This is a genomic window from Streptomyces sp. NPDC020996 (assembly GCF_040641355.1).
GTDB lineage: Bacteria > Actinomycetota > Actinomycetes > Streptomycetales > Streptomycetaceae > Streptomyces.
In genome coordinates this window covers 1-81,779 of sequence record NZ_JBFADM010000039.1, presented here as the reverse complement: position 1 = coordinate 81,779, position 81,779 = coordinate 1, and the positions used below count along the sequence as shown (strand labels likewise).

At 73.9% G+C, this 81,779-nt stretch carries 67 protein-coding genes and 6 pseudogenes; 35 read left to right on the top strand and 38 right to left on the bottom strand.

Annotated elements, in window-relative coordinates; all coding sequences use genetic code 11:
• Window positions 1-129, top strand: a pseudogene (locus tag AB0G63_RS24980) (electron transfer flavoprotein subunit alpha/FixB family protein); the annotation flags it as partial.
• Window positions 130-151: 22 nt separating this feature from the next.
• Here the strand turns inward: AB0G63_RS24980 and AB0G63_RS24975 are convergent.
• The 4 genes and pseudogenes from AB0G63_RS24975 to AB0G63_RS24960 form a co-directional block, all read right to left on the bottom strand.
• Window positions 152-406, bottom strand: a pseudogene (locus AB0G63_RS24975) (SDR family NAD(P)-dependent oxidoreductase); the annotation flags it as partial.
• A 191-nt stretch (window positions 407-597) separates the two neighbouring features.
• Window positions 598-951 (bottom strand): annotated as a pseudogene (locus tag AB0G63_RS24970) (recombinase family protein); the annotation flags it as partial.
• A 540-nt stretch (window positions 952-1,491) separates the two neighbouring features.
• The gene (locus AB0G63_RS24965; protein ID WP_360754115.1) at window positions 1,492-2,286 is read right to left on the bottom strand and encodes a hypothetical protein; all 795 of its coding nucleotides are present in this window, start codon (window positions 2,284-2,286) and stop codon (window positions 1,492-1,494) included.
• A gap of 159 nt (window positions 2,287-2,445) precedes the next feature.
• Window positions 2,446-2,691, bottom strand: a complete 246-nt coding sequence (locus tag AB0G63_RS24960) for a hypothetical protein (RefSeq protein ID WP_360754113.1) — start codon at window positions 2,689-2,691, stop codon at window positions 2,446-2,448.
• 336 nt (window positions 2,692-3,027) lie between these two features.
• Here AB0G63_RS24960 and AB0G63_RS24955 point away from each other — a divergent pair.
• Window positions 3,028-3,498, top strand: a pseudogene (locus AB0G63_RS24955) (transcriptional regulator); the annotation flags it as partial.
• A gap of 60 nt (window positions 3,499-3,558) precedes the next feature.
• On the opposite strand, the gene AB0G63_RS24950 reads toward AB0G63_RS24955, so the two are convergent.
• Window positions 3,559-4,134, bottom strand: coding sequence for a PadR family transcriptional regulator (locus AB0G63_RS24950; RefSeq protein WP_360754111.1), 576 nt, complete (start codon window positions 4,132-4,134; stop codon window positions 3,559-3,561).
• Between the two features lie 98 nt (window positions 4,135-4,232).
• Window positions 4,233-5,684, bottom strand: coding sequence for a hydrolase (locus tag AB0G63_RS24945; protein WP_360754109.1), 1,452 nt, complete (start codon window positions 5,682-5,684; stop codon window positions 4,233-4,235).
• Window positions 5,685-5,964: 280 nt separating this feature from the next.
• Between AB0G63_RS24945 and AB0G63_RS24940 the strand changes: the two genes are divergently transcribed.
• Window positions 5,965-6,228 (top strand): GlsB/YeaQ/YmgE family stress response membrane protein, encoded by a 264-nt coding sequence (locus AB0G63_RS24940; RefSeq protein WP_360754106.1) that lies wholly within the window; start codon window positions 5,965-5,967, stop codon window positions 6,226-6,228.
• 278 nt (window positions 6,229-6,506) lie between these two features.
• Here the strand turns inward: AB0G63_RS24940 and AB0G63_RS24935 are convergent.
• Window positions 6,507-6,707, bottom strand: a pseudogene (locus tag AB0G63_RS24935) (GNAT family N-acetyltransferase); the annotation flags it as partial.
• Between the two features lie 429 nt (window positions 6,708-7,136).
• On the opposite strand from AB0G63_RS24935, the gene AB0G63_RS24930 reads away from it, so the two are divergent.
• Window positions 7,137-8,711, top strand: a complete 1,575-nt coding sequence (locus AB0G63_RS24930) for an alpha/beta hydrolase (RefSeq protein ID WP_360754104.1) — start codon at window positions 7,137-7,139, stop codon at window positions 8,709-8,711.
• Window positions 8,712-8,743: 32 nt separating this feature from the next.
• On the opposite strand, the gene AB0G63_RS24925 is transcribed toward AB0G63_RS24930, so the two are convergent.
• Window positions 8,744-9,169 (bottom strand): MarR family transcriptional regulator, encoded by a 426-nt coding sequence (locus AB0G63_RS24925; protein ID WP_360754101.1) that lies wholly within the window; start codon window positions 9,167-9,169, stop codon window positions 8,744-8,746.
• 67 nt (window positions 9,170-9,236) lie between these two features.
• Between AB0G63_RS24925 and AB0G63_RS24920 the strand changes: the two genes are divergently transcribed.
• A complete protein-coding gene (locus AB0G63_RS24920; RefSeq protein ID WP_360754098.1) occupies window positions 9,237-9,683 on the top strand; it encodes a PaaI family thioesterase in 447 nt (148 codons plus the stop codon).
• Window positions 9,684-9,942: 259 nt separating this feature from the next.
• Complete coding sequence (locus AB0G63_RS24915) at window positions 9,943-11,043, top strand: chemotaxis protein (protein WP_360754096.1); 1,101 nt, start codon at window positions 9,943-9,945, stop codon at window positions 11,041-11,043.
• A 29-nt stretch (window positions 11,044-11,072) separates the two neighbouring features.
• Here the strand turns inward: AB0G63_RS24915 and AB0G63_RS24910 are convergent, their stop codons facing one another.
• A complete protein-coding gene (locus AB0G63_RS24910; protein WP_360754094.1) occupies window positions 11,073-11,486 on the bottom strand; it encodes an SsgA family sporulation/cell division regulator in 414 nt (137 codons plus the stop codon).
• 274 nt (window positions 11,487-11,760) lie between these two features.
• Between AB0G63_RS24910 and AB0G63_RS24905 the strand changes: the two genes are divergently transcribed.
• Window positions 11,761-13,218 carry a SpoIIE family protein phosphatase gene (locus AB0G63_RS24905; RefSeq protein WP_360754091.1) on the top strand — a complete coding sequence of 486 codons (1,458 nt, stop codon included), beginning with the start codon at window positions 11,761-11,763 and terminating at the stop codon, window positions 13,216-13,218.
• A 21-nt stretch (window positions 13,219-13,239) separates the two neighbouring features.
• Here AB0G63_RS24905 and AB0G63_RS24900 read toward each other — a convergent pair whose 3' ends face one another.
• Window positions 13,240-14,730, bottom strand: coding sequence for a hypothetical protein (locus AB0G63_RS24900; protein WP_360754088.1), 1,491 nt, complete (start codon window positions 14,728-14,730; stop codon window positions 13,240-13,242).
• Between the two features lie 242 nt (window positions 14,731-14,972).
• On the opposite strand from AB0G63_RS24900, the gene AB0G63_RS24895 reads away from it, so the two are divergent.
• Window positions 14,973-16,106: an aminoglycoside phosphotransferase family protein gene (locus tag AB0G63_RS24895; protein WP_360754086.1), complete on the top strand. Its 1,134-nt coding sequence runs from the start codon at window positions 14,973-14,975 to the stop codon at window positions 16,104-16,106.
• A 275-nt stretch (window positions 16,107-16,381) separates the two neighbouring features.
• Window positions 16,382-18,352: an N-acetylmuramoyl-L-alanine amidase gene (locus tag AB0G63_RS24890; RefSeq protein WP_360754083.1), complete on the top strand. Its 1,971-nt coding sequence runs from the start codon at window positions 16,382-16,384 to the stop codon at window positions 18,350-18,352.
• A 6-nt stretch (window positions 18,353-18,358) separates the two neighbouring features.
• On the opposite strand, the gene AB0G63_RS24885 is transcribed toward AB0G63_RS24890, so the two are convergent.
• From AB0G63_RS24885 to AB0G63_RS24850, 8 genes are all read right to left on the bottom strand, one after another.
• Window positions 18,359-18,856: a hypothetical protein gene (locus AB0G63_RS24885; RefSeq protein ID WP_360754081.1), complete on the bottom strand. Its 498-nt coding sequence runs from the start codon at window positions 18,854-18,856 to the stop codon at window positions 18,359-18,361.
• Between the two features lie 595 nt (window positions 18,857-19,451).
• Window positions 19,452-22,343 (bottom strand): AAA family ATPase, encoded by a 2,892-nt coding sequence (locus AB0G63_RS24880; protein WP_360754078.1) that lies wholly within the window; start codon window positions 22,341-22,343, stop codon window positions 19,452-19,454.
• Window positions 22,344-22,508: 165 nt separating this feature from the next.
• The gene (locus tag AB0G63_RS24875) at window positions 22,509-23,411 is read right to left on the bottom strand and encodes a universal stress protein (RefSeq protein WP_360754075.1); all 903 of its coding nucleotides are present in this window, start codon (window positions 23,409-23,411) and stop codon (window positions 22,509-22,511) included.
• A 118-nt stretch (window positions 23,412-23,529) separates the two neighbouring features.
• On the bottom strand, window positions 23,530-23,775 hold the full coding sequence (locus AB0G63_RS24870; protein ID WP_360754073.1) for a DUF397 domain-containing protein: 246 nt from the start codon (window positions 23,773-23,775) through the stop codon (window positions 23,530-23,532).
• A gap of 95 nt (window positions 23,776-23,870) precedes the next feature.
• The gene (locus AB0G63_RS24865; RefSeq protein ID WP_360754070.1) at window positions 23,871-25,037 is read right to left on the bottom strand and encodes a thiolase domain-containing protein; all 1,167 of its coding nucleotides are present in this window, start codon (window positions 25,035-25,037) and stop codon (window positions 23,871-23,873) included.
• A complete protein-coding gene (locus tag AB0G63_RS24860; RefSeq protein ID WP_360754067.1) occupies window positions 25,034-26,083 on the bottom strand; it encodes a thiolase domain-containing protein in 1,050 nt (349 codons plus the stop codon). The genes AB0G63_RS24865 and AB0G63_RS24860 overlap by 4 nt, the downstream gene beginning before the upstream one ends.
• A complete protein-coding gene (locus tag AB0G63_RS24855; RefSeq protein ID WP_360754064.1) occupies window positions 26,080-27,021 on the bottom strand; it encodes an OB-fold domain-containing protein in 942 nt (313 codons plus the stop codon). The genes AB0G63_RS24860 and AB0G63_RS24855 overlap by 4 nt, the downstream gene beginning before the upstream one ends.
• Window positions 27,022-27,114: 93 nt before the next feature.
• Window positions 27,115-27,915 (bottom strand): crotonase/enoyl-CoA hydratase family protein, encoded by an 801-nt coding sequence (locus tag AB0G63_RS24850; RefSeq protein WP_360754061.1) that lies wholly within the window; start codon window positions 27,913-27,915, stop codon window positions 27,115-27,117.
• A 187-nt stretch (window positions 27,916-28,102) separates the two neighbouring features.
• Here AB0G63_RS24850 and AB0G63_RS24845 point away from each other — a divergent pair, with 187 nt between their 5' ends.
• From AB0G63_RS24845 to paaK, 5 genes are all read left to right on the top strand, one after another.
• Window positions 28,103-29,716: an acyl-CoA synthetase gene (locus tag AB0G63_RS24845; protein ID WP_360754058.1), complete on the top strand. Its 1,614-nt coding sequence runs from the start codon at window positions 28,103-28,105 to the stop codon at window positions 29,714-29,716.
• Window positions 29,717-30,367: 651 nt separating this feature from the next.
• Window positions 30,368-31,972, top strand: coding sequence for a sulfatase (locus tag AB0G63_RS24840; RefSeq protein WP_360754124.1), 1,605 nt, complete (start codon window positions 30,368-30,370; stop codon window positions 31,970-31,972).
• Between the two features lie 202 nt (window positions 31,973-32,174).
• The gene (locus tag AB0G63_RS24835; protein WP_360754055.1) at window positions 32,175-32,435 is read left to right on the top strand and encodes a hypothetical protein; all 261 of its coding nucleotides are present in this window, start codon (window positions 32,175-32,177) and stop codon (window positions 32,433-32,435) included.
• On the top strand, window positions 32,435-32,743 hold the full coding sequence (locus tag AB0G63_RS24830; protein WP_360754053.1) for a hypothetical protein: 309 nt from the start codon (window positions 32,435-32,437) through the stop codon (window positions 32,741-32,743). Before AB0G63_RS24835 ends, AB0G63_RS24830 begins: the two co-directional genes overlap by 1 nt.
• Window positions 32,744-33,005: 262 nt before the next feature.
• A complete protein-coding gene (gene paaK / locus AB0G63_RS24825; RefSeq protein WP_360754050.1) occupies window positions 33,006-34,301 on the top strand; it encodes a phenylacetate--CoA ligase PaaK in 1,296 nt (431 codons plus the stop codon).
• Between the two features lie 115 nt (window positions 34,302-34,416).
• On the opposite strand, the gene AB0G63_RS24820 is transcribed toward paaK, so the two are convergent.
• The 8 genes from AB0G63_RS24820 to AB0G63_RS24785 form a co-directional block, all read right to left on the bottom strand.
• On the bottom strand, window positions 34,417-35,913 hold the full coding sequence (locus AB0G63_RS24820) for an acyl-CoA synthetase (RefSeq protein ID WP_360754047.1): 1,497 nt from the start codon (window positions 35,911-35,913) through the stop codon (window positions 34,417-34,419).
• A 74-nt stretch (window positions 35,914-35,987) separates the two neighbouring features.
• The gene (locus AB0G63_RS24815) at window positions 35,988-37,577 is read right to left on the bottom strand and encodes an acyl-CoA synthetase (RefSeq protein ID WP_360754045.1); all 1,590 of its coding nucleotides are present in this window, start codon (window positions 37,575-37,577) and stop codon (window positions 35,988-35,990) included.
• Window positions 37,574-38,683 (bottom strand): nitronate monooxygenase family protein, encoded by a 1,110-nt coding sequence (locus tag AB0G63_RS24810; protein ID WP_360754043.1) that lies wholly within the window; start codon window positions 38,681-38,683, stop codon window positions 37,574-37,576. Before AB0G63_RS24810 ends, AB0G63_RS24815 begins: the two co-directional genes overlap by 4 nt.
• Before the next feature lie 390 nt (window positions 38,684-39,073).
• Entirely contained in the window at window positions 39,074-40,648 is a 1,575-nt protein-coding gene (locus AB0G63_RS24805) for an NAD(P)/FAD-dependent oxidoreductase (protein ID WP_360754040.1), read from the bottom strand.
• 50 nt (window positions 40,649-40,698) lie between these two features.
• Window positions 40,699-42,993 carry a tetratricopeptide repeat protein gene (locus tag AB0G63_RS24800; RefSeq protein WP_360754038.1) on the bottom strand — a complete coding sequence of 765 codons (2,295 nt, stop codon included), beginning with the start codon at window positions 42,991-42,993 and terminating at the stop codon, window positions 40,699-40,701.
• A 62-nt stretch (window positions 42,994-43,055) separates the two neighbouring features.
• Entirely contained in the window at window positions 43,056-43,901 is an 846-nt protein-coding gene (locus AB0G63_RS24795) for an oxygenase MpaB family protein (protein ID WP_360754035.1), read from the bottom strand.
• A 9-nt stretch (window positions 43,902-43,910) separates the two neighbouring features.
• Entirely contained in the window at window positions 43,911-45,089 is a 1,179-nt protein-coding gene (locus AB0G63_RS24790; RefSeq protein ID WP_360754033.1) for an acyl-CoA dehydrogenase family protein, read from the bottom strand.
• Between the two features lie 91 nt (window positions 45,090-45,180).
• Window positions 45,181-45,555 (bottom strand): four-helix bundle copper-binding protein, encoded by a 375-nt coding sequence (locus AB0G63_RS24785; RefSeq protein WP_360754030.1) that lies wholly within the window; start codon window positions 45,553-45,555, stop codon window positions 45,181-45,183.
• Between the two features lie 145 nt (window positions 45,556-45,700).
• On the opposite strand from AB0G63_RS24785, the pseudogene AB0G63_RS24780 reads away from it, so the two are divergent.
• Together AB0G63_RS24780 and AB0G63_RS24775 are read left to right on the top strand one after the other, a co-directional pair.
• Window positions 45,701-45,854, top strand: a pseudogene (locus AB0G63_RS24780) (ChaB family protein); the annotation flags it as partial.
• Between the two features lie 53 nt (window positions 45,855-45,907).
• Entirely contained in the window at window positions 45,908-46,273 is a 366-nt protein-coding gene (locus AB0G63_RS24775; RefSeq protein WP_360754028.1) for a DUF6479 family protein, read from the top strand.
• A 153-nt stretch (window positions 46,274-46,426) separates the two neighbouring features.
• On the opposite strand, the gene ppdK is transcribed toward AB0G63_RS24775, so the two are convergent.
• Complete coding sequence (gene ppdK / locus AB0G63_RS24770; RefSeq protein ID WP_360754026.1) at window positions 46,427-49,114, bottom strand: pyruvate, phosphate dikinase; 2,688 nt, start codon at window positions 49,112-49,114, stop codon at window positions 46,427-46,429.
• 9 nt (window positions 49,115-49,123) lie between these two features.
• Window positions 49,124-50,026, bottom strand: coding sequence for a universal stress protein (locus AB0G63_RS24765; RefSeq protein WP_360754024.1), 903 nt, complete (start codon window positions 50,024-50,026; stop codon window positions 49,124-49,126).
• 171 nt (window positions 50,027-50,197) lie between these two features.
• Between AB0G63_RS24765 and AB0G63_RS24760 the strand changes: the two genes are divergently transcribed.
• From AB0G63_RS24760 to hypE, 12 genes are all read left to right on the top strand, one after another.
• Complete coding sequence (locus tag AB0G63_RS24760) at window positions 50,198-50,866, top strand: universal stress protein (protein ID WP_360754021.1); 669 nt, start codon at window positions 50,198-50,200, stop codon at window positions 50,864-50,866.
• Window positions 50,867-51,069: 203 nt separating this feature from the next.
• Complete coding sequence (locus AB0G63_RS24755; protein ID WP_360754018.1) at window positions 51,070-51,576, top strand: hydrogenase maturation protease; 507 nt, start codon at window positions 51,070-51,072, stop codon at window positions 51,574-51,576.
• A complete protein-coding gene (gene hypF / locus AB0G63_RS24750) occupies window positions 51,573-53,867 on the top strand; it encodes a carbamoyltransferase HypF (RefSeq protein ID WP_360754015.1) in 2,295 nt (764 codons plus the stop codon). The genes AB0G63_RS24755 and hypF overlap by 4 nt, the downstream gene beginning before the upstream one ends.
• Before the next feature lie 6 nt (window positions 53,868-53,873).
• The gene (locus AB0G63_RS24745; protein WP_360754013.1) at window positions 53,874-54,131 is read left to right on the top strand and encodes a HypC/HybG/HupF family hydrogenase formation chaperone; all 258 of its coding nucleotides are present in this window, start codon (window positions 53,874-53,876) and stop codon (window positions 54,129-54,131) included.
• A 726-nt stretch (window positions 54,132-54,857) separates the two neighbouring features.
• Window positions 54,858-56,036, top strand: a complete 1,179-nt coding sequence (locus tag AB0G63_RS24740) for a 4Fe-4S dicluster domain-containing protein (protein ID WP_360754010.1) — start codon at window positions 54,858-54,860, stop codon at window positions 56,034-56,036.
• Window positions 56,036-56,500, top strand: coding sequence for a cyclic nucleotide-binding domain-containing protein (locus AB0G63_RS24735; protein WP_351890083.1), 465 nt, complete (start codon window positions 56,036-56,038; stop codon window positions 56,498-56,500). Before AB0G63_RS24740 ends, AB0G63_RS24735 begins: the two co-directional genes overlap by 1 nt.
• Entirely contained in the window at window positions 56,497-57,303 is an 807-nt protein-coding gene (locus AB0G63_RS24730) for an FAD/NAD(P)-binding protein (protein WP_360754007.1), read from the top strand. Before AB0G63_RS24735 ends, AB0G63_RS24730 begins: the two co-directional genes overlap by 4 nt.
• A gap of 1 nt (window position 57,304) precedes the next feature.
• Window positions 57,305-58,057 (top strand): oxidoreductase, encoded by a 753-nt coding sequence (locus AB0G63_RS24725; protein ID WP_360754004.1) that lies wholly within the window; start codon window positions 57,305-57,307, stop codon window positions 58,055-58,057.
• A complete protein-coding gene (locus AB0G63_RS24720) occupies window positions 58,054-59,427 on the top strand; it encodes a nickel-dependent hydrogenase large subunit (protein WP_360754001.1) in 1,374 nt (457 codons plus the stop codon). Before AB0G63_RS24725 ends, AB0G63_RS24720 begins: the two co-directional genes overlap by 4 nt.
• Complete coding sequence (locus AB0G63_RS24715; RefSeq protein ID WP_360754000.1) at window positions 59,420-60,046, top strand: CBS domain-containing protein; 627 nt, start codon at window positions 59,420-59,422, stop codon at window positions 60,044-60,046. The genes AB0G63_RS24720 and AB0G63_RS24715 overlap by 8 nt, the downstream gene beginning before the upstream one ends.
• Window positions 60,043-61,146 (top strand): hydrogenase formation protein HypD, encoded by a 1,104-nt coding sequence (gene hypD / locus AB0G63_RS24710; RefSeq protein ID WP_360753997.1) that lies wholly within the window; start codon window positions 60,043-60,045, stop codon window positions 61,144-61,146. Before AB0G63_RS24715 ends, hypD begins: the two co-directional genes overlap by 4 nt.
• Window positions 61,143-62,177, top strand: a complete 1,035-nt coding sequence (hypE, locus tag AB0G63_RS24705) for a hydrogenase expression/formation protein HypE (protein WP_360753995.1) — start codon at window positions 61,143-61,145, stop codon at window positions 62,175-62,177. Before hypD ends, hypE begins: the two co-directional genes overlap by 4 nt.
• A 210-nt stretch (window positions 62,178-62,387) precedes the next feature.
• On the opposite strand, the gene AB0G63_RS24700 is transcribed toward hypE, so the two are convergent.
• Together AB0G63_RS24700 and AB0G63_RS24695 are read right to left on the bottom strand one after the other, a co-directional pair.
• On the bottom strand, window positions 62,388-62,981 hold the full coding sequence (locus AB0G63_RS24700; protein ID WP_360753992.1) for a hypothetical protein: 594 nt from the start codon (window positions 62,979-62,981) through the stop codon (window positions 62,388-62,390).
• 2 nt (window positions 62,982-62,983) lie between these two features.
• A complete protein-coding gene (locus tag AB0G63_RS24695; RefSeq protein WP_360753990.1) occupies window positions 62,984-63,973 on the bottom strand; it encodes a hypothetical protein in 990 nt (329 codons plus the stop codon).
• A gap of 304 nt (window positions 63,974-64,277) precedes the next feature.
• On the opposite strand from AB0G63_RS24695, the gene AB0G63_RS24690 reads away from it, so the two are divergent.
• On the top strand, window positions 64,278-65,276 hold the full coding sequence (locus AB0G63_RS24690) for a GerMN domain-containing protein (protein WP_360753988.1): 999 nt from the start codon (window positions 64,278-64,280) through the stop codon (window positions 65,274-65,276).
• A 100-nt stretch (window positions 65,277-65,376) separates the two neighbouring features.
• On the opposite strand, the gene AB0G63_RS24685 is transcribed toward AB0G63_RS24690, so the two are convergent.
• From AB0G63_RS24685 to AB0G63_RS24670, 4 genes are all read right to left on the bottom strand, one after another.
• Entirely contained in the window at window positions 65,377-65,898 is a 522-nt protein-coding gene (locus AB0G63_RS24685; protein ID WP_360753985.1) for a flavodoxin domain-containing protein, read from the bottom strand.
• Window positions 65,899-65,934: 36 nt separating this feature from the next.
• Window positions 65,935-66,666 carry a CBS domain-containing protein gene (locus AB0G63_RS24680; protein ID WP_360753982.1) on the bottom strand — a complete coding sequence of 244 codons (732 nt, stop codon included), beginning with the start codon at window positions 66,664-66,666 and terminating at the stop codon, window positions 65,935-65,937.
• Between the two features lie 12 nt (window positions 66,667-66,678).
• Window positions 66,679-69,375, bottom strand: coding sequence for a GNAT family N-acetyltransferase (locus tag AB0G63_RS24675; RefSeq protein WP_360753980.1), 2,697 nt, complete (start codon window positions 69,373-69,375; stop codon window positions 66,679-66,681).
• A 114-nt stretch (window positions 69,376-69,489) separates the two neighbouring features.
• Entirely contained in the window at window positions 69,490-71,871 is a 2,382-nt protein-coding gene (locus AB0G63_RS24670) for a phosphoketolase family protein (protein ID WP_360753977.1), read from the bottom strand.
• 53 nt (window positions 71,872-71,924) lie between these two features.
• Here AB0G63_RS24670 and ppk2 point away from each other — a divergent pair, with 53 nt between their 5' ends.
• On the top strand, window positions 71,925-72,728 hold the full coding sequence (gene ppk2, locus AB0G63_RS24665) for a polyphosphate kinase 2 (RefSeq protein WP_360753976.1): 804 nt from the start codon (window positions 71,925-71,927) through the stop codon (window positions 72,726-72,728).
• A gap of 25 nt (window positions 72,729-72,753) precedes the next feature.
• Here the strand turns inward: ppk2 and AB0G63_RS24660 are convergent, their stop codons facing one another.
• Window positions 72,754-73,626 carry a universal stress protein gene (locus AB0G63_RS24660; protein ID WP_360753975.1) on the bottom strand — a complete coding sequence of 291 codons (873 nt, stop codon included), beginning with the start codon at window positions 73,624-73,626 and terminating at the stop codon, window positions 72,754-72,756.
• A 111-nt stretch (window positions 73,627-73,737) separates the two neighbouring features.
• Entirely contained in the window at window positions 73,738-74,643 is a 906-nt protein-coding gene (locus tag AB0G63_RS24655; RefSeq protein WP_360753972.1) for a universal stress protein, read from the bottom strand.
• A gap of 302 nt (window positions 74,644-74,945) precedes the next feature.
• On the opposite strand from AB0G63_RS24655, the gene sulP reads away from it, so the two are divergent.
• From sulP to AB0G63_RS24640, 3 genes are all read left to right on the top strand, one after another.
• Entirely contained in the window at window positions 74,946-76,634 is a 1,689-nt protein-coding gene (gene sulP, locus AB0G63_RS24650) for a sulfate permease (protein ID WP_360754121.1), read from the top strand.
• A gap of 158 nt (window positions 76,635-76,792) precedes the next feature.
• A complete protein-coding gene (locus AB0G63_RS24645) occupies window positions 76,793-77,257 on the top strand; it encodes a cyclic nucleotide-binding domain-containing protein (protein ID WP_324787722.1) in 465 nt (154 codons plus the stop codon).
• Window positions 77,258-77,301: 44 nt separating this feature from the next.
• Entirely contained in the window at window positions 77,302-77,961 is a 660-nt protein-coding gene (locus AB0G63_RS24640) for a CBS domain-containing protein (protein ID WP_360754118.1), read from the top strand.
• 584 nt (window positions 77,962-78,545) lie between these two features.
• Here AB0G63_RS24640 and AB0G63_RS24635 read toward each other — a convergent pair.
• Entirely contained in the window at window positions 78,546-79,133 is a 588-nt protein-coding gene (locus AB0G63_RS24635) for a hypothetical protein (RefSeq protein WP_360753970.1), read from the bottom strand.
• Window positions 79,134-79,366: 233 nt separating this feature from the next.
• Here AB0G63_RS24635 and AB0G63_RS24630 point away from each other — a divergent pair, with 233 nt between their 5' ends.
• The gene (locus tag AB0G63_RS24630; RefSeq protein WP_324787725.1) at window positions 79,367-80,068 is read left to right on the top strand and encodes a response regulator transcription factor; all 702 of its coding nucleotides are present in this window, start codon (window positions 79,367-79,369) and stop codon (window positions 80,066-80,068) included.
• 130 nt (window positions 80,069-80,198) lie between these two features.
• Complete coding sequence (locus AB0G63_RS24625) at window positions 80,199-81,194, top strand: nitroreductase family protein (protein WP_360753967.1); 996 nt, start codon at window positions 80,199-80,201, stop codon at window positions 81,192-81,194.
• Between the two features lie 6 nt (window positions 81,195-81,200).
• Here AB0G63_RS24625 and AB0G63_RS24620 read toward each other — a convergent pair whose 3' ends face one another.
• The gene (locus AB0G63_RS24620; RefSeq protein ID WP_360753966.1) at window positions 81,201-81,557 is read right to left on the bottom strand and encodes a metalloregulator ArsR/SmtB family transcription factor; all 357 of its coding nucleotides are present in this window, start codon (window positions 81,555-81,557) and stop codon (window positions 81,201-81,203) included.
• Window positions 81,558-81,779 lie beyond the last annotated feature (222 nt).

Here is an 81,779-nt window from a genome sequence, read left to right as displayed (position 1 = left end):
AAGACCATCGTCGCGGTCAACAAGGACCCCGAGGCCCCGATCTTCGACCTGGTCGACTACGGCGTCGTCGGCGACCTCTTCGACGTCGTCCCCCAGCTCACCGAGGAGATCAACGCCCGCAAGGGCTGAGCCGGGCCGGTTCGGGGGCGGCTCACCAGGGCAGTGTGCCCTCGGCGTCGAAGTAGCCCCCGGTCGGGCCGTCCGGTCCGATCCGCGCCATGCGGACGATGATCTCGGCGCCCTGCTCCACGGTCTGCGTGCCGGTCCGGCCGTTCAGGTCCGTGGCCGTGAAGCCGGGCTCCACGGCGTTGATGCGGATGTCGGGCAGCGCCTTCGCGAACTGCACGGTGACCATGTTGACGGCCGCCTTGGAGGACGGGTAGGCCACGCCCGGGTAGGAGTGGGCCCTTGGGGAGTGCGCTTGCCCGTGGGGATGATCAGGTCGGGCTGGATCTGCTCGACGGACTCGCCGAGCGCCTTCCGGCGGAGCACGGTGTGCAGCACGTCCTCGGTGATGACCGGTGGCCGGCCGCCGTGCTTGCCCTTGCGCGCGGCCGTGTCGAGCCCCTCCAGCGTCGACTCCCGGATGTTCTCCCGCTCGGTCTCCGCCATGGCCGTGAAGAACGCGAACAGCAGCTTCCCGGGGCCGGTCGGGTCGTAGCTGCCGGGCAGGGGCCCGGCGAGCATCTCCAGGGCCAGGCCGTGGGCGGTGAGGTGGTCGGCGAGCGCGGTGAGTTCGGCGGCGTCGCGGCCGAGCCGCTTCATCTCGTACACCGTCAGAATGACCCGGCAGTGCGGCGCGTGCGCCTTGATCTCCCGCGCCGTGCGCAACGCCTCCTCGAACTTGGGGCGGACCCGGAGGCGGGTGCTGATTTTCTCGCTGAAGACCTTGTCGCGGGGGATGCCGTGCGCGGTGAGCGCGTCGAGTTGGGAGTCGAGTTCCTGCGTCACGTGGGAGCACCGGGCGTAGCCGATGCGGATGTCCGCGCCCGGGGTGTCCTCGACGACCGGAGCCGGGGGGCGGGGTGCCAGGCCGCCACGGCTGCCCCGGTCCTCGGTCGGCCGGGGTCGGCACCCGCAGCAGCTTGGCGAGCCGGGGCACCTTGGTGAACCGGCCGGTGTGGTAGGCGCCGGCGACCGCGCCGCCGCGCGAGCGGCAGGGCGAGCCAGGCTGGACACCGCAGCGGGGGCAGGGGCGGCGCTCGACGTCGTCCGCGTCGTCCAGCGAGGGGTCTTGATGGACCGTCATGAGCCCGGATCTTCGCGCAATGCAAGTCTCAGAAGGGGGTCCGACCCATTTTTGCGTGAGAACGTGTTCTGAGAACCGATCGAAGATCAACCGGCATCCGGCGACCGGTTTTTGATCTTGCTCGGGCAAAGGGTCGTTTGTGAGAAACAAACATTGGTCTGGAGAGTCAGCCGGACTCGGCCGACTCTCCCTCTTACGAGATCTTGTCTCTCACCAGACGCTTCCGATCCGCAGGTGAGGGGTCAGGCCTCGACCCGCTGCACAGTGATCTCGAACTGCTCCCCAGCCACTTCCCACAGGGCCACCAGCGGGCTGCCTTCCTCCTTGCACTTGCGCATGTACGAAATGCAGAGGCCGAGGTCGGAGTGCGGGCTGCAGAACGCGCGCAGATGCGCTCGGATCCCAGCATGCTCCACGGCCGCGATCGCTGCCTCGATCTCCGCACCCATCGCCGTGTCCTTCGCCTCACGCAGCACGAGGCCGTCGGGGCCCTCTCCGATGCCGGTGGCAACCCGGAGGGCATCGAGAAGAGTTCCGTCGGACGCGATTCTGGCCCGCACCACACACCAAGTCTTCGCGGGCAGGTCCGGTGAGGTGAGGTCGACCCCGTGGCGTGCCGTCAGTCGTGCCAGATCGGCGCCCCTGACTACAGGCCAGCGTTCGTGACCTCGCAGCTTGACGGCCGCCAGGTCTTCCTTGAAAGCGGCTGGGAATTCCACCGCGGCGTCGATCTCGAACTGTGAGCGGCTCGCGTCGAACCGGAGCTCCGGGTAGCCCACCTCGTCGAGCAGCAGCAGGTTCTCGTTGGTTATCGTCTCCCGGCCGGTGAGAGCGGCCGGCTCCAGCCAGGCAGGATCCCTGTTGGACTGGGATTCGGAGAGCCAGCTGCCGCTGTAGTCGGCCGCGTACACCGCGCCGGAATCGAAGTCCGACAGGGGGTGGCCCAGCAGGACGCCGAAGGCCTGCGTCAGTGACGACTCCCAGTCGTCACCAGTTGCGGGGGTGGGGAGGTTGGACATCACGTTCACGACTTTCATGGGATGAGGACCGCGACGACCGTGGACGGGGTCCACGCACGGAGCAAGTGATCAGGACCGACTGTACGAGGAACCACTGACATCGCCTCCGCCGTCGTGAGACATCAGTGGTTCTTCTGGTCCCATTGCGTAGTTCTACTGAGGCCGCCGACTGCGCATCTATGCAGAGAGAGGATCCTCGTCTGCTTCGTCGTCGCTGTGCGGGTCGCGCAGCTGGCGCAGGCCCGGCGCGGGCGGCCGGGTGAAGGCGTAACGGCCGGGGAAGTTGATGTGGTGGTACTGGAGTCGGGAGAGGCGGGCGAGCAACTCGTCGGTGACGGGGAAGCCGTCGGCAGCCAGCCACAGCAGTTCGGGGAAGTCGACCCTCGGCAGCATGCCGTTGACCAACTGCCTGAACGGCGGCATGAGCTTGGGCTCCTCGGCCTTGCTGAGCCCCGCCCACCACCTCCAGCGCGGTGTTGCCCGATAGCCCGGCGGCGACCTGGACATACGCGGCGTGCAGGGCGGAGGCGAGTTCTGCGTGATGAAACCGCGCACGGTGCCATAGCGGGCGAAGTCGTGACCCCGGGCAACAGCACCCGGTTGTTCACCAGCCACACCACCGTCCGGTCGAACAGGGCACGCGGCCCCTCCAACGAAGACCACACCCGCGTACCGGGACACCAGCCTCGACCGCGCCGAAGTCGATGACCTCGACCAACAGGCGGTCCGTGGTCGACGCCTGGTCGGCAATCGAGCACGGCCGCGACGCTGCTGCTGGCCAATCCGATGTACGCGGCGCTGATGGGGGATCCGTCCGGCCTGCGGGGCTTCGAACGCAACGGTGTGTGGCGCAACTTCCTCGGCGTGCCGACCCGGGTCCGGCACACTCCGCAGGAGAAGCGGGCGCTGCTGGTCTCCATGGTCGCCGAACTGCGCGCGACCGCCGCGCGGTATCCCGCCGACCGCCGACTGCGCCGTCTGACAGAGGAGTTGCGGGAGAAGAGCGAGCTGTTCGGCGAGCTGTGGGACGCGGGAGTGGTCGGCCGGCTCGAGTCCTCGCGCAAGACGATCGAACACCCGCAGGTCGGTGTGCTGACGCTGGACTGCGATGTGCTGAGTGTGGCGGGCAGCGATCTGCGGCTGCTCGTGTACACGGCCGAGCCGGGCACCGAGGCGGCCGAGAAGCTGGCGCTGCCGGCGGTCCTCAGTACCCAGAGCATGGCCGAGTAGGACGTCCGGGCAGCACACCGGCGGACCGCCGACACCCCGGCGTCGGGGGCGGGGGCGGACTCAGCGCAGTGCGGAGGCCCGCTGTTCGAGGCGGCGCAGGGCGGTGCGCGCCCACTCGACGTTGGCCCGTTCGAGGGCGAGGCCGCCCAGCAGGGTGAGATAGGGGCCGATGCGTTCGGCGGTGGCGAAGTAGTCGTCCTCGTCGCGTCCGGCGAGGAGGCGTTCCTGCAGGCGCTCGTAGCGGGCGAGCTTGACGGCGGACCGCTCCATGCGTTCGACGACGGCGGCGCGTACGGCCTCGATGTCGCCGGTGTCGCCGATGTCGACGCACTGGACCTTGACCATCAGCTCGTCCCGGATGGCCGTCGGCCGGGCGGGGACGTCGGCGACGTACTCGCGGAGCACCGCGAGACCGGCGTCGGTGAGCGAGTAGAGCCGCTTGTTGGGGCGCCGTTGCTGCTGCACGACCCGCGCGGAGACCAGTCCCTCGCTCTCCATGCGCTCCAGCTCGCGGTAGAGCTGCTGTGGGGTGGCCATCCAGAAGTTGGCGACCGAGGCCTCGAAGCCCTTCGCGAGGTCGTACCCGGATGCCTCGCCCTCCAGGAGCGCGGCCATCACAGCGTTGCGCAATGCCATTGCCCCAAATTAACACCGCGTTGATCAGTGGAGGGGCGGCCGTCGGGCCCGGTGGGGCCCTGGCCGGTCCTCGGCGGACCGGACAGGGCCCCGGCGGGTCAGCTGACGTTCAGCGCCGTGTCGTCGATGACGAACGACGTCTGGAGGGTCGAGCCCTCGGTGCCGGTGAACTTCAGGGTGACGGTCTGGCCGGCGTAGCTCGCCAGGCTGAAGCTGCGCTGCGTGTAACCGCCGGCGGCGTTGAGGTTGGAGTAGGTCGCCAGGGTGCCCAGGACCGTTCCGGAGCTGTTGAGGACCTGGACCTTGAGCGTGTCGTAGGCCGTGCTGGTGGTGGTCTCCGCCGTGTCGACGTGCAGGTAGAAGCTCAGGGTGACGGTGGTGCAGCCGGACGGGATGGTCACCGACTGGGAGAGGGTGTCGGTGTTGGCGGAGCCGTAGCCGTTCAGCCATGCGTAGTAGGAGCCCGTACGGGCCGACTCGCCGGTGGAGTTGGTGATGACGCCGCTGGTGGCGCTCCACGTGGTGGCGCCCGACTCGAAGCCGTTGTTGCCGAGCAGCTGGGCGGCGGTGCAGGTGCCGGAGCCGCCGCCACCGCCGCTGCTGGTGCCCGCGCCGGCCAGCCACGCGGTGGCGTTCAGGGCGAGCGCGGCGTTGGTCGCGCCGGAGTCGTTCCAGCCGTCGTAGAGGGTGTTGCCGGACTGGCCGGTGCCGTCGTCGATGGGCGAGCTGTCGCCCCAGAAGGCGACCCGGCCGCTGCCGAAGGTGCTGGTGGCGAAGAACGCGCCGGTGTTGCCGGAGTAACCGGTGCGGTACAGCAGGCCCTTGACGGAGGAGTTGTCCGACGGCTTCAGGGTGGCGGTGGTGCCGCTGGCGATCAGGCTCTTGGTGACGGTGCCGAAGGAGCCGTGCAGCACGGGGTCGGTGCTGTCGCTGATGGCCGTCGGGTAGTCGGAGCTGATGCTGAGCGAGTCGATGGAGAAGCCGAACGGGTCGGTGGAGTCGACGCTGTTGTTGGTCATCAGGTCGTTGAAGATCTCGACCGCGTCGTAGCCGTCGTTGTTGCGGTCGGCGCCGGTGTGGTCGGAGATCATGAACAGCCCGCCGCCGTTCTTGACGAAGTTCATGATCGCCGTCTTCTCGGCGGCGGTGAAGAGGGTGTTGGGCTCCGGCAGGACCAGCGTGTCGAAGTTCGACAGGTCGGTGGTGGAGGAGCCGCCGTAGCTGAGGCTGGAGCCCGACGGCAGGGTCTTCTGGCTGTAGCTGCCGGTCTTCTGCAGGGCGACGCCCCAGGAGGACAGCGCGCCGGTCCAGTCGGTCTCGGCGGACGGGGAGGAGTTCTGGCCGAGCGGGTCGGGCTGGCTGGTGGAGATGATCCAGTCGGCGTTGCCGGCCGTCTCGGCGTGGGCGTTGTCGAACAGGATGCGGTGGGTGGTGGCCGCGTGGGCGGGCGTGGCGGTGGCCGTGGCCTGCACGGCGGCGCCCGCGGTGAGGAGGCCGAGTGCGGCGAGGGCCGTGGTGAGTCTGTGGCGGAACCTGCTGTGTCCGAGCATCCGGCATACCTCCGTGGGGAGTCGGGGACGAATCGGTGCGGGGGCCGGAACTACGCGCGTAGAAGCAGCGCGTCTGCGCGCGTAGACATCCGGTCGCACGGCACCCGCACGACCGGATCGGTTGAACGGTACATGGCAACATGCTGGCTGAACAGGCGTCTCCGGAATGGTGCGCCCCAAGATTGACCCAGCGTTGGCCAGGGGTTGAACTCGAGCGGACTGTACGGGGTGTGAGGGGGCATGAGCACTGTGCGGGGACCTTGAAGAAATGGGGTGGAGAATGGAGATCTCCGGCATCATCAGTGCCATCGTGATCGGCATCGTCATCGGCGTTCTGGGCCGCCTCGTGCTGCCCGGCCGCCAGCGCATCGGCATCCTGCTGACGATCGTCGTCGGCATCGTCGCCGCGCTGATCGGGTCCGCGATCGCGAACGCGCTCGGCGTCGCCGACACGAACGGCGTGGACTGGATCGAGTGGCTCATTCAGATCGGCCTGGCCGCGCTGGGCATCGCCGCGCTGGACCGGTCGCGGGTACACCGCTGACGGCCTCGGGGACGCGGCAGACCGTTGCGGGCGTGCCGCGGATACGCCGGCGGACGGGCGGGCGGGCCCGGCCAGGCGGGCCGCCGCCCGGCCGCGGGCCGGCGGCCCGCTGACGACCGGCCCCCCGGCTGCCCGCCGTTTGCCCGCCCGACTGCCCGCCGTTCGCCCCTCGTCGGCCGGTCAGCCGGCCTTGGCCAGGGCCGCCAGGCCCTCGCGCGGAGACGGGTGGGCGGGGCTCCAGCCCAGTTCCCGCTCCGCCTTGGCCGTGGAGACCCGCCGAAGTACCCGATCTGCCCGGCGATCGCCGCGCCCGCGCCCGCGGTGTCCGGTCCGGACCAGAGGACGCCGTTCCAGCCCTGTACCGGGGCGACCTGGCGGACGACGGCGCCGACCCGCTCCACGCGGGCGTCCGGGCCGTCCGGCTGGGCCCCTTCGCGCATGCGGCGGTCGTAGAGCGCGAGTACCGGGGAACGGTCCATGCGGTCACTCCGGCATCGGGCGGCGTCCGGCGGCAACGGCATTACGCGGGGCCGCGCCCCGAGCCGTCGCCCTGCCGGCCCACGGCGAGATCGGCGCGCACCGCCGGTCACGGGCGCGGGCGCGGGTGCGGGCGCGGGTGCGGGTGCGGGCGCGGGCGCGGGTGCGGGCGCGGGTGCGGGCGCGGCAGTCGATGCGGGCCGGGATGCGGGCGATGCGGCTCTGCGGGCGGTCTGGGCCGCCTCGGCCGGGGCCAGCCGGTCACCCGGTCACCCGGCGACGTGGCGACGTGGCGCGCATCGGGGCGGCGGGGAGGCTCCTCGGGGCGGCCGGGACCGGGGCGCTCGTCCGGAGGCGGGGCCCGTGGCGTGCGCTTATCGTGAGCGAGGGGCGCCGTTCCACCGGTCCGCGACGGTTCCCTGGAGGCATGGATGGTGGCCAAGCTGTCGAGGCGGTCCGCCGCCCCGCGCCGGGCGCTCACCGGCGCCGTCGGCCTGGCCCTGCTCGGCGCGGGACTGCCCGCGGCGGCCTCCGATCGCGCCGGCCCCGACCTGACCCGGTTCTACGCCCAGAAGGTCGCCTGGTCCAGGTGCGACGGGCCGGACATGCCCACGGACCTGCAGTGCGGCAAGGTCACCGTGCCCCTCGACTACGCCAGGCCCGGGGCGGGGACGCTGGATTTGGCCCTCGCCCGCTACCGGGCGACGGGGAAGAAGCGGGGCTCGGTCGTGCTGAACTTCGGCGGCCCGGGCGGCGCCGGTGTCAACGAACTCGCGTCCGGGGCAAAGGAGTTCATGGGGCTGACGAACAGTTACGACGTGGTGGCCTTCGACCCGCGCGGCGTCGGCAGGTCCTCGCCGGTCAGCTGCGGCAACGGCTCCGAGGAAGCCGCGGCCGCACTCGACGCGGACACGGACGTCAGCGATCCGAAAGCCGGGCTGGAGCTGCTGCGCAAGGCCGCCGCCGCATGCGCGCGCAACTCGGGGCCGGTGCTCCGCCACATCGGCACGGTGAACGCCTCGCGCGACCTGGACGTGATACGCCAGGCCGTCGGCGACCAGAAGCTCAACTACCTCGGTTTCTCCTACGGAACCCGGCTCGGCGCGGTGTACGCCGCGCAGTTCCCCGGCAAGGTGGGGCGGTTGGTGCTCGACGGTGTCGACACGCTGACCGAGCCGCTGGCCGAGCAGGGGCTGGCGGGCGCCGAGGGGCAGCAGAGGGCGCTGGAGGACTTCATCACCTGGTGCACGAAGGACGTCGCCTGCCCCTTCGGACAGGATCCGCGCGCCGCCCGCGAGCAGGTGGTGCGGCTCGTCCGGTCGCTGGACGAGAACCCGGTGCCGACGGGCCTCGGCGGCGGCTTCACCGGGCAGGATCTCGCGGGCGCCATCGGTCAGGCCCTCTACAGCAGGCGGTTGTGGCCCTCCCTGGAGCGCGCGCTCGCCGATCTGCTGGAGGACGGGGACACGCGCGCGGTCATGGGCTTCGCGTCCGCCGGGACGGCCGTTCCCGCCCGGGAGGCTCACCACAGCGGGCTGGTCGACGAGGAGGACGTGCCCGTGGACAACCTCCCGGCGGCGCTGATGGCGGTCAACTGCGCGGACGACCCCGACCGTCCGACCGCCGGCCGCATCACCCGGGACCTCGGCCGGCTGCGCGCCCGGTACGAGGATGCGTCGCCGGTGTTCGGCCGCTACCGGCTCACCGAGGTGCTGATGTGCTACGGCCGCCCCAGGGGCACCGACTTCATCCGCGACGAGGTGCACGACGTCCGGACCCCGAAGATGCTCCTGGTCGGCACGCGGGGCGACCCGGCGACGCCGTACCGGTGGACGGTGGAGACGGCGCAGCGGCTCGGCTCCTCGGCCGTCGTGCTGGACAACAGGGGCGAGGGGCACACCGGTTACGCCTCCGCCAAGTGCGTGCACCGCAAGGTCGACGCGTTCCTGCTGAACGGCTCCCTGCCGGCCGACGGCAGTTCCTGCGGATCGGAGCACGACGACTGAGGAACCGCGGTCACTCACCCAGCGGGTGGCTGTCAGGGCTCCCAGTGCGCGAGGCGGTCCAGGGCGCCGGTGGTCTCGAGGAAACCGTCGTCACCGAGCAGGCCCCGCAGTTCGGCGTTGAAGCGGTCGATCTCCGGTTGCGCGGCCCGCAGGGCGGCATGCCCTCGGTCGCTCAACTCCAGCACCACCGCCCGGTGTTCGCGGGGATGCGCCCGCTTGTGCAGCAGGCCCGCAGTGGTGAGCCGCCCGACGAGTCCGGTGACGGCGGATTCGCGCAGGCCCAGGGTGCGGGCGAGTTCCTGCTGGGTGGTGCCGGGCCGGTCGTGGACCGCGAACAGCGCGCCGAGCTGGGCGGTGGTGACCCCGGCGGCCGCGAGGCAGCGCCGGTCCGCCGTGGTGCGCAGCCGGTGGGCCGCCCGCTGCAACAGGAAGAACAGGCGCTGGTCGGGGTCGGACATGGGCCGATCTTGACAGACCCGACCGGTCCGCGCCACCCTCACTTCACTGATGAAGTGAGGAGAGCCCGTGCCTGGAACACTCGGCCTGGAGCCGGCCCGCGAGACGCTCGCGGCCCAGCCCTTCAGCGCGCTGCTCGGCGCCCGCCTGACGGCGTTCGGCCAGGGCGAGGCGACGCTCGAACTGGACATCCGCGAGGAGCTGTTGCAGCAGTACGGCTTCGTGCACGGCGGAGTGCTCGCGTACGCGGCCGACAACGCGCTGACCTTCGCCGCGGGGTCGGTCGCCGGCAGCGGGCTGATCACCGCCGGGTTCACCATCGACTACCTGCGGCCGGCCACGGACGAGACCCTGCGCGCGCACGCCCGGGTGGTGCGGGCCGGGCGGACCCGCGTCGTGTGCCGGTGCGACCTGGTCACGACCGACGCGGCGGGCGTCGAGACGCTGTGCGCCGTGGCCCAGGGGAGCGTCTCGGTGACCGGCCCCGCGGCCCCGGCCCGCAGCGGACCGGCTTGAGACGGACCGGCCCGCCAGGCACCGGCTCGGCCCGCCGCAGACCGGCCCGGGAAGGGCCAGCCGGGGGCGACCGGCCGCGGAGCGCCCCGCCGCCGGGCGACCGGCCGTGAGGCGACCGGGTCGCCGGGTCGCCGGGTCGCCGGGTCGCCGGGTCGCCGGGTCGCCGGGTCGCCGGGTCGCCGGGGTACCAAAACCCCCGCCCGTTTCACCCCCGACGCCCCCTGATGCCTGATTCGTGAAACGGACCTATCGTGCTGTCATGGAGCACGACCTGAGCCCCGCGTCCCTGTCCGAGCTGCGACGTCCCCGCCCCTATCCGGCCGTGTCCGTGCTGACGCCCACGCATCGCCGCCGCGGGCCGGTGGACGCGCAGGACCGGGTCCGGCTGCGCAACGCCGTGGCCGAGGCCAGGAGGCAGCTGGAATCCGATCCCGCGGTCACCCGGGAACGGCGCACCGACGTGACCCGCCAGCTCGACCTGGCACTGTCCGAGGTGGACCTGTCACGCGCCGAGGACGGTCTGGCGATCTTCGCCGCCCCGGGCGAGCACCAGGTGTGGGCTCTCGCCCGCTCCGTGCCGGAGCGCGTGGTGCTGTCGGACACCTTCCTGACCCGCAACCTCGTCTCCGCGCACGCCGCGGCACGCCCGTTCTGGGTGCTGTCGGTCTCCCCCGACCGCGTCACGCTCTGGAGCGGCGGCGTCAACCGCGTCGTGGAGCACCGGAACGACGGCTTCCCCCTGACCAGACGCCCGGAGAACTTCGACGCCGAGCGGCAGGAGCAGATCGGCGACATGCCGAGCACCTACCGCGACGAGGACACCCGCCACTTCCTGCGCGAGGCCGACGCCGCCATGGGCAGGCTGCTGCGCGAACAGCCGCGGCCGCTGTACGTCACCGGCGAACCGGCCGCCCTGGCGGTCCTGGACGAGGCCGGCGGCGTGGCGAAGGAGGCCGTGCACGCCCCGCACGGGGGTCTCGCGCACGGCAGCCCGGACGCCGTGTGGCAGGCGGTGCAGCCGATCGTCGCCGACAACGAGCGCAGGAGCACCGACGCCCTGGCCCGGGAACTGGTGACGGCGAAGGGCCGCAAAACGTTTGCGGCCGGTGTCGACGAGGTGTGGCAGAACGCGCGTGAGGGCCGGGTACGCCTGCTCGTCGTCGAGGAGGACTACCGCGTGACCGTGCGCGACACCGACGGCGACCACCTGGTCCCCGCCGCGAGCGGCGACCTGGACGCCCGTGAGGACATCGTGGACGAGATCGTCGAGCAGTGCCTGGAGACCGGCGCGGAGGTCCGCTTCGTGCCGGACGGCACCCTGGGCGACGCCGCGGGGATCGCCGGGGTGCTGCGGTACTGAGGCCGCGCCCGGGCGCGGCCGGCCCGGCCTCAGACGCTGCCGAACAAGGCGCTCAGCCCCCGGTCGACGGCCTCGCCGACATCCTCCTGGCCGGCCGCCACGACGGCGTACGTGCGCAGCAGGAACCGGCTCAGGGCGGGCGTGTCGAACTGCAGCAGGGCCAGACCGTACGGCGAGTGGAGTTCCAGCACCGTGCGGGCCCGGCCGCACGGCCACAGGTGCACGTCTCCGCCGCCCGCCGGCCCGTACAGCCCCTCCTCCAGGAGGCTGCGGGCGAAGGTCCAGGTCACCCCCGTGCCGTCGAGGGAGACATCGGGCGGGAAGTCGACGTGCACCGCCAGCGGGTCCCCGGAGGTGTAGCGGAGCGTGGCCGGGACGGGGAGTTCCTGCTCGTCCGCGGTGATCAGGCGACCGCGGGCGGGCTGCTCGAGGGTGATGTCCATGGGTCGGTCTCCCCTGCGGGTCGAAGGTCGGCCGGATTGCCGTGTGGTGTTACGACCTCGCAGGTGCCGTTTGCATTACACCGGAGCCCCCACCAATTGATGTGACCTCCGTCACTTCCGAGTCGGCCAACCGTCCGCGAAGACGGTGGCATATGCCAGAAGCACCACCGGATCGGGTGTTGCCGAATCCCTTACAGCGCGTCGCGGGCTGTGCGACAGTCGTAACGGTCCCTCCGTCCGTCCTGGCCGTACCGTCCCCGCATCGGAGTGCGTCATGCCGTCCCACCTCTCTGCGGACCGCCCCGCCGCCCAGCCGCCGGGACGCGGCTCGGTGGACGCGCTCATATCGCGGATGCGGCGGCTCAAGGGAGACGTGGACGCCGTACGACGGGACACCCACGGCGACGGATCGGACCCTCAGGACCGCTGGCAGCGGGCGCTGTGCGACCTCGCGCTGCACCAACTGGACGATCTCGGAGCCCACTTGGCGCAACTGCGGGACGGCCACCCGGCCGCCTCGCCCGCGCCCGAGCCGTCGGCCGCCGAGCCACCCCCGCCCGATGGCGGCTCGCTGCTCAGCAGGGTGGGCAGCGCGGAGTGGAACCTGCTGACGGACCAGGCCAGTTGGTCCGCGGAGCTGTACCGGATCCTGGGCCGCGACCCCGCCGCTCCCCCGCTCACCCTCGACGAGCTGCCCTCGCTGGTGCTCGACGAGGACCGGCCGCAGCTGACCGCGATGGTGACCGAGTGCCTCGTGGACGCCAGGCCGATCGACGGCGAGTTCCGCGTGGTGCGCCCGGACGGCGAGGTACGCACCGTGCACATGATGGGCGAGCCGGTGCTCGACACCGACGGCGGCACGGCCTCGATGTGGGCCGTCCTGCGCGACGTCAGTGAACTGCGCCGCCACCGGCGTGCGGTGAGCGAGACCCGTGACTCGCTCCGGCACCACCGGCAGCGCGAGCAGACCGAGCACCGGCTTGCGGTCGAGCTGCAGGAGGCCGTGCTGCCGCCATGGCGCGGCTCCCTGCGGCTCCCGCACCGCGGGCCCGAGACCCTGGACCTGGCCGCCCGGTACCTGCCCTCCGCGGTCGGCGCCCCGATCGGCGGAGACTGGTACGACGCACTGGAACTGCCCGGCGGAGAGACGCTGTTGAGCGTGGGCGACCTGACCGGGCACGGCGTAGCCGCGACCTCGGGCATGGCCACGCTGCTCGGCGCGGTACGCGGGATGGCCGTGGCCGGCACCGCGCCCGGCCGGCTGATGTCCTACCTCAACCAGTTGCTCGACGCCACCGTCCAGCCCGCCCTGGGCAGCGCCGTCTGCTGCCGCTACCGGCCGGAGACCCGCACGCTGACCTGGGCGCAGGCAGGACACCCCGCCCCGCTGCTGTACCGCGGCGGGACGGGGCGCGGGCTGCCCGCACCGCACGGCGTCCCGCTCGGCGCGACCTCGGGTGCCGTCTACGGGCAGGCCGAGGAGACCCTCGACGCGGGCGACGTGCTCCTGCTGTACACCGGCGGGCTGGTGCCCGGGCACAGCGGGTCCCCCCGCGCGGGCGAAGCCGACAGCGGAGGAGGAACGGCGGCCCGGAACCCGCTGCTCGACCTGGCCCCCCGGTTCGCCGAGGCACGCAGCGCACAGGACTGCGTGCGGCTGGTCGTGGAGGAGTTCGGGGAGAGCGAGCGCGAGGAGGACGCCTGCGTGCTCGTGGCCAGGGTGATCGGGTGACCGGAGACGTCACCGGTCCTCCTATGCCTGTGCGCTGTCACCCCCCTTCGCCGGCTTCGGCAACGCCAGCCGGATCTCCTCCCGCAGCTCGCTGATCCTCGGGTAGCCGGAGTACTCGGCGGTGAGCCGGTACATCTGACGCAGCCGGTCCCAGGTGCGGTGGGAGGAGTTGGATCCCATCGACATCAGGGCCAGGCGCGCGTACCGGTCCGCCTGTTCGGGGTCGTCCGCGATGAAGCAGGCGGAGGCCATCGACAGGAAGTCGAAGATCTTCGACCGCTGCCGCCCGTCCACCCGCAGGGCCAGCGCCTTCTCCGCGTAGTGCTGCGCGTGCACGGCCGCCGACGGCTCGAACTCCGCGAGCGTGCGGTAGGCCAGGGCCTGCATGCCGTACAGGTCCTCCTCCTTGAACATCTGCATCCAGCTCGGCGGCGGCACGTCGCCCTTGTCGGAGACGAAGAGGTCCTCCGCCTGCCCGAGGGTGCGGCGCATCGCCTGGCCCTTGCCCATCGATGCCTGTGCCCAGGCCTCGATGGTGAAGAGCATCGCCTTGGTGCGGGGCAGCACCTCGTCGCCGGAGCCGGACTTGGCGAGCTTCATCAGATCCAGTGCGTCGTCGGGCCGGCCCAGGTGCACCATCTGGCGGGCCGCCCGGGACAGCGCCTCCCCGGCGCGCGGCCGGTCACCGCCCTCCCTCGCCGCATGGGCGGCGATGACGAAGTACTTCTGGGCCGTGGGCTCCAGGCCGACGTCGTGCGACATCCAGCCCGCGAGGACGGCGAGGTTGGCGGCGACGCCCCACAGGCGCCGCTGGAGATGGTCGGGGTGACGGTAGGCGAGCATGCCGCCCACCTCGTTGAGCTGGCCCACGACTGCCTTGCGTTGCAGCCCGCCGCCGCGAGCCGCGTCCCAGGCCCGGAACACCTCGACCGAGCTCTCCAGTTCCTCGATCTCCTGCGACCCGATGGGGGCGGCCTCGTAGCGGTCGAGCCCAGCGGGGTCGGCGTGCAGGGGATGGTCGGATCGGGGGGCGTCGGCCCTGAGGGCCGGATCGGTGCGGAGCCAGTCGTGCATGGCGTTGCTGAGCGATGATCCCGCGGCGAGCGCGGCACCCGCGCCCACCAAGCCGCGTCGGTTGAGCATGAGGTCCATTCCCGTGAATTCGGTGAGGACCTCGGCGGTCCGTTCGGGCGCCCACGGCACACCGTCGGGATGTTCCGCACTCCCGCCGTGCTGCCGTTTCCCCGCACGCCCGTGCCGGACCAGACCGAGGTCCTCGATGGTCACGACACGGCCGAGACGCTCGGTGAACAGAGCAGCCAGCACCCGCGGCACCGGATCGCGCGGGATCTCTCCCATGTCGATCCAACGCCGCACCCGGGAGGTGTCGGTCGCCAGCTGGGGGTGGCCCATGGCCGCCGCCTGCCGGTTGACCAGCCTCGCGAGTTCGCCCTTGGACCAGCCGGCCAGGCCGAACAGGTCCGCCAGACGGGTGTTGGGTTGTCCGCTCACGTCAAGCCCCCAGGTTCTCGGCTGAGTTGACAGTAGCCCCGGGAGACATGCCGGGCGACTATTCGCCAGGGTTCGCCAGGGTGCGCCAGATGGTGTGCCACTGCGCACCGGGTGTCAGGTAGGAAAGCGCCATCCCGACCCGGCAGCCATCGGTCGTACGGACCCATTCCCCAGGTGTGTCCGGGCCGCCGGGCCGGGCGGCGCACAGACCTCGCAGGCACACGAAGGGATCGCTCCAGCACATGTACGCAGCATCGTCCTCCGTGTCCGCCCCGCCCCGGCCGTTGATCCCCCGCCCGGGGACCGGCGGCCCCTACCTCGCCCCCGCCGCGCGCCAGCCGGCTCCCGCGCTCGGCGCGGGACGGACGCGGCGCGCCCCGGGGATCGGCACCCAACCGCTCAGCGGGAGACTCGACTTGTCCGGCCCCCAGGGCGGCCAGCTGCGCTCGGCGATCGCGTCGGTGCACCGGATCTGCCCGGAGTTCGCCCCGGTCCAGGTGCTGCGCCGCAGCGGGCGGTCCGTGCTCCTGGTCGGCACGACCGGACGCAGCACGGCGGTCGCCAAGTGCTTACTGGACCACTCCCCCGCCCGGGCGGAGCGGATCCGCCGCGAAATAGCCGCATACCGCTCGTTCGTCCGGAACCGCCCGCCGGTGCGCGTACCGAGACTGATCGCGGCGGATCCGGACAACTGTACCCTGGTGATCGAGCGGATGCCGGGGCGGGCGGCGGCGCTCCAGCGGCACCCGGCAGAGGCCCCGCCACGCGCGGACATCAGGGCCGCACTCGGCGCAATCTGCCGGCTGAACGCCTGGAGGCCCCCGGCGGGCACCTTCGACGCCCCGCTCGACTACGCGGCCCGCATCGCCCGGTACCACGAGCTCGGCATGCTGACCGACCGGGACATGGGTGACCTGCAGAAGCTGCTGCACGGCATCGCGCACGCGGCGGGCCGGCAGGGCATGGGCCAGTTCTGCCACGGAGACGCCCTGCTGTCGAACATCCTGCTCTCCCCGGCCGGCCCGGTACTGGTGGACTGGGAGCACGCGGGCTGGTATCTGCCGGGCTACGACTTGGCGACGCTGTGGTCCGTCCTCGGCGACGCCCCGGTGGCCCGCCGCCAGATCAGCCAGCTCGCGCAGTCCGCGGGGCCGGCCTCCCGCGACGCGTTCCTGGTGAACCTGATGCTCGTGCTGACCCGCGAGATCCGGACGTACGAGACGGCCGTGCAGCGGTCGATGCACGAGGCGGCACCGGCAGCGGCCCACCCCGGCGCCATGCCGTCCGGCGAGGAACAGCGGCTGGTCCTCAGGCGGCTGCACGACGACTGCCAGCTGGCCCGGCGGGCGGTACGCGCGGCGGTCGGCACCCGCTGAAACGGGGCGAAGGCCCGTGGCGCACCCCTGGAAACCGCCGAGGGGTGCGCCACGGGCCTTCGCGCGCGCAGGGCTCCTCGCACCGGCCGCATCGGTCTACGCCACTGACGCCCCGCAGGCCCGCACGCCACCGCCGCGAAACCTTCCCATCGTAGTGTCGACACGCTAATTCCCCTGCCCCTGGGCATGATTGACGGATAGTCGGACAGCGGGTACCACTGACGGACCGCTGGGCCCGCACGCCCCGCCACGCTCGTCCTTCCCAGGAGGCCGCATTGCGAGGATCCGCCCCCGCCCCCATACCCGCGCCCGGTCACAGACGCGCCCGCACCACCGCCGGCGCGCTCGCCTGCGCGGCGCTGCTGCTGCCGTTACTGGGCGCGGCCCCGTCCCAGGCGCAGCCCTCCGCGGACCGGCTGCAACAGGCGTTCGCGTCCGCGTCCGCCGAGTACCACGTCCCGCAGAGCGTGCTGCTGGCCGTCTCCTACCTGCAGTCGCGCTGGGACGCCCACGGCGGGGCGCCGAGCGTGACCGGCGGCTACGGTCCCATGCACCTCACCGACGCCCGCACCGCCCTCGCCGCGACCCCGCACCACAGTGAGGGCACCGAGGACGCCCGCGGCGACGGCGCCCGCCCGGCCCTGCATCCCGCCGCCGAGGTGCCCGCGGACTCCGAACTCCCGGCCCGCCTGAAGACGTTGCCCAAGGCGGCCGAGCTGACCGGCATCCCGGCGGAGAAGCTGCGCACCGACGAGGAGGCCAACGTGGCCGGCGGCGCCGCGCTGCTGGCCGCCGCGCAGCAGGACCTCGGCGAGCCGCTCAGCGACGACCCGGCCGACTGGTACGGGGCGGTGGCCCGCTTCTCGGGCGCGGACGACACGGCTACGGCGGCCGCCTACGCCGACGACGTCTACGACGTGCTGCGCACCGGCGAGGAGCGCACCACCGACGCCGGGCAGCAGGTCGTGCTCACCGCCCGGCCCGGCGTGGACCCCGACACCGCGCAGCTCGGCGAGACGGGTCTGCGCACGGTGTCCGCCGCCGGCACCGAGTGCCCGAAGTCGGTGTCCTGCGAGTGGATCCCGGCGCCGTACGAGGAGTTCGGGGACGGCGACTACGGCAACCACGACCTGGGCGACCGGCCCGCCTCCCAGAGCATCAGGTACATCGTCATCCACGACACCGAGGGCGGCTGGGACGGCGTCCTGAACCTGGTGCAGGATCCGACGTACGTGTCGTGGAACTACACGCTGCGCTCCACGGACGGTCACATCGCCCAGCACGTGAAGGCGGAGGACGTGGCCTGGCACGCGGGCAACTGGTACGTCAACGCCAAGTCGATCGGCCTGGAGCACGAGGGCTTCCTCGCCTCGCCGGACGCCTGGTACACGGAGGCGATGTACCGGTCGTCGGCGCGGCTGGTGAGGTACCTCGCGGCGAAGTACGGCATCCCGCTGGACCGGCAGCACATCCTCGGCCACGACAACGTGCCCGGCCCGACCACGTCGACCGTCCCCGGCATGCACACCGACCCGGGCCCGTACTGGGACTGGCGGCACTACTTCGCACTGCTCGGGCACCCCTTCAGGCCCACCGCCGGCAAGGGCGGCGGCCTGGTGACGATCCTGCCCGACTACGCGGCCAACCAGCCCGTGTACACCGGCTGCGTCACCAAGGGCGAGCCCTGCGCGGCGCACGGCTCCAGCGAGGTGCGGCTGTACGCCGACCACGACGAGAACTCCGCGCTGATCAAGGACGTGGGCCTGCACAAGGGCGCCGACTCCACCATCGACGTCAACGACGTGGGCTCACGGGTCTCCACCGGCCAGCAGTACGCGGTCGCGGACCGCTACGGCGACTGGACGGCGATCTGGTACCTCGGCCAGAAGGCCTGGTTCAGGAACCCGCGGCAGAACCCGACGGCGGTGCCGGCCTCGGGTCTGGTCGTCACACCCAAGGACGGCCTGGACAGCGTCCCGGTGTACGGGCGAGCCTACCCGGAGGCGTCGGCGTACCCGGCGGGAGTGCCCGCACAGGCGGTCGCGCCGCTGCCGTACACCCTGCCGCAGGGGCAGCGGTACGTGGTCGGTGACAGGGTGCCGGGCGAGTACTACTACGCCGTCACCTACACCACCGACTCCCACCGGGTGGTGGTCGGCCAGGACCTGTACTACGAGATCCAGTTCGGTCACCGGGTGGCGTTCGTGCGCGCCGCCGACGTGCGGGTCGTGCCGGCCGGTTCGTAGCCCGTCTCAGCCCTGCTGGAAAAGCTCCGCCGGGAGCGGCTTCAGCAGGGCGTACAGGTCGTCGGTGATCGGGCGGTCCCAGGCGGCGATGGTCACCAGGACGTTGTCGCTGCGGTCGAACTGCACGCAGGAGATGCGGCTCTCGGAGAGCTTCAGGCGGCGCACGATCAGCAGGTTGTCGCCCTGCATGACGGGGACGTCCTCGACGCCGACGACGGTCACCTCCTCGTCGTTCTCCAGGGCCAGGAGCAGTTGGGCCACCTCGAAGGGGACCTCTCCCTCGGCCACCTCGCGGGCCGGGGAGCCCTCGGGCAGGTTGCCGATGATCATGGCGGGGCCGCGGCCGCCGAACAGGTCGTAGCGCAGGAAGACGCCCTGGCAGGTGCCGTCGGGGGCGGGCAGCAGTCCGGCGCCGAGATTGCCGGGCCAGTCGCCCGGGTCCATGGCCAGAACGTCGAAGTCGGGCCCGGCGGGAGTGGCGCTGCGGCGGCGGAGGAACGACATGCCGCCCATGGTACGGCCACGGAGCCGCTCGGTGACGCGTGGCCTGCGACGTCACCGGCACACACCCCGCGACGCCCCGACGGCCCGCCCCGGACGGATCCCCCCACCGGCGGCCGGCCCGCCGGTCCGGCCCCGACGGACGGATCACGGACCGAGACGCACGGGCGATACCGGACCACACGGACGAGCCGCGACGGCCCAGCGGGCCCAGCGGACCCACCGACCCTTGGGGGACAGCAGACCGGACAGACCCGCGCGGGCCGAGGGACCGTGACGGACGGACGGGCCACGGCGGAACGTCGGACACCGACCGGCCGCGACGAGCCACCGGACGCCAACCGGCCTCGACGGGCCGGCGGACAGGGCGGACCAGCGGGGCCGCAGTTGACCGACCGGACGTTGGGTGGAGCAGACCGGGCAGACCCGCGGGCCGAGGGACCGTGACGGACGGACGGGTCGCGGCGGGCCGTCGGACACCGACCGGACGCCACCTGGCCGCGACGGACCATCTGGCCGCGTTGGACCGGCCGGTCGTGGCCTGGGTGGGCCCCGGGGTCTGGGGGTCGGGCCGGGGAGCCGGGCGGGGCGGGTGGTGTCAGGTCGGGGCGAGCGCTGCGGCCAGGCCCGTGCTCTCCGTGCCGATCTTCCGGTAGACCGCGGACAGCAGGCGGACCACCTCCGCCTCCGCCACGCCCAGTTCCCGCGCGATCTCCGGCTCGGTGCGGCCCCGGGCCGCGAGGTCGGCGGCGGCGCGTTCCCGGGCGGTGAGGGTGTGGACGGTGTCCGTACCGGTCGCGTGCGGCCTGCGCGGGCGCAGCCCGGCCGCGGCGAGTTCGGCGCGGGCCGCCTCGGCGAGACCGTCGGCGCCGCACTGCAGGGCGGTGTCGAGCCCGCGGTAGAGGTGCTCGGCGGCGTCCGCGGGGCGGCCGGTGCGGCGCAGTTCGGTGCCGAGGGCGACGAGCGCGCGGGCCAGTTCGTAGGCGGCCGGGGAGCGCTCCAGGTGGGCGACGGACTCCTCCAGGTACTTCACACGCATCGCGCCCGGGGACACCTCGGCGGCGGTGCGCAGGGCCTGTCCGACGGCGGACGGGGTGCCGAACTGGCGGGCGCGGGCGAGCGCTTCCAGGGCGGTGGCGACCGCTCGCTCGGGGTCGTGGTGGCTCTCGGCGCGGGCGAGGTGGAGCTGCCAGGGGCACCAGGCGGGGTTGCGGATGCCGCGCGGGTCCAGGCGGCGGCCGGCGGCGGCCAGTTCGGCGGCGGCGTCCTCGCTCCGGCCGCGGGCGAGCAGCAGTTCGCCGTAGACGGTCTGAACGTCGGGGAAGACCACCGCGGACGGGAAGGGCTTGGCGAAGCCGTAGTCGTCGGCGGTCCGCGCGGCCTCGTCGACGCGGCCGCGGGCGAGGAGCACCTCGACGAGGATGCCGACGGCGTACCAGTGGGCGGGGGTGCCGGGGCCGACGCGTTCGGCGAGCCGGAGCCCGTCGCGCACGAAGTCCTCGGCCTCGGCGAGCCGGCCGCGCCGGTAGCGGACGTAGGCGAGCAGCGTGTAGGCGAAGGACATGTGGCCGCCGCGCCAGCCGCGGCGTTCGTAGTCGGCGATGCCGGTCTCGAAGAGTTCCTCGGTACGGCCGGGGCGGTCGGCGTACATGAAGGTCAGGGCGACCAGGACGGGCACCTCGAAGCCGCGGTCGGGCTCGGCCCAGCAGAGTCCGCCGGCGAGGGCGCGTTCGGCGTGGTGCACGGCGGTCTGGGCGCGCTCCCCGCGCAGGATCGCGTCCCAGGCGCGCAGGCCGATGATGTATCGCTCGGTGAGGTCGCGGCCGTGCAGGCGGTCGGCGAGCCGGGCGAGGCGGCGGGAGCGGGAGGGGTGGTCGGGTTCGTCGGCGCGGAAGGCGTCCCACATGAACTGCTCGGCGACCATGCGGAGTCTGACCCGGGCGTCGCCGGTGGTGCGGATCTCGCGGGCGAGGGTCTCGGACGCCTCGGCGAGGCGGTCGCTGTGGGCGAGGACCTGGGAGAGCCGGTAGACGATGTTCTGCCGCAGGCGGGCGTCGGCGATGGGCTGTTCGAGGGCGGCCCGCAGGTGGTTGACGGTGGTGGCCGGCTCGGTGAGCAGGGAGGCGCTGCCCAGTTCGTACAGCACGGCGGCCCGCTCCGCGGGGGGCGGGGGTTCGCTCAGGGCTCGCGCCAGGTAGCTGCGGGCGGCGTCGGGGGCGCCGGCGCGGAGGGTCTCGACGGCGGCGGCGCGCAGTTGCCGCACGACCCAGGGGTCGCCCTCGGGGTGGGTCTCCAGGAGGTGGCGGGCTGCGGCGGAGGGGCCCTGCCCGTCGTCGATGACGCACCAGGCGGCCTGGCCGTGCAGGGCGACGCGGACGCCGGGCGGGATGGCCCGGTAGACGGCGGTGGCGATCAGCGGGTGGACGAACTCGAGGGTCTCGACGCCGGTGAGGATGCGGGCGCCGCGCAGCGCGTCGGCGGCGTCGGCGGCCTCCTCGTGGCCGAGTCCGGCGACGGCGGCGGCCAGCCGGGGGCGTATCTCGGTGCCGAGGACGGCGCAGGCCCAGGCGAAGCGGACGGTGGAGGAGCCGAGGCGGTCGAGGCGGTCGACGAGACCACTGCCCTTGACGGCGGCGGCGAGGTCGCGCAGCAGGTGCGCGCCGGCCCCGGTCGGGCTGAGGCCGCGGTCGCGGACCTTGGCGACGAGTTCCACGGTCTCGAACGGGCTGCCGCCGGTGACGGCCCAGCACTCGCGGCAGAACGCGTCGTCGGCGTGCGCGCCGAGCGTCTCCCGGACGAGGCGGGCGACGGCGGCGGCGCTGAGCGGCTCGAGGCCGATGGGCCGGCCGCCGGCGCGTCCCGGCAGGCCGCGGAACGACTCGGCGTGGTCGGGGAGTTCGTCGGGCCGGTAGGCGACGACGAGCAGCAGCGGCAGTTGCTCGGCGCGGGGCGCGAACCCGGCGAGCCAGCGCAGGGACTCCGGGTCGGCCCAGTGGGCGTCGTCGAGGACGACGGCCATGGGGGCGCGCCGCACCGCGAGGTGGGTGAGCACCCAGTCGAGGCCGTCGCGCAGGCCCTGCTGGTCGGGCGGGGCGCCGTCGGTGGGGGCGCACAGGCCGAGTGCGGGGCCGACGATGTCGTACCAACTGCCCAGCGAGGCACGCAGTTCGGACTCCGACGACCCGGCGAGCTGCGGTTGCAGGAGCTGGCGGGCGACGTGGAAGGCGACGCGCTGCTCCTGGTCGCCGCCGCGGGCGGAGAGCACGGTGCAGCCCTTCGCGACCGCGCGGCGGCGGATCTCGGCGAGGAGGGTCGTCTTGCCGAGCCCGGCGCGTCCGGCGAAGGCGAGCAGGCCGCCGCCGGGCCGGCCGGCGGGCTCGGCGCGGTCCGGGCGCAGGCCGGCGAGTTCGCCCAACGCCTCGTCGACGGCAGCGAGTTCGCTGTCCCGTTCGAACAGGGTCCTGCTGTTCCGCGCAGCGTGCCGCACCATGATGTACCCCCTGTCACGGTGGTGCGCCGGCGCGGGGAGCGGGCGCGTACCGTGATCCACAGGCACCTCAGCGTACGCCTCGCGGGTGCCCGGCGTCCCGCCGCGACCGTTACTGACCGAAGTGGGACCGGGACGTTCCGCCGGGGTACCGGCGAGGGCCCCGTCTCACTCCTCCGGGGGTGCGGGGGGCACCACCGCGACCGGGCTCGCCGCGTGCAGCAGGACGGCCTGGGTGACCGAGCCCATCATGCGGGCGGGGGCGAGCAGGCGGCGCCGGTGGCGGCCCACGACGACGAGGTCGGCGTCCCTGGAGGCGGCGACCAGATGGCCGGCCGCGTCCCCGGCCGGCACGTGGGGCACGGCGCGGACGTCGGGGTGCCGGGTGCGGTGCGGGGCGAGGAAGCCCTCGGCGAGGCTGCGGGTCTCGGCCTCGACCGCTTCCTGGCCGACCACCGGGGGCAGCAGCTCGCCGGGGGCCACCAGGGTCTGCACCGGCCACGCGTAGGCGGCGACCACCTGGAGCACGGCGCCGCGCAGGGCGGCCTCGGTGAAGGCGAAGGCGAGGGTGGCCTCGTCGGGGCCGTCGACCTGGAGGCCGACGACGACCCGGGGGCCCGGCTCGGGCGGGCCGTCGCCGTGCACCACGCGTCCGGGCCGGGGCACCACGACGACCGGGCACTCGGCGTCGCGGGCGGCGGCCATGCCGTTGGAGCCGAGCAGCAGGCCGGCGAAGCCGCCGCGGCCCCGGGAGCCGAGCACCAGCAGTTGCGCGCCGGAGCCCAGTCCGGGCAGCAGGACGCCGGCGGGACCGTCGAGCCCGACGTACTCGACGTCCGGCGCGCCGGTGCGGCCCGCCAGGCGGGCGCGGACCTGGTCGAGCACGGGATCCTGGTCGGCGTCCGGCGGACCGGCGGCCAGGATGTCGGGCCGGGCCCAGGCGGCGTACTGCCGCACATGGACCACCCGCAGCGGGGCCCCGCGCCTGCGGGCGGCTTCCATCGCCCAGTCGAGGGCGCGCAGGCTGTCGTCAGAACCGTCGACCGCCGCGACGACCGGCAGGGTGTTCATGGGTTCCTCATCTCCGGGATACGACCTTTCTCCCGGAACCAGCCTCGCTCAGGCACGGCCCCGGGAGAGTCCTGAGGGTCGCGTGTCCGGAAATACGGGCGGAACACCGTCCGCCGGTTCACGTGAGGTCGAACTCACCCTCCCTCGCGCCCGACACGAAGGCACCCCACTCCGCGGGGGTGAAGATCAGGGAAGGGCTCTCCGGGCGGCCGCTGTTGCGCATGGCGATGAATCCCTCGACGAAGGCGATCTGGACATCTCCCAGGCCACGGCTGCTCGAGTGCCACTCGGCGTTGCTGAGGTCAAGCTCCGGCTTGTCCCAGCCCGCCAGCGGCGACTGCTGCTGGATGGTGCTCTCGGCCACGTCCGTGCTCCTCCCGATGTGCGTCGTCCGCGGCCAGCCTAGCGATCGGCTCCGGCCACCGACAGGCCACGTGAGGGGGTGCTTCGCCCGGCCCGTCAGGAGTCGGGCGGCTCGGAGCCGACCAGCCACATCGAGAAGAACTGCGATCCGCCGCCGTAGGCGTGCCCGAGTGCCCGCCTGGCCCCCGGCACCTGGTGTTCCCCGGCCTGTCCGCGGACCTGGAGGGCCGCCTCCGCGAAGCGGATCATGCCGGAGGCGCCGATGGGGTTGCTGGACAGCACGCCGCCGGACATGTTGACCGGCAGGTCGCCGTCCAGTTCGGTCACCCCCGACTCGGTGAGTTTCCAGCCCTCGCCCTCGTCGGCGAAGCCGAGGTTCTCCAGCCACATGGGCTCGTACCAGGAGAACGGCACGTACATCTCGACGGCGTCGATGTCCCGGCGCGGGTCGGTGATGCCGGCCTGCCGGTAGACGTCGGCGGCGCAGTCCCGGCCGGCCCGCGGGGAGACGGCGTCCTTGCCGGCGAAGAGGGTGGGCTCGCTGCGCATCGCGCCGCCGTGCATCCAGGCGGCGGGGCGCGGGGCGCGGGCCGCTCCCGCGCGGTCGGTGAGCACCATCGCGCAGGCGCCGTCGGAGGACGGGCAGGTCTCGGAGTAGCGGATGGGGTCCCACAGCATGGGCGACGCCTGGACCTTCTCCAGGGTGATGTCGTGTTCGTGCAGGTGCGCGTAGGGGTTCTTCAGCGCGTTGCGCCGGTCCTTGTACGCCACCAGGGAGCCGACCGTGTCGGGGGCGCCGCTGCGCCGGATGTACGCGCGCACGTGCGGGGCGAAGAAGCCGCCCGCGCCCGCCAGCAGCGGCTGCTGGAACGGGATGGGCAGCGACAGGCCCCACATGGCGTTCGACTCGGACTGTTTTTCGAAGGCCAGGGTCAGTACGGTGCGGTGGACCCGGGCGGCGACGAGGTTCGCGGCGACGAGCGCGGTGGAGCCGCCGACCGAGCCCGCGGTGTGCACCCGCAGGATCGGCTTGCCGACCGCGCCGAGGGCGTCGGCGAGGTACAGCTCGGGCATCATCACGCCCTCGAAGAAGTCGGGCGCCTTGCCGATGACGACGGCGTCGACATCGGCCCACGCCAGCTCGGCGTCGTCCAGGGCCCGCCGGGCCGCCTCCCGGACGAGTCCGGCGATCGACACGTCGCGGCGCGCCGCCGCGTGCCGGGTCTGGCCGACGCCCACGACGGCCACGGGCTCCTTGCTCATCGGGGCTCCCCTTCGAGTACGGCGACCAGGTTCTGCTGCAGACAGGGTCCGGACGTGGCGTGGGCCAGGGCCCGGTCGGACTCGCCGCGGTGGATTGCGGCGGCGGCCTCGCCGATGCGGATCAGTCCGGCGGCCATGACCGGGTTGGCGGCGAGGGCGCCCCCGGACGGGTTGACGCGCACGTCGTCGCCGAGCCGCAGCGCCCTGCGCAGGACGACTTCCTGGGAGGTGAACGGCGCGTGCAGTTCGGCGGTGTCGACGGGCCGTTCGAAGGCGCCGGCACGCTCGGCCGCCAGCCGGGTGGAGGGCGAGTCGGTCAGGTCGCGCACGCCGAGGCCGTGCGCCTCGACGCGGTGGTCGATGCCGCGGATCCAGGCCGGCCGCGGGCACAGCTCCCGGGCCCGCTCCCCCGCGGCGAGGATCACCGCGGCGGCGCCGTCGCCGATGGGCGGGCAGTCGCCGGTGCGCAGCGGACGTACGAGGTAGTCCCCCTGCGGCACCGGGCCGCGCAGCTGGGCGTGCGGGTTGGCGACCGCGTCCGCCCGGCTGCGGGCGGCAACGGCGGCGAGCGCGGGCTCGTCGGTGTGTCCGGCGTCGATCAGCGCCTGTGCCTGGAGGGCGGCCAGGGCGACGGAGTCGGGCCAGAGGGGGGCCACGTAGTAGGGGTCGAGCTGCCGGGTCAGGACGTCGCGCAGGGGGCCGGGCGAGGACTTGCCGTAGGAGTAGACGAGGGCGGTGTCCGCGTCGCCGGTGAGCAGTTTCGTCCAGGCCTCGTACAGGGCCCAGGCGCCGTCCGTCTCGACGTGCGACTCGGAGATCGGCGGCCAGGCGCCGACGCCGTCGAGGGCGAGGGTGAAGGAGAAGGCACGGCCGGCGAGGTAGTCGCTGGAGCCGGAGCAGGTGAAGCCGATGTCGGCGGTCCTCAGACCGGTCTGTCCGAGGACGTCGTGCAGCACCGGCATGAGCATCTCGACCTCGGAGAGGTCGTCGGTGGTGCGGCGGTGGTCGGTCTGCGCGAAGGCGACGACCGCGATGTCCCGCGTCACAGCAGCTCCTTGTACGTCTCGTAGTCCGCGTCGGGCTCACCGGTGGGCCGGTAGTGGTCGGGGTAGCGGGCCCCGTCGGTCCACACCGGTTCCACCCGCAGCCCCATCCGCACCTGGTCGTACGGGATGCCGCCGATGCGGCCGTGCAGCGCGAGGTCGGCGCCGTCGAGGGCGATGTGCCCGTAGACGTAGGGCACCTCGATGTCGAGGTTCTTCGCCTTGATGTTGACGATGCAGAAGGTGGTGACGGTGCCGCGCGGGCCGACCTCGACCTGTTCCGCCGTGGCGACGCCGCAGGTGGGGCAGGCGCCCCTGGGCGGGACGTACACCTTGCGGCAGGACGGGCAGCGCTCGCCGACGGTCCGCCGCCCGGCCAGCGCGGTGATGTAGGCGGTCTGGGCGCGGCCGGGCGAGTAGGTGTAGTCGAGGCGGGCGGGGGCCACGATGCCGGTGACCGGGTCGGCGAACTCGCCGGTGTGGCCGCCGGGCGGTGCCGCCGCGCCGTCGTACGGCTCGAAGCAGGCGATGTCGGTGATGGCGCCGGAGCGCTCCCCGGCCCAGCGGACGCGGACGCGCATGCCGGTGCGTACGGCTTCGGGGCCGGGGGCGTCGAGGGCGTGCAGGAGGGCGGTGTCGGCGCCGTCCAGGCGGACCAGGACCCAGGCGAAGGGGGTGTCCAGGGGCTGTCCGCGGCGGGGCCGGTGGTTCCAGGCCCAGGTGGTGACCGTGCCGGTGGGGGCGACCTCGACGAGGTCGCGGATCTCCTCGGCGGTGACGGGGTCGTACTCGACGGGCGGGACGAGGGTGCGGCCGTCGCCGGTGCGGACCCCGAGGACGACGCGTTCGCGCAGTCCGGTGAGGAAGGCGCTCTGGACCGGGCCGAGGGAGCGGGTGAAGGGGAATTCGAGGGTGAGGGGGGCCTTGAGGACTTCGGGCATGCCCGGTCTCCTTCAACGGGTCGGGCGCGCGGGGACGTCGCGGACCGGGCGCGCGAGGGGCGTCGCCCGTCGGCGCGCGAGGGTCGCCGGCCGTCAGGCGCGCTTGTAGACGGGGGGCCGCTTCTCCGCGAAGGCGCGGGCGCCCTCCTTGGCGTCGGCGGTGTCGAAGACCGGCCAGCCGCGAACGAGTTCGGCCGCGAGGCCGTCGGTCTCGGTCATGTCCGCGGTCTCGTACACCGACGCCTTGACCGCCTCGACGGCCAGCGGGGCGCAGGCGTTGATCTGCTCGGCTATCTCCAGCGCCTTGACGAGGGCGGCGCCGTCGGGGACGACGTGCCCGATCAGGCCGATGGCGGCGGCCTCGCGGGCGGTGTAGGGGCGGCCGGTGAGCAGCATCTCCAGGGCGTGGGTGCGCGGGATCTGGCGTTGCAGGCGGACCGTGGAGCCGCCGATCGGGAACAGTCCTCGGCGGACCTCGAACAGGCCGAACGTCGCCGACTCGCCCGCGACGCGGATGTCGGTGCCCTGGAGGATCTCGGTGCCGCCCGCCACGCAGTACCCCTCGACGGCGGCGATCACCGGTTTGCGGGGGCGATGGTGACGCAGCATCGCCTTCCAGTGCAGGTCGGGGTCGGCCTTGAGGCGCTCGCGGTGGTGCTCGCCGGTCATGCCCTGGCCGGCCAGCGCCTTGAGGTCCATGCCGGCGCAGAAGGTGCCGCCGGCGCCGGTGAGCACGATCGAGCGGACCGTGTCGTCCTCGTCCGCCTCCACCCAGCCGTCGTACAGGCCGACGAGCAGGGGCAGCGAGAGCGCGTTCCTCGCCTCGGGCCTGTTGAGCGTGAGCACCAGTGTGGCGCCTTCGCGCCGCACGGTGAGGTGTTCGGTGCCGCCCATTGCCGTCCTCCCGTCTGCGGAACGAGAACAGGTTGCAGGAGTCGGGCGGCCAGTACAAGAGGTTTCTGACACTCAGTCAGATTTCTGCTGCGGAAGCCCTTCACAGTTGCTCCGCCCTTTGCTCTGATGACCGGCGAACCGATGGACGCGCCATTCTTCGTCATGCCTGCCGGGGTCAGGAGGAGCGGTGGAGTTCAACCTTGCCGACCTGTTCGAGTCGGTCGTCGACGCGGTCCCCGACCGCGAGGCGCTCGTGTACGTCGACCACCCCGGCACCGGCGCCGAGCGCCGGCTGACCTACGCGGAGCTGGACGCGGCGGCCAACCGGGTCGGCCACCACCTGATCGACAGCGGGATAAGCCCCGGCGAGCACCTCGGGCTGCACCTGTACAACGGGGTGGAGTACCTGCAGACGGTGCTCGGCTGCCTCAAGGCGCGCGTCGTGCCGGTCAACGTCAACTACCGCTACGTCGAGGAGGAGTTGGCATACCTCTACCGGGACGCGGATCTGGTGGCGCTGGTCTTCGACGCCGAGTTCGAGCACCGGGTGGCCGCGGTCCGGCCGCGGGCGGGCGGACTGCGGCACCTGGTACGGGTGGGCACCCCGGCGGCCGAGGAGGTGGACGCGGTGCCGTTCACCGACGCCGAGGCGGCCGGATCGCCCGGCCGGGGCTTTCCCGCGCGCTCCGGCGACGACCAGTTCATCATCTACACCGGCGGCACCACCGGCATGCCGAAGGGGGTGATGTGGCGTCAGGAGGACCTGTTCTTCGCGGGCCTTGGCGGGGGTGCGCCGACCGGTGAGCCGGTCGCGAGGCCGGAGGAGCTGGCCGAACGGGTCGCGGCCGGCGGCAGCGGCATCACCTTCTTCCCGACGCCCCCGCTGATGCACGGCACGTCCACCCTCACCTCCTTCATCGGCTTCAACTTCGGGCAACGGGTGGTGATCCACCGCAAGTTCGTGCCCGAGGAGGTGCTGCGGACGATCGAGAGGGAGAAGGTCACCAGCGTGTCGCTGGTGGGCGACGCGATGCTGCGGCCGCTGATCGACGCGCTGGAGGGGCCGCTGAAAGGCACGGACTGCTCGTCGCTGTTCAGCGTGTCGTCGTCCGGGGCGGTCTTGTCGGACACCGTGCGGCGGCAGTTCCGCGCGCTGGTGCCGAACGCCGTGCTCCTGAACAACTTCGGCTCCTCGGAGTCCGGCTTCAACGGCACGGCGACCGATGACTCCGGGCTGGGCCGCGGCTTCAGGGTGCGCGTCAACTCCCGTACGCAGGTGGTCGATCCGGTGACCCGCGAACCGGTCGCCGTCGGGGAGGTGGGCCGCGTCGCCCAGTGCGGCCACGTACCGCTCGGCTACTACAACGACCCGCGGAAAACGGCCGGGACGTTCTTCGAGAAGGACGGCAGGCGGTGGGTGCTGCTCGGCGACATGGCCACCGTCGACGAGGAGGGCGTCGTCACCGTCCTCGGGCGGGGCTCGCAGTGCATCAACACCGGCGGGGAGAAGGTGTATCCGGAGGAGGTCGAGGAGGCGCTCAAGTCGCACCCGGACGTCTACGACGTGCTGGTGGCCGGGGTGCCGGACGCGCAGTGGGGCAGCCGTGTGGCAGCCGTCGTCCAGTTGCGGGCGGGGGCGCGGCGGCCGTCCCTGGAGGACATCCAGACGCACTGCCGCGCCCACCTCGCCGGGTACAAGATCCCGCGCCAGTTGGTGATCACGGAGGCGATACGGCGGTCGCCCAGCGGCAAGGCGGACTACCGGTGGGCCCGGGAGGTGGCGGTGGCGGCGGACCGGTAGGCCGTCCGGCCACGGGCGCCGCGGCGGGGCGGGCCGGAGGCCGGGACGCGCGTACTCTTTGCGCGCGGTTGACCCGGGTGTTTGAACGGCGGGTTGCGCGGGGCCGTACGGAGGTTGGCGGCGGCCCGGCCCTGCGGGTCCGGTTCGCCGCGCAGTTCTCGGGCTCCAGCACGGAAGGACCAACGGGTGTCGCACCTCACGCCCCCTCGTCAGCTCCCGCACGCCGACTCCGGCTCCGGCTCCGACGCCGCCCCGGATCCCGGGACACCGGCGGGCGGCACGGACGCGGACGCGGAAACCGGGGCCGGCACGGACGCGGAAACCGGGGCGCAGGCGGCCGAGCCCGGCGTGGGCAGGACACCCGGTGACACCGCTGAGACGCCCGGCGACGCCCCGGAGACGCCCGGTGACAAGGACGTACCGCCCGAGACCGCCGCCCCCGAAGCCGGCCCGGTCGCTGAGGTCGAGGCGGTCACCGAAGCCGACCCGACCGCCGAAGCCGACCCGACCGCCGAAGCCGACACGGTCACCGAGACCGAGCCGACCGCCGAAGCCGGAGCGGTCGCCGAGGCAGCCGGTCCGCACTCCGTCGCCGGTGACCGCGCCGGGCTGTTCGGGTGGCGGCGCAGGTACCCCCGTACCGCGCGGGGCGTGACCGTCGGGATCACCGTCCTGGCCGCAGTGCTGGTGCTGTCCGCGCTCCTCGTGCCGAACCGGCTCGACCGCCTCACCGTCGAGGCGTTCCTGCGCATTCCCGCCGAGGGTGTGCTCCTGGCCGGTCTGCTGCTGGCGCTGCCGCCACGGTTCCGGCGTGCCGCGGCGGTCGTCGCGGGGGTGCTGCTCGGCCTGGTCACGGTGGTGAAGCTCATCGACATGGGGTTCTACTCCGTGCTGTCGCGCCCCTTCGACCTGGTCCTCGACTGGATCCTGCTCGACGACGCCGCCGAATGGGTGAAGGAGTCGTTCGGCAGGACCGGCGAGGTGCTGGCGGTCGTCGCGGTGATCGTCCTCGTCGCCGCCGTGCTGGCGCTGACGACGCTCGCCGTCGTACGGCTGACCGACCTGATGGTCCGTCACCGCCCGACGGCCGCCCGGACCACACTGGTCCTGGGCACGGCCTGGATCACCTGCGTCACCCTCGGCGTGCAGTTCACGGGCGTGCCGGTCGCCTCGAAGATCGACGCCGATCTGGTCGGCAACCGCGTCGAGCAGGTGCGGGCGGGGCTCGCGGACGCGCGGGTCTTCCAGAAGCAGGCCGCCGTCGACGCCTTCGCCGACACCCCGCCCGACCAGCTGCTGACCGGACTGCGGGGCAAGGACGTCCTGTTCACCTTCATCGAGAGCTACGGCCGTACGGCGATCGAGGACCCGGCGATGGCGCCGGACGTCGACGCGGTCCTCGACCGGGGCAGCGCCGACCTGAAGGCGGCCGGGTTCGCCTCGCGCAGCGCCTGGCTGAGGTCACCGGTGTCGGGCGCCGGCAGCTGGCTCGCCCACTCGACGTTCCTGTCCGGCCTGTGGATCAAGAACCAGCAGCGTTACCGCAGCCTGACGACCAGCGACCGCGCGACGCTGACCAGCTACTTCCGCAAGACCGGCGCCTGGCGCACGGTCGGCATCGTGCCGGGGGTGCGCAGGGCGTGGCCGGAGGGGAAGTTCTTCGGGCTCGACCACATCTACGACTCCGAGCACCTCGGCTACCACGGCCCGTACTTCAGCTGGACGCCCGTGCCGGACCAGTTCAGCCTGGAGGCCTTCCAGCGTCTGGAGCACGGGAAGAAGGACCGGGGCCCGATCATGGCGGAGATCATCCTGGCCTCCAGCCACAACCCGTGGGCCCCGATCGCCCACATGATCGACTGGAACGACCTCGGCGACGGCTCGGTCTTCCACCGCATCAAGAAGGAGGGCAAGGATCCCAAGGAGGTCTGGAAGAACCCGGAGAGCGTGCGCACCGAGTACAAGAACGCCATCGAGTACTCGCTGCACAGCCTGACGGAGTGGGTCCAGCGCTACGGCGACGACGACACGGTGCTCGTCTTCCTCGGCGACCACCAGCCCGTCCCGACGGTCACCGCGGGCAACACCGGCAAGGACGTGCCGGTCACCCTGGTCGCCCGCGACCGGAAGGTCCTGGACCGCATCTCCGACTGGGGCTGGACGGACGGACTCCGGCCGGCCCGCAACGCCCCGGAGTGGGGCATGGACACCTTCCGCGACCGCTTCCTGACGGCGTACGGACCGCACCGGGGGTGAGCCGCGTGCGTCTGGGCGTCGGGCGCGGAGCCGCGTACGGCTCGGCCTTCGACTGCGCGTTGCCGCCGACATCGCGCGCACCGCACACAAGCTTTGGCCAGAACGGAACCGGGAGCAAGATGTGCCGTTTCGGCCCGCCGACGCGCACTGCGCGCGTAGCGTGGCCGCTGGATCATTCGAGCTGTAAGGATGCGAAACCCGAGTGAATGCTGGATCGCACGGGGACCCCCGTGTACAGGCGATTCCCCGCACCGTCTCCGCCATCAACGACGCCCTGCCCGCCGTGCGGCGCGAAGAGTTTCACGCCGCCGTCATGCGCGCCGAACAAGGCGACGCACTGGATGCGGTGATGACCACGTGGTGGCTTGAGGCCATGTTCGAGGCGGTGCCCGAACGGGACCAGCGCCTCGACGACACCGTCGCCGCAGTAGGGCTCGTCGAACTCCCGGAGGCGGAGGACTGATGCGGCCGGTTTCGAAAGGCTGGACGGCGGTCACCCAGGTGACCGCCTCCAAGGTGCTCGGCCAGATGCGTGACGCGGGCTACGTCGACCTCCACGACAACATCGTCCGGTTCCTCCGGGCCCTGGCGCTGGAGGTCGGCAGCGCGGTGGAATCCGCCAACCCGCCTCCGGGCCTGCCCATGACCATTCGTGGCGTCACCTGGTACAGCCTCCCGGTCCCCAACGATCCCGTCTTCTTCAACTACAGCATCTATCCGGAGGAACAGCAGATCAGGATCTGTGACCTGATCTGGGTTGCGTCTTTGTGAACGCTTTCGCCGTCTTTCGGCGGCGCACGCCGGACGCAGCGGTGTATCCGGAGGCCGTCGGCCGCGGTGGCCGCCGTCCGCGAGGTGGGTCAGCTGTGGTGTGGCGCGCGGGGCGCACCCCGCGGGCGGGGCCCGTGGCGTGTCCAGAAAGTCGTGCCGCACCTCTTGCCCTGGGCCATGGCGTCCTGGATTACTGATCCCGGACAGCACGACCGAATGATCGGTCGTCCGGAATGATGCGGTTGGCGAGGGAGAATTCCCCATGGTTGACGCGACGGAGCCGCTGGACGCGGGAGAACGGCTCGACGCTCAGGCGCTGCGCGCGCTGCAACTCCAGCGGCTGCGGGCCTCGCTGCGGCACGCGTACGACCACGTGCCGTTCTACCGGCAGTCCTTCGAGAAGGCCGGTGTCCACCCGGACGACTGCCGCTCCCTAGCCGACCTGTCCCGCTTCCCGTTCACCACCAAGGCCGACCTGCGCGAGAACTACCCGTACGGGATGTTCGCCGTGCCCCAGGACCGCATCCGCCGCATCCACGCCTCCAGCGGCACCACCGGACGCCCCACGGTCGTCGGGTACACCGACGGCGACCTGTCCCTGTGGTCGGACATGGTGGCCCGCTCGATCAGGGCGGCCGGCGGGCGGCCCGGCGACAAGGTGCACGTGGCCTACGGGTACGGGCTGTTCACCGGCGGCCTCGGCGCCCACTACGGCGCCGAGCGGCTGGGCTGTACGGTCATCCCCGCGTCCGGCGGCATGACGGCCCGCCAGGTGCAGCTGATCCGGGATCTCGAACCGCAGATCATCATGGTGACGCCCTCGTACATGCTGACCATCCTGGACGAGTTCGAGCGGCAGGGCGTCGATCCGCGGACCATCTCCCTGCGGGTGGGGATCTTCGGCGCGGAGCCGTGGACGGAGCGGATGCGCCAGGAGATCGAGGAGCGGTTCGCGATCGACGCCGTCGACATATACGGGCTGTCGGAGGTCATGGGGCCGGGCGTGGCGCAGGAGTGCCTGGAGACCAAGGACGGCCTGCACATCTGGGAGGACCACTTCTATCCGGAGGTCGTCGACCCGATCACCGGGGAGGTGCTCGGGGACGGCGAGGAGGGCGAGCTGGTCTTCACCTCGCTCACCAAGGAGGCGATGCCGGTCGTCCGCTACCGGACGAGGGACCTGACGCGGCTGCTGCCCGGCACCGCCCGGGTGTTCCGGCGGATGGAGAAGGTCACCGGGCGCAGCGACGACATGGTGATCCTGCGCGGGGTGAACCTGTTCCCCACGCAGATCGAGGAGATCGTGCTGCGCACGCCCGGCGTCGCGCCCCACTTCCAGCTGCGGCTGACCCGCGAGGGCCGCCTGGACGCCCTGACGGTGCGGGCGGAGGCCCGGCCCGAGGCGGGCCCGGAGTCCCGGGAGGCCGCGGCCGGGGCCATTGCGGCGGCCGTGAAGGACGGCATCGGGGTGTCGGTCTCCGTGGAGATCGTCGAACCGGAGTCGCTGGAGCGGTCGGTGGGCAAGATCCGGCGGATCGTGGACCTGCGGCCGCGGTAGCGCTCCGCTTCGGGAGCCACGAACCGCGGACGGCCGCCTGCCGTCCGCCGTCCGCAGAGGGCCGCCTGCCGCGCCGTGGTGGCCGGTCGCGCGGTTCCCGCGCCCCTCCGGGGCGCTAACCGGCGAAGCGGTCCCGCAGTTCGCGCTTGAGGATCTTGCCGCTGGCGTTGCGGGGCAGCTCGTCCACGAACAGCACCCGCTTGGGCGCCTTGAAGTGGGCGAGTTTCTCCCGTGTGTGGGCGATCAGTTCCTCCTCGGTGACCTCGGCGCGCGGCACGACGAACGCGGTGACCGCCTCGATCCACCGCTCGTCGGGGAGGCCGACCACGGCCACCTCGGCGACCGCCGGGTGCGTGTACAGGGCGTCCTCGACCTGCCGTGAGGCGACCAGCACGCCGCCGGAGTTGATGACGTCCTTCACCCGGTCGACGATCGTGTAGTAGCCGTGCGCGTCGCGGACCGCCAGGTCCCCGGAGTGGAACCAGCCGTCGCGGAAGGCGGCGGCGGTCTCCTCGGGCTTGTCCCAGTAGCCCTCGCACAGCTGCGGGGAGCGGTAGACGATCTCCCCGGGCGTGCCGTCGGGGACGTCCTTGCCGTCCTCGTCGACCACGCGGGCGTCGACGAACAGCACGGGCCGGCCGCAGGAGTCCATGCGGCCCTTGTGCTCGTCGGGGGCGAGCACGGTGGCCAGCGGGCCGATCTCGCTCTGCCCGAAGCAGTTGTAGAAGGCCAGGTCCGGCAGCCGCTCCCGGAGGCGCTCCAGGACCGGCACCGGCATGATCGAGGCGCCGTAGTACGCCTTGCGCAGACCGCTGAGGTCGCGGGTGGCGAAGTCGGGGCGGTTGGCGAGCCCGATCCACACGGTGGGCGGGGCGAACAGGCTGTCCACGCGGCCCGCCTCGATCAGGTCGAAGAGCCGGTCGCCGTCGGGCGCGTCGAGGACCGTGTTGGTGGCGCCGACCGCGAGGTAGGGCAGCAGGAAGACGTGCATCTGCGCCGAGTGGTAGAGCGGGAGGGCGTGCGCGGGCCGGTCCCCGGCGCTCAGGTCGAGGGCGGTGATCGCGCTCAGGTACTCGTGCACCAGGGCGCGGTGAGTCATCATCGCGCCCTTGGGCAGGGCGGTCGTCCCCGAGGTGTACAGCAGCTGCACCAGGTCCTCGCTGCGCGGTTCGGGACCGTCGTGGGCGCCGGCCGTGGCCAGCCGGGTCAGCAGGGAGTCGTCGGAGTCGCGCAGGGGCAGCGTGCGGACGTCGCCGCCGAGCCGCGCCGCGAGCCCGGGATCGGTGAGGACCAGGGAACTGCCGGACTGACCGAGGAGGTACGTGAGATCGTCGCCGGTGAGGTTGTGGTTGACCGGCACGTGCACCAGGCCCGCCCGGGCGCAGGCGAGGAAGGCGATGAGGTAGGCGTCGGAGTTGTGGCCGTAGGCGGCGACCCGGTCGCCGGGCGTGAGGCCCTCGTCGAGCAGGACCGTCGCCGCGCGGGAGACGGCGTCGTCGAGTTCGCCGTACGTCCAGGTGCGCTCGCCGTACTCGATCGCGATGCGCGCGGGCGTGCGCCGGGCGCTGCGCCGCAGCACTCCGTCGACCGTGCTGCCGTGTCCCTGAGTCATGGCACATGATCCTCAGGCCGCCGCGGGACGCGGTCAAGACACGCGACCGCGGCCGCGGCGGACCGCGCCGCATGTCACACCTGGCGGGTGCGTCCCTTCCAGTACGGCTCCCGCAGCCGCCGCTTGTACAGCTTGCCGTTGGGGTCGCGCGGCATCTCGGGGACGAAGTCGACGCTCCTGGGCCGCTTGTAGCCGGCCAGCCGCCCGGCGCAGTGGTCGAGGATCGCGGCGGCGAGGTCGGGGCCGGGCGTGTGTCCGGGGGCCGCTTCCACGACCGCCTTGACCTCCTCGCCCCAGTCGTCGTGCGGGACGCCGAAGACGGCCGCGTCGGCGACCGCGGGGTGGGACAGCAGGACGGACTCGATCTCGGCCGGGTAGATGTTGACCCCGCCCGAGATGATCATGTCGATCTTGCGGTCGCGCAGGAACAGGTAGCCGTCCGCGTCGAGGAGGCCGAGGTCGCCGACGGTGAAGAAGTCGCCGATGCGGTTCCTGCGGGTCTTGTCCTCGTCCTTGTGGTACGCGAAGCCGCCGGTGGTCATCTTCATGTAGACGGTGCCGAGTTCGCCGGGCGGCAGCCGGTTGCCGTCCTCGTCGAAGACCGCGAGTTCGCTGATCGGCCAGGCCCTGCCGACGGTGCCGGGCTTCTTCAGCCAGTCCTCCGCCGTGGCGAACGCCCCGCCGCCCTCGCTGGCCGCGTAGTACTCCTCCACGCAGGGGCCCCACCAGTCGATCATCGCCCGCTTCACGTGGTCGGGGCAGGGCGCGGCGCCGTGGATGGCGTGCCGCATCGACGACACGTCGTAGGAGCGCCGGACCTCCTCCGGGAGGGCGAGCAGGCGGTGGAACTGGGTCGGGACCATGTGGGTGTGGGTGCACCGGTGGGTCTGGATCAGCCGCAGCATCTCCTCCGGCGTCCACTTGTCCATCAGGACGATGCGGTGGCCGATGTGCAGGGACGCGCCCGCGAACTGGAGCACGGCGGTGTGGTAGAGCGGCGAGCAGACCAGGTGGACGTTGTCGTCGAACGGCTTGATGCCGAAGATGCCGAGGAAGCCGCCGAGGTAGGCCTCCTCGGGGGGCTTGCCGGGCAGCGGGCGGCGGATGCCGCGCGGGCGGCCCGTGGTGCCGGAGGTGTAGTTCATGACCCAGCCCATGGTGCGGCCGGCGGGCGGTGACTCCGGCCGTCCGTCGAGGAGTTCGCGGTACGGGCGGAAGCCCTCGGCCTCGCCGACGGCGTACCGGTGCGTGGCCGCGAGTCCCGCCTCGTCGGCGGCGTGGCGAGCGGGGTCCGCGTACCGTTCGTGGGCGATCAGCACCTTGGCGCCGGAGTCGGCGACGATCCAGGCGATCTCGGGGCCGACGAAGTGGTGGTTGACCGGCACCAGGTAGAAGCCGGCCTGAGTGGCGGCCAGGTAGGCGGTGAGGAACTCGACGCCGTTGGGCAGCACGACGGCGAAGGCGTCGCCGCGTTCCAGGCCGGCCTCGCGCAGGCCGTGGACGAGCCGGTTGGCGGCGGCGTGCAGGCGTCCGGCGCTCCACTCCTCGCCGTCGGGGGCGACGAGGACCGCGCGGCCCGGGTCGGCGGCGGCCTGGGCCCAGAAACCGGCGGGGGGCGTGCCCGTGGGGGTGCTCCCGGGGGTGCTCTTGGGCGTGCTCGTCATGTGCCGCTCCTTCCGGCGATGCGGTTGACGCGGTCGACGGCCTCCTCGAAGCCGCGGGTGAGGTCGTCGAAGACGGCCTGGACGCTGCGTTCGCTGGTCATCCGGCCGACGATCTGGCCGACGGGCGTGCCCAGCAGCGGCTCGACCTCGTACCGCTGGATGCGGGAGACGGCGTCGGCGACGAGCAGTCCCTGCAGGGGCATCGGCAGGGCGCCGGGCCCTTCGGGGTCGTCCCAGGCGTCGGTCCACGCGGTGCGGAGCTGACGGGCGGGTTTGCCGGTGAGGGCGCGGGAGCGGACGGTGTCTCCGGAGCCAGCGGCGAGCAGCTTCCGGGTGAGTCCGGGCGAGGTGAGGTCGGCCTCGGTGGTGGTCAGCCAGACGGAGCCCAGCCACACGCCCTGGGCGCCGAGGGCGAGGGCGGCGGCCGCCTGCCGTCCGCTGCCGATGCCTCCGGCGGCCAGCACGGGCAGCGGGTCGACGGCGTCCACGACCTCGGGCGTGAGCACCATGGTGGCGATCTCGCCGGTGTGGCCGCCGGCCTCGTAGCCCTGCGCGACGACGACGTCGATGCCGGCCGCCTTGTGCTTGCGGGCGTGCCGGGCGCTGCCCGCGAGCGCGGCGACGAGCACGCCCCGCTCGTGCGCGCGGGCCACGACGTCGGCGGGCGGGGAGCCGAGGGCGTTGGCGAGCAGCCGGATCGGATAGTCGAAGGCGACGTCGAGCTGGGTGCGGGCGACCTGCTCCATCCAGCCCGTGATGCGCCAGCCGGACGCCTCGCCCTCGGGGAACTCGGGGACGCCGTACTCGGCGAGGGTGTCCTCGACGAACTTCCGGTGCGTGTCGGGGATCATCGCCTCGACGTCGGCCTCGGTGACGCCCTCGACCTTCTTCGCGGGCATGACGACGTCCAGGCCGTAGGGCCTGCCGCCGACGTGCGCCTCGATCCAGTCGAGGTCGCGCTTGAGGTCGTCGGGGGCTGTGTAGCGGACCGCCCCGAGCACCCCGAAGCCGCCTGCCCGGCTGATGGCCGCGGCGACGGCGGGGAACGGCGTGAAGCCGAAGACGGCGTGCTCGACTCCCAGTTGGTTGCTCAGCTCCGTCTGCATGAGGCGCAGGATGCCGCAGTCCTCCGGACGACGGAAGACCTTTTCTGATGCTCCGTCAGATTTCTTGCCCGGAGCCGCCCGACCCTCCGGCCCTCCGGCCCTCCGGCACGGGGATCGGCCGCTTCGGGCCCGCCTCCCGGCGGTGCCCCCTGCGCGGCGTCCAGGACAGCGGGCCCCCGCGCGTGCGCACATGTACCTGCGGGGCCGTCATGGACCGGGAGTGGAGGTCGGAAGCCGCCGCGCCTCAACGCGGCGAGGACGTCAATGGCCGAAGACGGCCCTCTGCACTTCGTTCGGCCCGTCGAAGTGGTCCTGCTTCAGGCCGTCGAGGCGGCTGACGGTCTTCCCGTCGGTCTTGTTCCTGCGGGCCACCTCGACCAGGAGCCTCCTTTACGCGGTCCGGTCCTCTCCCGCCTCCAGCACCGCCATGGCCGCGTTGTGCCCCGGCACCCCGCTCACCCCGCCGCCGCGGACCGCGCCCGCGCCGCACAGCAGCACGTTGGCGTGCCGGGTCTCGACGCCCCAGCGACCGGTGTCCTGGTGGGCGTAGGGCCAGGAGAGCTCGCGGTGGAAGATGTTGCCGCCGGGCAGGCGCAGGTCGCGCTCCAGGTCGAGCGGGGTCTTGGCCTCGATGCAGGGGCGGCCGTCGGCGTCGGTGGCCAGGCAGTCGGCGAGCGGCTCGGCGAGGTGGGCGTCGAGCTGGGCGAGGGTCGCGCTCAGCAGTTCCTCGCGGACGGCGTCGTTGTCGCGTTCGAACAGCCGCGCCGGGGTGTGCAGGCCGAAGAGGGTGAGGGTCTGCCAGCCCCGTTCGGCGAGATCCGGGCCGAGGATGGTCGGGTCGGTCAGGGAGTGGCAGTAGATCTCGGAGGGCGGGGCGGCGGGGAGCACGCCGGAGGCGGCCTGGGCGTGGGCGGCGGCGAGCTGCTCGTAGCCCTCGGCGATGTGGAAGGTGCCGGAGAACGCCTCGCGCGGGTCGACGGAGCTGTCGCGCAGCCTCGGCAGCCGCTCGAGCAGCATGTTCACCTTCAGCTGGGCGCCCTCGGCGGGGGCCGGCGGGGTGTCGCCGGTGAGGGCGGCCAGTTCCCGCGGGGAGGCGCCCACGAGGACGTGGCGGGCGGCGGTGACGCCCTCGCCGTCGGCGGTCCGGTGGGTGATCTCCGCCGTGCGGCCGTCCGTGTCGATGCGGACCGCCTCGTGGCCGGTGGCGAGGACGGCGCCCGCCTCGCGCGCCGCGGCGGCCAGGGCGTCGGTCAGGGCGCCCATGCCGCCGACGGGGACGTCCCAGGCGCCGGTGCCGCCGCCGATCACGTGGTAGAGGAAGCAGCGGTTCTGCTTCAGGGAGGGGTCGTGGGCGTCGGCGAAGGTGCCGATGAGGGCGTCGGTGAGGACGACGCCGCGGACCAGGTCGTCGTCGAAGCGGTCCTCGATCGCCACGCCGACCGGTTCCTCGAACAGGGTCCGCCAGGCCTCATCGTCGTCGACGCGGCGGCGCAGCTCCTCGCGGGTGGGGAGCGGCTCGGTGAGCGTGGGGAAGACCCGTTCGGCGACCCGGCCGGTCATGCCGTAGAAACGCTGCCAGGCCAGGTACTCGCGGTCGGAGCCGGTGAGCCGGGCGAAGGCCTCCCGGGTGCGCTGCTCGCCGCCGCCCACGAGCAGCCCGATGGGCCGCCCGTCGCGCTCGGCGGGGGTGTACGACGAGACGGTGCGGGCGCGGACGCGGAAGTCCAGGCCGAGGTCGCGCACGATCTTCCGCGGGAGCAGGCTGACCAGGTACGAATAGCGCGACAGCCGGGCGTCGACGCCGGCGAAGGGCCGGGTGGAGACCGCCGCGCCGCCGGTGTTCGCCAGCCGCTCCAGCACCAGGACGGATCGTCCCGCGCGGGCCAGGTAGGCGGCGGCGACCAGGCCGTTGTGGCCGCCGCCGACGATCACGACGTCGTAGGCGCGTTGCTCGTGTGCGGTCATGGTCCTTGGTAGCACGCGGTGATCCGGATCGGCCAGGGCGCGCCTCGGGCTCACCGGCCCGGGGCGGCCCCCCGCTGCCGCAGCACCGCCGCCCGGCGGCACAGCTCGGCCGCCTCCGCGCCCCGGCCGAGCTGCTGCAGGCAGTGGGCCTCGTCGTGGCGGCTGGCGAGCGTGTCGGGGTGGTCGCCGCCCAGGACGCGTTCGCGGGCCGCGGCCACCCGGCGGTACTCGACCAGCGCGTCCGCCCAGCGGCCCAGCCAGCCCAGGCCCACGGCGACCTCCCGGCGGCTGACCAGGGTGTCCGGGTGGTCGGGGCCCAGCACCCGCTCGCGGACGGCGGCCACGTCGCGGGCCTCGGCGAGGGCCTCCTCCCAGCGGCCCAGGCGCCCGAGGTTGACGCCCAGGCCGTGGCGGGCGCGCAGGGTCTCGGGGTGGGCGGGGCCCTGGACGCGGGCGCGGTCGTCGATCAGGTCGCGGTAGAGCGTCAGCGCCTCGGCGGCGCGGCCGAGGCGGCCGAGGCCGATGCCGGCCTCGTGGCGGGCGGCGAGGGTGTCCGGGTGGTCGGGGCCCAGGGTGCGGGCGCGGGCGGCGGCGACCTCGCGGTAGGTCCACACGGCCTCCGTCCAGCGGCCCAGCCTGCCGAGCGCGTAGGCGACCTCGTAGCGGGTGACGAGGGTGTCGGGGTGGTCGGGGCCGAGCACGCGGGCGCGGGCGGCGGCCACGTCGAGGGCCGTGCGGCAGGACTCCCGGAGGCGGCCGAGCCGGCCGAGGTTGACGGCGAGGTTGTGGCGGCAGCGCAGGGTGTCCGGGTGGTCGGCGCCCAGCACCCGTTCGCGGCCGGCGAGCACCGACAGGTACACCTGGTGGGCGTCGCTGTGCCGAGCCAACTGGCCCAGCACGTAAGCCATTTCCTGACGGACGGCGAGGGTGTCGGGGTGGTCGGGGCCCAGCGCCCGGGTCCGGGCGGCGGCGACGTGTTTGTAGGCGCGCAGGGCCTCGGCGGCGCGGCCGAGGCGGCTGAGGGCGAAGGCGGCCTGGTAGCGGCTGGCGAGCGTGTCGGGGTGGTCGGGGCCCAGCAGGCGGGCGCGCTCGGCGGCGACCGCCCGGTGCACCTCGCCCGCCTCCTCCCACCGGCCGAGCCGTCCCAGGCCCAGCCCGGCGTCGTGCCGTCCGGCCAGTTCGGTGAGTACGCGCGCGGACGGCGCCGACGGGAACACGCGCGCGGACAGCGCCGGCGGAAGCGTGCGTGCCCGCGGCACCGGCGGAAGCTGCGGCGGGGGTCCGCCGGTGCCGGCCGCGGCGGGCCGGGGGATCCACTCGCCGGTGAGGGCGGCCCCGGCGTCCGGCGGGGCGGTGCGCGGTCCGGCGCCGACGGCCTTGTGGCCGGTGGTCATGGAGCGGGTCCAGGACGGCAGGCGCGGCTCTCGGGAGGGGACCGGCTCGGGCGGGCGGAGCACCGGATGCGGGGTCACCACGGTCGGCGGGTACGCCGGGGCGGTGCGCCCCAGGGTGATGCGGCGGCCCACCTCGCGGGCGTCGGGCGGGCGTTCCTCGGGGCGCTTGGCCAGCAGGTCCAGGATGATCGTCTCGAGGTAGGCGGGGAGTTCGGCGCGCGTGCTGCGGGGCGGGCGGGGCGGGGTGTCGCGGTGGCCGATGAGGATGCCCCAGGCGTCGTCGAGGTCGAACGGCGGCGCCCCGGTGGCGATCTCGTACAGGACGCAGCCCAGCGAGTACAGGTCGCTGCGCTGGTCGACCTCGGTGCCGCCGATCTGCTCCGGCGACATGTAGTGCGGGGTGCCCATGACGGCGCCCGTGCCGGTGAGCCGGGCGGTGAAGCCGATGTCATGGCCCAGGCGGGCGATGCCGAAGTCGCAGATCTTCACCGTGCCGTCGGTGAGCCGCATGATGTTCGCGGGCTTCAGGTCGCGGTGCACGATGTCCTGCTCGTGGGTGTAGGCGAGGGCCGCGGCGACCTGCTCGGCGATGTCGACGACGTCGGGCACGGCCAGCGGGTGGTGCCCGTTGTCCTCGAGGAGCTGGCAGAGGTTGCGGCCGTGCAGGAGTTCCATGACCAGGAACAGGACGCCGTCGGCCTCGCCGAAGTCGTGGACCACGGTCACCCCGCGGTGCTGGAGGGCGGCCGCCACCCGGGCCTCGCGGCGGAAGCGCTCCCGCAGCATGCGGATGAAGGAACGGTCGCGGTGCGGCCCGAGCGGTTTGAGGCACTTGACGGCGACCTGCCGGCCGAGCGACTCGTCCCGCGCGCGCCACACCTCGCCCATGCCGCCCCGCCCGATCAGTTCGAGCAGCCGGTACCGGCCCTGGATGAGTCTGCTGTCCCCCATCGCCCGCGATCGCCCCCGTCGCTGGTCGCCCCGCCCTCCCCCGGCCCGTCCAGTATGACGATTTATGGGCCGACTTTGTACGGTGCGGGACGGGAGCCGGGACCGAGCCGTGACATGGCGCGGACGATGTGTTTGGGCGGGAGTTGCCAGCGCAGTCCTGCGGGAACCGAGCGCAGCAGGGTGCCCGTGACGCGCAGCCGGCGGGTCACGGTGGCGGGCGCGGGGGCCGTTCTGCCGTACAGCTCGTGGGCGTACGGGGGCAGGGAGGCGTACGCCAGGTGCGCCACGCGCCGCCACAGCACCTCGCGCGCCGGGACGAGGAGGGGGTGCGTCGGCGGGCGGAGCAGGAAGTCGTCCACCGCGCGGGCGTCGGCTCCGGCCGCGAGGTGCGGGCGCGCCCGCTCGAAGTAGGCGGCCAGCTCCGCGCGGTTCGCGGGCACGGCGTCGGGGTCGAGGCCCACCAGGCGTGCGCTGGTGCGCTGTTCGGCGAGGTAGCGGTCGGCCGCGCGGTCGCCCATCGGGTAGCCGGAGCGGCGCACGACGTGCAGATACGAGTCGATCTCGGCGCAGTGCACCCACAGCAGCAGGTCGGGGTCGTCGACGCCGTAGCGCTCACCGGTCCCGGGGTCGGTCGCCTTCAGCAGGCTGTGGATCTTCCGCACCCGGGCGCCCGCGCGTTCGGCCTCCTCGGTGGTGCCGTAGGTGGTGGTGCCGACGAAGTCGGCGGTGCGCAGCAGGCGCCCCCAGGCGTCCTGACGGAAGTCGGAGTTCTCCATGACGCCGCGGACGGCGCGCGGGTGCAGTGCCTGGAGGTAGAGGGCGCGGATGCCGGCGACCCACATCATGGGGTCGCCGTGCATCTGCCAGGTGACGGATGCCGGACCGAACAGCCCCGGGTCGGGTGACATACCGTCAGGCTAACGCCGGACACGCGGCATCCCCAGACCGAGCCAGGAGATGATCTCCCGCTGGATCTCGTTGTTGCCGCCGCCGAAGGTGAAGATGACCGCGGAGCGGTAGCCGCGTTCCAGTTCGCCCCGGAGCACCGCGCCCGCCGAGCCCTCCTTCAGGGCGCCCGCCGCGCCGACGATCTCCAGCAGCCAGGCATAGGCGTCCCGGCGGGCCTCGGAGCCGTAGACCTTGACCGCGGAGGCGTCCTGCGGGGTGAGGGTGCCGTCCTGCACGGCGCCGACCATGCGCCAGTTCAGCAGCTTCAGGGCCTCCAGCCTGGTGTGGGTCTGCGCGAGCTTGCGGCGGACCCAGGCCAGGTCGATCACCCGGCGGCCGTCGGCGAGCTTGGTCTCCGTCGCCCAGCGCTGGACGTCGTGCAGGGCGCGGACGGCCATGGTGCCGTGCGCGGCGAGGGTGACCCGCTCGTGGTTGAGCTGGTTGGTGATCAGCCGCCAGCCCTGGTTCTCGGCGCCGACGCGGCGGGAGACGGGCACCCGGACGTTCTCGTAGTGGCTCGCCGTGGTGTCGTGCCCGGCGAGGGTGTGGATGAGGGTGCAGGAGTAGCCGGGGTCGGTGGTCGGCACCAGCAGCATGGTGATGCCCTTGTGCGGCGGGGCGTCCGGGTCGGTGCGGGTGGCCAGCCAGACCCAGTCCGCGGTGTCGCCGTTGGTGGTCCAGATCTTCTGGCCGTTGACGACGTACTCGTCGCCGTCGCGCACCGCGCGCGTCCGGAGGGAGGCCAGGTCGGTTCCGGCGCCGGGCTCGCTGTAGCCGATCGCGAAGTCGATCTCGCCGGAAAGGATCCGGGGCAGGAAGTGGGCCTTCTGCTCGTCCGTGCCGAACTGCATGATCGTCGGGCCGACCGTGTTGAGCGCCATCAACGGCAGCGGCACACCCGCCTGGGCCGCCTCGTCGAAGAAGATGAACTGCTCCATCGCCGTCAGCCCGCGTCCGCCGTACTCCTCCGGCCAGCCCACGCCGAGCCAGCCGTCCGCGCCCAGGCGCCGGACGGTGTCGCGGTAGAAGCGCTTCTGGGCGGCGGCGTCACCGTGGCGCGCGGAGGCGTCGTCCGGCATCAGACCGGCGAAGTAGGCGCGCAGTTCGGTGCGCAGCCGCTGCTGCTCGGGCGTGTATGCGAGGTGCACGGCGCCTCCAGGCTTCCCAGGCCGGTACTGACGGCGCACACCGTAGAACGTGTTCCAGAAATAGGGAATGGCGGTGCCGCTTTCGGCGGGGTCAGTTCAGCACCGTGAGGAACTCGGTGCACGCCCGGACGCAGTCCCGGCAGGCCCGCGCGCTCTCCTCGGCGCCCGGGACGACGTCGAAGACGTGGGCGCACTCCAGGCACACCGTGCGGCACCACTCCACCTGGATGCGCATGCCGGCCTCGTCCAGGCCGTTCTGCTCGGACAGCGCGCGGCAGGTGGCGTCGCACACCTCCGCGCACAGGATGCCCTTGCGGCGTACTTTCTCCTGCTCCTCCGTTCCGTCCGGATCCGCGAGGCTGGCGCGCAGCGCGCAGGCCCGCGCGCACTCGGTGCACGCCTGGGCGCAAGCGAAGCGGTCCTCCAGGAACCGGAAGAGCTCCTGCTGGGATGTCGTCGAAGTCACCCGGTCCGGGTAGCCGGTGCGGATGCCGTCAAACCGGCGTGGTGCGGGCCCGCGCGGGTTCTTCCGGTCCGCCGCGGGGCACTCGCGTCCCCTGGGCGGACCTTGGCTCGACGGAGCGGAACTTGGCTCGACGGAGGTGGACGCGATGCCCGGACGGCAGGAACTCCCCTCGACCCTGGAGCGCTCGTCCGGACGACGCCCGGCGCACCTGGATCAAGGCGCACGACTCGGCGGTCGAGCAGTACGGGGAGGGCGAGCGCGCCCACCGGGTGGCTTACGGCGCGCTGAAGCACATGTACCCGCCGGGCGAGGTGAGCAGGTTCATGCCGGGGACCGGGGGTACCCGCGCGCCATGAACAGCGCATCGATGGACATCGCCGCGGGCAGCGGCGCACTGGCGGCCGGGCTGATCGTGGCGGCGGTGGCTCTCGTCGCCCTGCTGATCGGCGCCTTCTGGATGGGGAGCCGCATTCGGCGCCGTGAGCCGGGGCCCCCGCATCCCGCCGAGCAGCCGCGGATCCCCGAGGAGGGGCCGGTCCGCGAGGTGCGGGAGCACCGGGAGCCCGACGAGGTGCCCCGCGGCGACCGCCGGCTCACCCCGCACGAGATGCCGGGCCACGGCAACTCCCCGACGCGGACCGGTACGGCGCGGGAGCGGCCCCGCTGGAGCGAGGGGAGCAGCGGCTCCTTCGGCAGCGGGGGGCCTGGCGGCGGCTGACCATCGGGTGCGGCGGCGGGTGCGGCAGCGTTGTGGCTGGTCGCGCAGTTCCCCGCGCCCCTTCCGGGCGCTGCCGCAGCCGGGGAGTGATTCCTGCGGCCCTTCCGGGCGCGAGGGGGGTGGCCTCGCGCCCGTGTTGGTGGTGTGTGGTTCTCAGCGGGTGTCGCTGGTCTTGGTGGTTTCTGTCAGGGCCGCGCGTCCCGCTTCCAGGCGGGCGGCCGGGATGCGGAACGGGGAGCAGGAGACGTAGTCCAGACCCGCGCGGTGGAAGAAGTGGATGGAGTCCGGGTCTCCGCCGTGCTCACCGCACACGCCCGTCTGCAGGCCGGGGTTGACCGCCCGGCCGGCCTCGACGGCGATCTCGACGAGCCGTCCGACGCCCTCCTGGTCGATCGTCTCGAACGGCGACACCTCGAAGACGCCCTTCTCCAGGTACAGCGGGAAGAAGGAGGCCTCCGCGTCGTCCCGGGACAGGCCCCAGGTCGTCTGGGTGAGGTCGTTGGTGCCGAAGGAGAAGAAGTCGGCGGTCGCGGCGATCTTCCCCGCGGTGAGCGCCGCCCTGGGCAGCTCGATCATCGTGCCGATCGGGCAGTCCAGCCCGGTGCCGGTCTCGGCGGCGACCTCGGCGAGGACGCGCTCCGCCTCGGCGCGGGCCAGCCGCAGTTCCTCGACCGTCCCGACCAGCGGGATCATGATCTCGGCCTTCGGATCACCGCCCGCGCGCAGCCGCGCGGTCGCGGCCTCGGCGACGGCACGCACCTGCATGGCCATCAGGCCCGGCACCGCCAGCCCCAGCCGCACGCCGCGCAGGCCCAGCATCGGGTTCTGCTCGTGCATGCGCTCGACGGCGGCGAGCAGCTCGCGGTCGCGCGGGTCGGGGTGTTCGGCCTCGGCCAGACGGACGGCGAGTTCCATGCGGTCGGGCAGGAACTCGTGCAGCGGCGGGTCGAGCAGCCGGATCGTCACCGGCAGCCCGTCCATCGCCTCGAGGATCTTCGTGAAGTCCTCGCGCTGCAGCGGCAGCAGCGCCGCGAGGGCCTCCTCGCGGGCGGTGTCCTCACGGGCCAGGATCATCGCCTCGACCAGTGCCCGGCGCTCACCGAGGAACATGTGCTCGGTGCGGCACAGCCCGATGCCCTGCGCGCCGAGGCTGCGGGCGCGTACGGCGTCCTCGGGGGTGTCGGCGTTGGCCCGCACCTGGAGGCGGCGCACCGAGTCGGCGTGCGCGAGCGCGCCGAGCACCGCCTCGGTCAGCGGGCCCTCGGCGGCCGCGGTCTCCAGCGCGCGGCCGACCTCGGACGCGGTGAGCGGCAGCTCGCCGAGGTGCACGGTGCCCGCGGTGCCGTCGACGGAGACGACGTCGCCCTCGTCGACGACGATGCCCGTCCCGGTGGTGAACCGGCGGGCGACCGTGTCGACGGCGAGTGCCTCGGCGCCGCACACGCACACCTTGCCCATGCCGCGCGCGACGACGGCGGCGTGGCTGGTCTTGCCGCCCCGGCTGGTGAGCACCGCCTGCGCGGCGATCATGCCAGGCAGGTCGTCGGGCGTGGTCTCCCGGCGGACCAGCACCACCTGCTCGCCGGCCGCGGCACGGCGTACCGCCTCGGCGGAGTCGAAGACGACGGCTCCCACCGCGGCGCCCGGCGAGGCGGGCACGCCGTGGGCGAGGGGCACGTCGTCCGACGTGGTGCGGAAGCGGGGGAACATCAGCCGGGTCAGTTCGGCGCCGCTGACGCGGACCAGTGCCTCGTCCTCGGTGACGGTGCCCTCCTCGCGCAGGTCGTGCGCGATGCGGAAGGCGGCCTCGGCGGTGCGCTTGCCGACGCGGGTCTGCAGGATCCACAGCTTGCCGCGCTCGACGGTGAACTCGACGTCGCACAGGTCGCGGTAGTGGTTCTCCAGGGTGCGCAGGTGGTCGACGAGCTCGCCGTAGACGCGCCCGTTCAGCTTCTTCAGCTCGCTCAGCGGCAGGGCGTCGCGCACGCCGGCGACGACGTCCTCGCCCTGCGCGTCGGGCAGGTAGTCGCCGTACACGCCGCGTTCGCCGGTGGCGGGGTCGCGGGTGAAGGCGACGCCGGTGCCGGAGTCGGCGCCGAGGTTGCCGAACACCATCGCCTGCACGTTGACTGCGGTGCCGAGGTCCTCGGAGATGTGCTCGCGCTGGCGGTAGACGCGGGCGCGCTCGGTGTTCCAGGAGTCGAAGACGGCGCGGATGGCGCGGGAGAGCTGCTCGGCCGGGTCCTGCGGGAAGTCCTCGCCGGTCTCCTTGCGGATGATGGCCTTGAACTCCTCGGTGAGTTCGGCGAGTTCACCGGCGTCCAGCAGGTGGTCGTCGGCGACGGCGCGCCGGGTCTTGTGCGCGGTGAGGGCCTGTTCGAACAGGTCGCCGTCCACGCCCATCACGGTGTGGCCGAACATCTGCACGAGCCTGCGGTAGGAGTCCCAGGCGAACCGCTCCTGGCCGGACGCCTTGGCGATCCCGGCGACGGACTCGTCGTTGAGGCCGATGTCGAGGATGGTCTCCATCATGCCGGGCATGGAGAAGCGGGCGCCCGAGCGCACGGACACCAGGAGGGGGTCGTCGGGTGCGCCGAGGGTGCGCCCCATGGCCTGCTCCAGGCCGGCCAGCGCCTGGGCGGCCTCGACCGCGAGTTCGGGCGGCTCCTCGCCGGTCTTCAGGTAGACCTTGCAGGCGTCGGTGGTGACGGTGAATCCGGGCGGGACGGGCAGTCCGATCCGCGTCATCTCGGCGAGTCCGGCGCCCTTGCCACCGAGCAGGGCGGCCATGTCGCGACCGCCCTCGGCGAATGCGTACACGTACTTCATCGGCTTGCTCATGGAGCCCTCTCAGAAGTGGGGCACGACGGCCACGGGGCAGCCGACGTGGTGGATGGCGGCGTGGGCGACGGGGCCGGTCCGCGGACCCGTCGGGCGTTCGGTGGCGTGGTGGCCGACGACGAGCAGGCTCGCGCCGGAGGCGGCCCGCACCAGCACGGACTGCGCGCGGCCCTCGGTCACGGTCTCGACGACCTCGACGTCGGGGTACTTCTCGCGCCAGACCTGCAGCACGGCGGTCAGGAAGCCGAGCCATTCCGCCGCCTGCTGCACCCCGCCCAGCAGGCCCGTCTCCGCCGGGCCCAGCCCGATCGGGGAGGGCTGCTGCCAGGCGTGCACGACCCTGAGGCGCGCGGCGCGCGACCGGGCCGCCTCGAAGGCGAACTCGATCACCTCGTCGCAGGCGTCGCCGAGGTCGACGCCCAGTACGACGTCCCGGTAGCCGGTCCGGGTGGACGGGCCCCCGTCGTCGTCGGGAAGGTGCTCGTCGGCGGCGTCCTCGCCGGCCCGGACGAGGACGACGGGCGTCTCGGACCGCGCCACCACACCCAGGGCGACGGAGCCGACCAGGAACCCGGTGAAGCCGCTCAGCCCGCGCGAGCCCAGCACGAGCAGGTCGGCCTCCTGGGCCGCCTTCAGCAGGGCGGCGGTCGCGGGGCCCTCCGTCTGCTCCTCCTCCACCCGGAGACCGGGACAGGCGGGGCGGATCCGGTCCTCCGCCTCCCGCAGGACACGGCGGGCCGGATGCCGTTGCGCGGCGCCGGCGGGATCGCCGCCGTCCGGGCGGGGGCGCCAGTTCCTTGCGTGCACCAGGCGCAGCGGCCGGCCCCGGCGTACGGCCTCGCGGGCCGCCCACTCGGCGGCCGCGAGGCTCTCGGCCGATCCGTCGACTCCGGCGATCACGGGGGGAAGCATGTGCGCACCTCCTGCGCTCGGCGAGCTCCTCCATGCCAGCGTCGGCCCGCGGCCGGGTGTCAGGTATGGGCCGCCAGGGCTCGAAGCGGGACCGTTCGGCCCCTGAGGGGCACGGCCGGTCTGCGGCCAATGTGGAATTCCGAACTCCCTTTCGCGGAAAGGCGGGAAGCCATGGAGCGGATGATCGTCGCCGGTGCGGACGCGTCGGCGGCCGGTTGCGCGGCGGCCTACTGGGCCGTGCGGGAGGCCGAGCTGCGCGGGGTGCCGCTGCACGTGGTGCCGGTGGCGCCGGCCGACGGCCCGGATGCCGTGCACACCCTGGGCGACGGCGCGGAACTGGTCGTGGTGGGCCTTCCGCCCGCCGCCGCGGACACCACCGCCGCGGCGCTTTTGGAGCGGGCGACGCGCCCGGTGGTGCTGGTGCCCGGGGCGCCGTCGAAGCCCGGCCGCGTGACCGTCGGTCTGGACGCCCGCGACCCCGCGGACGTCGTGCTCGCGTTCGCCTTCGAGGCGGCCCGGCTGCACCGGGCGACCCTGCACGCGGTGCACGCCTGGACGCTGCCCGAAGAGGCCACCGACTGGCTGTTCATCCTCGCGCACGACGAGCGGGCCACCTGGGAGGACCAGGAGGTGCAGCGGCTGTCCGACGCACTGCGGCCGTGGCGCACCCGGTACCCGGACGTCGACGTGCTGCAGGACGTCGTGCTGCTCGCCCCCGAGGAGGCCCTCAGCCACGCCTCCGGGAACGCCGGGCTGGTGGTCCTCGGCCGCCGCTCGGGCGGTACCGCCCTCGCCCTGCTGCGCAGCGCCCGCTGCCCGGTCGCCGTGGTCCCGGCGTAGGAACCGGTGATCCGAGCGGCCCTGCGGGCACCGCTGCGCGCGGGCCCCTGGTCCCGGCCCTGGTCCCGGCCCTGGTCCCGGCCCTGGTCCCGGCCCTGGTCCCGGCCCTGGTCCCGGCTCTGGTCCCGGCAAGGAGGATCGGCCCCGGCGGAGGGTCGTTCGGCCCCTGTGGGTCCGCGGCCGTTCGGCACACGGTGAAGGGCATGAGGACGCACAGGGGCACCGCGGTCATCGGCGTCGGCAACGACTTCCGGCGCGACGACGGCGTGGGCTGGGCCGTGGTCGCCCGGCTGCGGGATCGGGCCGCCGGGCGTCCCGACGCGCCGGACACCGTCTTCGCCACCTGCGACGGCGACCCGGGCCGGCTGATCGGGCTGTGGGAGGGCGCCGGCCTCGCGGTGGTCGTGGACGCGGCGCACGCCCACCCGGGCACCCCCGGCCGCGTGCACCGCCTCGAAGTGGACGGCGGGAACCTCACGGCGCCGTCGGCCACCAGCACCCACGGGCTGGGCCTGGGCGAGGCCGTCGAGCTCGCCCGCGTCCTCGGCCTGCTGCCGGAGCGACTCGTCGTCTACGCCGTCGAGGGCGCCGACTGCGACTTCGGCGCCGGCCTGTCCCCCGCCGTCGCGGCCGCCGTGGAACCGCTGGCCGACGCGGTCGAGGACGAGCTCGCGCACCGCGCGGACGAGGCGGCGAGGAGGCGGGCATGACCGTACGGCGCTTCCACGTCGAGGGCATCGTCCAGGGCGTCGGGTTCCGGCCGTTCGTGTACCGCACCGCGGCCCTGCTCGGTCTGGACGGCTGGGTGGCCAACGTCGACGGGCACGTGGAGGGCGAGGTCGCCGGGCCCGAACGGGCCGTCGAGGAGTTCGCGGTCCGGCTGCGGACCAGGGCCCCGGCGCTGGCCCGGGTGCGCCGGGTCCGGCTGACCGACGGCCCCCGCGAACCGGCGCTCCGCCCGGGTTTCCGGGTGCGCGACAGCGCGCCGGCCGCCGCGGCCCCGGCGACGCGGGAGATCCCGCCCGACGCCGCGATCTGCGACGCCTGTCTGCGCGAGCTGCGCGACCCGCGCGACCGCCGGCACCGCTATCCGTTCATCAACTGCACCGACTGCGGACCGCGCGCCACGATCATCGAGGAGCTGCCGTACGACCGGGTCCGCACCACCATGCGCCGCTTCCCGCTGTGCCGGGCCTGCGCCGCCGAGTACGCCGACCCGGCCGACCGCCGCTTCCACGCCGAGCCCGTCGCCTGCCCGGCCTGCGGACCCAGGCTGGCCTGGGCGGAACTGCGCGGCGAGGACGCGCTGCGGGCGGCGGTGAAGACGGTCGCCGACGGCGGGATCGTCGCGCTGAAGGGCCTCGGCGGCTACCAGCTGGTGTGCGACGCGGGCGACCCGGCGGCCGTGGCGGAGCTGCGGCGGCGCAAGCACCGCCCGGCGAAACCGTTCGCCGTGATGGTCCCCGACGTCGCCGCGGCACGCCGGCTGGCCCTGGTCGGCGCGGGCGAGCTGGAGGCCCTGACGGCCCCGGAGCGGCCGGTGGTGCTGCTGGCCCGGCGCCGGTGGCGGGGCACGCCCGCGCTGGCGCGCGAGGTGCATCCGGGCCTGAGCCGGGTGGGCCTGTTCCTGCCCACCACCGGCCTGCACCATCTGCTGCTGGACGGACTCAGACGACCGCTCGTCGTCACCAGCGGCAACCTGAGCGACGAGCCCATAGCGGTCGACGACGCCGACGCCCGCCGCACGCTGGCCGGCATCGCCGACGGTTTCCTCACCCACGACCGGCCCATCCGCTCCCGGTACGACGACTCGGTGGTGCAGTTCGCCGGACGCACCCGGATCACCGTGCGGCGGGCGCGCGGGCTGGCCCCGGCGCCGCTGCCGCTGCCGCCGGCCGTGCGGGAGCCGGTCGCGGGGGCCGGAGCCCAGCTCAAGCACACGTTCACGCTGGCCGTCGACGGCCGGGCCCACCTGGGTCCGCACACCGGCGACCTGGCCGACCCGGCGGTCCACGACGCGTTCCTGGCGTCGTACGACCACCTCCGGCGGCTCACCGGCATCGAGCCCGCGGTGCTCGCCCACGACCTGCACCCGGGCTATCTGTCGACGCAGTGGGCCATGGCGCAGCCGGTGCGGCGGATCGCCGTCCAGCACCACCACGCGCACGTGGCGGCCTGCGCGGCCGAGCACGGGGTGCGCGGCCGGTTCCTCGGGGTGGCCTACGACGGCCTCGGCCTGGGGGACGACGGCACCCTGTGGGGCGGCGAGATCCTCCTGGCCGACCTGACCGGCTACCGGCGCGTGGGCCGGTTCGCGACCGCGCCGCTGCCCGGCGGCGACGCCGCGGTACGGCGTCCGGTGCGCACGGCCCTCGGCCGGCTGCTCGGCGGGGAGGCGCTCGGGGCGCAGGCGCTGGACCCCCTGCTGACCCGGCACTTCACCGGCCGGCTCGACCCCGCCGAGGTGGCCGGGGTGCGCGCCATGGTCGCCCGGGACGTCAACTGCCCGCGCGCGTCCAGCGCCGGGCGGCTTTTCGACACGGTCGCCGCCCTGCTGGGCCTGTGCGAGCGGGCCGGTTACGAGGGCGAGGCGGCCGTCCTGCTGGAGGCCGCGGCGGGCGCCGAGCACGCCGTACCGCTCGCCCACCGCGTCGTGCGGGTGCGGGACCTGTGGGTGTACGACCCCGCGCCCACCCTCACCGACCTGCTGGAGCGGCAGCTCGCCGGTGAGCCGGTGGCGCGGCTGGCGGCCGCCTTCCACCTCACGCTCGGGATCGTCACGGCGGAACTCGTCGGCCGGGCCGTGGCCGACGGCGCGCCGCGCACGGTGTGCCTGGGCGGCGGCTGCTTCGTCAACCGGCGGCTGCTGACCGAGGTCAAGCGCCGGCTGCACGCGCAGGGGCTGCGGGTACTCGTCGGTGGGCAGGTCCCCGTCGGGGACGGCGGCATCAGCTACGGCCAGGCGGCGGTCGCGGCCGCGCGGCTGGCCGGAGAGAGGTGAGCGCGCATGTGTCTGGGCATCCCGGGCCGGGTCGTGGAGGTCCACGACGACATGGGCCTGCGCATGGCCACGGTCGACTTCGGCGGGGTGCGGCGCGAGGTCTGTCTCAGCTGCACCCCCGACGCGGACGTCGGCTCGTACGTCATCGTGCACGTCGGTTTCGCCATCACCCGGGTCGACGAGGCGGAGGCCCGCCGGACGCTGGAGGTACTGCGGTCGATGGCGGGAGCGGTGGAGGGGGAACTGGGCGAACCCCTGCCGTAGTGGGTCCCCGCCGCACCGGACGTCGCGGCCCCCGCCCGCACCGGTCGTGGGCGCGACCCGCCCGCACCGGTCGTGGCCCGGGGAGCCGCCCGCACCGGTCGTTGGCGAGACCCGCGCCGGCAGCCGGTCGGCGCCTTTGGGTGCACGGGCGCCGGTCGGCACCTCCGGGTGCACGGGCGCCGGCAGGCACGGGGAGCAGCGCGAACCGCCGACGCGGATACCGCCGCCGACGCCCGCGGCGGGCAGGAGACCAGCCCGCATCCGGGAAAGCGCCCTCCGGCGCACGTCGGCGGTCCGGATCCGGTCGGCACGGGCAGGAGGCCCAGTCGGCCCCGACACCGGCCGGTACCTCCGGGTGCACGGGCGCCGGTCGGCACAGGGAGCAGCGCGAACCGCCGACGCGGTATCCCGCCGTCGAGCCCCCCGCGGCCAGGAAACCGACCCGCACGAAGAAACCAGCGCCCGTCCCCGCCGCCGGACGCCCGGCGGCGGGGAACCAGCCGGCACGAGCAGCGGCGCACACCGCCGACGCGTTATCCCGCCGTCGCGCCCGGGCGCCCGCGGGCGGGAGACCGGCGCGCACGAGGGACAGCGGCCGTCGGCGCGCGCCGGCGGCGGGGATCCGGTCGGCACGGGGAGCAGGGCCGGTCGGCCCCTGCCGCGGGTGGCCCCGCCGCCGGAACCTGACGGTGGAGGTCCACGACCACCGGGACGAGGAGGACCGTCATGACCGTCACCGCAGCCCCGGCCGTGCTCGACCGGGACGGCCTGGGCGCCCTGGTCGCGGCTCTGGTGGCCCGGGGACGAACCGTCGTGGGGCCGACCGTCCGCGACGGCGCGATCGTGCTGGCCGAGCTGACGTCGGCGGACGCGCTGCCCTACGGCTGGGGCGTGGAGCTGGAGGCCGGCCACTACCGGCTGGTGCGGCGCGCGGACGGGGCGGCCTTCGCCAACAGCGCCGGCCCGCAGTCCTGGAAGGCGTTCCTGCACCCCGCTCGGCAACGGCTGTGGAGCGCCGACCGTACGCCCGAGGGCGACGTCTCCTTCACCGCGGACGAGCCGGAGCCGCCGTCGTACGCCTTCCTCGGCGTCCGCCCCTGCGACCTGCGGGCCATCGCGATCCAGGACCGGGTGCTGGCCGGGGGACGGTACGCGGACACCGGCTACGCCGCGCGCCGCTCCGGGGCGCTGCTGATCACCGCCGAGTGCACCGAGCCCGGCGCGACCTGTTTCTGCGTCTCCACGGGCGGCGGGCCCGCCGCCGACCCCGGCTACGACCTCGCGCTCACCGAGGTGATCGACGAGCAGGGCCACCGCTTCCTGGTGCGCGTCGGCAGCGAGGAGGGCGCCCGGCTGCTGGCGGAGGTGCCGCACCGCGCGGCCGACCCGCCCACCGAGACCGCCGCGCGCGACTCGGTCGAGGCGGCCCGCGACCGCATGGGCCGCGCCCTGCCCGAGGTGGACCTGCGCGCCCTGCTGGGCGCCAGCCTGGACGCCGAGCGCTGGAACGACGTCGCCGCCCGCTGCCTGACCTGCGGCAACTGCACGATGGTGTGCCCGACCTGCTTCTGCACCACCACGGAGGAGGTCACCGACCTCACCGGTGACCACACCGAGCGCTGGCAGCGCTGGGACTCCTGCTACGACCTGGACTTCTCCTACCTGCACGGCGGCCCGGTGCGCTCCTCCGGGCGCAGCCGCTACCGGCAGTGGCTCACCCACAAACTCGGCACCTGGCACGACCAGTTCGGCACGACGGGCTGCGTGGGCTGCGGGCGCTGCATCGTCTGGTGCCCGGTCGGCATCGACATCACCGAGGAAGTGGCCGCGCTGAAAGCCGAGACCGGAACGCCGGAGACGGAGACCGAAGCGCCGGAGGCCGAGACCGGAACGGAGACGGACTGATGCCCCCCTCGATCGCCCTGCGCATGAACCACGCCCTGCCCGCCGAGCACCGTGAGCGGCTGCTGCGCGTCGGCCGGGAGGTCACCTTCCCGCAGGGCACGCGCCTGTTCGAAGAGAGCGGGCACGCCGACCGGTTCTGGATCGTCAGGAGCGGCACCGCCGCGCTCGACATGCACGTGCCCGGCCGCCGGCCGCCGGTCGTGGAGACGCTCGGCGTCGGCGACCTGGTCGGCTGGTCCTGGCTGTACGAGCCGTACGTCTGGCAGCTCGGCGCCGAGGCCGTCACCCGGCTGGAGACGTACGAGTTCGACGCCGTCGCCGTCCGGCTGATGTGCCTGAACGACGCCGAGTTCGGGCGCGCCGTCGAGCACTGGGTCGGCCGGGTGCTCGCCCACCGGCTGAACGCGGCCCGGGCCCGGCTGGTCGACCTGTACGGGATCTACGAGACCAGGGAACCGCGATGACCGCCGTACCGGTGCCGTATCGGGTGGCCGGCCGCCGGGAGGAGACGGCGGACACGGTCACGCTGCGCCTGGAGCCGGTCGGTGCGGCGCTCGAGGAGTTCCTGCCCGGCCAGTTCGCGATGGTGCACTCCTTCGGCCGCGGCGAGATCCCGGTCTCCGCGAGCTCGGTGCAGTCCACGGGCGGTCTCGCGCACACGATCCGCTCGGTCGGCGCGGTCTCCGGCGGGCTGTGCGCGGCCCGGGTGGGTGATGTCGTCGGCGTCCGCGGTCCGTACGGCACCGGATGGGAGCTCGAGCGGGCGCGCGGGCGGGACGTGGTGGTCGTGGCGGGCGGCATCGGCTTCGCCCCGGTGCGGCCGCTGGTCCTCGGCGCGCTGGCCGAGCCGGCGGCCTACGGCCGCGTCAACGTCCTGATCGGGGCCCGAACCCCGGGCGACCTGATCGCCCGCGAGGAGGTGGCGGGCTGGGCCACGGCGTACACCGGGGTCACCGTCGACCAGCCCGACGGGCAGTGGCGGGGCGACGTCGGTGTGGTCACCCAGCTGCTGGGGCGGGCGCGGTTCGATCCGGCGGACACCTGGGCGTTCGTCTGCGGGCCCGAGCCGATGATCCGGTCCGCCGCCCGCGAACTGGCGCAGCGCGGCGTGCCGCGCGAACGGATCCGGGTCTCGCTGGAGCGCAACATGCGGTGCGCGACCGGGACGTGCGGACACTGCCAGCTCGGCCCGCTGCTGGTGTGCCGGTCGGGCGCCGTCGTGGACTGGGCTTTCGCCGAACCCCTGCTTTCGGTGAGGGAGTTGTGAGATGGCACCGAAGCTCGCCGTGTTCAAGCTGGCTTCCTGCGACGGCTGCCAGCTCACCCTGCTGGACTGCGAGGACGAACTCCTGGCGCTGGCGGGCGAGGTGGAGATCGCGCACTTCCTGGAGGCGTCCAGCGCGGTGGAACCGGGCCCCTACGACCTGTCGCTGGTCGAGGGTTCCGTCACCACGGCGGACGACGCCGAGCGGATCCGGCAGATCCGCGTCGCCTCCCGCCACCTGGTCACCATCGGCGCGTGCGCGACCGCCGGCGGCGTCCAGGCGCTGCGCAACTTCGCGGACGTCGACGAGTACCGGCGCACGGTCTACGCGCGCCCCGAGTACATCTCCACGCTCGCCGACTCCACCCCCGTCTCCGCCCATGTGGCCGTCGACTTCGAACTGCGCGGCTGCCCCATCGACCGCCGTCAGCTCATCGAGGTGATCACCGCGTTCCTCGCCGGACGCAAGCCCGACGTGCCCGACCACAGCGTGTGCTTCGAGTGCAAGCGGCGCGGCAACGTCTGCGTCACCGTCGCCCACGGCACCCCCTGCCTCGGCCCTGTCACGCACGCCGGGTGCGGGGCCCTGTGCCCGACCTACCACCGCGGCTGCTACGGCTGCTTCGGGCCGTCGGGGTCGGTGAACCTGCCCGCGCTGATCCCGTTGCTGCGCCACGACGGCATGGACGACGACGCCGTGCTGCGGTTCCTGCACACCTTCAACGCCGCCGCGTTCCAGAAGGAGTTGGACCAGTGACACACCGCGGATCCCGTGTCCTGCACGTCGGCTCGCTGTCCCGGGTCGAGGGCGAGGGCGCGCTGCGCCTGCACGTGCACGACGGCACGGTCACCGAGGCCCGGCTGGAGATCTACGAACCGCCGCGGTTCTTCGAGGCGTTCCTGCGCGGCCGGGCCCACACCGAGCCGCCCGATCTGACGTCCCGGGTGTGCGGCATCTGCCCGGTGGCGTACCAGATGAGCGCGTGCGCGGCGGTCGAGGACGCCTGCGGCGTGACGGTCGAGCCGGCCGTCCGGGCGCTGCGCCGCCTGCTGTACTGCGGGGAGTGGATCGAGAGCCAGGCGCTGCACGTCTACCTGCTGCACGCCCCGGACTTCCTGGGCCGGTCCGGCGCGATCGACCTGGCGCGCACCCACCGGGCCGAGGTGGAGCGGGGGCTGCGGCTGAAGAAGGCCGGCAACGACCTGATGGAGCTCCTCGGCGGGCGGGCGGTGCACCCGGTCAACGTACGGCTCGGCGGCTTCCACCGCACCCCGTCGCGCGAGGAACTGCGGCCCATCGCCGCGCAGTTGAGGCGGGCGCTGGACGACGCGTGGGCGACCGTGCGCTGGGTGGCCGGTTTCGAATTCCCGGACGCCCGCACCGACGCCGCCCTGCTGGCGCTGGCCGAGCCGGACACGTACGCCATCGAGGGCGGCGCCCCGAGCGTCCTGTGGCCCGACGGCTCCACCGGCTCCTTTCCCGTCGCGGACTTCACCGAACACGTCACCGAGACCCAGGTGGCGCACTCCACGGCGCTGCACTCGCGGCTCGACGGGCGCCTCCATCTCACCGGATCCCTCGCCCGGTTCGCGATCAGCGGCCGGCTGCTGTCCCCGGTGGCGCTGCAGGCGTGTGCCGAGGCGGGGCTGGGCGATCCGCGCGAGGGCGCCGTGTGCCGCAACCCGTTCCGCTCCATCCTGGTGCGGGCGGTGGAGACGGTGTACGCCGTCGACGAGGCGCTGCGCATCATCGGCTGCTACGAGCCGCCCGAGCGCCCGTACACGGACGTCCCGCCGGTCGCGGGCGTCGGGCACGGCGCGACCGAGGCGCCCCGCGGGCTGCTGTACCACCGCTACGAGATCGACGCGGAGGGCCTCGTCACCGCCGCGCTGCTCGTGCCGCCGACCGCGCAGAACCAGGGCGCGATCGAGGAGGACCTGCTGCGCCTCGTCCAGCGGGCGATCGGCGAAGGGGACCCGGGGGACGCCGAGTTGACGGCCCTGTGCGAGCGGGTGATCCGCAACCACGACCCGTGCATCTCGTGCTCCACCCATTTCCTCGACCTGACGGTCGTCCGTACCTCCGGCACTACACCGGCAGAACCAGCGGGAGGCTGCGATGCCTGAGACTCCGTACACCGTGAGCGATGTGATGACGCAGACCGTCATCGCCGTCGGGCGTGACGCGCCCTTCAAGGAGGTCGTCGGCCTGATCGACCAGTGGAAGGTGAGCGCCCTGCCCGTCCTGGTGGGCGAGGGCCGGGTAATCGGCGTGGTGTCCGAGGCCGACCTGCTGGCGAAGGAGGAGTTCCGCGACGGGGGCGAGGAGGACGCCGAGCGCGACGAGCGGCGCAAGGCCGCCGCGCTGACCGCGGGCGAGCTGATGAGCAGCCCGGCGGTGACAGTGCACGCGAACGCCTCGGTCGCCGAGGCCGCCCGCATCATGGCGCGCCGGCACGTCAAGCGGCTGCCCGTGGTGGACGGGGTCGGCCTGCTGCAGGGCGTGGTGAGCCGCAGCGACCTGCTGAAGGTCTTCCTGCGCGAGGACGAGGAGATCGCCGAGGAGATCCGGCACGACGTGCTGGGCCAGCTCCCGATCACCACCGAGCTGACGGTCACCGTGCGGGACGGCGTGGTCGTGCTGAGCGGCCCGCTGCCCGACCGCACCCTCGTCCCGATCGTCGCCAGGGCGGTGCGGGCCGTCGAGGGGGTCGTCGACATCCGTCTGGATCTCAGCAGCCGATGAAGTACCTCGACGAGTACCGCGACCCCGTGCTCGCCCGGCGGCTGCTGGGGGAGCTGCGGCAGACCGCCACGCGCCCCTGGCGGATCATGGAGGTGTGCGGCGGCCAGACCCACACCCTGGTCCGCCAGGGCATCGACGAGCTGCTGCCCGCCGGAATGCGGATGATCCACGGCCCGGGCTGCCCGGTGTGCGTGACGCCGCTGGAGACGCTGGACCGGGCCATGGCCGTGGCCGCCCGGCCCGGCGTGCTGTTCACCAGCTTCGGCGACATGCTGCGGGTCCCCGGCTCCCGCTCCGACCTGCTCTCGCTGCGGGCGCGAGGCGCGGACGTGCGGGTGGTGTACGCGCCGATGGACGCCGTACGCCTGGCGGCCGCCCACCCCGACCGGGAGGTGGTCTTCCTCGCGGTCGGCTTCGAGACGACGGCGCCCGCGAACGCGACGGCGGTGCTGCACGCGGCCCGGCTGGGGCTGACGAACTTCTCGATGCTGGTCAGCCACGTCCTGGTGCCGCCCGCCATGACGGCGCTGCTCGACGACCCGGACTGCGAGGTGCAGGCGTTCCTGGCGGCCGGGCACGTGTGCGCGGTGATGGGCTGGCGCGAGTACGAGCCGATCGCCGCCCGCTACCGGGTGCCGATCGTGGTCACCGGCTTCGAGCCGCTGGACCTGCTGGAGGGCGTGCTGATGGCCGCGCGGCAGCTGGAGTCCGGACGGCACGAGGTGGAGAACCAGTACGTGCGGGCCGTACGGCGCTCGGGCAACACCGACGCGCAGGACGCCGTCCGCAGGGTGTTCCGGGTCACCGACCGGTCCTGGCGCGGCATCGGCTCGCTGCCCGACAGCGGTCTGGAACTCGCCGAGGAGTACGCGCGGTTCGACGCGGCCCGCCGGTTCGACGTGGGCGGGCTGTCCCCGGTGGAGGACCCCGAGTGCATCGCGGGTGCGATCCTCACGGGCGCACGGGTGCCCACCGACTGCCCCGCGTACGGCACCCGTTGCACGCCCCGTCATCCGCTCGGCGCGCCCATGGTGTCCTCGGAGGGCACGTGCGCCGCCTTCCACGCGGCCGGCCGCATCGCCCCCAGGAGCACGGCATGACCATCGAATGCCCCACCCCGCACCACGAGGACGAGATCGTCCTGCTCGGCCACGGCGCCGGCGGGCGCCTCTCCGCGGAACTCCTCGACAGCCTGATCCTGCCCGCGTTCGGCGAGGCCGGCGGGCCGCTGGAGGACGCGGCGCTGCTGCCGGGCCGCCCCGACCTGGTGATGAGCACCGACAGCTTCGTCGTCAGCCCGCTGTTCTTCCCCGGCGGGGACATCGGCTCCCTCGCCGTCCACGGCACGGTCAACGACCTCGCCATGCGGGGCGCGTGGCCGCTCGCTCTGTCGGTCTCCCTGATCGTCGAGGAGGGCCTGCCGCTGGCCGAACTCCGGGCCGTGACGGCGTCGTTGGGCAAGGCCGCGCAGGACGCCGGGGTTCCCGTGGTCACCGGCGACACCAAGGTGGTGGGGCGCGGCGCGGCCGACCGGCTGTTCGTGAACACCACCGGCGTAGGGCAGCGGCAGGCGCCGCTGTGCCCGTCGGCGGCGTCGGCCCGCGCCGGGGACGCCGTCCTGCTGTCCGGGCCGATCGGGCTGCACGGCACGACCGTGCTCAGCACCCGCGAGGGCCTCGGCTTCGAGAGCGACATCGCCTCCGACAGCCGTCCGCTGCACCGGCTGGTGCGCGCGCTGGCGCCGCTGGGCGCCGCCGTGCACGTGCTGCGCGACCCGACGCGGGGCGGACTGGCCGCCGCGCTCAACGAGATCGCGCGGGACTCGTCCGTCGCGGTGGAGATCGAGGAGTACGCCGTCCCCGTGCCGGAGGCGGTCGCCTCCGCCTGCGACCTGCTCGGCCTCGACCCGCTGGTGGTCGCCAACGAGGGCTGTCTGGTCGCCTTCGTCGACCCGGCCGTCGCCGGGGACGCGCTGGCCGCGATGCGGTCGATGCCCGAGGGCGCGCAGGCGGCCCGCATCGGCGAGGTCGTGCCCGACGGCCCCCGGGGCCGGGTGACCCTGCGGACCCTGGTGGGCGCCCGCCGCATCATGGACATGCCGCTGGGGGAACAGCTTCCGCGGATCTGCTGAGGACGCGGAGCTGCTGGGCGACGCACCCACAGCTGTTGAGGACGCGGAGTCGCTGGGGACACGCGGATCTGCTGAGGGACGCAGAGTTGCTGAGTGCGCGGACTTGCTGGGCGACGCGGATCTGCTGGGGACGCAGAGTTGCTGAGGACGCGGACTTGCTGGGCGACGCAGAGCTGCTGAGGCACGCTGAGGGCCGGGGGCGTCGGCGCGTCAGCCCGTCCGGCCCCGCCACTGCGGGCTGACCACGGCCCACTCCGCGTCCCAGCGGTTCAACCGGCGGCGGTCGATGCGGGCGCACACGCCCCAGCCGGCGAGCAGCACCAGGCTGCCGCCGATCACCGCGGCCCCCGCGCCGAGTGCCGCGCCCTGGGCGCGCGCCCCGTCGGCGGTGGCGGGCGCGGAGACGAGGTTGCCCTCACGGTCCAGCCAGATCCGGGTGGTGCCGCCGGCCTGGCTTCCGGGCTCGACGACGGTGATGCCCTGGCGGGTGGTGCCGTGCGTCAGGGTCCAGCGCACGGTGGCCCACGCCCGGGAGCTGCCGCCCCCGTCCACCGAGGACGTGCCGCGCGCCGCGTCCTCGAGCAGCACGGCCGTCACGGCGTGCCGGTCGGCCCGCAGTCGGCCGATGCTCCGCTCGACCGCGCCCGCCGTCGCCACGCCCGAGGCGACGGCGACGAGCAGGGCCAGGATCCAGGTGGCGATCAGCAGCCAGCCCTCGACCAGGTAGCTGCGGGGCCGGAGCGGGTTGCGGCGCAGCCGCCACCAGCGTGTTCCGGCCGCTCGGGGGCGGGTGACGCGGGCCATCGTCACCACCGCGCCGGCGCGCTGTCGTGGACGAGGACCCGGATGGCGGGACGACGGGAGGTGGCCCACCGCTGTCCGGTACGGCCGAGCCGCAGCACCACCTGCGGGAAGTGGCCCGCGGTGAGGTGGCGACGCATCCGCGCCCGCAGCTCCGGCAGTTCGAGGGGCTGGGTGTGGAAGGCGGCCATCACGCCCCGGGCGGCGGCGGACAGCAGCACGCGCTGCAGCGCCTGCCCCGAGCGCAGCCAGTCCTGGCGTCCGTCGCGCGCGGTGGACAGTACGGCGACGGTGCCGGTGCCGGCGGCTCGCCTGCGGGCCGGGACGACGTACCGGCGGGAGAGGTAGAGGTAGTCGCGGCCGGCGAGGAGCGTGCAGTCCGGGTGGTAGCGGCACGCCTCGGCGGGCACCCGGTCGGGCCCGACGCAGCGGGCCACCTCCGCCGCGTGCACCGGGTCCGCGCGGTGGCAGTCCTCCGCGGTGCGCACCAGCCGGGCGAGCAGCTCGAGTTCCTCGGGTCCGTCGATGACCTGGAAGACGGCTCCCTCGGCCCGTGCGTGCTCGCTCAGCTCGTCGAGGAACTCGCGGGGCAGCGACTCGGAGGCGAACGGTCCGCGGTGGGTGTGCCGCAGCACCATCGCGCCGGCCATTGCGGCCTCGTCGGCGGAGACGGGGGCGTGGGCGGCGAAGCCGACGTGCGCCAGGAAGGCGGGGTCGGCCGGGTCGGGCAGCAGCTCGACGGCGGGTTTGAAGCCGAGGTGCCGTACCGCCATCCGCGCGTTGAACAGGGCCGCCCCGCAGGCGAGGACCATCTCCCTGCCGTCGGGGTCGGACAGGAGCATGCGCCGGGCGGCGTCGGCGTGCACCTCGAAACCGTGGTCGTAGCCCTCCTCGACGAAGAACCACGGCTGGCTGTTGTGCGGCGAGGGCGCGAGGGAGGCGGCGCGGGCCAGATGCACGGCAGCGTGGCCGGGCTTGTCGTACGACACGGACATGGGTCTCCCGCCTTTCGCGAACCGTCCACCCGTCGTGAACCGTCCACACCCAGGGTCCCGGCCGGACGTCCGCCGGGGCATGGGCCGACGGTCCCGGCAGTCGGCCTGTGCGGCCCTCCCGCGGCTCTCCCGCGACCCGGTTCGCGCCCGGTCGCGGGCGCCGCGGCCCTCCGCCTCCGGCCTGGCGGACGCGGGCGGCCGGCCGACCCCGGGTTGCCCGGCCGTTCGGCCCGCGGCCGGGGCCGTACAGCACTGGGTGAGGAACGCGCCGAGGAGTTGTCTGGAAGCGTCGGAGGAGGATGCCATGTTCACCAAAACGCCGTCCGCCTGCCGCGCCCGCCGCCACCGGTCCCGTGTGCTCACCGCGGCGCTCGCGCTCCCCCTGGTCACGGTCGCCGCCTGCGGCACGGGCACGTCCGGCGGGACCACGCCCGCCCCGTCGTCCCCCGCGGACACGGGCTCGTCCGGCGGCGCCTCGGGCACCCCTCGCCCGTCCGCGTCCGCCACCACCCCCGGCACCACCGCGCCGGGCCCGACGGCGTCGAAGCCCTCGGCCGGCGGCTCCGGCGGCTCCGGCGGCACGGCGGCGAAGAAGGTCCGTACGACGGTGTACTTCCTGCACGGCGAGAAGGTCTCCGCCGCCCCGCGCACGGTGACCGCGCCGGGCACCGCCACCGCCGCGCTGCGCGCCCTGCTGGCCGGCCCGAACGCCTACGAGGCCCGCCACTCCCGCACCACCGCCATCCCGTCCGGCACCCGGCTGCGTTCCGTCGTCATCCACGACCACGTCGCAACGATCGACCTGTCCGGCCGCTACGACGACGGCGGCGGCAGCCTGTCGATGCGGGAGCGGCTCGCGCAGGTCGTGTTCACCGCGACCCGCTTCCCGGCGGTACGCAAGGTCGCCTTCGAGATCGACGGCAAGCCGGTGAAGACCTTCGGCGGCGAGGGCACCGTGCTCAACGGCCCGGTCGGCCGCGCCGACTTCGAGGACGTCTCCCCCGCCGTACTGGTCGAGTCCCCGCTGATCGGCGACACGGTGCGCAGCCCGCTGCGGGTGTGGGGCAGCGCCGACACCTTCGAGGCGGTGTTCCGGCTGAAGGTCACCGACGCCTCCGGGCACAAGGCCGCCGACGTGCAGGTCCGGGCGACGTCCGGGACCGGCACCCGCGGCACCTTCGACGTCACCTTCCCCTACCGCGCCGTCGGCACCGGGCAGGGCCTGCTGACGGCGTACTACCTGTCGCCCAAGGACGGCCACGCGGTGACCGTCGACACCGTGCCGCTGGCCGTGCACCGCTGACTCCGGTCCCCGGCGACTCCGGTCCCCGGCGACTCCGGTCCCCGGCACGGACGGACCCCGGCGCGGGGCTCGCGCCGGGGTCCGTCACGCGCCGCCTCCCTCACCCGGTTTCCTCGGCTTCCTGCTGTTCCCCGAGCAGCGTGCCGGCGACGCGCGCCGCCCACGCCTCGATCGCGGGGAAGTCGCGGAAGTCCCCGCCCTTGCCGCTGCGCAGGATCATCCGCGCGATGCGCCCCTTGGCGCCCTCCTCCAGACGGCCGCCGAAGGTGACGTGCTCCCGGGCGTCGAGCCGGTCCATGGCACGCAGCACGCCGGTGACGGGCGGGATGTCCCGCTCCGAGGCGGTGGCGTCGAGGGGGCCGCTGCTGAACAGCCACAGCGGGCGTTCGGCCAGCGCCCGGCCGTGCCGGCGCAGCAGGCGGCGGGCGTCCTTGTGCCAGCGGCCGGCGTACAGGGCGCCGCCGACCACGACGGCGTCGTACGGGGTGACGTCGGTGACCGCCGAGGCGGGTGCCGTGTCGGCCGTGAGCCCCTCCTTGCGCAGCACGTCGGCCACCGCCTCCGCGATCTGCGCGGTCGATCCGTTCTTCGTTCCGTAGGCGACCAGCACGCGCGTCGGCATGGCGATCCGCCTCCTCTCACCTCACGTCACGTCACGTCACAGCCTGCGCAGCCAGTCGTCGGCGACGCCGTGCAGCGCCTGCTCCTCGGGCTGGATGTGCGAGTCGTCGAGCCGGTGGGTCAGCTTGCTGACGACGGCGACCACGCCGTCGACCTGCCGGGTCATGGACACGGCGATCTCGGTCTCGCTCTTGCGCTCCATGTGCCCGGAGAGCGTGACCACGCCCTCGGTCACCGAGACGTCGATGCTGCGCGGGGCCAGCCACAGGGCGCGGACCAGGACCTCGTCGACGACCTCGTCGTGGATGTCGGCGTCGGGCCGCAGGAACACCTGCAGCAGGTCACGGCGGGTGACGATGCCGACGAGGCGCTGTTCCTCGTCCAGGACGGGCAGCCGTTCCACCCGGTTCTGCGCCATGGTGCGGGCGGCCTCGACGATGGTCTCGTCGGCGTGGACGGTGACGGCGGGCTCGGTCATCAGCTGGCCGGCGGTGCGGGCCCGGCTCTTGGCGGCACGGATCCGCCCCTCGTGGGTGAGGTCGGCGAGCCGGAAGCGCTTCCTCGGCTCGGCCGGGTCCGGGCTCTCGGCCTGCCGCATCAGCAGGTCCGTCTCGGAGATGACGCCGATGACCTTCTCGTCGTCGTCCACCACCGGCAGTCCGCTGATGCGGTGCTCGCCGAGCAGCCGGGCCACTTCCTTGAAGGGCGTGCCGTACTCGGCGCGGACGACCTCCGTGGTCATGACGGAGCCGACCTTGTTGTGCCTCATGACTGTTCCTCCTCAGCGCAGCCGGCGCAGATAGGGGTCCTGGGGCCTGCGGGGCAGCAGGCGCACGCGGGCGTCGAGCACACGGACTCCGTCCGGTGTCGCGAGAACGGGGTTGAAGTCGGCCTCGGCCAGCTGTGGCAGGTCGCTCGCCATGCGGGAGAGCCTCAGCAGCAGTTGTTCGAGGCCCTGGAGATCGACCGGCCGGGCACCGCCCTCGCCCAGCAGCAGCGGGGCGCAGCGCGGGGCCGTGATCAGGTCGTGGACGTCCAGGTCGGTGAGCGGGGCGAGCCGGGCGGCGTGGTCGGCGAGGACCTCGGTCGCGGTGCCGCCGAGCCCGAACAGCACCAGCGGGCCGAAGACCTCGTCCTGGACGACGCCCGCGAACAGTTCCGTGCCGCGGTCGGCGAGCGGCTGCAGCACGACGCCGGTCAGCAGTCCGGCGAACCGGGTCTGCAGGTCGCGGAAGGCGGCGCGCACCTGCTGGTCGCCGCGCAGGTCCAGGTGGACGGCGTGCTCGGCGGTCTTGTGCAGCAGGCCCGGCCAGTGGCCCTTCATGACGACCCGGCCGTCGGCGCCGCGCAGCCGGTCGGCGGCGAGGACGGCCTCGTCCTCGGTCTCCGCCCAGGCCCACGGCGACTGCGGGACGCCGTAGCAGTCGAGGAGTCCGGCGCACTCGCGCGGGTGGAGCCAGCCTCCCTCGGGGTGGGCGTCGAGGAAGTCCTCGACGACGGCGTGGGCGCGTGCGCCGTCGACGCCGTCGAGGACGGGGACGGTGCCGGCGGGACGGGCGAGCCAGGCGGCGCGGCGGGCCGCGTGGGCCAGGGCCCGTGCCGCGGCCTGGGGTTCGGCGTAAGCGGGCACGGTGCCGCCGTCGGCTGCCGGCAGCAGTTCGACGGGCAGTGCCTGTTCCAGCCGGAGCACGGCGACCGGCTTCGGCCGCCGTGCGGGGCCGCCGGTGAGGGCCCGGACCAGGTCGTCTCCGGTCGCCGCGGCGACCGCCGTGGGGACGAGGACGACGAGCACGGCGTCGACGGCGGCGGACTGAAGGACCCGGTCCACGCACCGGGTGAGCTGTTCCTCCGTGACGGCGGCGGTGACGTCGACGGGGTTGCCGGCCGTGGCGCCGTCGGGCAGGACCGTGCGCAGGGCGTCGACGAGGCCGGGGGACGGCGGCTGAAGGGTCAGCCCGGCCTCGGCGCAGGCGTCGGCGGCGAGCACGCCGGCGCCGCCGGCGTTGGTGACGATGGTGACCCGGGGGCCCGCGGGCAGCGGCTGGGAGTGCATCAGGGCGGCGGCTTCGAGGAGTTCGCCGCAGGAGCGGGTGGCGGTGATGCCGGCCTGGGTGAACAGCGCGGCGCGGGTCATGGTGCGGGTGGCGGCGGCCGCGGTGTGCGAGGCGGCGGCGCGCCGGCCGGCGTCGGTGCGGCCGGCGTCGACGGTCAGCACCGGCATCCGGCGGGTGACGCGCCGGGCGGTGCGGGAGAAGGCGCGCGGGTTGCCGAAGGACTCCAGGTGCAGCAGGGCGAGGTCGGTGCGGCCGTCGCTCTCCCACCACTGGAGCATGTCGTTGCCGCTGACGTCGTACTTGTCGCCGAGGGAGGCGAAGGTGGAGACGCCGATGCCGAGCCGGGACAGCCCGTCGAGGAGAGCGATGCCCACTCCCCCGGACTGCACGGCGACGCCCGCGGTGCCGGGGCGGGGGTGGTCGGCGGCGAAGGTGGCGTCCAGCCGCAGGTCCGGTTCGGTGTTGCCGACGCCGAGGCAGTTGGGCCCGACCAGCCGCATGCCGCCTGCCCGGCACGCCGTCAGCAGGGCGCGCGCCTGGTCGGCGTCGAGTCCGGCGGTGACCACGACGAGGGCCCGCACGCCCGCCTTGCCGCACTCCTCGGCGGTGCCGGGGACGGCGGCGGCGGGTACGGCGAGGACGGCGAGGTCGGGCGTCACGGGCAGGGCGGAGACCGACGGGTAGGCGGGCACGCCGAGGATCGCGTCGGCGGCCGGGTTGACGGCGAACAGGCGCCCGGCGTAGCGGCCGGCGCGCAGGTGGTGCAGGACCGCCCGGCCCACCGAGCCCGGCTTGCGGCCGGCGCCGACGACCGCGACGACGTGCGGCCGCAGCAGCGGCCGGAGGCTGGCCACGTCGGCGGCGCGCCCGCGTTCCTCCACGGCGGTGAGGTAGTTGTCGGACTCGTCGAGCGCGATGGTGCAGCGCACCTCGGGTCCGTCGAAGTGCCGCGCCGTGTGCAGGCCGAGGTCGGCGAACAGGCGCAGCACCTCGTGGTTCTCGCTGAGCGCCTCCGCGGTGAAGCCGGTGATGCCCTCGGCCCGGGCGGCGGAGACCAGGTGCTCGGTCAGCAGGGTGCCCACGCCCCGGTGGTGCGCGGAGTCGGAGACGGCGATGGAGATCTCGGCCTCCTTGCCGTCGCCGCCGGCCGTGTCGTACTCGGCGAGGCCGATGATCCGCCCCTGGGTCTCGGCGACGAGGGCGCGGTATCCCGGATGGGGGGAGGCGCACGCCCGGTCGGCGGCCAGCTCGGCGGAGCGCCGGCTCGCGGAGAAGAACCTGAGCCGCAGGTTCTCCGGGGACATCTCCTCGTAGAACCCCCGCAGCTGGTCGTGGTCGTCCGGGCGCACGCCGCGGATGCACACCGTGCCGCCGTCCGCGAGGAGAGCGTGGACCATGGGCCTGCCCGGCGCGTCGTGCGTCATCGCGGTTCCCTCCAGGTCGGTTGACACTCCGAGGGTCCAGCGGAACGGTCCCCGCTCCCATGGGCTGTCGGGGCACGGATCGGGGGCCGGTCGGCCCCCGGTAGGGACCTGATCTCAGGCGTCGAAGGTCCACTCCGCGACCTCCGGCAGGTCGGTGCCGTGTTCGCGGATCCAGGCGTGGTGGCGGGTGCGGACGTCGGCCATCCGCTGGCGTACGGCGGCGGCGCGGACGGCGAGGCCGGGCACCCGGTCGATGACGTCCATGACCAGCCGGTAGCGGTCGAGGTCGTTGCGGACCACCATGTCGAACGGGGTGGTCGTGGTGCCGGCCTCCTTGTAGCCGCGCACGTGCAGGTTGCGGTGTCCGGTGCGCCGGTAGGCGAGCCGGTGGATCAGCCACGGGTAGCCGTGGTAGGCGAAGATCACCGGCTTGTCCGTGGTGAACAGGCCGTCGTACTCGAAGTCGCTCATGCCGTGCGGGTGCTCCTCGCGGGGCATGAGGCGGGCCATGTCGACGACGTTGACCACGCGGACGGCGAGGCCGGGCAGGTGCCGGCGCAGCAGCTGCGCGGCGGCCAGCACCTCCTGGGTGGGCACGTCGCCGGCGCAGGCGAGGACGGCGTCCGGCTCGCCGCCGTTCTCCGTGCCCGCCCACTCCCAGATGCCGGCGCCGCGGGCGCAGTGGACGCGGGCCTGGTCGATGGACAGCCAGTCGAAGCAGGGCTGCTTGCCGGCCACGATCACGTTCACGTGGTCGCGGCTGTGCAGCGCGTGGTCGGCCACCGACAGCAGGGTGTTGGCGTCCGGCGGGAGGTAGACGCGCACGACCTCGGGGCTCTTGTTGAGGACGTGGTCGACGAAGCCGGGGTCCTGGTGGGAGAAGCCGTTGTGGTCCTGCCGCCACACGTGGGAGGTGAGCAGGTAGTTGAGGGAGGCGATGGGGGCGCGCCAGGGCAGCCGCCGGGATGTGCGCAGCCATTTGATGTGCTGGTTGACCATCGAGTCGACGATGTGCACGAACGCCTCGTAGCAGGAGAACAGGCCGTGCCGGCCGGTGAGGAGGTAGCCCTCCAGCCAGCCCTGGCAGGTGTGTTCGGACAGGATCTCCAGGACCCGCCCGTGCCGGTCGAGGTGCTCGTCGACGGGGAGGATCCGCGCCTGCCAGGCCTTGCCGCTGGCACCGAAGACGGCCTGCAGCCGGTTGGAGGCGGTCTCGTCGGGGCCGACGAGCCGGAAGTCGCGGCGGGCCGCGGTCTGTTTCATGACCTCTTCGAGGAGGCCGCCGAGGACACGGGTCGGTTCGTGCAGGGTGGTGCCCGGCTTGTCGACCTCCACCGCGTGCCGCTCCAGGGGTACGGCGGGCAGCTCGCGCAGCAGCAGACCGCCGTTGGCGTGCGGGGTGGCGCCCAGGCGCCGGTCGCCGCCGGGGACGCAGGCGAGGACGTCGGCGACTGGCCGGCCGTAGGCGTCGAACAGTTCCGCCGGGCGGTAGGAGCGCAGCCAGCTCTCCAACTGCCGCAGGTGCCCCGGGTTCTCCCGGACGCCGGCCAGCGGCACCTGGTGGGCCCGCCAGGTGCCCTCCACCGGCCGGCCGTCGACCTCGGCGGGGCCGGTCCAGCCCTTCGGCGTGCGCAGCACGATCACGGGCCAGCGGGGCCGTTCGGTGACGCCCTCCTCCCGGGCCGTGCGCTGCAGCAGGGCGATGCGGTCGAGCGCCTCGTCGAGGGCGCCGGCCATCGCCCGGTGGACGGCGGCCGGGTCGTCGCCGGTGACGTGGAGGGGCGCGTGGCCGTAGCCGCGCAGCAGGTCGTCGAGTTCCGGCTCGGGCAGGCGGGCCGGCACGGCCGGGTTGGCGATCTTGTAGCCGTTGAGGTGCAGGATCGGCAGGACGGCGCCGTCGCGGACCGGGTCGAGGAACTTGTTCGAGTGCCAGGAGGCGGCCAGCGGCCCGGTCTCCGCCTCGCCGTCGCCGATCACGCAGGCGACCACCAGGCCGGGGTTGTCGAAGGCCGCGCCGTAGGCGTGGGAGAGCGAGTAGCCGAGCTCGCCGCCCTCGTGGATCGAGCCGGGCGTCTCCGGCGCCACGTGGCTGGGGACGCCGCCGGGGAAGGAGAACTGCCGGAACAGCCGCTCCATGCCCGCCTCGTCGCGGGAGACGTCCGGGTAGGTGTCGCTGTAGGTGCCCTCCAGCCAGGAGTTGGCGACCACGGAGGGGCCGCCGTGGCCGGGGCCCCAGATGCACAGGGCGTCCAGGCCGCGCGCCTTGATGACCCGGTTGAGGTGGGTGTACACGAGGTTCAGCCCGGGCGAGGTGCCCCAGTGCCCGAGCAGCCGCGGCTTGATGTGCTCCGGCTTCAGCGGCTCGCGCAGCAGCGGGTTGGCGAGCAGGTAGATCTGCCCGGCGGCCAGGTAGTTGGCGGCCCGCCAGTGGGCGTCCAGGGTGCGTACTTCCTCGTCGGTCAGTACGGTGGCGTCCTGGTGTTCGACCTTGGGCATCAGTGGCTCCAGGTGTCAGCGGCACGGGTCATCGAGCGGTGGAGGCGGCGGCAATGGCCGGCAAGGACGCGGCGGCGCTGCCGCGCAAGACCTACGAGAAGGAACTGCTCCGGCTGCAGGCGGAGTTGGTGAGGCTGCAGGAGTGGGTGCGGGCCGAGGGCGCTCGTCTGGTGGTCGTCTTCGAGGGGCGGGACGCGGCGGGCAAGGGCGGCACCATCAAGCGTGTCGCGGAACATCTCAATCCGCGAGTCGCCCGCATCGCGGCGCTGCCGAAGCCGACCGAGCGGGAGCGCACCCAGTGGTACTTCCAGCGGTACGTCGAGCATCTGCCGGCCGCCGGGGAGATCGTGCTGTTCGACCGGTCCTGGTACAACCGGGCCGGCGTCGAGCACGTGATGGGTTTCTGCACCAGGGAGGAGTACCAGCTCTTCCTCAGGCAATGCCCCATCTTCGAGCGGATGCTGGTGGAGGACGGGATCCTGCTGCGCAAGTACTGGTTCTCGGTCAGCGACGCGGTGCAGCAGGAGCGGTTCCGGCGCCGTCTGGACGACCCGCTGCGGCGCTGGAAGCTGTCGCCGATGGACCTGGAGTCGATCACGCGCTGGGAGGCCTACTCGCGGGCCAAGGACGAGATGCTGGTGCACACCGACATCAGCGAGGCCCCGTGGTACGTCGTGGAGAGCGACGACAAGCGCCGGGCCCGGCTGAACATGATCGCCCACCTGCTGAGCACGGTGCCCTACCGTGACGTGCCGCCGCCGGTGCTGGAGCTGCCGCCGCGGCCGCCGTCGACCGGGTACGAGCGCCCGCCGCGCGATCTGCAGACCTACGTCCCGGATCACGCGGCGAGCCTGTAAGCCACTCACGGGCCCCGTCACGGCCTCACACCCGGTGCGGTACCACGGCCACCGGGCAGGCGGAGTGGTGCAGCACGGCGTGCGTGACGCGGCCGAGCTGCAGTCCGACGTGTCCGGGGCGCCGCTTGGCCCCGACGACCAGCAGGTCGGCGCCCTGCGAGGCGGCCACCAGCACCCGGCGGGCGTGGCCCTCCACGGTGCGCCGGCGCACCTCCAGGTCCGGCGGGGCGTCGCGCAGGGCCGCCTCCAGCGCCTCGGCGGCGCGTTCCTCGTGCACCCGGGCGGGTTCGCCGGCCAGCAGCGGATGGTCGGTGGTCTCGTGCGCGGGGCACCGCCAGGCCCGTACCGCTTCCAGCGGGACCCCGCGGCGCCGGGCCTCGTCGTAGGCGAAGCGCACGGCCGGGGCGTCGGCGCCGTCCTCGCCGACGGCGACCAGGACGCGCCCGTGGGCGCCCGGCTCGGCCCGCTGGTCCTGGCTGCCGCGCAGCACGATCACCGGGCAGTCGGCGTGGGCGGCCACGGTGAGGCTGACGGAGCCGAGCAGGTACTCGGCGACGCCGCTGCGGCCGCGGCTGCCGACCACCACGGCGGAGGCGTGGCGGCCCTCGCGCACCAGGGTGTACTCGGGCTCCTCGGCCAGCACCTCGCCGGACACCTTCAGCTCCGGCCGGCGGCGGCGCGCCCGGTCCACGGCGCCCTCGACGATGTCCTCGGCCATGACCTCGTCCGACGGCTTGCGGATCTCCTGGGCGAGCGCGGCGCCTTCGTAGCGCTCCCAGAGAGAGGCGTACACGACCCTGAGCGGCACGCCGTGCAGCGCGGCCTCGTCGGCCGCCCAGTCCACGGCGCGCAGACTCGGCTCGGAGCCGTCCGTGCCCACCACGAGGGGCAGTTCCATCGTCCTCACCGTCCTGATTCCAGATCGAACACGATGCGGGCCCTGACCCGGCCGCGCGGTACGTCGTCGCCGGCGTTCATGTCGCTCGCTCCTCCTGGTGGTCAGGGTCGGTCAGTCGTGCGGGACGACGGCGACGGGGGCGGTGGAGTGGTGCAGCACCGCGTGCGCGACGGGGCCGATGAACGGCCCGAGCGGGGTGCGGCGGGCGCGGCGGCCCACGACCAGCAGCGCGGCCCCGCCGGCGGCGTCGACCAGGAAGCCGGCGGCGCTGCCGGCCCGGGACTCCTCGACGACCTCGACGTCCGGGTACTTCCGCCGCCAGGGGCGCACGGCCTCGGCGAGGGCCGCCGCCTGCCGGCGGGCGACCTCGTCGTGGAACTGCGGGTCGACGGTCAGGCCGTAGGTGTAGTACGGCGGCAGGTTCCACCCGTAGACGATCCGCAGGACGGCCGAGCGGCGGGCGGCGGCCTCGAAGGCGAACTCCAGGAGGGTGTCGTCGGGTCCGGCCGGGTCGAGGCCGAGCACCACGGGACGGTAGCGGGTGGCGGCCGACGGGATGCCCACCGGGTCCGGCTGGTGCTCGTCGGCGGCCTGCTCCCCGGCCCTGACCAGGACCACGGGCGCGGTGGCGTGCGCCACGACGGCGAGTCCGACGGAGCCGACCAGGAAACCGCCGATGCCGCTCAGGCCGCGGGAGCCGAGGACGAGCAGTTCGGCCTCCTTCGCCGCCTCGAGCAGCACGTCGGCGGGCCGGCCGTCGGCCTGCTCGACGGTCACCTCGACGCCGGGGTGGCGCAGCCGCAGGCCGGCGGCGGTGTCCGCGGGGTACTGGTCGGTCCACTGCTGCCGGATCTCGGCGCCGAGGAAGGGTGCCTGGGCCATCGGCGCGGGGACGGGCTCCCACACGTGGACGATCCTCAGGGGCAGGCCGCGCAGTTTCGCCTCGCGGGCGGCCCATTCCGCGGCGGCCCTGCTTTCGGGCGAGCCGTCGAGTCCTGCGACAACGGTACGGACCATCTCTGCCTCCTGATCGGGATCTGCTCCCAGCGTCGGCCAGTTCCCGGCAGGCGCTGCAGGGGCCGCATGTCCCCCGCCGGGACCGACCGGCCCAACGGCCGTGCCGGCCCGCGGACGGCGTCCACCGCGGGGCCGACGGCGCACGTCGGCGGCGGGGTCGTATGGTCTGAACGGCCCCTTCCCGGCAGTCGCCGGGTCGCGGAAGCCGGCGCCGCCGAGGTGGCCGGGCGGTGGGCCGTGGCACGGTGGATGCCGGACAGGCCGGCGGAGGGAGGCCCAGGGTGCGCGGCTCGGGCGGGCATATACGTGACTGGCGCCGGCTGGCACCCGGGATCGCCGCGTTGGGCTCGTACCGCCGCTCCTGGCTGCGCGGCGACCTGCTGGCGGGGCTCACGGTGGCGGCGTATCTCGTCCCGCAGGTGATGGCGTACTCGGGCGTGGCCGGGCTGCCGCCGGTGGCGGGGCTGTGGGCGATCCTGCCCGGGCTCGGCCTGTACGCGCTGCTGGGGTCCTCCCGGCTGCTGTCGGTGGGCCCCGAGTCGACGACGGCGCTGATGACGGCGGTCGTGGTGGGTCCGCTCGCGGGCGGCGACCCGTCCCGTTACGCCTCACTCGCGGCGGCCCTGGCCGTCACGGTGGGCCTGCTGTGCCTGGCGGCGCGGGTGCTGAGGCTGGGTTTCGTCGCCGACCTGCTGTCCCGGCCGGTGCTGATCGGCTATCTCGCGGGCGTCGCCCTGATCATGATCGTGGACCAGTTGCCCAAGCTGACGGGCGTGCCCACCACCGGCTCGGCCTTCTTCGCTCAGCTGTGGTCGTTCCTGCGGAACGCGGGCCAGGCGCACGGCGCGACGGTGCTGTTCTCGGCCGTCGCGATCGCGTTCCTGTTCGCGGTGAACCGGCTGCCGCGCCCGCTGCCCGGCCCGCTGCTCGCGGTGCTGCTGGGCACCATGGCGGTGGGCGTGTTCGGTCTCGACGACCGCTTCGGCATCAAGGTGATCGGCGAGGTGCCCTCGGGGCTGCCCACGGCCGGGCTGCCCGCGCTGGACGTGCTGCCCCGGCTGGTGCTGCCCGCCCTGGGCGTCCTCATCGTCGGCTACACCGACTTCGTGCTGACCGCGCGGGCGTTCAGCGGCCGCGACGACGAGGCGCCCCCGCTCGACGCCGACCAGGAGTTCCTGGCCCTGGGCGCGGCGAACCTGGGCGCCGGCTGCCTGCACGGCTTCCCGGTGAGCAGCAGCGCCAGCCGGACCGCGCTCGCGTCCTCGGCGGGCGCGCGCAGCCAGGCGTACTCCCTGGTGGCGGGCGCGGTGGTGCTCGGCGTCCTGCTGTTCCTCAGCCCCCTGATGGCCCGCATGCCGGCGGCGGTGCTGGGCGCGCTGGTGGTGTACGCGGCCGTCCGCCTGATCGACCTGGCGGGCTTCGCCCGGCTGGCCTCCTTCCGCCGCCGCGAGCTGCTGCTGGCGTTCGGCTGCCTGGCCGGGGTGCTGGCCCTGGACATCCTGTACGGAGTGCTGGTGGCCGTGGGCCTGTCGGTGGCGGAGCTGCTCAGCCGGGTGGCCCGCCCGCACGACGCCGTCGAGGGGCTGGTGCCGGGGGTGGCCGGCATGCACGACGTGGACGACTACCCGCAGGCCCGCACGATCCCCGGGCTGCTCATCTACCGCTACGACTCCCCCTTGTTCTTCGCCAACGCGCAGGACTTCCACCGCCGGGCGCTGGCCGCCGTCGACGAGCAGACCGAGCCGGTGCGCTGGTTCGTACTGAACACGGAGGCGAACGTGGAGGTGGACATCACGGCCCTGGACGCCGTCGACGCGCTGCGCCGCGAGCTGGCCCGCCGCGGCGTCGTCTTCGCGCTGGCCCGGGTGAAACAGGATCTGCTGGACGACCTGGAGGCGTACGGGCTGGCCGAGTCGGTGGGCCGGGACCTGATCTTCCCCACACTGCCGACCGCGGTCGCCGCGTACCGCGAGTGGTGCGGGAGCCGGTAGCACCGCGTAGGAACGGAGCCGGTGGCACCGCGCCGGACCGGAGCCGTCGGCGCCGCGCCGGGTGGCCCGGACGCAGGGCCGGGTGGCCCATGGCCCGCCGCCTCCTTCGCCGACACGCTGGAACTGGCCAGTTCCGTACGCCGCACTGGAGGCACGCCATGAACGCTCCCGCAACGACGAGCCTGCCGCGGGCCCTGCCCGCCGAACAGCGGCAGCGGCTGATGGAGCTGGCCCGGGAGGTGTCGTACCCCCAGGGGACCCGGCTCTTCGAGGAAGGCAGCCGGGCCGACAAGTTCTGGATCGTCCGCACCGGCACGGTCGACCTCGACATGCGGGTGCCCGGCCGCCGCCCGGCCGTCATCGAGTCCATCGGACACAACGACATCGTCGGCTGGTCCTGGCTGTTCCCGCCGCACGTCTGGCACCTCGGCGCCGAGGCGGTGACCCCGTTGCGGGCGTACGAGTTCGACGCCTCGGCCGTGCGTGAGCTGTGCCACAAGGATCCGGTGTTCGGGCTGGCCATCGCCGAATGGGTGGGCCAGGTCGTGGCGCACCGGCTGCGCACGGCCCGGACCCGGCTGCTGGACCTGTACGGCCCGTACGGCAGCGGAGGCATGCGATGACCACGGCGCCGGACCCCGGCGGGCGAGAGACCCGCGAAGCGGACGTGTACGGGACCCCGCACACCGTGAGCGACGTGATGACCCGCGCCGTCGCCTCCGTCGACCGGACGGCGGTCTTCAAGGACATCGTGCGGGCGCTGCAGCAGCACAAGGTGAGCGCGCTGCCCGTGGTGGACGGCGTCGGCCGGGTCGTCGGCATGGTCTCCGAGGCGGATCTGCTGCCCAAGGAGGAGTTCCGCGACAGTGACCCCGACCGGCGCACGCAGCTGCGCAGGCTGTCCGACCTCGCCAAGGCGGGCTCGGTGACGGCCGGCGAGCTGATGACCTCCCCCGCCCTCACCGTCCGGGGCGAGGCGACGCTCGCGCAGGCCGCGCGGGAGATGGCGCGGGCGCGCGTCAAGCGGCTCGCCGTAGTCGACGAGGACGACCGCCTCGAGGGCATCGTCAGCCGGGCCGACCTGCTGAAGGTGTTCCTGCGCGAGGACGAGGACATCGCACGGGAGGTGCGCCGGGAGGTCGTGGCCTACCTGTTCCCGGCTCCGGACTCGGAGGTGCGGGTGGAGGTCGACGAGGGCGTCGTGACACTCGGCGGACGGGTCCGCGACACCTCCCTGGTCCCGGTCGCCGCACGCATGGTACGGGCGGTCGAGGGCGTCGTGGACGTCCGCTTCGACCTCGACGGGCGGGGGACGCCGGCCGCCTGAGGGCGGCTCCGGCAGGGCCGGCGGGGCCACTCGCCGCCTGACGGGGGGTCCAGCGGGGCCGCGGGAGCCGCTGGCCGCCTCGCGGCAGGTCCCCCGCAGCCGCAGCCCGACACCGGATCCAGGACGCCCGCCCCTGGCATCAGGTCCCCGCGCCCGACACACCGGATCCACGGGGACGCCCGCCGCCTCACGGCGGGTCCGGCAGGGCCGCGGGGACCACCTGCTGCCTCACGGCGGGTCCGGCAGGACCGCGGGGACCACCCGCTGCCTCACGGCGGGCCCAGCGCAGCCCGACACCGGATCCGGAACGCCCGCCCCTGGCATCGGTGCCCCGCCCGACACCGGATCCACGGGACCGCCCGCCGCCTGACGGCGGGTCCAGCAGGGCCGCGAGACGCCCGCCGCCTCACGGCAGGTCCAGCAGGGCCGCGGGGACGCCGTGGCCTGACCGCGGGTGGGGTGCAGCGGGGCCGCGGGGTACTCCCACGGCACCCTGAGCCGCAGGTCGCCCGCGCCGACGGCGGGGGCTCGGGGACGCCCGTCGGCTGACGGCAGGGCCCCACGTCCGGCAGTGGGTCCGGGGGTCAGCCGGTGGTGTGGCCCCAGCGCGGGTCGGCGCGCTCCCACTCGGTGCCCCACCGGTCGGTGGCGCGCCGCTCCACGCCCAGGCGCACCAGGTACCCGCCCGCGAGCACCGTCACGCCGGTCACGCAAGCGGCGCCCGTGCCGGCCAGCACCGCGCGCGTCGTCACCTCGGTCGCCGGAACGGGCGCGGGGACCAGGTGGCCGCGGCCGTCCGTCCACGCCCTCACCCCGGTCCCGGGCCGGGCCGCGCGCGGCACGTCCGTCGTCCCGGTGCGCGGCCGCCCCTCGCGGTCCGTCCAGCGCACGGTCGCCGGCACCCGGTCGCCGCGCACGCCGGTGAACACGTCCCGGCCGCTGCCGGGCAGGACGCCGGTCACCACCGCAGCCACCGGCCGGCGGGCGGCCCGGTCGCGCTCCGCCAGATGCTCCAGCGCCCGGGAGCCGAGGACACCGGCCACGACCGCCGCGAACACCGCCGCCGTCCAGGTGACCAGCAGGATCCACGCCTCCAGCACGTCACTGCGCCGCCGCAGGGGGTTGTGCCGCCAGCGCCACCCCACGACGTTCCCGTCTCCGGTTCTCCGCATCGGACGCACCCCCTTTACAGGCACAAAGGGACAGGCACACCTATAACGGTCTCACTCCCCGGTCCCCGAAGGGAGGGGGATCCTGTCGCGGCGGCGACGGACTGCGCAGAATGTTCCATAGGCCGTGTGGGGTCGCAGGGTCCTGGTGGCCCCGGTCCCGCCGCATACCGCATGATGATCGTCGGAACAGACGGCCCGCAGTCCGTCTCACACCCGGGGAACAAGGGGTCGACATGACCGAGCCACGCACCTTCACGGCGCAGGATCCGATCCGCGTCTTCCTGCTGGACGACCACGAGGTCGTCCGACGCGGTCTTGCCGACCTGCTGGACGCGGAGCCCGACATCAGCGTCGTCGGCGACGCCGAGAACGTCGCGCACGCCCTTGTGCGGGCGCCCGCCGTGCGGCCGCACGTGGCCGTGCTGGACGTGCGGCTGCCGGACGGCGACGGCATCTCCGTCTGCCGCGAGCTGCGCAGCCGCATGCCGGAGCTGGCGGTGCTGATGCTGACGTCGTTCGACGACGAGGACGCGCTGCTGGACGCCATCATGGCCGGCGCCTCCGGCTACGTACTGAAGCAGATCAAGGGCTCCGACCTGGTCTCGGCGGTGCGCACGGTCGCCTCCGGCCAGTCGATGCTCGACCCGGCGACGACCGCCCGCCTGATGCGCTCCCTGCGGACCGAGCCCGCCGCCGAACCGGAGCTCTCGCCCGAGCTGGCGAGCCTGTCGCCGCGGGAGCGGGAGATCCTCACGCTGATCGGGGACGGCCTGACCAACCGGGAGATCGGCAAGAAGCTCTACCTGTCGGAGAAGACCGTCAAGAACCACATCTCCCGGCTGCTGGCCAAGCTGGGCGTGCAGCGGCGGGTGCAGGCCGCGGTGATCGCCTCCCAGCTGGACCAGCCGGAGCAGAATCCCCCGCACACCCGGTGAGGCCGCAGGGGCCGTCCGGCGCCCACGGAGGACGTACGGCCCCTGTCTCCGCCCGCCCGTGAGGGGCCAGCGTGGTCAGCGTCATCGACGGACCGCCGGCCCTTCGGTTGAGGGCGGGGAGGAGACCACCATGTCCACCGCTCTTCTCGACGTGAGGACCCTGGAGGAGCTGGTCTCGGCGGCGGTGGCCGCTCCCTCGATCCACAACACCCAGCCGTGGCGGTTCCGGTTCGCCCCGGACATGCTCACGCTGGAGGTCCGGGCGGCCTCCGAACGCGGCCTGCGCCACACCGACCCGTCGGGACGCGCGCTGCACGTCTCGGTCGGCTGCGCCCTGTTCAACCTGCGGCTGGCGGTGGCGCACCACGGCTGGGCCCCGGTGACCCGGCTGCTGCCCAGGCCCGACGAACCGGACCTGCTGGCCACGGTGCGGCTCGGCGGACCGGCCCGGTTCGCGCCGCCCACGGGGCTGTACGAGGCCCTGTGGCGCCGGCACAGCAGCCGCCTGCCGTTCGCCGGCCGGCCGCTGCCCGCCGCCGTGCTGACCGAGCTCACCGAGGCCGCCCACGCCGAGGGGGCGCTGCTGCGCCACCCCGGCGCGGGTGAGACCGACCGTCTGCTGCGGGTGACGCTGGAGGGCGAGCGGCGCAACACGGCCGACCCCGACCGGGCCGCCGAGAGCCGCCGCTGGGTCCACGAGCCGGACGGCTCGGGGCTCGGCGTCCCGCCGGCCGCGGTGGGACCGCAGGACTACCGGGACCGGGTACCGATGCGGGACTTCGGCGCGCACCTCCACCCGGCCACGCTCGCCGCCCGCGCCTACGAGACCGACCCGGCGCTCGCCGTGCTGTCCACGGCGCACGACCGGCGTGCGGACTGGCTGCGGGCCGGACAGGCCCTCCAGCGCGTCCTGCTGGTCGCCACCGCGCGCGGCCTGCGGGCCTCGCTGATGCACCAGGCGATGGAGTGGCCCGACCTGCGGGAGGAGTTGGTACGGGAGCCGCAGGACGGCCGGGTCCACGCCCAGATGGTGCTCCGCCTGGGCTACGGCCCGCAGGGCCCGGCGTCCCCCCGCCGCCCGGTGTCCCGGACCCTGGAACAGCCCACGCTCGCGGTCTCCGGCTGACCCGCGTCAGCCGGGCTGCCCGCCCCGCTGCGGGGGCTGGGTGGAGCGCAGGTCGGCGAGGAGTTCCGCCTGGTCGGCCAGGACGCCGGAGAGGATGGTCCTGGCGACGCCGAGCAGTTCCGCGACCTCCGGACTGGTCAGCGAGTAGTAGACGGTCGAACCCTCCTTGCGGGTCCGGACCAGGTTCGCCCGGCGCAACACGGCGAGCTGCTGGGACAGGTGCGCGGGCTCGATGCCCACCTCGGGCAGCATCTCCGCCACCGCGTGCTCGCGCTCGCTGAGCAGTTCCAGGACCCGGATGCGCGCCGGATGGCCGAGCGTCTTGAAGAACTCGGCCTTCAGCTGGTAGAGGGGCGCGGTCACCGGGCCGGCCCTTCCCCGGTCCGGCGGCACGGCTCTGCCGTCCGGGCGCCGGCGCGTCGCATCCACTCGCTCGTCGAAGACATGGGCCCCATCCTCGCGTGCCGGAGGTGCGGGACCGAAATCGGGACCCCCTCACGCGGAGCGGGGGGGGGGGGGGGGGGGGTTGGGGGCGGCCCCCCCCCCCCGCCCCCAGGCGGGGGGGTAACACCAACAGACCCGGGC

What these genes read in the sequence shown, in the direction of transcription:
- AB0G63_RS24965 (WP_360754115.1), bottom strand. Translation starts at nt 2,286, where the DNA reads ATGAAAGTCGTGAACGTGATGTCCAACCTCCCCACCCCCGCAACTGGT.
- AB0G63_RS24960 (WP_360754113.1), bottom strand. Translation starts at nt 2,691, where the DNA reads ATGCCGCCGTTCAGGCAGTTGGTCAACGGCATGCTGCCGAGGGTCGAC.
- AB0G63_RS24950 (WP_360754111.1), bottom strand. Translation starts at nt 4,134, where the DNA reads ATGGCATTGCGCAACGCTGTGATGGCCGCGCTCCTGGAGGGCGAGGCA.
- AB0G63_RS24945 (WP_360754109.1), bottom strand. Translation starts at nt 5,684, where the DNA reads ATGCTCGGACACAGCAGGTTCCGCCACAGACTCACCACGGCCCTCGCC.
- AB0G63_RS24940 (WP_360754106.1), top strand. Translation starts at nt 5,965, where the DNA reads ATGGAGATCTCCGGCATCATCAGTGCCATCGTGATCGGCATCGTCATC.
- AB0G63_RS24930 (WP_360754104.1), top strand. Translation starts at nt 7,137, where the DNA reads ATGGTGGCCAAGCTGTCGAGGCGGTCCGCCGCCCCGCGCCGGGCGCTC.
- AB0G63_RS24925 (WP_360754101.1), bottom strand. Translation starts at nt 9,169, where the DNA reads ATGTCCGACCCCGACCAGCGCCTGTTCTTCCTGTTGCAGCGGGCGGCC.
- AB0G63_RS24915 (WP_360754096.1), top strand. Translation starts at nt 9,943, where the DNA reads ATGGAGCACGACCTGAGCCCCGCGTCCCTGTCCGAGCTGCGACGTCCC.
- AB0G63_RS24910 (WP_360754094.1), bottom strand. Translation starts at nt 11,486, where the DNA reads ATGGACATCACCCTCGAGCAGCCCGCCCGCGGTCGCCTGATCACCGCG.
- AB0G63_RS24905 (WP_360754091.1), top strand. Translation starts at nt 11,761, where the DNA reads ATGCCGTCCCACCTCTCTGCGGACCGCCCCGCCGCCCAGCCGCCGGGA.
- AB0G63_RS24895 (WP_360754086.1), top strand. Translation starts at nt 14,973, where the DNA reads ATGTACGCAGCATCGTCCTCCGTGTCCGCCCCGCCCCGGCCGTTGATC.
- AB0G63_RS24885 (WP_360754081.1), bottom strand. Translation starts at nt 18,856, where the DNA reads ATGTCGTTCCTCCGCCGCCGCAGCGCCACTCCCGCCGGGCCCGACTTC.
- AB0G63_RS24880 (WP_360754078.1), bottom strand. Translation starts at nt 22,343, where the DNA reads ATGGTGCGGCACGCTGCGCGGAACAGCAGGACCCTGTTCGAACGGGAC.
- AB0G63_RS24875 (WP_360754075.1), bottom strand. Translation starts at nt 23,411, where the DNA reads ATGAACACCCTGCCGGTCGTCGCGGCGGTCGACGGTTCTGACGACAGC.
- AB0G63_RS24865 (WP_360754070.1), bottom strand. Translation starts at nt 25,037, where the DNA reads ATGAGCAAGGAGCCCGTGGCCGTCGTGGGCGTCGGCCAGACCCGGCAC.
- AB0G63_RS24855 (WP_360754064.1), bottom strand. Translation starts at nt 27,021, where the DNA reads ATGCCCGAAGTCCTCAAGGCCCCCCTCACCCTCGAATTCCCCTTCACC.
- AB0G63_RS24850 (WP_360754061.1), bottom strand. Translation starts at nt 27,915, where the DNA reads ATGGGCGGCACCGAACACCTCACCGTGCGGCGCGAAGGCGCCACACTG.
- AB0G63_RS24830 (WP_360754053.1), top strand. Translation starts at nt 32,435, where the DNA reads ATGCGGCCGGTTTCGAAAGGCTGGACGGCGGTCACCCAGGTGACCGCC.
- paaK (WP_360754050.1), top strand. Translation starts at nt 33,006, where the DNA reads ATGGTTGACGCGACGGAGCCGCTGGACGCGGGAGAACGGCTCGACGCT.
- AB0G63_RS24820 (WP_360754047.1), bottom strand. Translation starts at nt 35,913, where the DNA reads ATGACTCAGGGACACGGCAGCACGGTCGACGGAGTGCTGCGGCGCAGC.
- AB0G63_RS24815 (WP_360754045.1), bottom strand. Translation starts at nt 37,577, where the DNA reads ATGACGAGCACGCCCAAGAGCACCCCCGGGAGCACCCCCACGGGCACG.
- AB0G63_RS24810 (WP_360754043.1), bottom strand. Translation starts at nt 38,683, where the DNA reads ATGCAGACGGAGCTGAGCAACCAACTGGGAGTCGAGCACGCCGTCTTC.
- AB0G63_RS24805 (WP_360754040.1), bottom strand. Translation starts at nt 40,648, where the DNA reads ATGACCGCACACGAGCAACGCGCCTACGACGTCGTGATCGTCGGCGGC.
- AB0G63_RS24800 (WP_360754038.1), bottom strand. Translation starts at nt 42,993, where the DNA reads ATGGGGGACAGCAGACTCATCCAGGGCCGGTACCGGCTGCTCGAACTG.
- AB0G63_RS24795 (WP_360754035.1), bottom strand. Translation starts at nt 43,901, where the DNA reads ATGTCACCCGACCCGGGGCTGTTCGGTCCGGCATCCGTCACCTGGCAG.
- AB0G63_RS24775 (WP_360754028.1), top strand. Translation starts at nt 45,908, where the DNA reads ATGAACAGCGCATCGATGGACATCGCCGCGGGCAGCGGCGCACTGGCG.
- ppdK (WP_360754026.1), bottom strand. Translation starts at nt 49,114, where the DNA reads ATGAGCAAGCCGATGAAGTACGTGTACGCATTCGCCGAGGGCGGTCGC.
- AB0G63_RS24765 (WP_360754024.1), bottom strand. Translation starts at nt 50,026, where the DNA reads ATGCTTCCCCCCGTGATCGCCGGAGTCGACGGATCGGCCGAGAGCCTC.
- AB0G63_RS24760 (WP_360754021.1), top strand. Translation starts at nt 50,198, where the DNA reads ATGGAGCGGATGATCGTCGCCGGTGCGGACGCGTCGGCGGCCGGTTGC.
- AB0G63_RS24755 (WP_360754018.1), top strand. Translation starts at nt 51,070, where the DNA reads ATGAGGACGCACAGGGGCACCGCGGTCATCGGCGTCGGCAACGACTTC.
- hypF (WP_360754015.1), top strand. Translation starts at nt 51,573, where the DNA reads ATGACCGTACGGCGCTTCCACGTCGAGGGCATCGTCCAGGGCGTCGGG.
- AB0G63_RS24745 (WP_360754013.1), top strand. Translation starts at nt 53,874, where the DNA reads ATGTGTCTGGGCATCCCGGGCCGGGTCGTGGAGGTCCACGACGACATG.
- AB0G63_RS24740 (WP_360754010.1), top strand. Translation starts at nt 54,858, where the DNA reads ATGACCGTCACCGCAGCCCCGGCCGTGCTCGACCGGGACGGCCTGGGC.
- AB0G63_RS24735 (WP_351890083.1), top strand. Translation starts at nt 56,036, where the DNA reads ATGCCCCCCTCGATCGCCCTGCGCATGAACCACGCCCTGCCCGCCGAG.
- AB0G63_RS24730 (WP_360754007.1), top strand. Translation starts at nt 56,497, where the DNA reads ATGACCGCCGTACCGGTGCCGTATCGGGTGGCCGGCCGCCGGGAGGAG.
- AB0G63_RS24725 (WP_360754004.1), top strand. Translation starts at nt 57,305, where the DNA reads ATGGCACCGAAGCTCGCCGTGTTCAAGCTGGCTTCCTGCGACGGCTGC.
- AB0G63_RS24715 (WP_360754000.1), top strand. Translation starts at nt 59,420, where the DNA reads ATGCCTGAGACTCCGTACACCGTGAGCGATGTGATGACGCAGACCGTC.
- hypD (WP_360753997.1), top strand. Translation starts at nt 60,043, where the DNA reads ATGAAGTACCTCGACGAGTACCGCGACCCCGTGCTCGCCCGGCGGCTG.
- hypE (WP_360753995.1), top strand. Translation starts at nt 61,143, where the DNA reads ATGACCATCGAATGCCCCACCCCGCACCACGAGGACGAGATCGTCCTG.
- AB0G63_RS24700 (WP_360753992.1), bottom strand. Translation starts at nt 62,981, where the DNA reads ATGGCCCGCGTCACCCGCCCCCGAGCGGCCGGAACACGCTGGTGGCGG.
- AB0G63_RS24695 (WP_360753990.1), bottom strand. Translation starts at nt 63,973, where the DNA reads ATGTCCGTGTCGTACGACAAGCCCGGCCACGCTGCCGTGCATCTGGCC.
- AB0G63_RS24690 (WP_360753988.1), top strand. Translation starts at nt 64,278, where the DNA reads ATGTTCACCAAAACGCCGTCCGCCTGCCGCGCCCGCCGCCACCGGTCC.
- AB0G63_RS24685 (WP_360753985.1), bottom strand. Translation starts at nt 65,898, where the DNA reads ATGCCGACGCGCGTGCTGGTCGCCTACGGAACGAAGAACGGATCGACC.
- AB0G63_RS24680 (WP_360753982.1), bottom strand. Translation starts at nt 66,666, where the DNA reads ATGAGGCACAACAAGGTCGGCTCCGTCATGACCACGGAGGTCGTCCGC.
- AB0G63_RS24675 (WP_360753980.1), bottom strand. Translation starts at nt 69,375, where the DNA reads ATGACGCACGACGCGCCGGGCAGGCCCATGGTCCACGCTCTCCTCGCG.
- AB0G63_RS24670 (WP_360753977.1), bottom strand. Translation starts at nt 71,871, where the DNA reads ATGCCCAAGGTCGAACACCAGGACGCCACCGTACTGACCGACGAGGAA.
- ppk2 (WP_360753976.1), top strand. Translation starts at nt 71,925, where the DNA reads ATGGCCGGCAAGGACGCGGCGGCGCTGCCGCGCAAGACCTACGAGAAG.
- AB0G63_RS24660 (WP_360753975.1), bottom strand. Translation starts at nt 73,626, where the DNA reads ATGGAACTGCCCCTCGTGGTGGGCACGGACGGCTCCGAGCCGAGTCTG.
- AB0G63_RS24655 (WP_360753972.1), bottom strand. Translation starts at nt 74,643, where the DNA reads ATGGTCCGTACCGTTGTCGCAGGACTCGACGGCTCGCCCGAAAGCAGG.
- AB0G63_RS24645 (WP_324787722.1), top strand. Translation starts at nt 76,793, where the DNA reads ATGAACGCTCCCGCAACGACGAGCCTGCCGCGGGCCCTGCCCGCCGAA.
- AB0G63_RS24635 (WP_360753970.1), bottom strand. Translation starts at nt 79,133, where the DNA reads ATGCGGAGAACCGGAGACGGGAACGTCGTGGGGTGGCGCTGGCGGCAC.
- AB0G63_RS24630 (WP_324787725.1), top strand. Translation starts at nt 79,367, where the DNA reads ATGACCGAGCCACGCACCTTCACGGCGCAGGATCCGATCCGCGTCTTC.
- AB0G63_RS24625 (WP_360753967.1), top strand. Translation starts at nt 80,199, where the DNA reads ATGTCCACCGCTCTTCTCGACGTGAGGACCCTGGAGGAGCTGGTCTCG.